Annotated in this window: 99 protein-coding genes, 3 rRNA genes and 2 riboswitches (2 of these 104 cut by a window edge); of the genes, 43 read left to right on the forward strand and 59 right to left on the reverse strand. The window is 70.9% G+C overall.

Annotated elements, in window-relative coordinates; translation table 11 throughout:
- Nucleotides 1-307, forward strand: the 3' portion of a protein-coding gene (locus ACQCO7_RS06985; protein WP_464071005.1) for a Rieske (2Fe-2S) protein. 197 nt of this gene lie to the left of the window's left edge; 307 of the gene's 504 nt are visible here — the last part of the coding sequence; its start codon lies beyond the left edge, outside the window; it ends in the stop codon at nt 305-307.
- Here the strand turns inward: ACQCO7_RS06985 and ACQCO7_RS06990 are convergent.
- On the reverse strand, nt 294-914 hold the full coding sequence (locus ACQCO7_RS06990; protein ID WP_464071006.1) for a cysteine hydrolase family protein: 621 nt from the start codon (nt 912-914) through the stop codon (nt 294-296). The two genes, ACQCO7_RS06985 and ACQCO7_RS06990, sit on opposite strands and share 14 nt — an antisense overlap.
- Before the next feature lie 176 nt (nt 915-1090).
- Between ACQCO7_RS06990 and ACQCO7_RS06995 the strand changes: the two genes are divergently transcribed.
- Nucleotides 1091-1555, forward strand: coding sequence for a pyridoxamine 5'-phosphate oxidase family protein (locus ACQCO7_RS06995; protein ID WP_010358220.1), 465 nt, complete (start codon nt 1091-1093; stop codon nt 1553-1555).
- A gap of 57 nt (nt 1556-1612) precedes the next feature.
- On the opposite strand, the gene ACQCO7_RS07000 is transcribed toward ACQCO7_RS06995, so the two are convergent.
- Nucleotides 1613-2515, reverse strand: coding sequence for a LysR family transcriptional regulator (locus tag ACQCO7_RS07000; RefSeq protein WP_464071007.1), 903 nt, complete (start codon nt 2513-2515; stop codon nt 1613-1615).
- A 74-nt stretch (nt 2516-2589) separates the two neighbouring features.
- On the opposite strand from ACQCO7_RS07000, the gene ACQCO7_RS07005 reads away from it, so the two are divergent.
- On the forward strand, nt 2590-3543 hold the full coding sequence (locus ACQCO7_RS07005) for a DMT family transporter (protein WP_464071008.1): 954 nt from the start codon (nt 2590-2592) through the stop codon (nt 3541-3543).
- Here the strand turns inward: ACQCO7_RS07005 and ACQCO7_RS07010 are convergent.
- The gene (locus ACQCO7_RS07010; protein WP_464071009.1) at nt 3540-4865 is read right to left on the reverse strand and encodes an aminotransferase class I/II-fold pyridoxal phosphate-dependent enzyme; all 1326 of its coding nucleotides are present in this window, start codon (nt 4863-4865) and stop codon (nt 3540-3542) included. The genes ACQCO7_RS07005 and ACQCO7_RS07010 overlap by 4 nt on opposite strands.
- Nucleotides 4866-4900: 35 nt before the next feature.
- Here ACQCO7_RS07010 and ACQCO7_RS07015 point away from each other — a divergent pair, with 35 nt between their 5' ends.
- Nucleotides 4901-5599, forward strand: coding sequence for a pyridoxamine 5'-phosphate oxidase family protein (locus ACQCO7_RS07015; protein ID WP_464071010.1), 699 nt, complete (start codon nt 4901-4903; stop codon nt 5597-5599).
- Between the two features lie 253 nt (nt 5600-5852).
- Here ACQCO7_RS07015 and ACQCO7_RS07020 read toward each other — a convergent pair whose 3' ends face one another.
- The 3 genes from ACQCO7_RS07020 to ACQCO7_RS07030 form a co-directional block, all read right to left on the reverse strand.
- Nucleotides 5853-6758, reverse strand: a complete 906-nt coding sequence (locus tag ACQCO7_RS07020) for a DMT family transporter (protein ID WP_464077165.1) — start codon at nt 6756-6758, stop codon at nt 5853-5855.
- Between the two features lie 274 nt (nt 6759-7032).
- The gene (locus ACQCO7_RS07025; RefSeq protein ID WP_464071011.1) at nt 7033-8028 is read right to left on the reverse strand and encodes an EamA family transporter; all 996 of its coding nucleotides are present in this window, start codon (nt 8026-8028) and stop codon (nt 7033-7035) included.
- Between the two features lie 134 nt (nt 8029-8162).
- Entirely contained in the window at nt 8163-8702 is a 540-nt protein-coding gene (locus ACQCO7_RS07030) for a peptidase (RefSeq protein ID WP_464071012.1), read from the reverse strand.
- Nucleotides 8703-8926: 224 nt separating this feature from the next.
- Here ACQCO7_RS07030 and ACQCO7_RS07035 point away from each other — a divergent pair, with 224 nt between their 5' ends.
- Together ACQCO7_RS07035 and ACQCO7_RS07040 are read left to right on the forward strand one after the other, a co-directional pair.
- A complete protein-coding gene (locus ACQCO7_RS07035) occupies nt 8927-9106 on the forward strand; it encodes a hypothetical protein (protein ID WP_029183430.1) in 180 nt (59 codons plus the stop codon).
- A 95-nt stretch (nt 9107-9201) separates the two neighbouring features.
- Nucleotides 9202-9633, forward strand: a complete 432-nt coding sequence (locus ACQCO7_RS07040) for a type II toxin-antitoxin system Rv0910 family toxin (protein WP_464071013.1) — start codon at nt 9202-9204, stop codon at nt 9631-9633.
- Nucleotides 9634-9715: 82 nt separating this feature from the next.
- Here the strand turns inward: ACQCO7_RS07040 and ACQCO7_RS07045 are convergent, their stop codons facing one another.
- Both ACQCO7_RS07045 and ACQCO7_RS07050 read right to left on the reverse strand, forming a co-directional pair.
- Nucleotides 9716-10333, reverse strand: coding sequence for a PadR family transcriptional regulator (locus ACQCO7_RS07045; protein ID WP_464071014.1), 618 nt, complete (start codon nt 10331-10333; stop codon nt 9716-9718).
- Between the two features lie 348 nt (nt 10334-10681).
- Nucleotides 10682-11101, reverse strand: coding sequence for an ester cyclase (locus tag ACQCO7_RS07050; protein ID WP_464071015.1), 420 nt, complete (start codon nt 11099-11101; stop codon nt 10682-10684).
- 99 nt (nt 11102-11200) lie between these two features.
- Here ACQCO7_RS07050 and ACQCO7_RS07055 point away from each other — a divergent pair, with 99 nt between their 5' ends.
- The 4 genes from ACQCO7_RS07055 (at nt 11201) to ACQCO7_RS07070 (ending at nt 15696) form a co-directional block, all read left to right on the forward strand.
- The gene (locus ACQCO7_RS07055; RefSeq protein ID WP_464071016.1) at nt 11201-11770 is read left to right on the forward strand and encodes a PadR family transcriptional regulator; all 570 of its coding nucleotides are present in this window, start codon (nt 11201-11203) and stop codon (nt 11768-11770) included.
- Nucleotides 11771-11791: 21 nt separating this feature from the next.
- Nucleotides 11792-12772 (forward strand): NADPH:quinone reductase, encoded by a 981-nt coding sequence (locus ACQCO7_RS07060; RefSeq protein WP_464071017.1) that lies wholly within the window; start codon nt 11792-11794, stop codon nt 12770-12772.
- 264 nt (nt 12773-13036) lie between these two features.
- Entirely contained in the window at nt 13037-13186 is a 150-nt protein-coding gene (locus ACQCO7_RS07065; protein WP_464071018.1) for a hypothetical protein, read from the forward strand.
- Between the two features lie 149 nt (nt 13187-13335).
- Nucleotides 13336-15696 carry an ATP-binding cassette domain-containing protein gene (locus ACQCO7_RS07070; protein WP_464071019.1) on the forward strand — a complete coding sequence of 787 codons (2361 nt, stop codon included), beginning with the start codon at nt 13336-13338 and terminating at the stop codon, nt 15694-15696.
- A gap of 51 nt (nt 15697-15747) precedes the next feature.
- On the opposite strand, the gene ACQCO7_RS07075 is transcribed toward ACQCO7_RS07070, so the two are convergent.
- Nucleotides 15748-16635 (reverse strand): NAD-dependent epimerase/dehydratase family protein, encoded by an 888-nt coding sequence (locus tag ACQCO7_RS07075; RefSeq protein ID WP_464071020.1) that lies wholly within the window; start codon nt 16633-16635, stop codon nt 15748-15750.
- Nucleotides 16636-16715: 80 nt separating this feature from the next.
- On the opposite strand from ACQCO7_RS07075, the gene ACQCO7_RS07080 reads away from it, so the two are divergent.
- Nucleotides 16716-17525 (forward strand): PhzF family phenazine biosynthesis protein, encoded by an 810-nt coding sequence (locus tag ACQCO7_RS07080; protein ID WP_464071021.1) that lies wholly within the window; start codon nt 16716-16718, stop codon nt 17523-17525.
- Nucleotide 17526: 1 nt separating this feature from the next.
- On the opposite strand, the gene ACQCO7_RS07085 is transcribed toward ACQCO7_RS07080, so the two are convergent.
- Together ACQCO7_RS07085 and ACQCO7_RS07090 are read right to left on the reverse strand one after the other, a co-directional pair.
- Nucleotides 17527-18318 (reverse strand): CPBP family intramembrane glutamic endopeptidase, encoded by a 792-nt coding sequence (locus tag ACQCO7_RS07085; protein WP_464071022.1) that lies wholly within the window; start codon nt 18316-18318, stop codon nt 17527-17529.
- A gap of 251 nt (nt 18319-18569) precedes the next feature.
- The gene (locus ACQCO7_RS07090) at nt 18570-20087 is read right to left on the reverse strand and encodes a glutamate-cysteine ligase family protein (protein WP_464071023.1); all 1518 of its coding nucleotides are present in this window, start codon (nt 20085-20087) and stop codon (nt 18570-18572) included.
- Nucleotides 20088-20676: 589 nt separating this feature from the next.
- On the opposite strand from ACQCO7_RS07090, the gene ACQCO7_RS07095 reads away from it, so the two are divergent.
- From ACQCO7_RS07095 to ACQCO7_RS07105, 3 genes are all read left to right on the forward strand, one after another.
- A complete protein-coding gene (locus ACQCO7_RS07095) occupies nt 20677-21261 on the forward strand; it encodes a hypothetical protein (RefSeq protein ID WP_464071024.1) in 585 nt (194 codons plus the stop codon).
- Nucleotides 21262-21544: 283 nt separating this feature from the next.
- The gene (locus ACQCO7_RS07100) at nt 21545-21751 is read left to right on the forward strand and encodes a DUF5999 family protein (RefSeq protein ID WP_409116979.1); all 207 of its coding nucleotides are present in this window, start codon (nt 21545-21547) and stop codon (nt 21749-21751) included.
- 696 nt (nt 21752-22447) lie between these two features.
- Nucleotides 22448-23617 (forward strand): LacI family DNA-binding transcriptional regulator, encoded by a 1170-nt coding sequence (locus tag ACQCO7_RS07105; protein ID WP_464071025.1) that lies wholly within the window; start codon nt 22448-22450, stop codon nt 23615-23617.
- A gap of 7 nt (nt 23618-23624) precedes the next feature.
- On the opposite strand, the gene ACQCO7_RS07110 is transcribed toward ACQCO7_RS07105, so the two are convergent.
- From ACQCO7_RS07110 to ACQCO7_RS07125, 4 genes are read right to left on the reverse strand one after another with little or no spacing between them, the layout of a single operon-like run.
- Nucleotides 23625-24677: an endo-1,4-beta-xylanase gene (locus ACQCO7_RS07110; protein ID WP_464071026.1), complete on the reverse strand. Its 1053-nt coding sequence runs from the start codon at nt 24675-24677 to the stop codon at nt 23625-23627.
- 44 nt (nt 24678-24721) lie between these two features.
- A complete protein-coding gene (locus ACQCO7_RS07115; RefSeq protein ID WP_464077166.1) occupies nt 24722-25486 on the reverse strand; it encodes a carbohydrate ABC transporter permease in 765 nt (254 codons plus the stop codon).
- A gap of 56 nt (nt 25487-25542) precedes the next feature.
- Entirely contained in the window at nt 25543-26529 is a 987-nt protein-coding gene (locus ACQCO7_RS07120) for a carbohydrate ABC transporter permease (protein ID WP_464071027.1), read from the reverse strand.
- The gene (locus ACQCO7_RS07125) at nt 26526-27821 is read right to left on the reverse strand and encodes an extracellular solute-binding protein (RefSeq protein ID WP_464071028.1); all 1296 of its coding nucleotides are present in this window, start codon (nt 27819-27821) and stop codon (nt 26526-26528) included. The genes ACQCO7_RS07120 and ACQCO7_RS07125 overlap by 4 nt, the downstream gene beginning before the upstream one ends.
- A gap of 426 nt (nt 27822-28247) precedes the next feature.
- Between ACQCO7_RS07125 and ACQCO7_RS07130 the strand changes: the two genes are divergently transcribed.
- From ACQCO7_RS07130 to ACQCO7_RS07150, 5 genes are all read left to right on the forward strand, one after another.
- Entirely contained in the window at nt 28248-30203 is a 1956-nt protein-coding gene (locus ACQCO7_RS07130; RefSeq protein WP_464071029.1) for an APC family permease, read from the forward strand.
- A 46-nt stretch (nt 30204-30249) separates the two neighbouring features.
- Nucleotides 30250-30642 (forward strand): TOBE domain-containing protein, encoded by a 393-nt coding sequence (locus ACQCO7_RS07135; protein WP_010350780.1) that lies wholly within the window; start codon nt 30250-30252, stop codon nt 30640-30642.
- Nucleotides 30643-30781: 139 nt separating this feature from the next.
- Nucleotides 30782-31594: a molybdate ABC transporter substrate-binding protein gene (gene modA / locus ACQCO7_RS07140; protein WP_464071030.1), complete on the forward strand. Its 813-nt coding sequence runs from the start codon at nt 30782-30784 to the stop codon at nt 31592-31594.
- 31 nt (nt 31595-31625) lie between these two features.
- Nucleotides 31626-32438 carry a molybdate ABC transporter permease subunit gene (gene modB / locus ACQCO7_RS07145; protein ID WP_464071031.1) on the forward strand — a complete coding sequence of 271 codons (813 nt, stop codon included), beginning with the start codon at nt 31626-31628 and terminating at the stop codon, nt 32436-32438.
- A 377-nt stretch (nt 32439-32815) separates the two neighbouring features.
- Nucleotides 32816-33868, forward strand: coding sequence for an ABC transporter ATP-binding protein (locus ACQCO7_RS07150; protein WP_464071032.1), 1053 nt, complete (start codon nt 32816-32818; stop codon nt 33866-33868).
- A gap of 8 nt (nt 33869-33876) precedes the next feature.
- Here the strand turns inward: ACQCO7_RS07150 and gcvP are convergent, their stop codons facing one another.
- Nucleotides 33877-36759, reverse strand: coding sequence for an aminomethyl-transferring glycine dehydrogenase (gene gcvP, locus ACQCO7_RS07155; protein WP_464071033.1), 2883 nt, complete (start codon nt 36757-36759; stop codon nt 33877-33879).
- Nucleotides 36760-36819: 60 nt separating this feature from the next.
- A riboswitch (glycine riboswitch) is annotated at nt 36820-36933 on the reverse strand.
- Nucleotides 36934-37028: riboswitch (glycine riboswitch) on the reverse strand.
- Nucleotides 37029-37176: 148 nt separating this feature from the next.
- On the opposite strand from gcvP, the gene ACQCO7_RS07160 reads away from it, so the two are divergent.
- Nucleotides 37177-37551: a PRC-barrel domain-containing protein gene (locus ACQCO7_RS07160; protein WP_109365044.1), complete on the forward strand. Its 375-nt coding sequence runs from the start codon at nt 37177-37179 to the stop codon at nt 37549-37551.
- Between the two features lie 10 nt (nt 37552-37561).
- Here ACQCO7_RS07160 and ACQCO7_RS07165 read toward each other — a convergent pair whose 3' ends face one another.
- The 13 genes from ACQCO7_RS07165 to ACQCO7_RS07225 all read right to left on the reverse strand — a co-directional run bounded on the left by ACQCO7_RS07165 (nt 37562) and on the right by ACQCO7_RS07225 (nt 52812).
- On the reverse strand, nt 37562-38917 hold the full coding sequence (locus ACQCO7_RS07165) for a DNA polymerase IV (RefSeq protein ID WP_464071034.1): 1356 nt from the start codon (nt 38915-38917) through the stop codon (nt 37562-37564).
- Nucleotides 38918-38976: 59 nt separating this feature from the next.
- Nucleotides 38977-39624 (reverse strand): MerR family transcriptional regulator, encoded by a 648-nt coding sequence (locus tag ACQCO7_RS07170; RefSeq protein WP_409116832.1) that lies wholly within the window; start codon nt 39622-39624, stop codon nt 38977-38979.
- A gap of 234 nt (nt 39625-39858) precedes the next feature.
- On the reverse strand, nt 39859-40332 hold the full coding sequence (locus tag ACQCO7_RS07175) for a bifunctional nuclease family protein (protein WP_004934251.1): 474 nt from the start codon (nt 40330-40332) through the stop codon (nt 39859-39861).
- 83 nt (nt 40333-40415) lie between these two features.
- Nucleotides 40416-41153: a transcriptional regulator FtsR gene (ftsR, locus tag ACQCO7_RS07180; protein WP_010350772.1), complete on the reverse strand. Its 738-nt coding sequence runs from the start codon at nt 41151-41153 to the stop codon at nt 40416-40418.
- A gap of 41 nt (nt 41154-41194) precedes the next feature.
- Nucleotides 41195-42076: an FHA domain-containing protein gene (locus ACQCO7_RS07185; protein ID WP_079056988.1), complete on the reverse strand. Its 882-nt coding sequence runs from the start codon at nt 42074-42076 to the stop codon at nt 41195-41197.
- Between the two features lie 82 nt (nt 42077-42158).
- On the reverse strand, nt 42159-42989 hold the full coding sequence (locus tag ACQCO7_RS07190) for a DUF881 domain-containing protein (protein ID WP_464071035.1): 831 nt from the start codon (nt 42987-42989) through the stop codon (nt 42159-42161).
- Between the two features lie 5 nt (nt 42990-42994).
- Complete coding sequence (locus tag ACQCO7_RS07195; protein ID WP_003977440.1) at nt 42995-43327, reverse strand: small basic family protein; 333 nt, start codon at nt 43325-43327, stop codon at nt 42995-42997.
- Complete coding sequence (locus ACQCO7_RS07200) at nt 43324-44160, reverse strand: DUF881 domain-containing protein (protein WP_464077167.1); 837 nt, start codon at nt 44158-44160, stop codon at nt 43324-43326. The genes ACQCO7_RS07195 and ACQCO7_RS07200 overlap by 4 nt, the downstream gene beginning before the upstream one ends.
- A 165-nt stretch (nt 44161-44325) precedes the next feature.
- Nucleotides 44326-46821 (reverse strand): mannose-1-phosphate guanyltransferase, encoded by a 2496-nt coding sequence (locus ACQCO7_RS07205; protein WP_010350768.1) that lies wholly within the window; start codon nt 46819-46821, stop codon nt 44326-44328.
- A gap of 113 nt (nt 46822-46934) precedes the next feature.
- Complete coding sequence (locus ACQCO7_RS07210) at nt 46935-47543, reverse strand: CDP-alcohol phosphatidyltransferase family protein (protein WP_010350767.1); 609 nt, start codon at nt 47541-47543, stop codon at nt 46935-46937.
- 110 nt (nt 47544-47653) lie between these two features.
- Nucleotides 47654-47770 (reverse strand): 5S ribosomal RNA (gene rrf / locus ACQCO7_RS07215).
- Nucleotides 47771-47861: 91 nt separating this feature from the next.
- Nucleotides 47862-50985: ribosomal RNA gene (locus ACQCO7_RS07220) — 23S ribosomal RNA — on the reverse strand.
- Nucleotides 50986-51285: 300 nt separating this feature from the next.
- Nucleotides 51286-52812, reverse strand: a 16S ribosomal RNA gene (locus ACQCO7_RS07225).
- Together the 16S, 23S and 5S rRNA genes form the textbook arrangement of a ribosomal RNA operon.
- Before the next feature lie 673 nt (nt 52813-53485).
- Between ACQCO7_RS07225 and ACQCO7_RS07230 the strand changes: the two genes are divergently transcribed.
- Complete coding sequence (locus tag ACQCO7_RS07230) at nt 53486-53935, forward strand: PTS sugar transporter subunit IIA (protein WP_010360568.1); 450 nt, start codon at nt 53486-53488, stop codon at nt 53933-53935.
- Nucleotides 53936-54034: 99 nt separating this feature from the next.
- A complete protein-coding gene (ptsP, locus tag ACQCO7_RS07235) occupies nt 54035-55705 on the forward strand; it encodes a phosphoenolpyruvate--protein phosphotransferase (RefSeq protein ID WP_464071036.1) in 1671 nt (556 codons plus the stop codon).
- A gap of 87 nt (nt 55706-55792) precedes the next feature.
- Here the strand turns inward: ptsP and ACQCO7_RS07240 are convergent, their stop codons facing one another.
- Nucleotides 55793-56689, reverse strand: coding sequence for a hypothetical protein (locus ACQCO7_RS07240; protein ID WP_464071037.1), 897 nt, complete (start codon nt 56687-56689; stop codon nt 55793-55795).
- A gap of 28 nt (nt 56690-56717) precedes the next feature.
- Nucleotides 56718-57992, reverse strand: coding sequence for an MFS transporter (locus ACQCO7_RS07245; RefSeq protein WP_464071038.1), 1275 nt, complete (start codon nt 57990-57992; stop codon nt 56718-56720).
- A gap of 45 nt (nt 57993-58037) precedes the next feature.
- On the opposite strand from ACQCO7_RS07245, the gene ACQCO7_RS07250 reads away from it, so the two are divergent.
- Entirely contained in the window at nt 58038-59357 is a 1320-nt protein-coding gene (locus ACQCO7_RS07250; RefSeq protein ID WP_464071039.1) for an aminotransferase class I/II-fold pyridoxal phosphate-dependent enzyme, read from the forward strand.
- 21 nt (nt 59358-59378) lie between these two features.
- Here the strand turns inward: ACQCO7_RS07250 and ACQCO7_RS07255 are convergent, their stop codons facing one another.
- Nucleotides 59379-61346, reverse strand: a complete 1968-nt coding sequence (locus ACQCO7_RS07255) for an acetoacetate--CoA ligase (RefSeq protein ID WP_464071040.1) — start codon at nt 61344-61346, stop codon at nt 59379-59381.
- A gap of 179 nt (nt 61347-61525) precedes the next feature.
- On the opposite strand from ACQCO7_RS07255, the gene ACQCO7_RS07260 reads away from it, so the two are divergent.
- On the forward strand, nt 61526-63910 hold the full coding sequence (locus ACQCO7_RS07260; RefSeq protein WP_464071041.1) for a glycoside hydrolase family 31 protein: 2385 nt from the start codon (nt 61526-61528) through the stop codon (nt 63908-63910).
- Here ACQCO7_RS07260 and ACQCO7_RS07265 read toward each other — a convergent pair.
- Both ACQCO7_RS07265 and ACQCO7_RS07270 read right to left on the reverse strand, forming a co-directional pair.
- Nucleotides 63901-64437 carry an NUDIX domain-containing protein gene (locus ACQCO7_RS07265; protein ID WP_464071042.1) on the reverse strand — a complete coding sequence of 179 codons (537 nt, stop codon included), beginning with the start codon at nt 64435-64437 and terminating at the stop codon, nt 63901-63903. The two genes, ACQCO7_RS07260 and ACQCO7_RS07265, sit on opposite strands and share 10 nt — an antisense overlap.
- A gap of 47 nt (nt 64438-64484) precedes the next feature.
- The gene (locus ACQCO7_RS07270) at nt 64485-65285 is read right to left on the reverse strand and encodes a M15 family metallopeptidase (RefSeq protein ID WP_464071043.1); all 801 of its coding nucleotides are present in this window, start codon (nt 65283-65285) and stop codon (nt 64485-64487) included.
- A gap of 93 nt (nt 65286-65378) precedes the next feature.
- Here ACQCO7_RS07270 and ACQCO7_RS07275 point away from each other — a divergent pair, with 93 nt between their 5' ends.
- The 3 genes from ACQCO7_RS07275 to glpK all read left to right on the forward strand — a co-directional run bounded on the left by ACQCO7_RS07275 (nt 65379) and on the right by glpK (nt 68946).
- The gene (locus ACQCO7_RS07275) at nt 65379-65825 is read left to right on the forward strand and encodes a Zn-ribbon domain-containing OB-fold protein (RefSeq protein ID WP_464071044.1); all 447 of its coding nucleotides are present in this window, start codon (nt 65379-65381) and stop codon (nt 65823-65825) included.
- The gene (locus tag ACQCO7_RS07280; RefSeq protein WP_464071045.1) at nt 65822-67012 is read left to right on the forward strand and encodes a lipid-transfer protein; all 1191 of its coding nucleotides are present in this window, start codon (nt 65822-65824) and stop codon (nt 67010-67012) included. The genes ACQCO7_RS07275 and ACQCO7_RS07280 overlap by 4 nt, the downstream gene beginning before the upstream one ends.
- Nucleotides 67013-67443: 431 nt before the next feature.
- Nucleotides 67444-68946, forward strand: coding sequence for a glycerol kinase GlpK (gene glpK / locus ACQCO7_RS07285; protein WP_464071046.1), 1503 nt, complete (start codon nt 67444-67446; stop codon nt 68944-68946).
- A gap of 67 nt (nt 68947-69013) precedes the next feature.
- On the opposite strand, the gene ACQCO7_RS07290 is transcribed toward glpK, so the two are convergent.
- The 4 genes from ACQCO7_RS07290 to ACQCO7_RS07305 form a co-directional block, all read right to left on the reverse strand.
- Nucleotides 69014-69619 carry a GTP-binding protein gene (locus tag ACQCO7_RS07290; RefSeq protein ID WP_464071047.1) on the reverse strand — a complete coding sequence of 202 codons (606 nt, stop codon included), beginning with the start codon at nt 69617-69619 and terminating at the stop codon, nt 69014-69016.
- A 385-nt stretch (nt 69620-70004) separates the two neighbouring features.
- The gene (locus ACQCO7_RS07295; RefSeq protein ID WP_010360554.1) at nt 70005-70400 is read right to left on the reverse strand and encodes a DUF742 domain-containing protein; all 396 of its coding nucleotides are present in this window, start codon (nt 70398-70400) and stop codon (nt 70005-70007) included.
- A 1-nt stretch (nt 70401) separates the two neighbouring features.
- Nucleotides 70402-70842 (reverse strand): roadblock/LC7 domain-containing protein, encoded by a 441-nt coding sequence (locus tag ACQCO7_RS07300; RefSeq protein ID WP_010360553.1) that lies wholly within the window; start codon nt 70840-70842, stop codon nt 70402-70404.
- Nucleotides 70839-73529 (reverse strand): nitrate- and nitrite sensing domain-containing protein, encoded by a 2691-nt coding sequence (locus ACQCO7_RS07305; protein WP_464071048.1) that lies wholly within the window; start codon nt 73527-73529, stop codon nt 70839-70841. Before ACQCO7_RS07305 ends, ACQCO7_RS07300 begins: the two co-directional genes overlap by 4 nt.
- A 418-nt stretch (nt 73530-73947) precedes the next feature.
- Here ACQCO7_RS07305 and ACQCO7_RS07310 point away from each other — a divergent pair, with 418 nt between their 5' ends.
- Entirely contained in the window at nt 73948-74385 is a 438-nt protein-coding gene (locus tag ACQCO7_RS07310) for a hypothetical protein (RefSeq protein ID WP_464071049.1), read from the forward strand.
- Between the two features lie 1057 nt (nt 74386-75442).
- Here ACQCO7_RS07310 and ACQCO7_RS07315 read toward each other — a convergent pair.
- The 4 genes from ACQCO7_RS07315 to ACQCO7_RS07330 form a co-directional block, all read right to left on the reverse strand.
- Complete coding sequence (locus ACQCO7_RS07315; protein WP_464071050.1) at nt 75443-79993, reverse strand: hypothetical protein; 4551 nt, start codon at nt 79991-79993, stop codon at nt 75443-75445.
- A 79-nt stretch (nt 79994-80072) separates the two neighbouring features.
- Nucleotides 80073-80951, reverse strand: coding sequence for a hypothetical protein (locus ACQCO7_RS07320; protein ID WP_050374403.1), 879 nt, complete (start codon nt 80949-80951; stop codon nt 80073-80075).
- Between the two features lie 18 nt (nt 80952-80969).
- The gene (locus tag ACQCO7_RS07325) at nt 80970-82496 is read right to left on the reverse strand and encodes a hypothetical protein (protein WP_464071051.1); all 1527 of its coding nucleotides are present in this window, start codon (nt 82494-82496) and stop codon (nt 80970-80972) included.
- A 71-nt stretch (nt 82497-82567) separates the two neighbouring features.
- Entirely contained in the window at nt 82568-83272 is a 705-nt protein-coding gene (locus tag ACQCO7_RS07330; protein ID WP_464071052.1) for a GntR family transcriptional regulator, read from the reverse strand.
- A 135-nt stretch (nt 83273-83407) separates the two neighbouring features.
- On the opposite strand from ACQCO7_RS07330, the gene ACQCO7_RS07335 reads away from it, so the two are divergent.
- From ACQCO7_RS07335 to ACQCO7_RS07355, 5 genes are read left to right on the forward strand one after another with little or no spacing between them, the layout of a single operon-like run.
- Complete coding sequence (locus ACQCO7_RS07335) at nt 83408-84667, forward strand: MFS transporter (RefSeq protein ID WP_464071053.1); 1260 nt, start codon at nt 83408-83410, stop codon at nt 84665-84667.
- Nucleotides 84664-85533, forward strand: a complete 870-nt coding sequence (locus ACQCO7_RS07340) for a putative hydro-lyase (protein WP_464071054.1) — start codon at nt 84664-84666, stop codon at nt 85531-85533. The genes ACQCO7_RS07335 and ACQCO7_RS07340 overlap by 4 nt, the downstream gene beginning before the upstream one ends.
- Nucleotides 85530-86279: a LamB/YcsF family protein gene (locus tag ACQCO7_RS07345; protein ID WP_464071055.1), complete on the forward strand. Its 750-nt coding sequence runs from the start codon at nt 85530-85532 to the stop codon at nt 86277-86279. The genes ACQCO7_RS07340 and ACQCO7_RS07345 overlap by 4 nt, the downstream gene beginning before the upstream one ends.
- 56 nt (nt 86280-86335) lie before the next feature.
- Nucleotides 86336-86974: a 5-oxoprolinase subunit B family protein gene (locus tag ACQCO7_RS07350; RefSeq protein WP_464071056.1), complete on the forward strand. Its 639-nt coding sequence runs from the start codon at nt 86336-86338 to the stop codon at nt 86972-86974.
- Nucleotides 86971-87840, forward strand: coding sequence for a 5-oxoprolinase subunit C family protein (locus ACQCO7_RS07355; protein WP_464071057.1), 870 nt, complete (start codon nt 86971-86973; stop codon nt 87838-87840). The genes ACQCO7_RS07350 and ACQCO7_RS07355 overlap by 4 nt, the downstream gene beginning before the upstream one ends.
- A 142-nt stretch (nt 87841-87982) precedes the next feature.
- Here the strand turns inward: ACQCO7_RS07355 and ACQCO7_RS07360 are convergent, their stop codons facing one another.
- From ACQCO7_RS07360 to ACQCO7_RS07380, 5 genes are all read right to left on the reverse strand, one after another.
- Nucleotides 87983-88834, reverse strand: a complete 852-nt coding sequence (locus ACQCO7_RS07360; RefSeq protein WP_464071058.1) for an SGNH/GDSL hydrolase family protein — start codon at nt 88832-88834, stop codon at nt 87983-87985.
- Nucleotides 88831-90069 (reverse strand): glycosyltransferase, encoded by a 1239-nt coding sequence (locus ACQCO7_RS07365; protein WP_464077168.1) that lies wholly within the window; start codon nt 90067-90069, stop codon nt 88831-88833. Before ACQCO7_RS07365 ends, ACQCO7_RS07360 begins: the two co-directional genes overlap by 4 nt.
- A 119-nt stretch (nt 90070-90188) precedes the next feature.
- The gene (locus ACQCO7_RS07370; protein ID WP_464071059.1) at nt 90189-91319 is read right to left on the reverse strand and encodes a glycosyltransferase family 4 protein; all 1131 of its coding nucleotides are present in this window, start codon (nt 91317-91319) and stop codon (nt 90189-90191) included.
- 224 nt (nt 91320-91543) lie between these two features.
- Nucleotides 91544-92962: a HEAT repeat domain-containing protein gene (locus tag ACQCO7_RS07375; protein WP_464071060.1), complete on the reverse strand. Its 1419-nt coding sequence runs from the start codon at nt 92960-92962 to the stop codon at nt 91544-91546.
- A 336-nt stretch (nt 92963-93298) separates the two neighbouring features.
- Nucleotides 93299-93691: an ankyrin repeat domain-containing protein gene (locus ACQCO7_RS07380; protein WP_010357991.1), complete on the reverse strand. Its 393-nt coding sequence runs from the start codon at nt 93689-93691 to the stop codon at nt 93299-93301.
- Nucleotides 93692-93963: 272 nt separating this feature from the next.
- Between ACQCO7_RS07380 and ACQCO7_RS07385 the strand changes: the two genes are divergently transcribed.
- Together ACQCO7_RS07385 and ACQCO7_RS07390 are read left to right on the forward strand one after the other, a co-directional pair.
- Nucleotides 93964-94158 carry a hypothetical protein gene (locus tag ACQCO7_RS07385; protein WP_010357990.1) on the forward strand — a complete coding sequence of 65 codons (195 nt, stop codon included), beginning with the start codon at nt 93964-93966 and terminating at the stop codon, nt 94156-94158.
- Between the two features lie 34 nt (nt 94159-94192).
- Nucleotides 94193-95755, forward strand: a complete 1563-nt coding sequence (locus ACQCO7_RS07390; RefSeq protein WP_464071061.1) for a P-loop NTPase family protein — start codon at nt 94193-94195, stop codon at nt 95753-95755.
- A gap of 65 nt (nt 95756-95820) precedes the next feature.
- Here ACQCO7_RS07390 and ACQCO7_RS07395 read toward each other — a convergent pair whose 3' ends face one another.
- A complete protein-coding gene (locus ACQCO7_RS07395) occupies nt 95821-97320 on the reverse strand; it encodes an SCO1417 family PLP biosynthesis transcription factor (protein ID WP_464071062.1) in 1500 nt (499 codons plus the stop codon).
- A 99-nt stretch (nt 97321-97419) separates the two neighbouring features.
- Here ACQCO7_RS07395 and yczE point away from each other — a divergent pair, with 99 nt between their 5' ends.
- The 4 genes from yczE to ACQCO7_RS07415 all read left to right on the forward strand — a co-directional run bounded on the left by yczE (nt 97420) and on the right by ACQCO7_RS07415 (nt 100866).
- Complete coding sequence (gene yczE / locus ACQCO7_RS07400) at nt 97420-98082, forward strand: membrane protein YczE (RefSeq protein WP_464071063.1); 663 nt, start codon at nt 97420-97422, stop codon at nt 98080-98082.
- The gene (locus tag ACQCO7_RS07405; RefSeq protein WP_464071064.1) at nt 98079-98846 is read left to right on the forward strand and encodes a glycerophosphodiester phosphodiesterase; all 768 of its coding nucleotides are present in this window, start codon (nt 98079-98081) and stop codon (nt 98844-98846) included. Before yczE ends, ACQCO7_RS07405 begins: the two co-directional genes overlap by 4 nt.
- 38 nt (nt 98847-98884) lie before the next feature.
- Nucleotides 98885-100225, forward strand: a complete 1341-nt coding sequence (locus ACQCO7_RS07410) for an MFS transporter (protein ID WP_464071065.1) — start codon at nt 98885-98887, stop codon at nt 100223-100225.
- 266 nt (nt 100226-100491) lie between these two features.
- Nucleotides 100492-100866 carry an RNA polymerase-binding protein RbpA gene (locus tag ACQCO7_RS07415; RefSeq protein WP_010357981.1) on the forward strand — a complete coding sequence of 125 codons (375 nt, stop codon included), beginning with the start codon at nt 100492-100494 and terminating at the stop codon, nt 100864-100866.
- Nucleotides 100867-101110: 244 nt separating this feature from the next.
- Here the strand turns inward: ACQCO7_RS07415 and fxsA are convergent, their stop codons facing one another.
- The 4 genes from fxsA to ACQCO7_RS07435 all read right to left on the reverse strand — a co-directional run bounded on the left by fxsA (nt 101111) and on the right by ACQCO7_RS07435 (nt 105315).
- A complete protein-coding gene (gene fxsA / locus ACQCO7_RS07420; RefSeq protein WP_464071066.1) occupies nt 101111-101671 on the reverse strand; it encodes an FxsA family membrane protein in 561 nt (186 codons plus the stop codon).
- Nucleotides 101672-101750: 79 nt separating this feature from the next.
- The gene (locus tag ACQCO7_RS07425) at nt 101751-102575 is read right to left on the reverse strand and encodes a polyprenol monophosphomannose synthase (protein WP_464071067.1); all 825 of its coding nucleotides are present in this window, start codon (nt 102573-102575) and stop codon (nt 101751-101753) included.
- 606 nt (nt 102576-103181) lie between these two features.
- A complete protein-coding gene (locus ACQCO7_RS07430) occupies nt 103182-104771 on the reverse strand; it encodes an amidohydrolase (RefSeq protein WP_464071068.1) in 1590 nt (529 codons plus the stop codon).
- Between the two features lie 103 nt (nt 104772-104874).
- A complete protein-coding gene (locus tag ACQCO7_RS07435; RefSeq protein ID WP_010357977.1) occupies nt 104875-105315 on the reverse strand; it encodes an Lrp/AsnC family transcriptional regulator in 441 nt (146 codons plus the stop codon).
- Nucleotides 105316-105580: 265 nt separating this feature from the next.
- On the opposite strand from ACQCO7_RS07435, the gene ACQCO7_RS07440 reads away from it, so the two are divergent.
- Both ACQCO7_RS07440 and ACQCO7_RS07445 read left to right on the forward strand, forming a co-directional pair.
- Nucleotides 105581-106042: a hypothetical protein gene (locus tag ACQCO7_RS07440; protein ID WP_464071069.1), complete on the forward strand. Its 462-nt coding sequence runs from the start codon at nt 105581-105583 to the stop codon at nt 106040-106042.
- 165 nt (nt 106043-106207) lie between these two features.
- Nucleotides 106208-106459, forward strand: coding sequence for a hypothetical protein (locus ACQCO7_RS07445; protein ID WP_464071070.1), 252 nt, complete (start codon nt 106208-106210; stop codon nt 106457-106459).
- 160 nt (nt 106460-106619) lie between these two features.
- Here the strand turns inward: ACQCO7_RS07445 and ACQCO7_RS07450 are convergent, their stop codons facing one another.
- The 3 genes from ACQCO7_RS07450 to ACQCO7_RS07460 form a co-directional block, all read right to left on the reverse strand.
- Nucleotides 106620-107282, reverse strand: a complete 663-nt coding sequence (locus ACQCO7_RS07450) for a TetR/AcrR family transcriptional regulator (protein ID WP_464071071.1) — start codon at nt 107280-107282, stop codon at nt 106620-106622.
- Nucleotides 107283-107388: 106 nt separating this feature from the next.
- Entirely contained in the window at nt 107389-107529 is a 141-nt protein-coding gene (locus ACQCO7_RS07455; RefSeq protein ID WP_464071072.1) for an SCO1431 family membrane protein, read from the reverse strand.
- Between the two features lie 46 nt (nt 107530-107575).
- Entirely contained in the window at nt 107576-108904 is a 1329-nt protein-coding gene (locus ACQCO7_RS07460) for a peptidase C39 family protein (protein ID WP_464071073.1), read from the reverse strand.
- A gap of 41 nt (nt 108905-108945) precedes the next feature.
- Here ACQCO7_RS07460 and ACQCO7_RS07465 point away from each other — a divergent pair, with 41 nt between their 5' ends.
- Nucleotides 108946-109647 carry a uridine kinase family protein gene (locus tag ACQCO7_RS07465; RefSeq protein WP_464071074.1) on the forward strand — a complete coding sequence of 234 codons (702 nt, stop codon included), beginning with the start codon at nt 108946-108948 and terminating at the stop codon, nt 109645-109647.
- 466 nt (nt 109648-110113) lie between these two features.
- Entirely contained in the window at nt 110114-111976 is a 1863-nt protein-coding gene (locus ACQCO7_RS07470; RefSeq protein WP_464071075.1) for an AAA family ATPase, read from the forward strand.
- Nucleotides 111977-112087: 111 nt separating this feature from the next.
- On the opposite strand, the gene ACQCO7_RS07475 is transcribed toward ACQCO7_RS07470, so the two are convergent.
- From ACQCO7_RS07475 to hisG, 4 genes are all read right to left on the reverse strand, one after another.
- Nucleotides 112088-113137, reverse strand: coding sequence for a hemolysin family protein (locus ACQCO7_RS07475; RefSeq protein WP_464071076.1), 1050 nt, complete (start codon nt 113135-113137; stop codon nt 112088-112090).
- A gap of 151 nt (nt 113138-113288) precedes the next feature.
- Nucleotides 113289-114614: a hemolysin family protein gene (locus ACQCO7_RS07480; protein WP_464071077.1), complete on the reverse strand. Its 1326-nt coding sequence runs from the start codon at nt 114612-114614 to the stop codon at nt 113289-113291.
- Between the two features lie 214 nt (nt 114615-114828).
- A complete protein-coding gene (locus tag ACQCO7_RS07485; RefSeq protein WP_464071078.1) occupies nt 114829-115269 on the reverse strand; it encodes a PH domain-containing protein in 441 nt (146 codons plus the stop codon).
- A gap of 11 nt (nt 115270-115280) precedes the next feature.
- On the reverse strand, nt 115281-115343 hold the 3' end of the coding sequence (gene hisG, locus ACQCO7_RS07490) for an ATP phosphoribosyltransferase (RefSeq protein ID WP_464071079.1). Its footprint extends 795 nt past the window's final position; only the last 63 of its 858 coding nucleotides appear in the window; the start codon falls outside the window, past its right edge — the gene reads right to left on this strand; the stop codon is at nt 115281-115283.

Raw genomic sequence — 115343 nt, forward strand, 5'->3', positions numbered from 1 at the left:
GACCGGCGGTTCGGCGGGCGGCAAGGCCCTCGCCGCCACCGCGGACATCCCCGAGGGCGGCGGCAAGGTCTTCGCCTCGGAGAAGGTCGTCGTCACCCAGCCGACGGCCGGCACCTACAAGGCGTTCTCCGCCGTCTGCACCCACCAGGGCTGTGCGGTCAAGAGCGTGGCGGACGGCGTCATCAACTGCCCCTGCCACAACAGCAACTTCTCCATCGAGGACGGCAGCGTGAAGAGCGGCCCGGCCCAGAAGCCGCTCCCGTCGGTGGACATCGCGGTCAGCGGCACCAGCATCACCCTGGCGTAGCACCGGAGTTGAACCCCGCCACCACCTCGTCCGTGGTCGCGACCGTGGCGACCAACGCGAGCGTGTGGCGGACCATCGCGGGGGTGTACTCCGACGGCACCCCCGCGATCGCGTCCGACGCGACGACGACCGTGTAGCCCGAGTTCACCGCGTCGAACACCGAGTTGGGGATCGCGACATTCGCGGACACCCCCACCACGACCAGCGTCCGGCAGCCCAGGTTCCGCAGCAGCGCGTCCACTTCGGTCCCGTGCAGCGGAGACAGCCCGTGCAGTCTCCGTACGACGATGTCGCGCCCGTCGACCTCGATCGGCGCCGCGATCCGCACCGCGTGCGAACCGGCGAGCTGCTGGACGGGCAGCCGCTCGGCGGCCCGGAACAGCCGCGCGTTGCGGCTCGCGCCCTTCCCGTCCGGCCGGCGTTCCGCGACCGCGTGGACGACCTGTACGCCGGCCGCGTGCGCGGCGGCGACCAGCCGGGCGACGTTGTCCAGTACGCCCGACTTCCTTGCCTCGGCGGCGAGTTGAGGTAGGGCCGCGTCCTCTCCGACGACCCCCTCCTGGCACTCCACCGTGAGCAGAACCGTATTCCCGGTATCGAGAATCACATCTCCTCCTGGCTTCCGGGTCGCCCGAGAGGGTAGCCACCATTGCGCCGGCCCGGAAGGCGGCCCATCCTGGTTTCTGACGATCCGTCAGAGGATCTTTCGGTGTCCTGTGAGGAAACCCAGCGGGGCCGGACGTAAGGAAAGACGGAACGAGCCAACAGAAAAAAGGGGGCCGCATGACCGCCACTCAGCGTCGGGGCCGCAAGATCATGATGACGCCGGGGGAGCTGGACGAGTTCCTCGACACCCAGCGCACCTGCCGGGTGGCCACGGTGTCGACGGACGGCGCTCCGCACGTCAGCGCGCTGTGGTTCCTCTGGGACGGGACCTCGCTCTGGCTGTACTCGGTCGTGCGTAGCAAGCGGTGGACCCATCTGCGCCGGGATCCGCGCGTCGCGATCGTCGTCGACACGGGCGAGGAGTACGACCAGCTCCAGGGCGTCGAGCTGTCCGGGACCGTCGAGTTCGTCGGCGAGATCCCGCGCACGGGGGAGCTGTGCGCCGAACTCGACGCCGTGGAGACGCGGTTCGCGCGCAAGAACTTCCGGGTGGACTCGATGCCGCACGACGGGAGGCACGCGTGGATACGGCTGACGCCGGAGAAGGTGGTGTCGTGGGACTTCCGGAAGCTGGGCTCCTGAACGGGAGTTGCGGGCGGCCGGGCGGCCCGGGGTCCGTTCAGGGGATCTGACGTTCGCTCAAGCCACCTTCTCCGACGCCGACTTGAGCGCCCCCACCGCCGCCCTGATCGACGGGCGGCGGTCGGCGTCGGCGCGCCAGACGACGTACACGTGCCGACGCACGCCCTGCCGCAGCGGCACGGTCACCACGCCCTCGGGCACCGGGTTGCGGCCCAGCAGAGGCGCGATGCAGACACCCAGCCCGGCCTGGACGAGCCCGAGTTGGGTGTGCGTCTCGCCCGCCTGATGCGCGATCAGCGGCTCGATGCCCCGCGCCCGCAGCGTGAACTTGAGCCACTCGTGGCAGAACTCCCCCTCGGCCCACATCACCCACCCGTCCTCGGCGAACTCCCCGAGGTCGGCCTCGGCGCGCCCGGCGAGCGGATGGTCCGCCGGCAGCGCGACGGCGACCGGGTCGTCGAGGAGGTGCGCTTTGGCGAGCCCGTCCGGCAGCGGCATCGGCTTGTTGTACCAGTCGAGGACGACGGCCAGGTCCAGGTCACCGCCGACCACCCCGGCGACCCCGCGCTCGGGCTCCAGCTCCCGCGAGCGCACCCGCAGCGCCGGATGGTCCCGCCGCAGGGCGCCCAGCGCGGCCGGGAACAGCCCGCGCGCGGCGGTCGGGAACGCCGAGATCCGCAGCTCCCCGGCAACCTCCCCGCGCTGCGCCTCCAGATCGGCCTCGGCGACCTCGACCTGCGACAGGATGCGCCGCGCGTGCTCGGCCAGCAGCACCCCGGCGTCCGTCAGCCGCACCCCGCGCCCGTGCTTGGCGAGCAGCTGCCGCCCCGTCTCGCGCTCCAGCTTGGCCAGCTGCTGGGAGACCGCCGAGGTCGTGATGTGCAGGACCAGCGCGGCGGCACTCACCGAGCCGTGCCGGGCGAGGGCGTCGAGGGTGCGCAGGCGCTCCAGGTTCAACATGTAAGCAATACTACGAGGTACCTCGCTCGAATTCTCGATTGTGCTACGAGGTCGGCTCCCCCACAGTTGGCCTCATGAGTCACCTGGACTGGCGCCTTCGCTTCGCCGCCCTCTCCCTGATCTGGGGTTTCAGCTTCCTGTTCATCAAGGTCGGCACGGACGGCTTCACCCCGCTCCAGGTCACCCTGGGCCGCCTGGTCTTCGGTACGGCGGTGCTGGCGATCGCCCTCGCCGTGAAGCGGGAGCGCCTCCCCCGGGACGCCCGCACCTGGGCCCACCTGGCGGTCGCCGCGTTCCTCCTCAACGCCCTGCCGTTCTCGCTGTTCGCGTACGCCGAGCTGACCATCCCCTCCAGCCTCGCCGGGATCTGCAACGCGACGACGCCCCTGTGGGGCATGGCCCTCTCGCTGGTCGCCCTCTCCGAGGACCGCCCCACCCGCGTCCGCTTCGCGGGCCTCGCCCTCGGCTTCCTGGGCGTCCTCACGGTCCTCGGCGCGTGGCAGGGCTTCACGGGCCTGGAGCCCCGGGGCACGTCCCTCGCCCTCGCGGCCTCCTTCAGCTACGCCGTCGGCTGGATCTACGTACGCCGCACGCTGTCCGCCCGCACGGAGTCGGCGCTCTCGATGACCGGCGCGCAACTCCTGCTGGCGACGGTCCAGTTGGCGCTGATCACACCGTTCCCGCACAGCTTCCCGACGCCGTCGCTCCTGTCGGTGGCGGCGCTGGGGGCGCTGGGCACGGGCTTGGCGTTCCTGATGCAGTACGGGTTGGTGGCGGAGGTGGGGCCGACGACGGCGCAGATGGTCACGTACTTCACCCCGGTGATCGCGACGGTGGCGGGAACGGCGTTCCTGGGAGAGACGCTGACGTGGTCGACGCCGGTGGGAGCGGCTATCGTCCTGGCGGGAGCAGCTCTGACACAGGCCAAGCGCGTTTCTTTCAGGGGTGCGGGCCGTATCAATTTGCGGCTCCGCCGCGTGGGCGCGACAAGCCGCAACACTCCCGCACCCGAAAAACAGACGACCTAGACCACCCCCCACTCGGAAGAACCCTTCACGGCCTCGGCAACAGCCTGAGCGAATTCCCCCACCTCCCCCTCCCGCAAGGTGGAAACCGTCACCCGAATCCCGGGTCCGGAATTCACCCGGAACCTCCCACCGGCAGACACAGCCCACCCCTCCCTCAACAACCGAGCCACCACTCCCGTCTCGTCCTCGACGGGAATCCACACCCCCAGCCCACTCCGCCCCCGAGCCTCAACCCCCCTTTCCCGCAAAGCCTCGATCAACATCTCCCGCCGCCCCCGATAAACCCCACCCACCACAACCGGATCCACACCCCCGCGCTCCCACAGCCACACCACAGCCCGCTGCACCACCAGACTCACCCACCCCGCCCCCAGCCGCTGCCGCCCCCGAACCCGATCCACGGTCACCGCGTCCCCGGTCATCACGGCGACCCGCAGATCAGGCCCATAAGCCTTGGCGACAGACCGCACAAAAGCCCAATGCCGAGTAACCCCGGCCAACGGATAAAGCGGCAGATCCACAATCCCGTCCCCGTGATCGTCCTCGATCACGACAACCTCGGGATACTCCCCCAGAACCCGGCGCAATTCCCGAGCCCGCCCGGCACTCAAAGCCGCCCCCGTGGGATTCTGCGCCCGATCGGTGACGACAACAGCGCGCACCCCGGATTCCAGAGCAGCCCGCACCCTTTCGACAACGGGCCCTTCATCATCAACGGCGACAGGAACCACCCGAAGCCCGAGAGCCGCCACAAGATCAAGCATCCGATTCCACCCAGGGTCCTCGACGGCGACGGAATCCCCGGGCTTCAGATGAACCCCCAGCACCCGCTCGACCGCGTCCAGCGCCCCTGAGGCGACGACCAACTCCCCCGCGGGCACCCCGTCCGCATCGAGCGCGGCCCGGGCCAGTCGCCCCAGCTCGGCGTCGACGGGCGCCTCCCCGTACAACACCGGCGCCCGACCAGCCGTAGCCGCGGCGAACGCGGGCCCGAGCGCGGGCAACAACGCCGGATCAGGGTTCCCGTCGGCAAGATTCCGCACCCCCACCGGCGTGGAGACGACCGCCCGCTCTCTCCCGGTCGTAGCGGGCCGCGCCCGCACCCGGCTCCCCCGGCGCCCCTGCGTCTCGATGACCCCCCGCTCCCGCAGGATGCGGTACGCGGCGGCGACGGTATTGGGATTGACCCCGAGCGTGACGGCCAACTCCCGCATGGGCGGCAGCAGTTGACCGGGCTCCAGCGCCCCCTCCCCCACCGCACGCTCGATGCTCGCGGAAATGTCCACCGCACGCCGACCTTGGATCGGATACTCTCCTAGCACAAACATGAGTATGCACTAGTGCAATGGAGAACGCCATGCAGGGAACCACCGCGCAGGAACCGACCACTCCCGGCACGACGCCCCCGCCCTACCCCAGGACCGACCGCACGACTCCCACCCGCTCCCCCCAACGAGCCTCGTACGACAGGGACTTGGTCCACGCGATACTCGACGAGGCGTACGTCTGCCACCTCGGCTTCGTCCGCGACGGCGCCCCCGTGGTCCTCCCCACCCTCTTCGGCCGCGTCGGCGACCGCCTCTACGTCCACGGCTCCACCGGCTCCCGCCCCCTGCGCATGACGGGCCAGGCCCCCGAGGGCCTCCCGGTCTGCGTGACCGTGACCCATGTCGACGGCCTGGTCCTCGCCCGCTCCGCCTTCCACCACTCGATCAACTACCGCTCGGTGATGATCCACGGCCTCGCCCACGACGTCACGGACCCGACCGAGAAGCGCGAGGCCCTGGACGCCCTGGTGAACCACGCGATCCCCGGCCGCGCCGCCGACTCCCGCCCGGCGAACAGGAAGGAGCTGGCGGCAACGGCGGTGATCCGCCTGGACCTCAGGGAGGTCTCGGCGAAGGCCCGCACGGGCGGCGTGAACGAGGAACCCGAGGACCTGACGCTCCCCCACTGGGCGGGCGTCATCCCCGTCCACCGCACCTACGGCACACCGATCCCGGACCCAGCCCTGACGCCCGACACCGAACTCCCCACCTATCTCAGGGAGTTGTGATCCCGATCCACCTCGGGGGAGTCGTGCCGCCGCCGCATGGCCCACACGACCAAGGCCCCGACCGACGTACAGCCCCCGCGATCAAGGCCCCGGCCGACGCCCAACCCGCACACCCAAGACCCGACCGACGCACGGCCCGCACGACCGAGGCACGGCCCCCGCGATCAAGGCCCCGGCCAACACACAGCCCGCACGACCGAGAACCCGGCCGCCGAGTCCCCCGCCCCGGCCGCCCAACCCACCCCACCCCGCCCTACTCACCCCCTCCCCGAGCCTCCGCCACGGCCAACCCCGCCACCGACCCCAGCATCAGCACCGTCCCCACCACCGTCGCCCCGGTGACCCGCTCCCCCAGCACCGCGACCGCCAGCACAGCCGCGCTCACCGGTTCGAGAAGCATCACCACGGACACGGTCGCCGCACGGACGACAGCCGCACCGGCGAAGTACAGCGCATAGGCAAGGGCCGTAGGAACAGCGGCGATGTACACGACGAGCCACACCACCTGCCCCAGATCGGCCGTGTGCGGCACCAGCCCCTCCCCCACCGCGAACGGCAGCAGGCACAGCGCGGTCACCGCGAACGCCCCGACGGTCGTGTCGGAGGCGTCCTCCGCGCTCCCCCACCGCCGGGTGATCAGCGTCATCACGCAGTACCCGGCGGCGGACAGCAGCCCGAGCAGCACACCCGAGGGCCGTACGACCCCGCCCCCGCCCCCGGCGAACAGCACCCCGAGCCCGGCGAGCGCCCCGGCCACGGCGAGCACGCCGCCCCGCCCGAGCCGCTCACCCAGCGTCAGCCGCGCGCCGAGCGCGATGAGAACGGGCCCGGCGCCGAGGGTGACGACCGTCCCGACGGCGAGTCCGGTCGCGGACACGGCCGCGAAGTACGCCGTCTGGAACACGGCGAGCGCGACCCCGCTGGCCAGTGTCAGCACCCACCACCGCGCACCCCGCGACCGACGGCCGGGCCGGCGCCGTACCGTACGCACCGCCCGCGCGACCAGCAGCAGCACCAGCCCGACGACGCAGCGCCAGAAGGACAGCGACACCGCGCCCAGGTCGCTGACCCGGAAGACCAGCGAGGCGGCGGCCCCGGCGGTCCCCCAGGCGACCCCGGCGACGATCAGACAGAAGAGCCCACGGCCGACCGGCGACATGGGCAGAGAAAAAGTAGACACGCGTTCTCCGCAGCAACACACGAGATCCGAAGTCTGGACTTCGTCTGCGGGCAACACCGTTCAGCCCGGCGGCATCACAGCCACACCGGACCGATCACTCCGGAGGCCCGCCTCAGGCGGCCGGAGGCGGAAGAACGAGCGTCGAAGGCATGGTCAGGACCCTATACGGCAGTGTCGCGCGCGACCAGACCGGACCCAGGACGCGAGCCCGCCACCTGCTGCCCGGACGCCTTCGCGCACAGCCAGGCCCGGTTCAGGACGCAAGCCCACCACCGGCTCCGCGAACGTCTTCGCGCGCGACCAGGCCCGGCTCCGGACGCCCGCCCGCCACCGGCTCCCCCGACGCCTTCGCCGGCGTAGCCGACTGCGCGACGAACGCCCCCAGCAACACGACCGCGCCACCCGCCAACTGCGCCGCACCGAGGTGCTCCCCGAGCAGCACCCACGCAAGGACCGTCGCGACGACCGCCTCCGAGCACGACACGACGGTCGCGACCTGCGGCGACAGCCGCCGCACCGAGACGACGCCGGTCGTGTACGCCAGGACGGTCGCCACCAGCACGATCCACCCGAGCAGCAGCCACGCGGGCACCCCGACCCCGTTCATGTCGGCGCCGCGCCCGAGCACGGCCCAGTCGAGGTCCCAGGGCCGCGCGACGACCGTGAGGACAGCGGCGCCGACCAGCAGCCCGTACGCGATCACCCCGAACGGGTCCGGCGCGTCCTTGCCGGCGCCCCCTCGGTCGGACAGCACGAAGTAGCCGACCTGGCAGCAGGCGGCGCCCAGCGCGAGCAGCACGCCGACCGCGTCGAACCGCATCCCGGCCCACACCTCGACGACGCAGGCGAGCCCGCCGACCGCCAGCACGACGCCGACCACGGCCCGCCGGCTCACCGCACGCCGCTGCACGAACCGCACCCAGCCCAGCACCAGCGCGGGCGCCAGGTACTCCAGCAGCAGCGCGACCCCGACGGGCAGCCGCGAGATGGCCCCGAAGTAGAACGCCTGCACCCCGGCGACGCCGAGCAGCCCGAACCCGGCGAGGAGTCCGGGCCTGCGCCGTACGAGATCCCGGTGCCGCCAGGCGACCGGCACCATCACCAGCGCGGCGAACCCCACCCGCAGCCACACGACGTGCAGCGGTTCGAGCCCGCCCTCGATCAACGGCTTCGCCGCGACCCCGGACCCCCCGAACGCCACGGCCGACGCCACCGCCAGTCCCAGCCCCACACCATTCGCCTTAGCCACGCGGACATGATGACAGCAGCAGACAGCACCGTCACCCCACCAAGCTCCTGTCTCGCTCTGTGAGCAGCACACTTCGGACGACGTGAGGCACTCGGCGGCGTGACGGTCTCACGTGTACGAGGGTCTCGGCGCCGTCAGTCCCACCCCAGCTCCCCGCCCTCCCCCTTCTCCACTCGGTCCAGCAGCTCCCCCGCGTCCACCCCCGCACGCCCCAGCACCTCCACCGCCCGGGACCGTGGATCCGCCAGCACCGCCGCCAGCAGATCGACCCCTTCGGCCAGCGCGGCCCCCCGCCGCGCGGCCCGCACCCGAGCCCCCTCCATCGCGACGGCCGCGACCGGCGAGAACCCCTCGGCGACGGCGACGACCGGCAGCTCCCCCGAGTCCTCGACCCCGCCCTGCCACCGCAGCCCGTACCCGATGCTGCGCTGGACGAGATACCCGAGCACCCGCGAGATCCGGGGCCCCTCCCCGAACGCCCCCCGCACCTCGGGGTCCGACTCCAGCAGCGAGTGCAGCAGATGCGCGCTGTCGATCTGCCGGTCGGCACCCCGCACCGCCCTGCGGCGCGCACCGGCGACCGCCGCCACGAGCTCCGCGCTGAACCCGGCGACGTCGTCCACGGTGGGCGGTACGGGTTCATGGACCGTTTGCCGGGGAATACGGGGTTGCACCCCCTCACCCCATCAGTCCCGGACGCCCTCGGTCATCCCCGGTGCGAACCATTTCCGCCTCCCACGCAAAGGGGACGAGGCACCCCACAATCTCCTCCTTACGGATGACATCAGGCGACCCCCCATCCAAGGGGGCGCGCGGCGCACCCCCGCACGCCCTGTACGCAACCACGAGGTGAGCGGTCACGTCACAGTAGTGGGAGAGGGGATTCCGCTTGATGACCGTGAGCTGGCTGGTGGCGCTCCCGTCGATCGACGGCCTGCAATACGTGTACCGCGTCTACGCCCCCGAGGACGCCCTCCCCGCCGACCTGTTCTGGGCGGCCTGGCACTGCCACGACGAGGGCCCGCACCCGCGCGCGTGGGACGTCTTCGACGCGGCGGTGATACGGCGCCTGCGGTGAACGGCGGCCGGTGTCTTGCGAGTTCGCATGTCTTGCAAGTTGGGGGCCCCGGGGCTACGTTCCGCGCACCCTGGCCGATTCGAAGAGGTGGTCGCATGGCCGAAGTGAGCGCCGAGGCACGCATCGAGGCACCGGCGGAGCAGATCTGGACCCGGCTGACGGACTGGCCGGGGTACGGCGAGTGGAACGCGACGCACACCAACTTCCCCCAGGGCGGGCCGGCTTCACTGGAGAAGGGCGCGACGTTCCAGGAGAACATGAAGCTCATGGGGTTCCCGGCGGAAGTCGAGTGGACGATCGGCGAGCTGACGCCCGCGCGCACCTTCACGATCACCGGCAAGGGCCCGATGGCGGTCGCCCTCCTCACGCGCTACACCCTGACGCCGGACGGCCCTTCGGCGACGACGGTCCGCATCGACGGCGAGTTCACGGGCGCGGCGGTGTCCCTGATGGCGGGCAAGCTCAAGGACTCGGCGACGGCGGCGCTGAACGAGTCGCTGCGGAAGCTGTCGACGCTGGTCGCCTGAGACGACAGGCGCCCCACGGAATCCGTAGGGCGCCTGCACAGCCGTACGACGATCGCTCCCCGTCGGCTCAGTCCTCGTCGGCTCAGTCCTCGTCGGCGAGGATCAGATACAGCTTCTTGCGAGCATCGTTGACAACAGCCAGAGCCTTCTCACGCTGCTCCTTGTTCCCGGTCCGCCAGACCTGCCCGAACGCCTCGAAGAGCCCGGACCCGGCCTGCCTGATCTCGTGCAGAGACTCCCAGTCGACCCCGCGCGTGGCCTCCTCCCAGGGCGTCTCGGCGACGTCCTCGGCAGCCGCGCGCCCGGCCTCGGTGAGGGAGAACAGCTTCTTGCCGCCCTCGCTCTCACTGCTGATGAGCCCTTCGTCCTCCAGCAGCTGAAGGGTCGGATAGACGGACCCCGGGCTCGGCTTCCAGGCCCCGCCACTGCGCTCGGCGATCTCCTGGATCATCTCGTACCCGTGCATCCCCCGTTCCTTGAGCAGGGCAAGAATCGACGCCCGCACGTCCCCGCGCCGAGCCCTCCCTCGTGGCCCGCCCCGCCCCCGCCCACCCCAGGGCCCGCCCCCGAACCCAGGCCCGAACCCAGGCCCCCCCGGCCCGAACGGCCCAAAGGCGGCCCGCCGCCCCTCAAACCCACCACGCCCACCACGCTCGCGCGGGTCCTGACCATGTCCACGCTCGAATCCATGCATACGCATAAGACCCACTCCACTCCATCCCCAGACCAGCCGACCTTCTTCAACCGATCGCGATACACCAACGATATATCGGAACCACTCACCCGACAACCCCGCAGGATGTCGATCCGATACGTACGTTCCGCTGATCGCGCGGTGAGCGTCACTTCCCGGGCTGGTACTGGGCGGCAACGCCCCAGCGGCATGTGGGCTTCGAGTCGCAGTCCGCCGACCCGTTCGATCCGCTCGGCACCGCACGCCGCGCCGTCGCCACCGGCCACGTCTCCCGCACCCCCGCCCAATCCGAACGGAGCCTGGCGCGCAACGGGCTTTCCCCCCCGATGATCGGCCGTGAACCCCTTACGAGGTTCACGGCGCCGGTACGGCACCGATCTGCTGCATCACCCCGAGGAGATCGGGCTGGCCCCGTTCGCCGACGATCCGGCCGTCGGCCAGGTAGTAGAAGTTCATGGCCTGCACCGAGATCTTGTTGCCGCTCGCCGGGATCCCGAAGAACTCACCGTCGTGGGTTCCCCGCATGGTGAACCGCGCGGCCACGGTGTCGCCTTCGGTGACCGTCTCCTCCAGCGTCCACCGGACGTCGGAGAAGGCGCCGCGCATCATCCCGATGACTTCCATGTACCCATCGGGCCCTCGCAGTGGTTCCGGGTGGCTCGGCGCGTGGAACACCGCGTCCGGAGAAATGACCTCGCGGGCGAGATCCTCGTTGCCCGTGTTGATGAACTCGACGAAACGGTTCATCACTGACTCGGTGGACTGCGATGACATCTTGCTGCACCTCTCCGGAGACGTTTGGGCGGATATCAACGAGCGTAACATCGAATCGATGTTCACATCGATTCGATGTTCGCGTGCGAGGATGGACTCATGCTGGAACTCGCGATACTCGGCTTCCTCGCCGAGGGACCCCTGCCCGGACACGTGCTGCGCCGCCGCGTCTCACAGCTGGCCGGCTACACGCGGCCGGTCAGTGACGGCAGCCTGTATCCGGCGATCAACCGCCTGACCAGGGCGGGCTTGATCGAGCGGCGTGCCGACCCGGCCGCGGGGGCGGCCCGGTACGTGCTCAGCCCGACCGCGGCCGGACGGGCCGACATGCTTCAGCGCCTGCGCGAGCCCGCCGACCACGAGATCACCGACTTCACCCGGTTCTACGTCGTCCTGGCCTTCCTCTCCCACCTGCCCGACGTGGCCGAACAGCACGCGGTGCTGCGCAGACGGCTGGAGTTCCTGGAAGAACCGGCGAGCTTCTTCTACGACAACGAACGGCCCCTGCGTGCCGAGGAGATCACCGACCCCTACCGGCGGGGCATGCTGCTCACCGCCCGCGCCACCAGCCGCGCCGAACGGACCTGGCTGCGCGAGACCCTCGGGGAGGAACCGCCCGTGTTCGACGCCGGACACACCGACAGCGATCCGCACACGCCCACGAGCTGACTACCCACGGAGGTACCCCCCATGCTTGCTTCCTGGTACGACGACCAGGGCCCCGCCGCCGATGTCCTGCACGTCGGTGAACTCCCTGATCCCGTCCCCGGCCCCGGCGAGGTCCGCGTCCGCGTCACCGTCTCGGGCGTCAACCCCGGCGACACCAAGAAACGGCGCGGCTGGCTCGGCTCGTCCATGCCCTTCCCGCGGGTGATCCCGCACAGCGACGCCGCCGGAGTCATCGACACCGTGGGCGCCGGAGTCGACGGCCGCCGCGTCGGACAACGGGTCTGGGTACACGGCGCCCAGTCCTACCGCCCCTTCGGCACCGCCGCCCAGTACACCGTCGTACCCGACCACCAAGCCGTACCTCTGCCAGATCATCTGAGTGACGAGCTGGGCGCGAGTCTCGGCATCCCCGGCATCACCGCCCACCGCTCCGTCTTCGCCGACGGCCCGGTCGACGGCCGACTGGTCCTGGTCCACGGAGTCCTCGGCGGCGTCGGCTCCCTGGCCGCCCAGCTCGCCCACTGGGCCGGCGCCACCGTGATCGCCACCGTCCGCCGCACCGCCGACCTCGACCGCGTCGACCCGGCCGTCGCCCACGCCGTCGCCCTGGACACCGGCGACCCCGCCGCCGCCATCCGCTCGTACGCCCCGCGAGGCGTCGACCGGATCATCGAGGTCGCGCTGTCCGACAACGCCGATCTCGACAACGCCGTCGCCGCCGACAACGCCGTCATCGCCGCCTACGGCACCCGCGCGGACCGCACCGAGATCCCCTTCTGGCCTCTGCTGTTCAACAACGTCACCCTGCGGCTGCTCGGCAGCGACGACTTCCCCGCCGAGGCCAAGCGCCAGGCCGCCCGCGACCTCACCTCCGCCGCGGCCGTCGGCGCCCTCACCGTCGACGTCCGCGACCGCTACCCGCTGGACGACATCGCCAAGGCCCACGACCTCGTCGACGCCGGCGGTGGCCACGGCCGCATCCTGCTCACCCTCCCCCAATAGCGCAGACTCGTCGGACCAAGTCCAAGAACACGCCTGGCGGCGGGGAGAACTCGGATGTGAGCGAGACACAAGCGGCCGAAGTTCCTCTTGCGCCAGGTGGAATGCCGACGGTCGGGCATCTGCTCAGGATGTCGCCGGGTCGGCCGTACGGCAGACCCGCAGCAGCCCGGAGAGCCACGGCGTCCTCGCCCTCGTGCTCGCGCACGGGGACGGCACGTCGGACGAGGAGGCGAGATCCTCACCTTCCTGTCGTGGGCCCTGCACGTGCTCGCCCGCAACCCCGAGATGGCCGACCGGATGAACGAGGAGGCGCGGGCGGCCGGGCCGGGCGTGGTCACCCCCGACCCGCTGCGCTTCGACCCCGACCGATGGCTGACCCGGGCCTGCCGCGCGCCACCCTGCCCACCGTCGTGAACGCCGTCCTCACCGGCCGCTGACCACCACAGGCCCACCCGGCACGACCACCGTCTTCGCCTCCCCACCCCACCGGTCAGGAATCGAGAAGCGCGCACCCCCCTCCCCCACCTAGCCTGACCTCACCCCCGCCCACACAAGGAGCCGCGATGACGAAGCCGTACGCCGCTGACAGCCACGATCTGATCCGGGTGCACGGCGCGCGGGTGAACAATCTGCGGGACGTCAGTGTGGAGATCCCCAAGCGCAGGCTGACGGTGTTCACCGGCGTCTCGGGTTCGGGGAAGAGTTCGCTGGTGTTCGGGACGGTCGCCGCCGAGTCGCAGCGGCTGATCAACGAGACGTACAGCGCGTTCGTCCAGGGCTTCATGCCGAACAACGCCCGCCCCGACGTGGACGTCCTGGAGGGCCTCACCACGGCGATCATCGTCGACCAGCAGCGCCTCGGCGCGGACCCGAGGTCGACGGTCGGCACGGTCACGGACGTCAACGCGATGCTGAGGATCCTCTTCAGCCGCCTCGGCACACCGCACATCGGCCCGGCGAAGGCGTTCTCGTTCAACGTCGCCTCGATCAGCGGCGCCGGCGCGGTGACGATCGAGCGCGGCGGCCAGACCGTGAAGGAGCGCCGCTCGTTCAGCATCCAGGGCGGCATGTGCCCCCGCTGCGAGGGCCGGGGCGCGGTCACGGACTTCGACCTGACGCAGCTCTTCGACGAGGAACTCTCCCTGAACGACGGCGCGCTCCTGGTCCCCGGCTACAAGACGGGCGGCTGGAACCACCGCCTGTACGCGGAGTCGGGCCTGTACGACGCGGACAAGCCGGTCAAGCGCTTCACGAAGAAGGAACTGCACGCGTTCCTGTACCTGGAGCCGACCCGCATGAAGATCGCGGGCATCAACATGACGTACGAGGGCCTGGTCCCCCGTATCCAGAAGTCGATGCTCGCGAAGGACCGCGAGGCGATGCAGCCGCACATCAGGGAGTTCGTGGACCGCGCGATCACGTTCACGACCTGCCCGGACTGCGACGGCACCCGCCTGACGGAGGCGGCCCGCTCCTCGAAGATCGGCGGCATCAGCATCGCGGACGCCTGCGCGACGCAGATCAGCGACCTGGCCGCGTGGGTCCGCGAACTGGACGACCCCTCGGTGGCCCCTCTCCTGACCGCGCTCGGCGAGACCCTGGACTCGTTCAACGAGATCGGCCTCGGCTACCTCTCCCTGGACCGCCCCTCGGGCACGCTGTCGGGCGGCGAGGCCCAGCGCGTGAAGATGATCCGCCACCTGGGCTCGTCGCTCACGGACGTGACGTACGTCTTCGACGAGCCGACGACGGGCCTGCACCCGCACGACATCCGCCGTATGAACGACCTCCTGCTGCGCCTGCGCGACAAGGGCAACACGGTGCTGGTGGTGGAGCACAAGCCGGAGGTCATCGCGATCGCCGACCACGTCGTGGACCTGGGCCCGGGCGCCGGCACGGCGGGCGGCACGGTCTGCTACGAGGGCACGGTGCAGGGCCTGCGCGCGACGGACACCCTCACGGGCCGCCACCTGGACGACCGCGCGAAGCTGAAGGACGAGGTCCGCGAGCCCACCGGCAAGCTGGAGATCCGGGGCGCGACGCGGCACAACCTGCGTGACGTGGACGTGGACGTCCCCCTCGGCGTCCTGACGGTCGTCACCGGCGTCGCGGGCTCCGGCAAGAGCTCCCTGATCCACGGCTCGGTCCCGCGCACGGCCGGCGTCGTCTCGGTCGACCAGACCCCGATCAAGGGCTCCCGCCGCAGCAACCCGGCGACGTACACGGGCCTCCTGGAGCCCGTCCGCAAGGCGTTCGCCAAGGCCAACGGCGTCAAACCGGCCCTGTTCAGCGCCAATTCGGAGGGCGCCTGCCCGACCTGCAACGGCGCGGGCGTCGTCTACACCGACCTCGCGATGATGGCGGGCGTCTCCACCACCTGCGACGACTGCGAGGGCAAACGCTTCCAGGCGGCCGTCCTCGACTACCGCCTCGGCGGCAAGGACATCAGCGAGGTCCTGGCGATGCCGGTCGCCGAGGCGGCGGAGTTCTTCGCGACGGGCGAGGCGAAAACCCCCGCCGCGAGCCGCATCCTCGGCCACCTCGCGGACGTCGGCCTCGGCTACCTCACCCTCGGCCAGCCCCTCACCACCCTCTCGGGCGGCGAACGCCAACGCCTCAAGCTGGCCACCCACATGTCCGACAAGGGCGGCGTCTACGTCCTCGACGAGCCGACGGCCGGCCTCCACCTCGCCGACGTCGAACAACTCCTCGCCCTCCTCGACCGCCTCGTCGACTCCGGCAAGTCGGTCATCGTCATCGAGCACCACCAGGCCGTCATGGCCCACGCCGACTGGATCATCGACCTCGGCCCCGGCGCCGGCCACGACGGCGGCACGATCGTCTTCGAGGGCACCCCGTCCGCCCTGATCACCTCCCGCACGACCCTGACGGGCGAACACCTCGCGGAGTACGTGAACGCCTGAGCGCCTCTCGTACGGCAACCACCAAGCCGTACGAGGATCAGGGCCTCCAAGTCACCACCCCCGCCCCCTCGGCTCGCACCCGGCGACCCGCCAGACCTCCTCGCTCACGTACCAGTGATCCCGCCCCACCAGCGCGAACTGCCGCTCACTCGCCCGCCCTTCACTCGCCCGGAACCGCTCCAGACACTCCTCCCAGCTCCACTCCGCCTCAGGCACCGGCGGCAGCTCCCCGCGCGCCACGAGCCCGGCGATCAGCTCCCCGATCCGCACCGGCACGGGATGGCTCGCGTGGTACACCCCACCGGGCACCGCCCCCTCCGTCAGAGCCAGCGAAGCGATCAGCCGCCCCAGATCGGCGACGTCGACGACGGACAGCAGGGCCCGGCCTCCGTCCCACACACCCGGCACCCGGGCCACCAGCTCCCGCAGCCCCGGCACCACCCACCGGTCCCCCTCCCCCAGCACCAGTCCCGGCCGCAACACCACACCTCCCGCCTCCAGCACGAACCCTTCCCCGGCCAGCCGGCTCCGGCTCACCGCCGACACCGGCTCGGCGACGACCTCGCCGACCTCGATCCCGCTGTGCGGCCCGGCCCCGTACACGGCGGCGGTCGACAGATGCACCACCCGCCGCACCCCGCCCCGCCGGGCCTCGGCCATCACGGCCCGGGTCCCGTCGACGTTCACGGCCCGGCACATCGCCTCGTCGCCCCCGATGTACGAGGCGAGATGGACGACGGCCCGCGCGCCCTCGCACACTCCCGACACCGCACCGGGCTCGGTCAGATCACCGGTCACCCACTCGACGCCCTCCACCACCTCCTCCGGAACCCGTCTCACCACCGCCCGGACCCGCGCTCCCCGAGCCAGCAACTCCCGCACAGCCGCCGTCCCGACGAACCCGCCGGCCCCTGTGACCACAACAACGTCCGACCTCATACGCCAGTTCCCTCGCACCCGTCCAGTTTTCCCGGATTGGCCTTGGTCCCCCGTCTCCGCCACCCCCTACTGTCACGTCCATGCAGATCAGAATCGTGGACGCGTTCACCGACCGCCCCTTCTCCGGCAACCCGGCGGGCGTCCTGCTCCTGGACTCCTACCCCGACGACGACCGCCTCCAGAACATCGCCCTGGAGGTCAACCACGCGGAGACGGCGTTCGCCCACCCGACGCCGGACGACCCCGAGGCGGACTGGGCCCTGCGCTGGTTCACCCCCGCCACGGAGGTCGCGATGTGCGGCCACGCCACCCTGGCGACCGGGCACGTCCTGCACACGACAGGCGCCCACGAGGGCGTCGTACGCTTCCGCACCCGCAGCGGCATCCTCACCGCCACCCCCGCCGAGGACGGCTCGATCACCCTGGACTTCCCGACGGCCCCGCTGACGGAGGTGGCGATCCCGGACGGCGTGGCGGAGGCGCTCGGCGCGCAACCGCTGTCGGCGTACGACACGGGCGTGAACGTGGGCGACCTGGTCGTGGAGCTCCCCGACGAGAAAACCGTCCACGCCCTGCGCCCCGACCACAAGGCCCTCGCCGCGTACTCCACGCGCGGCATCATCGCCACCGCCCGCGCCGAGAACCCCGCCCTCGGCTACGACTTCGTCTCCCGCTGCTTCTTCCCGAACGTCGGCATCGACGAGGACCCGGTCACCGGCAGCGCCCACACGGCACTGGCCCCCTTCTGGTCCCAGCGCCTCGGCAGCCCCGACCTCACCGGCCTCCAGGCATCCCCCCGCGCGGGCCGGGTCCGCACCTCCCTGCGGGGCAGCCGCACCCTCCTGACCGGCCGCGCGGTCACGGTCATCGAGGGCGAACTCCTCGCCTGACTCAGGGAGTCGGCAACCAGTCGACTTTCCCGGCGAGAAGGGCGTACCCCACAAAAGCCCCGATATCGAGCAGCGAGTGCGCGACGACCAGCGGCCCCACACGCCCCCACCGCCGATACAGATAGACGAACACCACCCCCATCACCATGTTCCCGATGAACCCCCCGATCCCCTGGTAGAGGTGATACGACCCCCGCAACACAGAACTCGCAACCAGAGCCGCCCCCGCCCCCCACCCCAACTGCCCCAGCCGGCGCAGCAGATACCCCACGACGATGACCTCTTCGAGGACCGCGTTCTGCAAGGCGGACAGCACCAACACGGGATATTTCCACCACACGTCGGGCAGAGCCTCGGGCACGACGGTCAGATTGAACCCGAGCCCCCTCGCCGCCAGATAGAACGCGATCCCACTGCTCCCGATCACAGCGGCGACACCAGCCCCCCGCCCCAGATCGGGCCAGGGCCGAGTCCGATCGAACCCGAGCACCCGCAACGAAGCCCGCTCCCGCATCAAAAAATGAGCGACGAGCACCACAGGCACCAACGAACTACTGATCCCGAACAACTGCCAGGCAAGATCCAGCCAGGGCCGCCCAGGCGCAGCGGACCCATTGAGGGTGGCGGTCTGATCCTTGAGCCCCCCCGGCTTGGTAACAGACCCAACAAAGCTGATCAAGGCGGAAACCCCACTGGCCCCCAGGGAAACCCCAAGCACCAGCAAGGTCTCGTCCCGCAAAGCCCGCCGAGAAACCCGCTCCAAGGGCTGCTCCTCAGCCACAGAAGACACCACGCACCCACCCACTTCCTGTCCGGCCCCCCATCCTCCCCCAGCCGGAACACGACGCTGCTGCTCCCCGTCTTTTAGGGGCGCGGGGCTGTATCGATTTGCGGCTCCGCCGCGCGGGCGCGACCAGCCACGAAGCACCCGCACCAAACTACGCACCTCGGGGGCCCAGGGGGCGAAGCCCCCGGCTGGGGTCGAAGGGGCTGAGCCCCTTCGGGATGGGACGGGTAGGGGCGGCGGGGGCGAAAACCCTCACGTCACCCCAACGCCGCAACCTCCCCCACCCCCACAGGCCACAGATGCACCGGCTCCCCAGCCCGCATCAACTCCCCATACCGCCGGGTGGTGGCCGCCAACGCCTCCCCCCGCGACATCCCGGCCTCCAGAGCCCCATGAAACGTCCCCACCTGCCAAGTAGCCCCATTCACCCGCAACCGACACCGCTCCTCGATCACCCCGAGATAGAAGTCCCGATCCACGGCCTCCACCCCCCACGCATCAAGCCCAGCAGCAGCCAACGGCAACAACTCATCCCGCACGAGACTCACCACGTCCACCTCCCCCACCCCACCGAGCCGCCCCCGCCGAGGCCACAACACCCGAGCCTCGATCCCGTACCGACAAGCCGCGTCGAAGTTGGAGTCGGCGGCCTCGAAGGGCAACCGGGCCCACACGGGCCGAGACTCCTCGGCAAGGGCCCGCACGACGCCGTAGTAGAACGCGGCGTTGGCAAGAACATCGGTGATGGTGGGCCCGGCGGGAAGCACCCGATTCTCGACCCGCAGATGAGGAACCCCGTCGGCAACCCCGTAGACGGGCCGGTTCCACCGGTACACGGTCCCGTTGTGAAGGACGAGTTCGGCAAGCTTGGGAGTCCCCCCGGCCTCGATGACCCCGAGCGGATCCTCTTGGTCGCAGATGGGAAGGAGCGGGGGGAAGAACCGGAGATTCTCCTCGAACAGCTCGTACGCGGAGGAGACCCACCGCTCCCCGAACCAGGTCCGGGGCCGCACCCCTTGGGCCTGAAGCTCGGGCGGCCGGGTATCGGTGGACTGGAGGAAGAGCGGAGGCCGGGACTCCCGCCACAGCTCCCGCCCGAAGAGGAACGGCGAGTTGGCCCCGACGGCCACCTGTACGGCGGCAACGGCCTGAGCGGCGTTCCAGACGTCGGCGAACCGCCCGGGCGTGACCTGGAGATGGAGCTGTACGGAGGTGCAGGCGGCCTCGGGGGTGATGGACTTGGCGGTGCAGGAGAGCCGCTCGACCCCGTCGATGTCGAGGGTGAAGTCCTCACCGCGGGCGGCGACGATCTGATCGTTGAGGAGGGCGTACCGGTCGACCTCGGAGAGGTTCGCGGAGACGAGATCCTCGGCCGCGAGGGTGGGCAGAATCCCGATCATCACGATTCCGGCGTCGACTTCCCGCGCCTTGCGGTGCGCATATGCCAGAGAGGTACGGAGTTCCTCGGCGAGCTGGTCGAATACCCGCCCACCGAGCCGGTGCGGAGCTATGTTGACTTCCAGATTGAACCTGGCGAGTTCTGTTTGGAAATCACGGCTCGCGATACGTTCGAGTACCTGCCCGTTCAACATTCTCGGTGCACCGTCGGCACCCGCGAGATTCAGTTCGATCTCCAGCCCCATGAGGTTCTTGGGGCGATCGAAGCGCTGCTCGGCCAGCAGCCGCTCCAGCCCCGCGAGGCACTGCCGGAGCTTGTCGCGGTAGTGCTGCCGATCGGACAGGTCGAACGCGCCTGCCACGACCTTCTCGCCCATACGAAGCGTCCCTCCTCGGCCGGCGGCCCGGTCTCCCGGCCACCGGAGGTCGTCCCGGGTCAGGAAAGATGATGCCCAGCGGAACGATCGATAACGCCCCCGGCACCGACCGGGGCCCGCTAGGCTGGACCCGACCCCTCGTAAGCACCCCATAAGTGACCGGCGACACATTCGACGAAGCGCGGCGCGGAACTCTTTTTCCGGAACTCGGCCGCTCGTGAAAAACACCGACGAAAATACGCCGACCACACGGCGGAGACTTTCCCAGGTGGACGCCGGTGAGGCCGTTCTGAATCGGGAGAATTCAGTCGTATCGCCGACCGAATAGATGCTTGCGACAGGGAAAGGGATCGGGTAGCCGAAACCCACTCCGAACACCCGTCGTATAAACTCCGCGACAGGCGGAGAAGGCGGGAGCCCGGCCGAAGGAACTGCCGTTCAGGCCGCGGACGACAGGTCGCACGCACCCCGGTACGCCGACCCCGGCACCGCCTCTCCGATCGCACCGCCCCGAATCCGAGAGCTGACAGCGCCGTCCGCCCCCGCCCTCGCGCCACACCCTTGCCTGTCGAATGAGAGGCGACCCACCATGCCGCTGCATGTCCCCCCGGCACCCGCGCCCGCCCTGCGCTCCGTCCTCACCGCCCTCGGCTCCCCGACGGCCGTCCGTGAGGCCCGCACCCCGTCCCTGAGGACCGCCGAGAGTCCGGCGGTCCCCGAACTCCCGCTCCCGCTGCACGTGTTGGAGCGGATCAGTGCCGAGGGCGTGCCCGAGACCCGGCTGGCCGGCTGGCGGTTCCTGATCCGCTGCCAGGAGCGGGCCGTGGCCGCGGCGGAGACCCGCCTCACGGCGGACGGCTGGACGTTCTCGCACTTCTTCGAGGGCCCGTACATCGACTCGACGGAACGGGCGCTGCGCCAGGCGGAGTCCACCGAACTCGACGTCCAGGCACGCCTGTTGTCCGTCCCCGGCCTGTACATGCTGACGCTCTGGCTGCACGGCGACTGGGCGTCGGACGGCACGACCGGGCACCCCGCACCGGCGGACGTCCTGATCCCGCTGGCGCCCGCTCCGCCCGGCATCGCGGCCCACCGCCCGCACCGCGTCGCGGAGTTGCTCCCGGCGCTCACCCACCGGGTCACGCCGGCGCCCCTGTTGAGCTCACCGGCGTGACGTCATCCTGCCGGACTAGCCCGTTGTGACCAGCTCGAACCATCCGAAGTGACCGGGCGGCGGGACTGAACCGCCCGTGCGAGTGACGCGTCATGAACCTGTGAGTAGCGGTACCGCGAAATCCCTGCGGATCCAGGCCCGTAGAGCAACACTGGGTTCCGACCGACTTATCACAACGGGGGCGGCCATGAACGACGCTTCGCGCCGCGAGAACGACACGACACACGATCCACACATCGCACCGGTCACTTCATCCGTCACGACAGAGCGAAAGATCCCTTCCATGTGCCAGCACCAGCCACCGTGTCCGCCAGCCGACTCCACCGCCCGGGACTGCGCCCGGCTGATGGCACACCACCCGGAACAAGGCTGGAGCCTGCTGTGCAACGGCGTCCTCCTGTTCGAGGACACCGGTGAGCTGCTGCCGGACGGCAGCGTGATCGCCCCCCACCGCCCGCTCGGCCCCGGCCGAATCGTGGCGGTGGCCTGAACCCAGAACCGGGACCAGCGCCGAGACCAGGCACCCCCAGGGCCGGAGACACACCACTGTCCCGGCCCTGACGCACGCACGCCCCCCCTCACCCAGCCGCACCCCCTCCGTACGCCTGCCCCGCACTCTCGCCGCGCACCCGACGCCACCCCGCCGCACGCACTACCTCCGCACGTCCGCCCCGGCAGCCCTCTCACCACGCGCCCAACGGCCACCCCACCACTCTCGACCGCACGCCGGACGCCTTCCCACCCCCTCCGCACGTCTGCCCCGGCCGGCCTCCTCACCTCGCACCCGACGCCCCCACCTCTCTCGGCCACACGCCGGACACCCCCGGCCCGCGCCTCCTTTGCGCACGCACGCGCCTTCCACCAACCCTCTCCGCCCCCGAAGCCCGGCCAGCCCACCCCCACCGCGCGGCCCGACGCCCACCCAGCCGCTCCCGGCCACACACCGGACACCCCCGGCCCGCCGCCGCGGCAGGCACCGGCGCTGTCGCTGCCCCCTGGTACGCACCCGCCGCCCACCCTCACACGCCCCGCACCTTCCCCGGCCCACACCCCATCCGCGCACCCGCCCCCACCCCCGCCGCCCGGCCCCTCCCCACCTCCCCGCCCAAAACCCCTCCCCTCCCCACCGTTTTTCCGGAAGACTCCTGGAAGTTTCGGCTCGGGTACCGGAAGCAGAGGCGGGCACATGGCACCACAGAACACCAAGGCACAGGGCGTCGAAGCGAGCAGCGTCGAGGCCCACGCCCCCGAGGCCCCCCTCGCCAAGCCCCCCGGCACCACCACACCCGATACCGGAACCCCCAGCACCACACCCCCCGCCGCCACCTCACCCAACCCCCCACCCCCCACCAAAATCACCATCACCGAAATCGCCCGCCGCGCAGGCGTCTCCGTCCCCACGGTCTCCCGCGTAGTCAACGGCCGCTCCGACGTCTCCCCCGCCACCCGCGCCCGCGTGGAGGAACTCCTCCGCCTGCACGGCTACCGCAAGCGCCCCCCAGCCGCCCCCACCCGCAGCCCCGCCCTCCTGGACCTCGTCTTCAACGACCTCGGCAGCCCCTGGGCGGTGGAGATCATCCGCGGCGTCGAGGAGGTGGCGCACGCGGCCGGCGTAGGCACGGTCGTCTCGGCGATCCACGGCCGCACCGGCGACGCCCGCGAGTGGATGCGCAACCTCAGGGCCCGCGCCTCGGGCGGCGTCATCCTGGTCACGTCCGACCTGGAACCCACGCTGCACGAGGAGTTGAGGATCCTCGGCGTCCCCTTGGTGGTCGTCGACCCGACGGGCACGTACGCGGACGGCGTCCCGGTGATCGGCGCCGCCAACTGGTCCGGCGGCCTCGCCGCGACAAAGCACCTGCTGGCCCTGGGCCACCGCAGGATCGGCCTGATCGCGGGCCCGCCGAGACTCCTGTGCTCCCGCGCCCGCTACGACGGCTACCGCGCGGCGCTGGAGGCGGCGGGCGTCCCGGTGGACGACGCCCTCGTCGTACCCGGCGACTTCCAGTCCGCGTCGGGCTTCCGGGGCGCGGGCGCCCTCCTGGACCTCCCGGACCCGCCGACGGCCCTGTTCGCGGCGAGCGACCGGATGGCGCTCGGCGCGGTGGAGGCGCTGCGCCAACGGGGCCTGCGCGTCCCGCAGGACATGAGCGTCGTCGGCTTCGACGACCTCCCCGAAGTCCGCTGGTCCGCCCCGCCGTTGACGACGGTCCGCCAACCCCTCGCCGACATGGGCAAGTTGGCCGTCCGCACGGCCTTGCGCCTGGCGCACGACGAGCATCCCGACGCGCCGCGCGTCGAGTTGGGCACGGAACTGGTGGTGCGGTCCAGCACCGCACCACCAGCCCGCTCCTGAAACCCTCCTACTTCAGCGCGTTCCGGAGCGCGAAGTAGGCGGGTTTCGGCTTGAGTTGCTCGTCCCAGGGGAGAGCGGCCCCTTCACCGGGGAAGACCGCCGGGATCCACGAGTATTTGTCCGTGTAATCCCAGATCGTGATGCCCACGCACCGGCGCACCGACAGGCACGCGTCGGTCATGTCGGCGTACCACTGGGCCTGTTGGGCGAGCTTCTCCTCGGTCGCGGGCACGAACATCCGCACGTCGACCTCGGTGAGCGCGGTGTCGAGCCCCAGCCGGGAGAAGCGGCGGAGGTTGTCCTCCAGGGTCGTCGGATAGCCGTACTGGAGGGCCAGGTGCGCCTGGAGGCCGATCCCGTCGAGCGGCACGCCCTGCGCCTTCAGCTCCTTGGCGAGCTTGTAGTAGGCGTCGCTCTTGGGGCCGACGGCCTCGATGTTGTAGTCGTTGAGGTACAGCTTCACGCGCGGGTCGGCCTGCCGCGCCCAGCGCAGCGCGTCGGCGATGTAGCCGGGGCCGAGGGTCTTGTAGAAGACCGTCTCGCGGTAGGTGCCGTCCTCGTTGAACGCCTCGTTGACGACGTCCCAGGCGTACAACTTCCCCCGGTAGTGCCGGACTTCGGTCTGGATGTGGTTCTTGAGGACGGCCCGCAGCTCGTCCGCCGTCCACTCCTTGCCGGTCAGCCAGTCGGGGAGCTGGCTGTGCCAGACGAGGGTGTGGCCGCGCACCTTCTGGTGGTTCGCGCGGGCGAGGTTCAGGATCTCGTCGCCCGCGGTGAAGTCGAAGACGCCCTGCCGGGGTTCGGTGGCGTACCACTTCATGCCGTTGCCCGGGGTGATCATGTCGAACTCGTGGCCGAGGATCTTCGTGTAGGGGGCGTCGGTGAGTTCGGGGTTGTCGGTGGCGCTGCCGAAGTAACGCCCGTGCCGCTGGGCGAGGTCGGCGAGTGTCGCCTTGTGGTGCTGTTCCCCGGCCTGGGCGGCGGGGCCGCTCACGACGCCGGCGGCGACGAGGGCGGCGGCGAGCGCCCCGGCGAGTCTGAGACGGGTGCGGACGAGCATGCTGCGACTCCTCAAGGGGGGTGAGCCGTACATGAGTTGGCCGGTCAGCCTTTGGAGGCTCCGGCGGTGAGCCCGCCGACGAGCTGCCGCTCGGCGACGGAGTAGAACGCCAGGGCGGGCACCATGGCGAGGACGAGGTAGGCGAAGACCCGGGCGTACTCCGACGAGTACTGCCCCTGGAACTGCTGGACCCCGATCGGGATCGTCCACCAGCTGGGGTCCGTGAAGACGAGCAGCGGCAGCAGGAAGTTGTTCCAGCTCCCCACCACGGCGAGGACGGAGACGGTCCCGAGGGCGGGCCGGGCCATCGGCAGCAGCACCCGCCAGAAGAACCCGAGCGGCCCGCAGCCGTCGAGGGTCGCCGCCTCCTCCAGCTCCGCCGGGATCTCCCGGAAGAACCCGCGCAGGATGACGATGGTCACCGGTATCCCGAACGCGGCCTGCGGCAGGATCACCCCGAGCGGGTTGTCCAGCAGGCCGATCGAGCGCAGCAGCAGGAACAGCGGCAGCGCGACGACCGCGAAGGGGAACATCAGCCCCATCGTGAACAGCGTGAACAGCGCCTCCCGCCCCTTGAACGCGAACCGCGCGAAGGAGAACGCGGCGAGCGCCGACACCGCGACCACCGCGAGCGCCGTGGCGATGGCGATGAAGGTGCTGGACCCGACCATCTGCCAGAAGGAGCTGGACCCCAGGATGTCGGTGTAGTTGGAGGTCACCCACTTCTCGGGCAGCCCCACGGGGTTGCGGGAGAGTTCGTCGGTGGTCTTGAACCCGGACAGCACCGCGTACAGCAGCGGTACGGCCATCAGCGCGCCGACCGCGACGAGTACGACGTGCACCGGCAGATTGCGCAGGTTCTTCTTCACGAGCCGCCTCCTCGCATGGTCGTGGTGGCTCCCTCCAGGTCACGGCGCATGACGTAGCGCTGGTAGACGACGGCGAACACGAGGCTGATGACGAACATGGCGACGCTGATCGCGCTGGCGTAGCCGACCTGGTAGCGCTTGAAGCCGTACTGGAACAGCGTCACGGCCATGGTCTCGGAGTGGTGGTCGGGTCCGCCGCTGGTGGTGACCCAGACCAGGTCGAAGAGCTGGATCGCGCCGATCACCGACAGGAACACGCTGATCCGCAGGGTCGGCGCGAGCAGCGGCAGGGTGATGTGGCGGAACCGCTCCCAGGGCCCGGCCCCGTCGATGAGCGCGGCCTCCGTCAACTCGGCCGGGATGGACTGGAGTCCGGCGAGGTAGAGCATCATGTGGAAGCCGAAGTACTTCCACATCATGACGAGGAACAGCGTCGCGAGGACGGTCGAGGGGTCGGAGAACCACTTCCCGCCGAGCCCTTCAAGACCGATGCGACTGAGGACCTGGTCCGCGAACCCGGCCTCGGGCGCGAACAGCATGCCGAACAGGATGCCGGTGATCGCCTCGGAGAGGATGTACGGCGCGAAGAACAGCATCCGGTAGACGGCGCGCCCGCGCAGTTTCTGGTTGAGCGCGACGGCGAGGGCGAGCGCGAACGGGAGTTGCAGCACGACCGACAGTCCGACGAGCAGGCCCCCGCGCCACAGGTCGCCGAGGAACACGTCGTCCTTCAGCAGCCGCGTGTAGTTGTCGAACCCGATGGCCTCGGAGGGCCAGCCGAATCCGCCCCAGCGGAAGAAGGACGCGTAGACGGCGAACAGCATCGGCAGCAGCACGAGTACGCCGAACAGCACGAGCGCGGGCACCTGGAAGGCGAAGGCGGTGAACCAGTGCGTGATCCGCCGCCGGGACCGCGCCTTCCCGGAGTCCGGCGGCTCCTTCACCGCCGTCCCCCGCTCGTCCTCGACGAACGTCGAGGTCACTGCTCGTCCTTGGCGGTCTTCGTGATCGCCTCGGTGACCTGCTTCGGCGACTTGGACCCGGCGATGAGCCCGGCCACGCTGTCGTTGACCTGCTGCCCGACGGCGGGCGCGTACGCCTGGTCGAGGTAGAGCTGGAACCCGGTGGCCGCCTTCAACTGGGCCTGTACGGCGAGGAGGTTGGGGTCCTTGAGCCCTGCCTCGGCGCCGGGCACGACCGGGATCGCGCCCGTCTTGGTGACGAGTTCGAGGTCGGTGGCCTGCGAGGCGAAGAACTTGAGGAAGTCCACGGCGGCCTGGGGAGCGCCCTTGCGCAGCGCGTGTCCGCCGCCTCCGCCGAACACCTCGGTGATCGCGCCCTTGCCGCCCTCGACCGCGGGGAAGGGGAAGAACCCGAGGTCGGCGCCGATGCCCTTGCCCGCGTCGGCCTCGACGGTGGGCGCCCACTGGCCCATCAGCTCCATCGCCGCCTTGGCGTTGCCGACGGCCGCGGCCTGCCCGGTCGGGCTGGAGTAGGCGGCCCCGAGGAACCCCTTCTGGAACGGCTGGAGGTCGATCAGCTCCTGGAGGTGCTGCCCGGCCTGCACGAACCCGTCGCCGGTGAAGTCCTTGCCGGCGTCGGCCTTCTGGAGCGCGTCGAGCCCGGCCGTACGCATCGCGAGGTACGCCCAGTAGTACATCCCGGTCCAGCTCTCCTTGCCGGCGAGCGCGAGCGGGGTGACGCCGGCGGCCTTCAGCTTCCGTACGGCGTCCAGGAATCCGGACCAGGTGGTGGGCGGGGCGGCGATCCCGGCCTTCTTGAACAGCGCCTTGTTGTACCAGAACCCGATCATGCCGATGTCGAACGGGATGCCGTACACCTTGTCGTCGATCAGGTACGCCGCCTTGGCGACCGGCAGCAGGCTGTCGGACCAGGGCTTGGTGCGTTCGCTGAGGTCTTCGACGAGTCCGGCGTCGACCTGCTGCTTGAGGACGCCGCCGCCCCAGGTGTGGAAGATGTCGGGGAGCTTGCCGGAGGCGGTCTGCGCCGTCATCTTGGATTTGTAGGCGTCGTTCTCCAGCTGGACGATCTTGATCTTGACACCAGGGTTCTGGCTCTCGAACTTCTTGGCCAGAGCCGCCCAGACGTCCTTGGCGGGCTGAGTGGTGGAGATGTTCCACCACTCGATGGTGGTCGTGCCCCCGGTCGAGTCCCCGTCCGAGTCACCGCCGCAGCCGCTCAACGCCGTCATGCCCAGACCGGCCGCGGCGGAGGCCCCCAAGAAGCCTCGGCGGGAGAGTGCCGGGTCGCCCATCATGCTCTCCTCGATAGATCGAAAGTTTCGGAGCCAATCCAGAAAGCTTCGCTGCTGCCGCACCCTAGAGACAGCCTCCGAGAGGAGGCAACCCCTTGAACGCGGTCAATTCGAAGGCCAGTTGAAGAAGGCCCCCTGGCTCGTCACACGGAGACCCCTCAAGGCGGTTCGAAACATTCGACTCGAAGGGCGAACATTACGAAATCGCAGCCCTCGCCGACCATGACACTGGGTGTCCACTCCCCCGTACGGCCCAGTCCACCTCCACGCCCTCACACCCGCCCCGACCAGGCCAGTCTTAACGCAAGCTTGACGCCCTCCACCCCCCGAACCCCAGGCCCGCGTGTCACTCTCTGCTTACGCTGTACCCGCCGTCCGCCTGATGGCCGGAACCGCACCCGAGCCGCACACCTGGAGACCCCGCCGATGGCCACGACCGAACAACCGGCGCCCAGCCGCCTGCGGGCCTGGATGCTGGAGGGCCTGTCCGACATGGGCAAGGGCCGGCCGGCCGAGGACGAGAGCGAGCGGAAGCCGCAGACCCACCCCGGCCAGCGCTGGTACCGCGTCATGTGCCTCACCGGCGTCGACTACTTCTCCACCCTCGGCTACCAGCCCGGCATCGCCGCCCTCGCCGCCGGGCTCCTCTCCCCGATCGCGACGATCGTCCTCGTGATCGTCACCCTCGCGGGCGCGCTCCCCGTCTACCGCAGGGTCGCCGAGGAGAGCCCGCACGGCGAGGGCTCGATCGCGATGCTGGAGCGCCTGCTCTCCTTCTGGAAGGGCAAGCTCTTCGTCCTCACCCTGCTGGGCTTCGCCGCGACCGACTTCCTCATCACCATCACGCTCTCCGCCGCCGACGCCTCCACCCACCTGGTGGAGAACCCGCACCTCACCAACGCCCTGCACGGCCGGCAGATGCTGATCACCCTGGTCCTGGTCGCACTGCTCGGCGCGGTCTTCCTCAAGGGGTTCCTGGAGGCGATCGGGGTCGCGGTCGTCCTGGTCGGCGTCTATCTCACGCTGAACGTCGTGGTCGTCGCCGTCGGCCTGTGGCACGTCATCACCGCGGGCCATGTGATCACCGACTGGTCCAGCGCGCTGACCACCGAGCACGGAAACGTTTTCGCGATGGTCGGCGTCGCCCTGCTCGTCTTCCCCAAGCTCGCCCTCGGCCTCTCCGGCTTCGAGACCGGCGTCGCCGTCATGCCGAACGTCAAGGGCGACCCGGACGACACCGAGGAACGCCCCACCGGCCGCATCCGCGACACCAAGAAGCTCCTCACCACCGCCGCCCTCATCATGAGCGGCTTCCTCATCGCCACCAGCTTCATCACCACCCTCCTCATCCCCGAGAAGGAGTTCAAGACCGGCGGCCAGGCCAACGGCCGCGCGCTCGCCTACCTCGCGCACGACTACCTCGGCAGCGCCTTCGGCACGGTGTACGACGTGTCGACGATCGCGATCCTCTGGTTCGCCGGCGCCTCCGCGATGGCGGGCCTGCTCAACCTGATGCCGCGCTACCTGCCCCGGTACGGCATGGCCCCGCACTGGGCCCGCGCGGTACGCCCCATGGTCATCGTCTTCACGCTGATCGCCTTCCTGGTGACCTGGATCTTCGACGCCGACGTCGACGCCCAGGGCGGCGCGTACGCCACCGGCGTGCTCGTCCTCATCAGCTCCGCGGCGATCGCCGTGACCATCGCCGCGCGCAAGGCCGGCCAGCGGAACTGGACGATCGGCTTCGGCGTGATCTCCGCGGTCTTCCTCTACACGACGGTCCTGAACGTCATCGAACGCCCCGACGGCGTCAAGATCGGCGCCTGCTTCATCGCCGGCATCATCCTGGTCTCCCTCCTCTCCCGCCTGGCCCGCGCCTTCGAGCTGCGCGTCACGAGCGTCTCCCTCGACCCGATGGCGGAACGTTTCGTACGGGACATGGCGAGCCGCAAGATCCGCCTGATCGCCAACGAGCCGGACCGCCGCGACGTCGCCGAGTACCGCGACAAGATCGAGCAGATCCGCGAGGACAACGACATCCCCGGCCCGGAGGACTACGTCTTCGTCGAGGTCACCGTCACCGACCCCTCCGAGTTCGAGGCGAGCCTCACGGTCCGGGGCGAGGTCCTGCACGGCCGCTACCGGGTCCTGACCCTGGAGCACTCCTCGATCCCCAACGCCCTCGCCGCCCTCCTCCTCCACATCCGCGACTCCACCAACTGCACCCCGCACATCTACTTCGAGTGGACCGAGGGCGGCCCCTTCACCAACTTCCTCCGCTTCTTCCTCTTCGGCCAGGGCGAGGTGGCCCCGGTGACCCGCGAGGTCCTCCGCGAGGCGGAACCCGACCGCGCCCGCCGCCCGAGGGTCCACACCGGCTGAGGAGACGTACGAGCTGAGGAGACGGCCGGCCACCTATCGTGACCGCATGCACTCCTACACCATCGGCCAGGCCGCCCGTCTCCTGGGCGTCAGCCCCGACACCGCACGCCGCTGGGCGGACGCGGGCCGCTTCACCACCCACCGCGACGACGCGGGCCGGCGTCTCGTCGACGGCACCGACCTGGCCGCGTTCTCCGTCGAGCTGGCCCGCGCCGACGGCGACGAGACGCCCTCGCACACGTCCGTCCGCAACGCCTTCCCCGGCATCGTCACGGCCGTGAAGCTCGGCGACGTAGCGGCCCAGGTCGAGATCCAGGCGGGCCCGCACCGGCTGGTCTCGCTGCTCACCCGGGAGGCGGTGGAGGAGCTGGGCCTGGAGGTGGGCATGGAGGCGACGGCCCGGGTGAAGTCGACGAACGTCCACATCGACCGGGCCTGACCGTCCCGGACGAACGCAGATGCCAGCCAGATCTCGCATCACCCCAGCTCATGCAATGAGACACGATATCTACGGCTCGCATATGCGGCAGTATCATCATCACGGCCGTCAGCCGAACCGTCTCCGAGGAGTACCCGTGATGACCCGTCCCGCGCCCCACCCCCGCCGGCTGCTCCAGGTGACCGGCGCGGGGGTCGCCGCGCTGCTGACGCTGAGCGCGTGCTCCTCGGACTCCACGCCGGACGCTGGCGCGACGCCGTCCACCTCCGCAGGAGTGTCCGGCCCGGTCACCGTCTTCGCCGCCGCCTCCCTCAAGGAGACGTTCACCGCGCTCGGCGAACAGTTCGAGAAGGCCCACCCCGGTACGAAGGTCACCTTCAACTTCGCCGGCAGCGACAGCCTCGCCGCGAGCATCACCGGCGGCGCCCCCGCCGACGTGTTCGCCGCGGCCAGCGCCAAGACCATGGCCATCGTGACCGGCAAGAAGGACAACGCCACGGCGCCGGTCACCTTCGTCCGCAACCAGCTGGAGATCGCCACCCTGCCGGGCAACCCCGACAAGGTCACCGGCCTCAAGGACCTCACCAAGTCCGGCCTCAAGGTCGTCCTGTGCGACAAGACGGTGCCCTGCGGCGCGGCGGCCGACAAGATCCTCACCGCGACGGGGGTCAAGGTCACGCCCGTGTCGTACGAGCAGGACGTCAAGTCGGCGCTCACGAAGGTCGAGCTCAAGGAGGCGGACGCGGCGCTCGTCTACAGGACCGACGTGCGCGCGGCGGGCACCAAGGTCCAGGGCATCGACTTCCCCGAGTCCTCCCAGGCGGTGAACGACTACCCGATCACCCTCCTCAAGGACGCCCCCAACGCGGCGGCGGCCAAGGAGTTCATCGCCCTCGTGCAGTCGGCGGAGGGCCGGAAGATACTGACGGAGGCGGGCTTCCTCCAGCCGTGACCCGCCCGAACGTCCCGAGGGAGAACGCACCGTGACGGCGCCGAAGACCCGACCCGCAAAACTCCAGAGGCCCGTCCCCCTCCCTCTCCTGGTCCCGGCCCTCCTCGGAGTCACCTTCCTCCTGCTCCCCCTGCTGGCCCTCCTGATCCGCACCCCCTGGAGCAGCCTCCCTTCCCTCCTCAGCACCCCCGAGGTCTGGGAGGCCCTCCGCCTCTCCCTCTTCTGCGCGACGGCGGCAACAGCGGTGAGCCTGGTCCTGGGCGTCCCCTTGGCCTGGCTCCTGGCAAGAACGGACTTCAGAGGCAGAGCGCTCCTGAGAGCCCTGGTGACCCTCCCCCTGGTCCTCCCCCCGGTGGTAGGAGGCGTGGCCCTCTTGATGGCCCTGGGCCGAAACGGCATAGCGGGCCAATGGCTGGACCGCTGGTTCGGCATCACCCTCCCGTTCACCACGACAGGCGTAGTAATAGCCGAGGCGTTCGTAGCAATGCCTTTCCTGGTGATCAGCGTGGAGGGCACCCTGAGAGCAGCGGACCCCCGCTACGAAGAAGCGGCGGCAACCTTGGGAGCAACGCGCTTCACAGCATTCCGCAGAATAACGCTCCCGCTGATATCCCCCGGCATAGCAGCAGGAGCAGTCCTGGCCTGGGCAAGAGCCTTGGGAGAATTCGGCGCAACAATAACTTTCGCAGGAAACTTCCCAGGCAAAACCCAGACAATGCCACTGTCGGTCTACTTGGCCCTACAAAGCACCCCAGAATCAGCAATGGCACTGAGTCTGGTCCTCCTAACGGTCTCCATAGCAGTCTTGGCAGCCCTAAGAGAAAACTGGCTGACAACAACCTGACCGCAAAACGCCACAAACACACGCCCACCACCACAGAGCCACACTGCCCCCACCCAGCACCCACCAGCACCCCCACCCACCTCAGGGGCGCGGGGCTGTATCCGATATGCGGCTACCGCCGCGTGGCCGCACCCAGCCACAAACACCCCGCACCCGGCATCAAACCGCAACCCACCCCCACCTAAGGGGCGCGGGGAACTGCGCGCCCAGCCACAGACAACCCGCACCCGGCACCCATCAGCACCCCACCCCCACACCCCCCGAACCACCCACGCACCCCCAGCCGCCAACGGCGCAACACCCCCACAAGAACCACCCGCACCCAAAAATCAAACCCGCACGGGTGGGCGGGCGGGAAACCAAACCCAGGACCCCCATTGACCACTCACCAAGGCCTACACACCCACCTAGTAGTAACCCACCCCCCAACCTTCCACCTGAACATCACCCTAAAAGCCACCCCCGGCGAAGTCCTCGCCCTCCTGGGCCCCAACGGCGCCGGAAAAACCACCGCCCTCAGAGCCATGGCCGGCCTGCTCCCCCTGACCTCCGGCCACCTCCACCTGGACGGCCACCCCCTGGAGAACACACCCCCCGAATCCCGCCCGGTAGGCGTCGTCTTCCAGGACTACCTCCTCTTCCCCCACCTGACGGCCCTGGACAACATCGCATTCGGCCCCAGATGCCAGGGCGCCACAAAATCCGAATCCCGAACCCAAGCAAAAGAGTGGCTGACCCGCATGGGCCTGACAAACCACGCCACCACAAAACCCCGAAACCTCTCCGGCGGCCAGGCCCAACGAGTAGCACTCGCAAGGGCATTGGCGACAAACCCCCGCCTACTGCTCCTGGACGAACCCCTAGCGGCGCTGGACGCGAGAACCCGCCTGGAGGTGAGAGCCCAACTCCGCCACCACCTCGCGGACTTCGAAGCGGTAGCGGTCATCGTCACCCACGACCCCCTGGACGCGATGGTCCTGGCAGACCGCCTGGTGGTCATAGAACAGGGAACGATAGTCCAGGAGGGCACCCCCGCGGACATAGCCCGCCACCCCCGCACGGACTACATAGCGCAACTGGTAGGCCTGAACCTGTACAAGGGCACGGCGAAAGGAACAACCGTAACCCTCCCGACAGGCCAACAGATCACCACGTCGGAACACCTGACGGGCCCGGCGTGCGTTGCGTTCCCGCCCTCAGCGGTAACCCTCCACCGAACCCGCCCGGAAAACACCAGCGCCCGCAACCTCTGGCACTGCCAGGTCGCGGGCCTGGAATCCCACGGCGACCAGATCCGAGCCGACCTGAAAGGCGATCTCCCCTTGACGGCGGACCTCACCACAGCGGCGGCAGCAGACCTGAACCTCCACCCGGGCACGGACATCTGGGCCTCCTTGAAGGCGGCCCAGACACACGCGTACCCGGCGTAGAAAGACCCCTACTGGTAAGCCTCGAGCGGAGGGCAGGAACACACCAGATTCCGGTCCCCGTACGCCTGATCGATCCGCCGAACAGGAGGCCAGTACTTCTCGGAGACAGCCCCCTCACCGGGGAACACGGCCTCTTCCCGCGTATAGGAGTGATCCCACTCCCCGCTCAACGCGGCAGCGGTATGCGGAGCGTTCCGAAGCGGATTGTCATCCGCCCCCCACTCCCCGGCCCCCACCTTCTCGATCTCCCCCCGAATGGCGATCATCGCCGCACAGAACCGATCCAGCTCGGCCAGATCCTCGGACTCGGTGGGCTCGATCATCAGCGTCCCGGCAACGGGGAACGACATGGTCGGCGCATGGAACCCGTAGTCGATGAGCCGCTTGGCGACATCATCGACGCTCACCCCGGTCGCCTTGGCCAGGGGCCGCAGATCGATGATGCACTCGTGGGCGACCAGCCCCCCGGGCCCGGTGTAGAGCACGGGATAGTGAGGCTCAAGCCGCTTGGCGATGTAGTTCGCGGACAGCACGGCGACCTGAGTGGCCCGCTTCAGCCCTTCCCCGCCCATGAGCCGCACATAGGCCCAGGAGATGGGAAGAATCCCGGCAGACCCCCAGGGCGCGGCGGAAACAGGCCCCACCCCGGTAGCGGGCCCGGCCTCGCTCTGCAAGGGATGGTTGGGCAGATAGGGCGCGAGATGAGCCCGCACAGCCACAGGCCCGACGCCAGGCCCACCCCCACCGTGAGGAATGCAGAACGTCTTGTGCAGATTCAGATGGGAAACGTCCCCACCGAAATGCCCGGGCTTGGCCACCCCGACGAGCGCGTTCAGATTGGCCCCGTCGACATAGACCTGCCCACCGGCCTCATGGACGAGCCCGCAGATCTCCCCGACATGTTCCTCGAACACCCCGTGGGTGGACGGATAGGTGATCATCAGCACCGCGAGCTCGTCCCGGTACTGCCCGATCTTCCCCCGCAGATCCTCGACGTCGACCTCCCCGTCCTCGGAGGTCTTGACGACGACGACCTTCATCCCGGCCATCACCGCACTGGCCGCGTTGGTCCCATGGGCGGACGACGGAATGAGACACACGGTCCGCTGAAGATCCCCGTTGGCCCGGTGATAGGCCCGTACGGCGAGCAGCCCCGCCAACTCCCCCTGCGACCCGGCGTTGGGCTGGAGGGACACCTTGTCGTACCCGGTGACCTCGGCGAGCTGATCCTCCAGCTCGCGGATGAGCGTGAGGTATCCCCCGGCCTGCTCGACCGGCGCGAAGGGATGCAGCTGCCCGAACTCGGGCCAGGTGACCGGCTCCATCTCGGTCGTCGCGTTGAGCTTCATCGTGCAGGACCCGAGCGGAATCATCCCCCGGTCGAGCGCGTAGTCCCGATCGGCGAGCCGCCGCAGGTACCGCAGCATGGCGGTCTCGGACCGGTGCTGGTGGAACACGGGATGGGCCAGGACCTCGTCCCGCCGCAACACCTCGTCGCCCAGCCCCTCCTGAGCCGAAGCGTCGAACGAGTCCACATCCCCGGAAACCCCGAACGCCTGCCACACGATGCCGAGCTGGTCCCGCGTGGTGGTCTCGTCACAGGCGATGGACACATGGTCCTCGTCGACGAACCGCAGGTTCACCCCACCGTCCCGAGCGGCCTCGACGACCTGAGCCGCACCGCCGGGCACCCGCGCCAGCACCGTGTCGAAATAGGCCCGGTGGACGACGTCGACGCCCCCGATCCGCAGCCCCTCGGCGAGGACGGTGGCGTACCGATGCGTCTTCCAGGCGATCTGGCGCAGCCCGTCGGGCCCGTGGTACACGGCGTACATCCCGGCCATGACCGCGAGCAGCACCTGCGCCGTACAGATGTTGCTGGTCGCCTTCTCCCGCCGGATGTGCTGCTCGCGCGTCTGGAGCGCCAGCCGGTACGCCCGGTTGCCGTCCGCGTCGACGGACACCCCGACGAGCCGCCCGGGCAGGCTCCGCGCGAACTTCTCGTGCACGGCCATGTATCCGGCGTGCGGCCCCCCGAACCCCATCGGCACCCCGAACCGCTGCGTGGTCCCGACGGCGATGTCCGCCCCCAGCTCCCCGGGCGAGGTCAGCAGGGTCAACGCCAGCAGATCGGCGGCGACGGTGACGAGCGCACCCACCGCGTGCGCCTGCTCGACGAGCGGCTTGATGTCCCGTACGACGCCGGAGGCGCCGGGGTACTGGATCAACACCCCGTTGATCTCCCGCCCGGCGACCTCGGCCGGGATCCCGTCGCTGAGGTCGGCGACGACGACCTCGACGCCGGTCGGCTCGGCCCGCGTCCGGATCACGGCGACGGTCTGCGGGAACGCGTCCGCGTCGACGAGGAAGAGGCCCTTCTTGTTCTTCCCCATCCGCAGCGACAGCGCCATCGCCTCGGCGGCGGCCGTCCCCTCGTCCAGCAGCGAGGCCCCGGACGTCGGCAGCCCGGTCAGATCGGCCACCATCGTCTGGAAGTTGAGGAGCGCTTCGAGGCGTCCTTGGGAGATCTCCGGCTGGTACGGCGTGTACGCGGTGTACCAGGCGGGGTTCTCCATCACGTTCCGCAGGATGACGGGCGGCGTGAACGTCCCGTAGTACCCGAGCCCGATCATCGACCCGAGCACCTGGTTGCGGCCGGCCAGCTCCCGCAGCTCGGCGAGCACCTGCGCCTCGCTCCGCGCGCCCGGCAGGTCCAGCGCGGCGACGTTCTTGATGGCGTCCGGTACGGCGGCGGCGGTCAGCTCGTCCAGCGAGCCGTACCCGACCTGCGCGAGCATCTTGGCCTGGGCCTCGCGGTCGGGCCCGATATGGCGCTGTTCGAAGGGAACGCCCTGCTCCAGGGCGCTGAGCGGGGTACGGGGAGGGGTCATGAGGGGGCCTCCTGGCCGAGACGACCTTCGGTGGCACCACGGCTGTGGGGTGCCCGAACGGCCTCCCCCTCTGTCATCTCGACCTGAGAGCTTCACCGGCCGCCCGAGAGCGCCCGGCTTTCACCGTCGGTGAGAGCGGACGCCGTCGACATCCGCCCTGCTTTCCAGAGTGACCTCGCCCGTGCGGTACGTGAGCCTGAGAGATTCCGGGGAGGAGTTGCTCCTTCGGCGCCTCCGCACGATCCGGAGGACTCTCCCGCACAGGGTCGACAGCCACTTTCACCTTACCAGCGAGGTCAACGCCCCAGCCTTCGAGTGGCCACCGGGCCCGAAGTGCTCTTTCGTAGTCCTTACGACGACTTTCCGGTGACGACGACCGACGACGGCTTCGGCCGCCCCGCGACCAGTGGAGGGCCCGTGCAGACCGACATCGATCCGCGCAACCTGATCGGCCGCAAGGCGTACGACCGGCACGGCGCGAAGATCGGCACGATCGACGAGGTCTACCTCGACGACGCGACCGGCGTCCCGGAGTGGGCCGCCATAAGGACGGGCCTGTTCACCCGCGACGCCTTCGTCCCCCTGGAGACCAGCGAACTCGTCGAGGGCACCCTGCACGTCCCCTACGACCGCGCCCTCATCAAGGACGCCCCCGACTTCGGCGTGGGCCGCCACCTCTCCCCCGCCCAGGAACTCCAGCTCTACCACCACTACGGCATGGACACCGTCGCCCCCACCCCACCGGAGGACCGCGACTTCGGCACCATCGCCGGCGACGACCCGCCCGCCTAGCCGCAGCACCCTAGACCCCCTGCGCACAGGCGCCCCCCGCCGCCAACGGCAACGCCTCCGCCTGCTCCAACTCCGGATCGTCGACCCGGAACGTCCGCACCCGCCCCGGCACCGCATCCCCCGGCGTCTCGAACCGCACGGTCACCCGCCCCACCCCGCTCCCCTGCACCCACCCCTGCCCGAACCCGGCGTGCCGCACATCCTGCCCCGGCCACCACCGATGCTCGACGGGCACCGCCTCCACGACCACCTCCCCCGGCATCTGAGGCGCCTCCTCCTCGTCCCGCACCTCCTCCGCGGCCTGCGCGAACAGGTCCTCCTGCGTGAAGTCGGCGAGCCCCGACACCCCGACCCCGAGCAGCCGCACCCCGCCGGTCGTGTCCACGGACTCCAGCAGCCGCGCCGCGGCCTCCCGCACGACCGCCGGATCGTCGGTGGGCCCGCGCAGCGTCTCGGACCGGGTCAGCGTCGAGAAGTCGTACCGCCGCACCTTCAGCACGATCGTCCGCCCCGACAGCCGGGCCTCCCGCAGCCGGTGCACGCACCGGTCCGCGAGCCGCCGCACCTCGAACCCGACCCGCAGCCGGTCATGGATGTCCACGTCGTACGTGTCCTCCACGGACACCGACTTGGTCTCCCGCTCGGCGACCACGGGCCGGTCGTCGCGCGCGAGCGCCATCGCGTACAGCCCCTGACCGTGCGCCTTGCCGAGCAGCCGGACGAGTTCGTCCTCGCCCGCCCCGGCGATCTCGTCGACCGTGGTGATCCCGGCCCGGCGCAGATGGTCGCCGGTGGCCGGGCCGACCCCGGGCAGTGTCCGCACCGGCATCGGCCCGAGCAGCGCGCGTTCCGTACCCGGCTCGATCAGCAGCAGGCCGTCCGGCTTGGCCCGCTCGGAGGCGATCTTCGCGAGCATCTTGGACGCCGCGAGCCCCACCGACCCCGTCAGGCCCGTGACGGCCCGTATGTCCGCCCGCAGCCTGCTCCCCGTCTCCCGCGCCGACGCGCTGTCCCGGGCCGCCCCCTCGGCCTCCAGGTCCACGAACGCCTCGTCCAGGCTGAGCGGCTCCACCAGCGGCGACAGCTCCCGCAGCAGCCCCATCACCTGCTCGCTGATCGCCCGGTAGACCCCGAACCGCGGAAAGAGATACGCCGCGTTGGGCGCGAGCCTGCGCGCCTGCGCCATCGGCATCGCCGAGTGCACCCCGAACACCCGGGCCTCGTACGACGCGGTCGCCACCACCCCGCGCGGCCCGAGCCCGCCGACGACGACCGCCTTCCCGCGCAGGCTCGGCTTGGCCGCCTGCTCCACCGAGGCGTAGAAGGCGTCCATGTCGAGGTGCAGGACCGTCGGCGCGTTTCTCACATCTCCGATGCTGCACCACGCCACTGACAACGGGCCCGAACACGCGCCCGAGAACGCCGTCAGACCGCCTTGTGCCGCCGCCGCGCCAGCTCGTCCGCCGGGTTGTGCCCGACCAGGGTCTCGCCGGTGTCGACCCGCTCGCCGTGCAGCTGCGACAGCGCGCCCTCCACGTCCCGCCAGACCACGCCGACGGCGATCCCGAAGACGCCCTGGCCGCCCTGGAGCAGCGCGTGGACCTCGTCCGGCGAGGTGCACTCGTACACAGTCGCGCCGTCGCTCATGAGGGTCATGCGCTCCAGGTCGCGGAAGCCCTGTTCCCTCAGATGCAGCACCGCGCCGCGGATGTTCTGGAGGGACACGCCGGTGTCGAGGAAACGCTTCACGATCTTCAGGACGACGACGTCCCGAAAACTGTAGAGGCGCTGGGTCCCCGACCCGTAGGCGGGCCGCACGCTCGGCTCGACGAGCCCGGTGCGTGCCCAGTAGTCCAGTTGCCGGTAGGTGATGCCCGCGGCTGCACACGCCGTCGGACCTCGGTAGCCGATCTCCTCGGACGCCATCGCCGCCGCCCCCTTGCTGCTGCTCGGCACGGCCGCCGGGCGCTGGGGAGCGTGATCGGCCGCGCTGCCGTGAAGCCGGTACGGGCCATTTCCCCCGAACCCTCGTCCGGGGGCACCCCCAGCCGTACCGTCGCCGCTGCTTCTCACGCCGACCTCCGTCCTTGACCTGCCTTCTCGACGGTAGGCAGTCACCAGGGGTGCGTCAACGATCGCCACACTCGGCACGCCGAGTGATAATCACCCTGGGAGTGGTTTCCCGCGCCCCACCGCGGGGAAAGGCTAGCCGAATGCGCTGAGACGATGCCGTAGGACGCTCTCACTGGCCGCTGGCAATTGCCGAACCGAGACGCCATCGTCACCGACGAGTGTCCGGCGGACGGGTCACTGGTTGCTGGTGCCGAAGTCCTCGGGCGAGATCTGGTCGAGGAACTCGCGGAACTTCTCCACCTCGTCCTCCTGCTCGTCCGGGATGGCGATGCCCGCGTCGTCGAGCACCGTGTCGCTGCCGTAGATCGGCGTGCCGGTGCGCAGGGCGAGCGCTATGGCGTCGGACGGGCGGGCGCTGACCTCGACACCGCTGGCGAAGACCAGCTCGGCGTAGAAGACGCCTTCCCTGAGGTCCGTGATGCGCACTTCGGTCAGCTCCTGGCCGACGGCCTCCAGCACGTCCTTGAACAGGTCGTGGGTGAGGGGCCGGGCGGGGGCCATGCCCTGCTGGGCGAAGGCGATCGCGGTCGCCTCCCCCGGTCCGATCCAGATGGGGAGGTAACGGTCGCCTCCCACTTCGCGCAGGAGCACGATCGGTTGGTTGGAGGGCATTTCGACCCGGACACCTACGACATCGAGCTCGTTCACACAGCAACCCTAGGCCGTGCCCGGGACGTTTGGGTAGTCGGGCCCCTACCGGACGGCCGATCCGCCCAGGGCGAACGCCCGTGTCAGGGCAGCCGCACCCCGAGGGCGGTCTGCACCAGCGCGGAGTGCAGCCGGACCGTCAGCAAGGCGAGTTCCTTCGTACGGGCCTGGGCGAGGGCCCGCGTCTGGGGGTTGCGGTGCAGCCGCAGCGGGGCGACGACCTGGTCGACGAGCCCGGCCTCGCGATCCGCCGCCGCCTTCATCACCCGAAGGTGTCGCGGCTCGATCCCGAAGCGCCCGAGTTCCACGACGAGCGCGGCGACGGTGGCCGTCTCGGCGTCGTACACGCCGTCCTCCAGGGGGACGACGAGGCCGTAGGACTCCCACTCGGCGAGTTCCCGCTCGTCGATGCCGGCGGCGGCCAGCAGCTCGGCGCGGCCGATGCGGGCGACGGTGGGGGTGTCACCGGGGTCGGGGACGGGTTCGCCGTCCCGCTGCCTGCCCACGGTCGGCAGGGGGACGGCCTCGCCGCGCTCCAGGGCCTCCAGGTGCTCCCGGATGACCTTGAGCGGCAGGTAGTGGTCCCGCTGGAGCCGCAGGATGCGAGCGAGCCGCTCGACGTCCCGCGGACTGAACTTCCGGTACCCCGAGGGGGTCCGCTCGGGCTCGACGAGCCCTTCCGACTCCAGGAAGCGGATCTTGGAGACGGTGACTTCGGGGAATTCGTCCCGCAGCACGTTCAGCACGGCGCCGATGCTCATCGGCCCGGCCTCCGTGGCGGCGGTGCCGTCTCCGGCACCGCCCCTCGGTGTTCTCAGCATGGACCTTCCCTGGGAGAACCCCCGGACGAGTCCGGGGCGGGTCAGTAACCGCGCTGGCTCGCGTAGAAGACCAGGCGGTACTTGCCGATCTGCACCTCGTCGCCGTTGTTCAGCGCGACCTCGTCGATCCGCTCGCGGTTGACGTAGGTGCCGTTGAGACTGCCGACGTCCGCGACCTTGAACGAGCCGTCCGGGCCACGCCGGAACTCCACGTGGCGGCGCGAGACCGTCACGTCGTCCAGGAAGATGTCGCTCTGCGGGTGACGGCCGGCCGTCGTCAGGTCGCCGTCCAGCAGGAAGCGGCTGCCCGAGTTGGGACCCCGGCGGACCACCAGCAGGGCCGAGCCCAGCGGCAGCGCCTCGACGGCGGCCTGCGCCTCGGGCGACAGCGCCGGGAGCGCGGTCTGGCCGGTGACCTCGGAGTCGTACGCCTCAAGGCCGGAGATGGAGATGGTGGAGGTCGTCTCCGAGGCGCGCTCGGGCGTCACACCCGGACGCAGCGGGGCGCCGCAGTTGGAACAGAAGCGACTGTTCTCCGCGTTGCGGTTACCGCACCTCGAACACACCAGGGCCGACATAGGGGAAAACCCTCCACCCGCACTTGAGGCTGACGGTTGTCCGAAACCTATGTCGCCGGACTGCGCAGGGTCAACAGACGCCGCGCCCTGACCTCCGGGAATGTCACCCCCAGCCACCTGATCGCGGAACAGCGGACGCTGACCCTCGTCGCCTGGCTGTGCGCGATGGCGGGCGGTGGCGTTCTCGCCGCCCTCTCCTCGCGCGCTCTTGCCGAACAACTTCGCAAACAACTTCACGGGCGATTCCCCTTGACCGAAACAGACCCGCCCGTGGGGCAGGACGAACCCTGACTCAATACACCGGCCGACCCGGACACCTTCACAACGTCCGTATCCACCAGACAGTTTCCACCACCGACCACCCGATCGGTGCGCCGACCCCCCGCAACCTCGTGCCCCTGCCGGACGGCCCGCATGCACCCCCGGTTCACCGGGACGACGACCGAGCGTAGTCAGGCTGCTTCGCCGCCCGCAAGGCGTCCACAACGATCTTGTCGGATCGCTCCACGGTGACCGTGGCCTGCTCCTTCTCCAGGGTCTGCACCACACCTCCCGGGATGTTGAGCGCCGGTTCCAGATCCTCGGGCTTGCCGATGACCTGGAAACGATACGGAGTGCGGATCTGGTTCCCGTCCACGCTCACTCCGTTGTCGCCGTCCGTGAAATACGTCCCGGCGACGACGCGTACGCCGTTCACCTGGATCGCCTCCGCCCCGGCCGCGCGCAGCTCCTGGATCGCGTCGAGCAGCATGTCCGCCTCGACCGTCCCCTTCGTGTCGTCGATGGTCATCGTGATACCCGGCCCCTGGGCCGCCACCGTGCCCGCGAGGATGCCGAGTTGCCTCTCCTTCTCGATCGTCTGCTTCCGGGCCTCCTCGGCCTGGTCGGAGCTGTTCTCCAGCTCCTGACGCTGCTTGTCGAGCCCGGTCTTCTCGTCCTCAAGACGCCTGCTGCGGTCGTCCAGTTCATCGAGGATCCGTACGAGGTCCTCCTGGCGTGCGCCGCGCAGCGCGTTGTCGCTGTCACTGTTGGAGGCGACCTGGACGGCGAGTCCGAAGCCGAGGCCGAACAGCAGCAGGGCGACGATCAGCTGAGCGCGCGTCACCCGGGGCGGCCACAGCCCCTGCGCGAGGCGCTGACGGCCGGTCGCCTCGGGCCCGGCGGGCGGCTCGTCGGCCTCGCGCGCGGGCGCCGCCTCGATCTCCTGCGGCAGTTCCCTGCGCAGCCGGTTGCCGGGTTCCCGCTCTCCTTGGCTCATCGGGGTCACGCCCGGAAGACGTGCCGGCGGATCGCCGCGGCGTTCGAGAAGATCCGGATGCCGAGGACCACCACGACACCCGTCGACAACTGGGCGCCCACGCCCAGCTTGTCGCCCAGGAACACGATCAGCGCGGCGACGACCACGTTCGACAGGAACGACACCACGAAGACCTTGTCGTCGAAGATGCCGTCGAGCATGGCCCGCAACCCGCCGAAGACGGCGTCCAGCGCCGCCACCACGGCGATCGGCAGATACGGCTCGACGGCGGCCGGAACCTCGGGCCGGACCAACAGGCCGGCCACGACTCCCACGACGAGGCCCAGTACGGCGATCACGATGTGCCTTTCTCACTTCTCGGCTGTGCGGTTCGGACGATCACACTCGGCGCCGCGGGAAGCCGCAGGTCCTTCTCCGTGGAGATGGCCGTCCGAATGCCGTAGTTCTCCTGGAGAGCGTTCAGATACAGGCCGTCCGCGCTGTTCTGGAACCGGGTGCTCAGCTTGTCCCCGTCCCCCACGGCGAGCACCGTGTAGGGCGGCACCAGCGGCTTGTTGTCGACCAGTATCGCCTCCCCCGCGGCCCTGATCGCCGACAGCGCCGTCAGCCGCTGCCCGTTGACGGAGACGGCCTCCGCGCCGGACTCCCACATGCCGTTGACGACCCGCTGGAGATCCCGGTCGCGCACCCGCCCGGTGTCCGAGAAACCGGACGTCTCGCGCGGGTCGGCGCCCCCGCCCGTGGTCGCCTCCTTGGCGTCGTCCACGACGAGCTTGACGCCAGGACCGTGCACGGCGACGGCCCCCGACAGGATGCCCACCAGGTCCGCCCGGCCGCTGCCGCCGCTGTTCTCCAGGGCCTGGCGCTGACGGGCGCTCACCTCGTCCCGGAGGGTGTCCACGGTCTTCTCCAGCTTGTCCGCGGTCTCCGTCTCCCGGTCGATCCGGTCGATCAGCTCCTGGCGCTCCTTGGCCACCACAGGGGCCGACACCCGCGCCTGGGCCGCGCCCACGGTCACGACGAGCGCCGCGAGCACCAGCCCGCCGGCCAGCCCGAGTTTCGCCTTCAGCGTCTTGGGCAGGCCGCCAGTCCCCTCGGCCTTCCGGCGCGCGGCGGCCTCGGCGTAGCCCTCGTCGAGGCTGTGGTCCATGACGTTGGTGAGCAGCGACATGGAGGCGTCCGGACGCGACGCGCGCGCGGGTGTGCTCCGAACGGGGGGCTGCTGCGGCATGCCGCACATCGTCGCACGTCGCGGCCACTGCTTCCGAACGGCCCCACCGGCGTGCCGGACAGGCCCCCTTGGGGACACTTGTCCGGCACGCGCGGGTGCCCGGCTTCAGCTGCCGGCGCCGTCCACCACCGACGACCACTCGTCCAGCAGGGCCTGCGCGGAGGCGTCGTCCGGCCCCTCGGCCCACAGATGGGTGACCGCCTCGGCCGGATCGGGCAGCACCATCACCCAGCGCCCGTCCGTCTCGACCACCCGCACGCCGTCCGTGGTGTCCACGAAGCGCTCTCCGGCCTCTTCGACGACCCGCCGCATCACGAGCCCCTTGACGGCCCACGGGGTCGCCACATCACGCTTCAGGACGTGCGCCCGCGGAATCCGCGCATCGATCTGACTCAACGTCAACTGCGTCCGCGCGACCAGCCCGATCAGCCGTACGAAGGCGGCGGTCCCGTCGAACACCCCGCTGAACTCCGGGATGATGAACCCGCCCTTGCCGTCCCCGCCGAAGATCGTCGCCTCCTCGCGCCCGACCCGCGTCAGGTCGTCCGGCGACGTCGTCGTCCACTCGACCTGCGTGCCGTGGTACGCCGCGACCTGCTCGGCGATCCGCGTCGTCGTCACCGGCATCGCCACCCGCCCGCTGCGCCGCTCGGCGGCCACCAGGTCGAGCATCACCAGCAGCGCCCGGTCGTCCTCGATGATCCGCCCCTTCTCGTCGACGAGCGACAGCCGCTCGCCTACGGGGTCGAACCGCACCCCGAACGCGGCCCGCGACGACGCCACGATCTCCCCGAGCCGTACCAGCCCGCCCCGCCGCATGTCCCCCGTCTCTGTCGGCCGTGCCTCGTCGAGCCCCGGATTGACGGTCAGCGAGTCCACCCCGAGCTTCCCCAGCAGACTCGGCAGAACGAGCCCGGCGCTCCCGTTCGACGCGTCCACGACGACTTTCAGCCCGGACTCCGCGACCCCGGACGTGTCGACGTTCCGCAGCAACGACCCCGTGTACGAGTCGAACACGCTCGCCGGAAAATGCAGATCCCCGATCTCCCCGGGGAACGCCCGCCGGTACTCCTGCCGCGCGAACACCCGGTCCAGCTTCCGCTGACTGGCCTGCGAAAGATCGGCCCCCTGCCCGTCGAAGAACATGATGTCCACCGAGTCCGGCACCCCGGGCGAGGTCCGGATCATGATCCCGCCCGCACTCCCTCTCGCGGTCTGCTGCCGCGCCACGGGCAGCGGTACGTTCTCCAGGTCCCGTACGTCGATGGCGCTCGCCTGCAACGCGGAGATCACCGCCCGCTTCAGCGCCCGCGCGCCACGCGAGTGATCGCGGGCCGTGGTGACGGTCGCCCCCTTCTTCAGGGTCGTCGCATAGGCCCCCGCCAGCCGTACGGCCAGCTCCGGGGTGATCTCGACGTTCAGGATCCCCGACACCCCCCGGGCACCGAAGAGATGCGCCTGACCGCGCGACTCCCAGATCACCGAGGTGTTGACGAACGCGCCGGCCTCGATCGTCTTGAACGGATAGACCCGCACGTTCCCCTGGACGATCGACTCCTCGCCGATCAGACACTCGTCCCCGATGACCGCGCCGTCCTCGATCCGCGCGGCCCGCATGATGTCGGTGTTCTTGCCGACGACACAGCCCCGCAGATTGCTCTGCTGCCCGACGTACACGTTGTCGTGCACGACCGCCTTGTGCAGAAACGCCCCGCTCTTGACGACGACGTTCGACCCGACGACCGTATGCTCCCGGATCTCCGCCCCGGCTTCGACCTTCGCGTAGTCCCCGATGTACAGCGGACCGCGCAGTACGGCGTCGGGATGTACGTCGGCGCCTTCGGCGACCCAGACGCCCGGCGAGATCTCGAACCCGTCGATCTCGACGTCGACCTTGCCTTCGAGGACGTCGGCCTGGGCCTTCACGTAGCTCTCGTGCGTCCCGACGTCCTCCCAGTAGCCCTCGGCGATATAGCCGTAGACCGGCTTGCCTTCCTTCATCAGCTGTGGGAAGACGTCACCGGACCAGTCCACCGGCACATCGGCCTCGACATAGTCGAAGACCTCGGGCTCCATGACGTAGATCCCGGTGTTCACCGTGTCGGAGAAGACCTGGCCCCAGGTCGGCTTTTCGAGGAACCGCTCGACCTTGCCCTCCTCGTCGACGATCGTGATCCCGAATTCCAGCGGGTTGGGGACCCTGGTCAGACAGACCGTGACCAGCGCCCCCTTCTCCTTGTGGAAAGCGATGAGGTCGGTGAGGTCGAAGTCGGTCAGCGCATCGCCGGAGATGACGAGGAAAGCATCGTCCTTCAACGCCGCTTCGGCGTTCTTGACGCTCCCGGCGGTACCGAGTGGCTTCTCCTCGTTGGCATAACTGAGCTCCATTCCGAGCTCTTCGCCATCACCGAAGTAGTTCTTGACCAGCGATGCCAGGAACTGGACAGTAACGACGGTCTCGTTGAGACCATGCCTTTTGAGCAGCCGCAGAACGTGCTCCATGATCGGCCTGTTGGCCACCGGCAGGAGCGGTTTGGGCATGCTTGAGGTCATGGGACGAAGGCGTGTGCCCTCGCCTCCGGCCATCACGACGGCCTTCATGTCGGAAGCGTCCTCCTTGAAGAAACGACGGTCTAGCCGACTTCACCCGTCCAGATTGTCCCGCAGTTCTCCGCCGCGGGCCATCGAGGCACTGCTGACGCCCATCGGCGAGCTCAGTCGGCCATGGCGTCCGCACGAATCAGGCGGCGGACCTGTACCACGTAGAGGACTCCTGCCCACCAATACAGCGTTGTACCCCACCCTGCGAACGCCCAGCCGAAAATCGCACCGAGTGACGCGAGCCAGCCACTTCCGTCACTGAGCAGCAACAGCGGGAAGGCGTACATCAGGTTGAAGGTCGCGGCCTTCCCGAGGAAGTTCACCTGTGGCGGCGGATAGCCGTGCCGCCTGAGGATGCCCACCATCACCAGGAGGACCAGTTCTCGCGCGAGAAGTACAGCCGTCAACCAGAGCGGGAGAATCTCGCGCCAGGTGAGGCCGACGAGCGTCGAGAGAATGTACAGCCGGTCCGCCGCCGGATCGAGCAGCCGGCCGAGACTGCTGATCTGGTTCCACTTCCGGGCGAGCTTGCCGTCCAGGTAGTCGCTGATACCGCTCAGTGCGAGCACCAGAAACGCCCAGCCGTCGCTCTTCGGCCCCCCGAACTCGGGCCTGAGAATCAGCCACAGAAAGATCGGCACGCCGACAAGACGCGCCATGCTGAGGATGTTCGGGATGGTGAGGACCCGGTCAGTCTGGACACGGGTCTCCTGGACCTCCACCCGGGGGCCTCCAGTAGAAAATGAGCCAACGATGCACCTTGACCCTACCTCAACGCAAAAAAGCTCTGGCTCCTGGGCTTGTGTGCCCAAGAGCCAGAGCTCTAAAAGGAGTTCGGCGGCGTCCTACTCTCCCACAGGGTCCCCCCTGCAGTACCATCGGCGCTGTAAGGCTTAGCTTCCGGGTTCGGAATGTAACCGGGCGTTTCCCTCACGCTATAACCACCGAAACACTATGAAACACATCAACCGCACCACACCATGAACCATGACATGGGGTTGTTCGTGGTTTCAGAACCAACACAGTGGACGCGAGCAACTGAGGACAAGCCCTCGGCCTATTAGTACCAGTCACCTCCACCCCTTACAGGGCTTCCAGATCTGGCCTATCAACCCAGTCGTCTACTGGGAGCCTTACCCTCTCAAGGAGGTGGGAACACTCATCTCGAAGCAGGCTTCCCGCTTAGATGCTTTCAGCGGTTATCCCTCCCGAACGTAGCCAACCAGCCATGCCCTTGGCAGAACAACTGGCACACCAGAGGTTCGTCCGTCCCGGTCCTCTCGTACTAGGGACAGCCCTTCTCAATGTTCCTGCGCGCGCAGCGGATAGGGACCGAACTGTCTCACGACGTTCTAAACCCAGCTCGCGTACCGCTTTAATGGGCGAACAGCCCAACCCTTGGGACCGACTCCAGCCCCAGGATGCGACGAGCCGACATCGAGGTGCCAAACCATCCCGTCGATATGGACTCTTGGGGAAGATCAGCCTGTTATCCCCGGGGTACCTTTTATCCGTTGAGCGACGGCGCTTCCACAAGCCACCGCCGGATCACTAGTCCCGACTTTCGTCCCTGCTCGACCCGTCGGTCTCACAGTCAAGCTCCCTTGTGCACTTACACTCAACACCTGATTACCAACCAGGCTGAGGGAACCTTTGGGCGCCTCCGTTACTCTTTAGGAGGCAACCGCCCCAGTTAAACTACCCATCAGACACTGTCCCTGATCCGGATCACGGACCCAGGTTAGACATCCAGCACGACCAGACTGGTATTTCAACGACGACTCCACAACCACTGGCGTGATCGCTTCAAAGTCTCCCAGCTATCCTACACAAGCCGAACCGAACACCAATATCAAACTGTAGTAAAGGTCCCGGGGTCTTTCCGTCCTGCTGCGCGAAACGAGCATCTTTACTCGTAGTGCAATTTCACCGGGCCTATGGTTGAGACAGTCGAGAAGTCGTTACGCCATTCGTGCAGGTCGGAACTTACCCGACAAGGAATTTCGCTACCTTAGGATGGTTATAGTTACCACCGCCGTTTACTGGCGCTTAAGTTCTCAGCTTCGCCACACCGAAACGTGACTAACCGGTCCCCTTAACGTTCCAGCACCGGGCAGGCGTCAGTCCGTATACATCGCCTTACGGCTTCGCACGGACCTGTGTTTTTAGTAAACAGTCGCTTCTCGCTGGTCTCTGCGGCCACCCCCAGCTCAAGGAGCAAGTCCTCTCACCAGTGATGGCCCCCCTTCTCCCGAAGTTACGGGGGCATTTTGCCGAGTTCCTTAACCATAGTTCACCCGAACGCCTCGGTATTCTCTACCAGACCACCTGAGTCGGTTTAGGGTACGGGCCGCCATGAAACTCGCTAGAGGCTTTTCTCGACAGCATAGGATCATCCACTTCACCACAATCGGCTCGGCATCAGGTCTCAGCCTCAATGTGCGACGGATTTGCCTATCGCACGGCCTACACCCTTACCCCGGGACAACCACCGCCCGGGATGGACTACCTTCCTGCGTCACCCCATCACTCACCTACTGCAAGTCTGGTCCGTCGGCTCCACCACTTCCCTTTGCCCGAAGGCTCCGGGACGGCTTCACGGACTTAGCATCGCCTGGTTCAATGTTTGACGCTTCACAGCGGGTACCGGAATATCAACCGGTTATCCATCGACTACGCCTGTCGGCCTCGCCTTAGGTCCCGACTTACCCTGGGCAGATCAGCTTGACCCAGGAACCCTTAGTCAATCGGCGCACACGTTTCCCACGTGTGAATCGCTACTCATGCCTGCATTCTCACTCGTGAACCGTCCACCACTGCCTTCCGGCGCAGCTTCACCCGGCACACGACGCTCCCCTACCCATCACAGCACCCGTTGGGGCTATACGCTGCAATGACACGACTTCGGCGGTACGCTTGAGCCCCGCTACATTGTCGGCGCGGAATCACTAGACCAGTGAGCTATTACGCACTCTTTCAAGGGTGGCTGCTTCTAAGCCAACCTCCTGGTTGTCTCTGCGACTCCACATCCTTTCCCACTTAGCGTACGCTTAGGGGCCTTAGTCGATGCTCTGGGCTGTTTCCCTCTCGACCATGGAGCTTATCCCCCACAGTCTCACTGCCGCGCTCTCACTTACCGGCATTCGGAGTTTGGCTAAGGTCAGTAACCCGGTAGGGCCCATCGCCTATCCAGTGCTCTACCTCCGGCAAGAAACACACGACGCTGCACCTAAATGCATTTCGGGGAGAACCAGCTATCACGGAGTTTGATTGGCCTTTCACCCCTAACCACAGGTCATCCCCCAGGTTTTCAACCCTGGTGGGTTCGGTCCTCCACGAAGTCTTACCTCCGCTTCAACCTGCCCATGGCTAGATCACTCCGCTTCGGGTCTTGAGCGTGCTACTGAAACGCCCTGTTCGGACTCGCTTTCGCTACGGCTACCCCACCCGGGTTAACCTCGCAACACACCGCAAACTCGCAGGCTCATTCTTCAAAAGGCACGCAGTCACGACGTTGCATGCAAGCATGCAACGCGACGCTCCCACGGCTTGTAGGCACACGGTTTCAGGTACTATTTCACTCCGCTCCCGCGGTACTTTTCACCATTCCCTCACGGTACTATCCGCTATCGGTCACCAGGGAATATTTAGGCTTAGCGGGTGGTCCCGCCAGATTCACACGGGATTTCTCGGGCCCCGTGCTACTTGGGTGTCTCTCAAACGAGCCGTTGACGTTTCGACTACGGGGGTCTTACCCTCTACGCCGGACCTTTCGCATATCCTTCGCCTACATCAACGGTTTCTGACTCGTCTCACAGCCGGCAGACTGTGAAAGAGAGATCCCACAACCCCCACGACGCAACCCCTGCCGGGTCTCACACGTCGTAGGTTTGGCCTCATCCGGTTTCGCTCGCCACTACTCCCGGAATCACGGTTGTTTTCTCTTCCTGAGGGTACTGAGATGTTTCACTTCCCCTCGTTCCCTCCACATACCCTATGTGTTCAGGTATGGGTGACAGCCCATGACGACTGCCGGGTTTCCCCATTCGGAAACCCCCGGATCAAAGCCTGGTTGACGGCTCCCCGGGGACTATCGTGGCCTCCCACGTCCTTCATCGGTTCCTGGTGCCAAGGCATCCACCGTGCGCCCTTAAAAACTTGGCCACAGATGCTCGCGTCCACTGTGCAGTTCTCAAACAACGACCAACCACCCGTCACAACCCACTCACGCAGGTTTTCACCGGGGTCGGCATCACGAGGGGGTTCATTCCCTCAGACACCCAACAGCGTGCCCGACCCGAACCCGTCCGGAGATCATGCTTTCCACGCCCCTAAGGACAGTACTTGCAGCCTCCGACCCGATGTTCCGGCCGAATAATCAACGTTCCACCCATGAGCAACCACCGCAGAACGTTCGCCTGCGTTATGGCCCTGGCTGCCTTACGGCAGCTAGATGCTCCTTAGAAAGGAGGTGATCCAGCCGCACCTTCCGGTACGGCTACCTTGTTACGACTTCGTCCCAATCGCCAGTCCCACCTTCGACAGCTCCCTCCCCGTGAGGGGTTGGGCCACCGGCTTCGGGTGTTACCGACTTTCGTGACGTGACGGGCGGTGTGTACAAGGCCCGGGAACGTATTCACCGCAGCAATGCTGATCTGCGATTACTAGCAACTCCGACTTCATGGGGTCGAGTTGCAGACCCCAATCCGAACTGAGACAGGCTTTTTGAGATTCGCTCCACCTCACGGTTTCGCAGCTCTTTGTACCTGCCATTGTAGCACGTGTGCAGCCCAAGACATAAGGGGCATGATGACTTGACGTCGTCCCCACCTTCCTCCGAGTTGACCCCGGCGGTCTCCTGTGAGTCCCCGTCACCCCGAAGGGCACGCTGGCAACACAGGACAAGGGTTGCGCTCGTTGCGGGACTTAACCCAACATCTCACGACACGAGCTGACGACAGCCATGCACCACCTGTACACCGACCACAAGGGGGCGACCATCTCTGGCCGTTTCCGGTGTATGTCAAGCCTTGGTAAGGTTCTTCGCGTTGCGTCGAATTAAGCCACATGCTCCGCTGCTTGTGCGGGCCCCCGTCAATTCCTTTGAGTTTTAGCCTTGCGGCCGTACTCCCCAGGCGGGGAACTTAATGCGTTAGCTGCGGCACCGACGACGTGGAATGTCGCCAACACCTAGTTCCCACCGTTTACGGCGTGGACTACCAGGGTATCTAATCCTGTTCGCTCCCCACGCTTTCGCTCCTCAGCGTCAGTATCGGCCCAGAGATCCGCCTTCGCCACCGGTGTTCCTCCTGATATCTGCGCATTTCACCGCTACACCAGGAATTCCGATCTCCCCTACCGAACTCTAGCCTGCCCGTATCGAATGCAGACCCGGGGTTAAGCCCCGGGCTTTCACATCCGACGCGACAAGCCGCCTACGAGCTCTTTACGCCCAATAATTCCGGACAACGCTTGCGCCCTACGTATTACCGCGGCTGCTGGCACGTAGTTAGCCGGCGCTTCTTCTGCAGGTACCGTCACTTTCGCTTCTTCCCTGCTGAAAGAGGTTTACAACCCGAAGGCCGTCATCCCTCACGCGGCGTCGCTGCATCAGGCTTCCGCCCATTGTGCAATATTCCCCACTGCTGCCTCCCGTAGGAGTCTGGGCCGTGTCTCAGTCCCAGTGTGGCCGGTCGCCCTCTCAGGCCGGCTACCCGTCGTCGCCTTGGTGAGCCATTACCTCACCAACAAGCTGATAGGCCGCGGGCTCATCCTTCACCGCCGGAGCTTTCGACCCCCGCCCATGCAGGCAGGAGTGATATCCGGTATTGGACCCCGTTTCCAGGGCTTGTCCCAGAGTGAAGGGCAGATTGCCCACGTGTTACTCACCCGTTCGCCACTAATCCACCCCGAAGGGCTTCATCGTTCGACTTGCATGTGTTAAGCACGCCGCCAGCGTTCGTCCTGAGCCAGGATCAAACTCTCCGTGAATGTTTACCCGTTATCGGGTGCACAACACAGAAGAGCGGAACGATCGGAGGAATAATCCGACCGTTCGCAGCGTCCTCGCTGTGTTTGTTTCAAAGGAACCTCATCCTCGGCCATCGGCCGGGGACGGGGTATCAACTAATCTGGCGTTGATTTTTGGCACGCTGTTGAGTTCTCAAGGAACGGACGCTTCCTTCGTACTCACCCTCTCGGGCTTTTCTCCGGGCTTTTCCCTTCGGTCTTGCGTTTCCGACTCTATCAGATCCTTTTCCGATCCGATTTCCTCGGTGCTTTCCAGGTTCCCGCTTTTGTTTCGCGGTTTCCTTTCCGGCGGTTCCGACTTTATCAGGTTCTCCGGGCCCCTCTGACCACCGTTCTGCGAGCATGCAGAAGGGATCCTCAGGAAAAGGAGTCTGAACCAGTTGGAAGCTACTCGGAGTGGTACGCGAGACCGCGTCACTCACCCTCAAGCAGGGGTACGACTGTACACGCGGCGCCAGACGGCACGCAAATCGATTAGGGTCAGGTCTGGACCAGTGGTCTAGACCACGAATCGGGAACTCTCGTGCGGAACTGGTACTTCATATGACATACGCTGCTGCACAGTGCGCTGCCGGAGACAGGCAGTGACGGTCCATGTACAGCTCCATCCCCTCCACCCTCTGGGAGGCACTCCGTGACCACCGTGACGTCCCCGCTCGCAGGACGCGCCATCGGACTGGCCGCCGTGCCGGATCCGGTCTTCTCCGGTGCCATGGTCGGCCCGGGTACAGCGATCGACCCGGTGCGTGAGCCCTCCGAGGCCGTCGCTCCCGTGGACGGTGTCGTGGTCTCTCTCCACCCGCACGCGTTCGTGGTGGTGGACGCCGAAGGACACGGTGTCCTCGTCCACCTCGGCATCGACACCGTGCAGCTCAATGGGCAGGGCTTCGATCTGCTGGTGAACAAGGGCGACACCGTCACGCGCGGACAGGCGGTCGTGCGCTGGAACCCGGCGGCCGTGGAAGAGGCCGGCAAGTCCCCCGTGTGCCCGGTGGTGGCGCTGGAGGCCACGGCCGACTCCCTCGGTGACGTACGCGAGGATGGCGATGTGAAGTCCGGGGACGTTCTGTTCTCCTGGCAGTGACACAACAGCAGTGACACACCGGCTGTAGGCCGACGGCCGGTGGACAGGCACGACCATCGCGGCGGCGCGCGTGCCGTCGCAACTATCGGAGACGGTGAGATGGAGACAACGCTGCGAGGCGTCGGTGTGAGCCACGGTGTGGCGATCGGCCAGGTACGGCACATGGGGACGGCGGTCCTGGAACCGCCCGCCAAGCAGATCCCGGCCGACGAGGCGGAGCGCGAGCAGGGCCGCGCCCGCCAGGCCGTGGACGCGGTGGCGGCCGATCTGACCGCGCGCGGCAACCTGGCCGGCGGCGAGGCCCAAGCAGTCCTCGAAGCGCAGGCGATGATGGCGCAGGACCCCGAGCTGATGGCCGACGTGGACCGACGGATCGCCGTCGGCAGCACGGCCGAGCGTGCCGTGTACGACGCCTTCGCCTCGTACCGCGAGCTGCTCGCGGGTGCTGGGGAGTACCTCGCCGGGCGGGTGGCCGACCTCGACGACGTACGGAACCGGATCGTCGCGCGGCTGCTGGGGGTGCCGATGCCCGGTGTGCCGGACAGTGATGAGCCGTACGTGCTGGTGGCGCGGGATCTGGCGCCGGCCGACACGGCGTTGCTGGATCCGGCGCTGGTGCTCGGGTTCGTGACCGAGGAGGGCGGGCCCACCAGTCACAGCGCGATTCTGGCGCGGGCGCTCGGGGTGCCGGCCGTGGTGGCGTTGCCGGGAGCCGGGGAGCTGGCCGAGGGCACGGTGATCGCCGTGGACGGGAGTTCCGGTGAGGTCTTCGTGGAGCCGGGTGAGGAGCGGAAGGCGGAGCTGACGGCCGCTGCCGCCGCACGGAAGGCCGCGCTGGCCGCGTCGACGGGTCCGGGGCTGACCGCCGACGGGCACAAGGTGCCGTTGCTGGCGAACGTCGGTGGTCCGGCGGACGTGCCGGCCGCTGTGGAGGCGGGCGCGGAGGGCGTCGGGCTGTTCCGTACGGAGTTCCTGTTCCTGGACGACAGCAAGAAGGCTCCGTCGCGGGAGAAGCAGGTCGAGGCGTACCGGCAGGTGCTGGAGGCGTTTCCCGAGGGCCGGGTCGTCGTGCGGGTGCTGGACGCGGGTGCGGACAAACCGCTGGACTTCCTGACGCCGGCCGACGAGCCGAACCCGGCGTTGGGTGTGCGGGGGCTGCGGTCGCTGTTGGAGCACCCCGATGTGCTGCGGACGCAGCTGGCGGCGTTGGCGGAGGCCGCCGAGGGGTTGCCGGTGCATCTTGAGGTGATGGCGCCGATGGTGGCGGACCGGGCGGACGCGAAGGCGTTCGCGGACGCGTGCCGTGCGGCGGGGCTGCGGGCGAAGTTCGGGGCGATGGTGGAGATCCCTTCGGCGGCGTTGCGGGCGCGGTCGATCCTGCGGGAGGTCGAGTTCCTGTCGCTGGGCACGAACGACCTGGCGCAGTACACGTTCGCCGCCGACCGGCAGGTGGGTGCGGTCTCCCGGCTCCAGGATCCGTGGCAGCCGGCGCTGCTGGACCTGGTCGCGCTGTCCGCGGAGGCGGCGCGGGCCGAGGGCAAGAGCTGTGGCGTCTGTGGTGAGGCCGCGGCGGATCCGCTGCTCGCGTGTGTGCTGACCGGTCTGGGGGTCACCTCGCTCTCGATGGGGTCGGCTTCGATTCCTTATGTGCGGGCGGCGTTGGCGAAGCACACACTGGCGCAGTGCGAGCGGGCCGCGGCGGCGGCGCGGGCGACGGACAGTGCCGAGGAGGCGCGGGCCGCGGCTCAGGCGGTGCTGTCGGGCGAGTAGTCGAGGGGCCTGCTCCTCTGGTCCGGGTTCAGGGGCGTCCCGCCTTCGGGTGGGGCGCCCCTGGCGTCGTCCGGTGTCCTGTTCTGGTCAGTGGTGGTGGTCGGTCGGGGGCAGGGGGTCGTCTCCGAGGTCGGGCGGAGCGCAGTAGTCGACGTCGGACTCGGGGGAGATCAGGTCGCCGGACTCGGCGTCGGTGCAGTAGGCGTCGAAGACCTCGGCGGCGGTGAGGGGTTCGAGGTCCTCGCCGCGCAGGCGCCAGCCGTGGACGCGGTCGCGGGTGCCGGGGGCGGTGACGCGCAGGACGAGTCCGCCGGGGCTGTGGGTGGCGATGCCGAGGGCCAGGATCGTGGTGAACTCCAGGGCTTCGGTCTCGTCGAGCCGGGTGGTGCCGTCGGGGACGGATTCGGCGTGCAGGACGGCGATGAGGGTTTCGGGTGCGGTGGAGACGCTGCACACGAGGTGGCGGTGGCCGGGTGGTGCGCTGTCGAGGATGCGGGTGAGGAGGGCGGAGGCGCGGGTGAAGGCGGCGCGGCCGATGTCCTCGCCGCAGGAGGCGCAGGCGCCGAGGCGGGCGAGGAGTGTCGCGGCGTACTCCCAGGTGGCGCGGCGGACGGCTTCGTCGACGAGGGTGGGGACGAGGTCGGCGAGGGGTCCGCCGTCGTAGGCGACGATGGGGCCGGTGGCGGCGAGTTCGGCCGTGTAGCGGCCTCGGGTCTGGGGGGTATCGGGGTCGAGGCCGTGGTCGGCGCAGTATTCGGCGTAGTCCTGGGGGTCGAAGAGGGCGAGGCTGGTGTGGGTGCCTTCGGCTGCGCGGGTCTTGAGGACGGCTTCGACCTGGCGGAGGTAGGTGGTGTGGTCGTCGAAGGTGAAGGTGCGGTAGCGGCGCATGGCGCGGAAGTCGTGTTCGTCGGTGAGGAGGCCGATGGTGCCGGCGATCTCGCGGCGCAGGTCCCGGCGCAGGGTCCGCTGGTCGGTGTGGGTCATGGTTTCCCCCTGTGTACAGAGCGTTCGATCAATGCTCACTCACAGTAACCGGCGGCACTGACAACGGGGTCCGCGCGAGCCTGGCTCGTACGAGTCGGTGCTGAATTCCGCAGGTCAGGGCGATGACGGTGCCGAATGCGGCCCAGCCGAGGGGGCCGGTGGCGATGGCGGCGGTGACGGCGAGTGGTCCGACGGCGCGCTGGGCGGACTGGGCGAGGCCGTGGACGCCGAGGTAGGCGCCCTGGGCGGTGTCGGGGGCGAGGGCGACGGAGAGTTCCCAGGAGACGGTGGCGTGGAGGATCTCGGCGAGGGTGAAGGCGGTGGCCGCGGCGGTGAGGAGCAGGGTCGCGGTAACGGCGCCGCCGCTCGCGGCCAGGGCCATGGCGGCGCCGCCTGCGGCGAAGGCGGCCGAGAGCGGGAGGAGGAGGGCGCGGGCGGCGGCGGTGGTCGCGCCGAAGCGGGCCATGGGCACCTGGAGGGCCACGACGAGGACGTTGTTGAGGACCATGAGCAGAGGTGCGAGGCCGTGCGGTGCGGTGTCGAGGTGGACGATCCACAGCGGGAGGCCGACCTTGAAGACGGCGTCGTCGAGGAAGAGGACGGCTTCGGTGGCGACGTACGCGAGATAGGTGCGGTCGCGCCAGGGGCCTCGGGGCCGGGGCGGCTGCGCCGGGGTGCCGGAGCCGGCGACGGTGCGGGCGGGTGAGGCGGGCTCGCCGCAGCGCAGGGTGAGCAGGGCGACGGCGGTGAAGGAGAGGGCGTCGCCGAGGAGGAGCCAGCGGTAGGCGGCGGTGCCGCCGAGGGCGAGGCCGGCTGCTGCCACGAGGCCGCCGATGGCCCAGCCGGCGTTGGCGACGGTGCGCTGGACGGCCTGGTAGCGGATGCGGTCGGGGCCGGCGACGCGGGTGGCGTAGAGCTTGGTGAGGACGCTGCTCGCGCGGTCGCCGAAGCCGCCGAGCGCGGTGAGGGCGAGGAGGAGGGCGAAGTGGTCGGTGGTGAGGAGGCCGAAGGAGGCTACGGCGCGCAGGAGTTGGACGGCGACGAGGACGCAGGTGAGCGGGAAGCGGTCGGCGAGCAGGCCGCCGCTGGGGGCGCCGGCGATACCGAGGGCTCCGGCGACGGCGGCGAGGGTGCCGACCTCGGTGAGGGAGAGGTGGGCGACGTAGGTGAAGTACAGGACGGAGACGGTGGCCCACAGCCCGCTGCCGATGCGGTCGACGAGGGCGATGACGACCATGCGGCGGCCGTCGGGTCCGCCGGGTATGCGGGGTTCTCCGGTGGTTTTTCGACGCGTCAGCGCCACGATTCCCCCTTGCGTCATTTTTTGTATTGATACATAATGCCGAATGTGGCAACACAATATGCGATCACAGGGACGACGGCCAAGGAGATTGCCGCGTCCGTGGAACGGGGCGTGTCCGACGGCTCCTTGGGGCCGGGCGCCGCGCTGCCCCCGGTGCGGCGGCTCGCGGACGGCCTCGGGGTGAGCCCCGGGACGGTCGCCACCGCCTACAAGGAGCTCCGCGCGCGAGGCATCGTCGTGACCCGGGGGCGGGGCGGGACGGTGGTGGCGGAGGTGCCGTCGGTGGCGCCGCGCCGTCCGCCGAAGGTCCCGGAGGGCCTGCGAGACCTCGCCGGCGGCCATCCCGACCCCGCGCTGCTCCCCGGTCTGGTGCCGCCCTCGCGCCTCTCCCCCGGCGCCCGCTCCCACCGCTCGATGCCGAGGCTGGCCCGCCTCGAAGAAGCCGTACGGGACTGGCTCGCGCCGGACGGTGTGCCGGTGGAGCACGTGACGTTCGCGCACGGGGCGCTCGACCTGATCGCCCGGCTGCTCTCCGTGGAGCTGCGTCCCGGCGACGCCGTCGCCATGGAGGACCCCGGGTACCACCACCTCCTGGACCTGGTCGCCGCCCTGGGCCTGCGGGTCGTGCCCGTCGCCGTGGACGACGAGGGGGTGCGGCCCGAGGCGCTGGAGGCGGCGTTGCGCGCGGGGGTGCGGGCGGTGGTGTGCAGCCCTCGCGCGCAGAACCCGTACGGCGGGTCCTTCACGCGTGCGCGCAGGGACGCGCTGGCCGGGATGCTGCGTACGGCGCCGGACGTGCTGGTCGTGGAGAACGACCACGCCTCCGAGGTGGCCGGTGCTCCGTTGTGGACGCTCACCGACGGCGGGCCCGCGCGCTGGGTGCACGTGCGGACGGTGAGCAAGTTCCTCGGCACCGACCTCAGATGGGCGGCGGCGGCCTGTGACGCGACGACGCTGGCCCGGCACGACGGGCGGCTGCTGCTGACCTCGGGCTGGGTGAGTCACCTGCTCCAGGAGACCGTGCACGGTCTGATGACCGACGACGCGACGCGCGCCCTCGTCACGCGTGCGCGCGAGGCGTACGCGCTGCGCCGGACGGTGTTGCTGCGGGAGCTGTCCGCGCGCGGGATCGCCGCGCACGGCGTGAGCGGGATGAACGTGTGGGTGCCCGTGCGTGACGAGTCGGCGGTCGTCAACGGGCTGCGCTCGCGCGGCTGGTGGGTCGCGGCCGGGGCCCGGTTCCGGCTGGCGGCCGGGCCGGGCGTCCGGATCTCGGTGGCCGGCCTCGAACCCGCTGACGGGGCGCTGCTGGCCGCGGACTTCGCCGGGGTCCTGGGCGAGTCCGAGGCCACCTACGGGGGCTGAGAGGGGCCGTCAGGGGCTTTCTCAGGCCCGTTTGCGGGCGAGGTCCTCGTAGAAGCCCAGCAGGTCGAGGTTGTCGATGGAGCCCGGGTTGACGGCCTTCTCCAGCGGGGTGCCCTGGAGGAGGCGTTTGACGGGGACCTCGATGCGCTTGCCGGTGAGGGTGTGCGGGATGCCGGGGACCTCGATGACCTCGTCCGGGACGTGGCGCGGGGAGAGCTGTTCGCGGATGGTGCCGCGGATGCGGCCGAGGAGGGCCTCGTCGAGGACGGAGCCGGGTGTCAGGTGCACGAAGAGCGGCATCCAGTAGCCGCCGTCGGCCTGTTCGACGCCGATGACCAGGGATTCCCTGATCTCGGGGAGGCGTTCGACGACCTCGTAGATGTCGGCGGAGCCCATCCGTACGCCCTGCCGGTTGAGCGTGGAGTCGGAGCGGCCGTGGATGACGACCGACCCGCGCGCGGTGACGGTGATCCAGTCGCCGTGCCGCCAGACGCCGGGGTAGGTGTCGAAGTAGCTGCCGTGGTAGCGGCTGCCGTCGGGGTCGTTCCAGAAGCGGATCGGCATGGACGGCATGGGGTTGGTGACGACGAGTTCGCCGACCTCGTCGATCACGGGCCGTCCCTGGGGATCCCACGCCTGGAGGTCGGTGCCGAGGCCGGGCGCCTGGAGTTCGCCCGTGTACACCGGGAGCGTGGGGACGGCGCCGGCGAAGCAGGAGCACACGTCGGTGCCGCCGCTGACGGAGGCGATCCAGGTGTCGGCGCCGACCTCGTCGTGCAGCCAGCGGAAGCCGTCCGGGGGCAGCGGGGAGCCGGTGGTGGCGACGCACTGCACGCGCGTGAGGTCGTAGTCGCGCGCGGGGTGCACGCCGGCCTTGCGGCAGGCCATCACGTACGCAGCCGACGTGCCGTAGAGGGTGGCGCCGGTACGTTCGGCGACGCGCCACTGCGCGCCCGTGTCGGGGTACCCGGGGCTGCCGTCGTACAGGACGACCGTCGTGCCCGTGAGGAGGCCGGAGAGCAGGAAGTTCCACATCATCCAGCCGGTGGACGTGAACCAGAACAGGACGTCCTCGGGGCCGAGGTCGCAGTGCAGGCCGAGCTGTTTGAGGTGCTCGACGAGGATGCCGCCCTGGGACTGGACGATGGCCTTGGGCAGGCCGGTCGTGCCGGAGGAGTACAGGACCCACAGGGGGTGGTCGAAGGGGACCTGTTCGAAGACGGGATCCTCGTCGCCGTCCGTGAGGGAGGCCCAGTCGAGGGCTCCCTCGGGCGTGTCGGTGCCCAGGAGCGGGATGTGGACGACCGCGCGCACGGTGGGCAGTTCGCGGCGCAGTTCGGCGACGGTCTCGCGGCGGTCGTGCTCCTTGCCGCCGTAGCGGTAGCCGTCGACGGTGAACAGGACGACCGGTTCGACCTGCTGGAACCGGTCGAGGACGCTGCGGGCGCCGAAGTCGGGGGCGCAGGAGGTCCATACGGCGCCCACGGCGGCCGTGGCGAGCAGAGCGACCGCCGCCTGCGGAACGTTCGGGAGATAGCCGCTCACGCGGTCTCCCGGGCGTACTCCGAGGCGGCGCAGGGCGGCGGCCAGGGAGCCGACCTGGCGGCGCAGCTCGGACCAGGTGACCGGGCGGGGCTCGTGGGTCTCGTCGACGTGCAGGAGGGCCGGTTCGTCCGGGCGGGCGGCGGCGTGACGCAGGGCGTGTTCGGCGTAGTTGAGGGTGGCGCCGGGGAACCACCGGGCTCCGGGCATCGAACGGTCGCCGAGCACGCGCGCGTAGGGCGTCGAGAAGCGGACGTCGAACCATTCGGTGACGGCCGTCCAGAACGCCTCGGGTTCGGCGACCGACCACGCGTGCAGGGCGGGGTAGCCGCCGTCGGCGGGTGCGCCGTGCTGCCGCGCCGCCCAGGTCTGGAACTTCGTGACCTTCGCGCGGGCGATACGCTCGGCGTCCGGCCGCCAGAGCGGCCGAGGGTTCGAGGTCGACATGGGGCGGCTCCCGGGCGGTGCGCGTGAGGGCGGCGGCTGACACGGACGATGCCATGTGATCGACTTCAGCACCAGGGTGCGCTCCGCCGCGGCGGTGTCGTGACGTCGTGACCCCGTCGCGGGTGAACGGAAGTTGAACGGCACGCGCGCGGGAAGCGGCAAATGGCAGGGTGAGCAGCATGAACGGTCGTGACCTGGTGCGTTCGATGAAAGTGGTCGGTTCGGTGGGGGCGGCCCAGAGGTTGCGCACCGTACGCGCGGCGTGGCGCAGGAGGCGCGCGGACGCCTCGGGGCTGCCGCCGAGGAGCGCGGAGCGGGCGCGGGTGCCCGGGCCCGTGCGGGAGGCGCGGCCGGGGCCCGGCGGGGGCGTCGTGCGGTTCGAGCGGTCCGAGCTGCGGATCATGGTCGCGGTCAACGGGGCGGTGTTCTGGGGCTGGGACGGCGCGGAGCCGGAGCCGTCGTACGCGCTCGCGGGGACGCCCGAGCCCGACCCGCGCGCGGTGCTGGAGCCCGACAAGGACGGCGGGTGGCGGGTGGTCGCCGAGCGGGCGACGGTCTCGGTGTCGCGGCACGGCGCGATCGAGGTGTGCACGCCCGGGGGCGTGGTGCTGCGGCGCGACCTGCCGCCGCGCTGGTGGGAGCCGGTGGACGGGGGGACCGCGCGCTGGATGCAGCGTTCGGAGGTGGCGGCGGACGCGCGGTTCTTCGGGCTGGGCGGGCGCGCGGGCGGGCCGCGCCTGCGCGCGGGGACGTACCGGCTGTGGAACACCGACCCGGGCGGCTCGTTCGGGCCCGGGGACGATCCGCTGTACCTGACGATGCCGGTGCAGGTGGTCGTCGCGGACGCGGGCACACACCTGGTGTTCCACGACACGTCCTGGGACGGCACGGTGACGCTCCGGGAGGGCGAGGAGGGGGCCGGTTCGGGGCACGACCGGGCGGGGTCGTGCGAGGTGCGGGCGGAGGGCGGTCCGCTGCGCTGCTGGGTCGTCGTCGGCACTCCCGCGCGCGTGCTGCTCGGCTGGGCGTCGCTGACGGGCGCGCCCGCGCTGCCGCCGTCCTGGGCGCTCGGGTACCACCACGCGCGCTGGGGCTTCGGCAGCGAGCGGGAGGTACGGCGGGTCGTCGCCGGCTACCGGGAGCACGGGCTGCCGCTGGACGCGGTCCACCTGGACATCGACCACTTCGACGGCCATCAGGTGTTCACGGTCGACCAGGAGCGCTTCCCGAAGCTCCCGCAGCTCGCGCAGGAGCTGCGGCGGGACGGGGTGCGGCTGGTGTCGATCGTCGACCCGGCCGTGCGCGCGGAGCCCGGCAACGAGGTGTACGACGCGGGGACGGCCCTGGACGCGTTCGTGCGGGACGCCTCCGGGCGGGTCGTGCGGGGCGTCGTGTGGCCCGGGGAGTCGGTGTTCCCGGACTTCACGCACGCGCGGGTGCGCGCCTGGTGGGGCGAGCTGTACGCGGAGCGGCTGGCGCAGGGGTTCTCGGGGTTCTGGCACGACATGAACGAGCCGACGTCGTTCGCGGCCTTCGGGGACACGACGCTGCCCCGTTCGGCGCGGCACGACCTGGAGGGGCGCGGGGGCGACCATCGCGAGGCGCACAACGTGTACGCGCTGTGCATGGCCAGGGCGGGCTACGAGGGCCTGCGGGCGCTGGTCCCGGAGGAGCGGCCGTTCGTGTTCTCCCGGTCCGGCTGGGCGGGCCTGCAGCGGTACGGCGGGACCTGGTCGGGGGACGTCACCACGAGCTGGCCGGGGCTGCGGGCGTCGCTGGCGCTGGTGCTCGGTCTCGGCCTGTGCGGGATCCCGTACTCGGGCCCCGACGTCGGCGGCTTCGACGGGAGTCCCTCGCCGGAGCTGTACCTGCGCTGGTTCCAGCTCGGCGCGTATCTGCCGCTGTTCCGTACGCACGCGGCGATCAGGGCGGGGCGCCGGGAGCCGTGGGAGTTCGGTCCCGAGGTGCTGGCGCACGCGCGCGAGGCGCTGCTGGAGCGGCGCCGGCTGTCGCCGTACTTCGTGACGCTGGCGCATCTGGCGCGGCGTACCGGGGCTCCGTACGCGCGCCCCCTGTGGTGGGGCGCGCCGGAGGACCGGGCTCTGCGGGACTGCGAGGACGCGTTCCTGCTGGGCGACTGTCTGCTGGTCGCCCCCGTGCTGGGGCCGGGCGTGGACCGGCGCGCGGTGCAGCTGCCGAGGGGGCTCTGGTACGACACGGCGACGGAGCGCGCGTACGAGGGGCCGGGGCAGGTCCTGGTGGACGCGCCCGCGGGGCGGATCCCGGTGCTCGCGCGCGCGGGTGCGGTGATCCCGGTGCGGGGCGCGGACGGCGGCCTGGAGCTGGAGGTGTGGGCGCCCGCCCGGGGGCGGACGGGCGGCGGCCTGGTGGTGCGGGACGCGGGCGACGGCTGGGACGAGCCGGAGATCGAGCGGTACGTCACCCGTTGGGAGGGAGCGCGGGTCGTCGTCGAGCGGGAGAGCCGCGAGGACGAGGACGGTGCGCTCGAACCGTCCTGTCCGGTGCGGCTGCGGGGTCCGGGAGGGCCTTCGGCTCAGATGTAGCGGCCCTCGAAGAAGGCCTGTACGGCGATCGTGTGCAGCGGGAAGGCCAGTTCCTCGGGGCGCCGCAGGAGCTGCCAGCCGTCCGTCTCGTCGGTGGCGGCGGATGCCGGCAGGCGGTCGGCGGGGCGCTCGGGGAGCAGGCCGAACAGCAGGAGGTGGCCGTCGGGGGAGCTCATGGCGTCGGCTAGGCGGACGTCGCGGCTCGCCGCATCGATGCCCGTCTCCTCCTTGAGCTCGCGGATGACGGCGTGCTTCCAGTCCTCGCGGTCGTCGACGTAGCCGCCGGGCAGGGCGATGCCCCCGCGCGCGGGTTCGACGGTCCGCCTGATGACCACCAGGGCGGTGCCCTGGGTGTCGTACACGGGCTGGAGGGCGATGCCGACCGGCAGGGGGTTGCGGTAGTGCACGGTGGAGCAGGCCGGGCAGATGCGGGGCCAGCCGGTGACGCCCTCCCCGTAGGGGGCTCCGCAGCTCGAACAGTGGCTGTCCCGTGCGGAGTTCGAAGTGGTGTGCTGAGTTTGTGACACGCGGCGGACTGTATCTGATCGCGGGGAGGGCGTCTCGTCGACCGGTTTCAATCCCCCCTGGTGAGCGATGCGGTGGCCACCGGGAAGTCGAAGTACGTGTCCGGATAGGGCTCCGGCTTGAAGGTGTAGTGCCACCATTCCTCGGCGAGGTTCACGAAACCGAGGCTCTCCAGGGTGCTCTTCAGGAGCAGCCGGTTGGCGCGCTGGGCGCCCTGCACGCGCGGGTCGAGCGTGTGGGAGAGGGTGTCGAAACAGTCGAATCCGGTCCCCATGTCGACGGAGTTGTCGGGAAATCGCTCCCTTCGGGGCGCGTGACAGGACACCAGGGGTTCGCCGGGGACGTAGGGGCGGGTCGGGAACGCCGGGAGCTTCACGAGGGTGAGGTCCAGGGTGGAGCCCCGGCTGTGGCCGGACTTCTCGGCGATGTAACCGTCCGTGAAGAGGCGGGTCTTGTCGACCTCGGGGTAGAACTCGGCCTTCATCGCCTGGTCGTCGAGGTCCTCGGCCCAGCGCACGAAGTGGTCGACCGCGCGCTGCGGGCGGTAGCAGTCGTAGACCTTGAGGGTGTACCCCTTGCGCAGCAGGCGCGCCTGCGCGCGGTGGAGGGTCTCGGCGGCGGGGCGGGTGAGGATGCACAGGGGTTCGCGGTAGCCGTCGACGCGCTCGCCGACGAAGTTGTGGACGGTGGTGTAGCGCATCTCCTGGCGGATCGTCGGGTCGACCGCGCGCAGGGCGACGAAGTCGGCGGGAGCCTTCGGTTCGGTGGCGGCCGAGGCCGGGGTGGGGGCGAGGGCCGCGGCGAACAGGGCGGCCAGCGCGGTGAGGGCGGCGCGGAAGGGACGTCTCATGCCGTGCACACTTCCCCTGCCGGGCCCTGCCCATTTGCGGGCGGCCGTGACAGACTCCTGACGTTCCGTCAGATCGTGGTGCGGGGAGGCCGCATGGCACGCGTGCGCAGGCCCGCGGTGGACGGCTGGTTCACCGGGGACGGGGACGACTTCAGACTGCTCGGAACGCGCTGCGGCGCGTGCGCGTCGGTGTTCTTCCCCCGGGAGGACGTCCACTGCCGCAACCCCGGCTGCGAGGGCGGCGAGCTGGCCGAGGTGCCCCTCTCGCGGCGCGGCCGGGTCTGGTCGTACACCGACTGCCGCTACCGGCCGCCGTCACCCTACGTGAGCGACCGGGAACTTCCGTGGGAGCCGTACACGTTGGTCGCGGTAGAGCTGGAGGCGGAGCGGATGGTGGTGCTGGGGCAGGCGGCGCCCGGGGTGGGAGTGGGTGAGCTGGCGGTGGGGACGGAGGTCGAGGCGGTGGCGGGGGTGCTGAGCGAGGAACCCGGGACGGTGTGGACGACGTGGAACTGGCGGCCGGTGGAGGTGGGGTCATGACGGCGGAGGTGGCCGTGCTCGGCGCGGGCATGCACCCCTGGGGCAAGTGGGGGCGCGGCTTCACGGAGTACGGCGTGACGGCCGCGCGGGCGGCGCTCGCCGACGCGGGGCTCGACTGGCGGGACGTGGACGCGGTCGTCGGCGCGGACACGGTGCGCGGCGGCTATCCGGGGTTCGTCGCGGGGGCGACGTTCGCGCGGGCGCTGGGCTGGCAGGGCGCGCGCGTGACGAGCGTGTACGCGGCGTGCGCGTCCGGGGCCCAGGCCATCGACGTGGCGCGGGCGCGGATCCTCGCCGGGCTCTCCCGGGTGGTGCTGGTGGTGGGCGCCGACGCCGCGCCCAAGGGGTTCTTCCGCCCGGCCGGGGGCGACCGTCCGGACGACCCGGACTGGCTGCGCTTCCGGCTCCTCGGGGCGACGAACCCGGCCTACTTCGGCCTGTACGCGCGCAGGCGCATGGCCGTGTACGGCGACAGGCTGGAGGATTTCACCCGGGTCAAGGTGAAGAACGCGGCCCTCGGGGCGCTGAACCCGAACGCCCGCTACCGCGCGCGGGTGACGCCCGAGGAGGTCGAGGCGTCCCCCGTGGTCGCCGATCCGCTGCGGCTGCTGGACATCTGCGCGACCTCGGACGGCGGCGCGGCCCTGGTGCTGGCCGGGACGGAGTTCGCGCGCCGGCACAGCAGCCGCAGGCCGGTGCGCATCCGCGCGGTGTCGACGGTGACGCCCCGCTACCCCACGCGGGTGCTGGACCTGCCGGACATCGCCACCGACTCCGCGGCGGGCGCCGAACCGTCCGGCGAGACACTGCGGGCGTCCATCGCGCGGGCCGCGTACGAGGAGGCCGGCATCGGGCCCGGGGACCTGTCGCTGGCGGAGGTGTACGACCTGTCGACGGCCCTGGAACTCCAGTGGTACGAGGACCTCGGGCTGTGCGGCGAGGGCGAGGGCGCCAAGCTGCTGCGGGCCGGGGAGACGGCGCTCGGCGGCCGGACGCCGGTGAACGTCAGCGGCGGGCTGGCCTCCTTCGGGGAGGCGGTGCCGGCGCAGGCGATCGCCCAGGTCTGCGAGCTGACCTGGCAGTTGCGCGGCGAGGCCGGTGAACGGCAGGTGGCGGGCGCGCGCGTGGGGATCACCGCGAACCAAGGGCTGTTCGGACACGGGTCGGCGGTGGTGGCGGTGCGGTGAAGGGGTGCGATGTGGCCGGCCGGTCGTCCTGTCGCTCTCCACGGCCCTGTGCGGGCCCGGCAGCGTCGCCGGCCTCGTACACATCCCGTGCCCGCCTTCTTGACGGTCCCTCAGGGGCGGTGAAAACTTCCCGGTGTCGGGCGACATCGCCGTACATTCTCGGCGTGTCCCGGCATGCCGCCGTGTGGGCGCTGTCCGCACTCCCCCGATGCGACGGCACGCTCGTCACGGACACCGGGCGGGGAGCGGGAACCTGCCCAGGCCGGAGCACCGGGCCCGGGAGACGCCATGCGCAACGGAGAGGTCGGTACCGCCGGGGACCGGCGCGCGGGACGCCGTCCGAAGCGACGAGGAGCCGTCCTCCCCGCATGCCTCCGGCGGGAGTCACGCCGCCGGGATCGTCCGCAACGCGGCCCCCTGAGGAGGCAGCCATGACGGAGCGGTACGTCGCCGCGATCGACCAGGGCACCACGTCCAGCCGCTGCATCGTCTTCGACCACGACGGCGCGATCGTCGCCGTGGACCAGCGCGAGCACCGGCAGATCTTCCCGAAGCCCGGCTGGGTGGAGCACGACGCGACCGAGATCTGGGCGCGGACCCAGGCGGTGGTCGCCGGGGCGCTCGCCAAGGCGGGACTGCGGGCCGATCAGATCGCGGCCCTCGGGATCACGAACCAGCGCGAGACGACGGTCCTGTGGGATCGAGGAACGGGCAAACCCGTTCACAACGCGATCGTCTGGCAGGACACCCGCACCGCCGACCTCTGTACGCAACTCGGCGGAACGGACGGGCAGGATCGTTTCCGTGACCGCACCGGGCTGCCGCTCGCGAGCTACTTCTCGGGCCCCAAGGTCGCCTGGCTCCTGGAGCACGTCCCCGGACTGCGCGACCGCGCCGAACGCGGCGAGATCGCCTTCGGGACGATCGACTCCTGGCTGATCTGGAACCTCACCGGCGGCCCCGACGGCGGCCGGCACGTCACCGACGTCACCAACGCCGGCCGCACGATGCTGATGAACCTGGAGACCCTCCAGTGGGACCCCGTCCTGCTGGCCGCGATGGGCGTCCCCGAGGCCGTGCTCCCGGAGATCCGCTCCTCGGCCGAGGTGTACGGCACCGCCGTGGGCCAGTTGGCGGGCGTACCGGTCGCCTCCGCGCTGGGCGATCAGCACGCGGCCGTCTTCGGGCAGGCGTGCTACGCGGCGGGCGACGCGAAGAACACGTACGGCACCGGGAGCTTCCTGCTGCTCAACACCGGCAACCGGCCGGTGCCGTCGAAGCACGGGCTGCTGACGACGCTGGGCTACAAGATCGGCGGCGAGGCCCCGGTGTACTGCCTGGAGGGCTCGATAGCCATAACGGGCGCGCTCGTCCAATGGTTCCGCGACCAGCTCGGCATCATCCGCAGCGCCGACGAGATCGAGCCCCTCGCCGCGAGCGTCGAGGACAACGGCGGCGCCTACGTCGTACCCGCCTTCTCGGGGCTGTTCGCGCCGTACTGGCGGTCCGACGCACGCGGGGTCGTCACCGGTCTGACCCGGTACGTCACGAAGGCGCACCTCGCGCGCGCGGTGCTGGAGGCGACGAGCTGGCAGACGCGGGAGGTCGTGGACGCCATGCGGCAGGACTCCGGGGTCGCCATCACGTCCCTGAAGGTGGACGGCGGGATGACCCGCAACGGCCTGCTGATGCAGCATCAGGCGGACGTCCTGGACGTCCCGGTGATCCGCCCGCGCGTGTCGGAGACGACGTGCCTGGGAGCGGCGTACGCGGCCGGTCTCGCCACCGGCGTCTGGGACGGGCTCGACGAACTGCGCGCGCACTGGCGCGAGGACGCGCGCTGGACACCGGCCATGGACGCGTCCGTACGTGCGCGCGAGTACCGCAACTGGCGCCGCGCGGTGGACCGGAGCCTGGGCTGGCTGGAGGAGTGACACCCCCTCATGAACCGCGGCCCGTACCCCGGTCGGCGGGGGTACGGGCCGCTCAGGGCCGCACGGCTCAGGTCCCGACGGTGTGCCGGCGGCGCGTGCCGAAGTCCATCGCGTGCTGGACGACGCCGACGAGGATGTCCTTGACGGAGCGCCGGTCGCGCGCGTCGCACAGGAGGACCGGGATGCTGTCGTCCAGGTCGAGCGCCTGGCGGACCGCCTCGACCGGGTAACGGGCCGCGCCCTCGAAGCAGTTGACGCCGATGATGAACGGTATGGAGCGCCGTTCGAAGTAGTCGACGGCGGCGAAGCAGTCCTCCAGGCGGCGGGTGTCCGCGAGGACCACCGCGCCCAGCGCGCCCTCGGTCAGCTCGTCCCACATGAACCAGAACCGCTCCTGGCCGGGCGTCCCGAACAGGTACAGGGTGAGGTCCTCGCGCAGGGTGATGCGCCCGAAGTCCATGGCGACGGTGGTGGTGTTCTTGCTCTCCACCCCGGTGGTGTCGTCGACCGGGCGGCCGGCCTCGGTGAGGATCTCCTCGGTGCGCAGCGGCCTGATCTCGCTGACCGCGCCGACGAGGGTGGTCTTGCCGACGCCGAAGCCGCCGGCGACCAGGATCTTGAGCGTGACGGGCTCGACCGGCGGCTTCCCGCGCTCAGAACGCCCGAAGATCATCGTTCACTTCTCCTGCTTGCTGGGATGGGGGGAGGCGGTCGGCCGTGGCCCGCGCCGCCGGGTCTCTCGCTGCCGCCGGGTCCGACGACCGTGCCGAAGGGGTTCGTGGACCGGCCGAGGGCCGTCGCGGGGATCCGGGGACGGCTGCGCCGGGCGGCCTGCGCCGCGCCTGTACGACGCACGCGCGCGGGAGGGCGGTTCCGGAACCGTACAGGAGTCGTGGAGAAGGAGGGACCCGTAACGGGCGGGGAATCCCGGAGGCGGCCGGGAGGGCGTCGTACGGCCGTGTCGGGCACGCGCGCGCGGGGGCCGTGCCGGAGGCCCTCCAGGGGTGCTCCGACAGCGGCTGCCTGCTCACGTCCTCACCCCGTTGTTCCCGCACTGTTCACAGCGCCCGCAGGCCGGTGATCACGTCGCGGAGAATGCTCTCGTCGGGAAGCTCGGCAGGCGGCACCGGACGGTTCACGTGGACGAACTTCTTGTCCACGAGGTCCCCGATGAGCACCCGGACGACGCCGATCGGCAGGTCGAGTTCCGCGGCGATCTCCGCGACCGACTGCGGGGCGACGCGGCACAGGCCGACGATGTCCACGTGCTCCGGGGAGAGCGCGTGGTCGTCCTCCGGATCGCCCGCGTCGGGTTCGGCGACGACCACGGCGATGAGGTCGAGGCGGTGCTGACCCGGGCTGCTCGTGCGCCCGCGCGTCATGGCGTACGGGCGTACGACGGGGCCCGCCTCGTCGTCGAACCAGTGCTTCGTTCCCTGACCGTCTGTGCTCATGTCATCCCACAGGCCCGCCGGACGGCAGGTCGGTGCGCGGCGCGGTCCCCAGGTGCACGCCGACTCGCTTGACCAGCAGGGTCATCTCGTACGCGACCTGGCCGACGTCGGAGTCCGCGTCCGCGAGGACGGCGAGGCAGCTGCCGTCGCCGGCGGCGGTGACGAACAGGAACGCGTCGTCGAGCTCGACGAGGGTCTGGCGGACGCTGCCCGCGTCGAAGTGCCGGCCGACGCCCTTGGCGAGGCTGTGGAAGCCGGAGGCGACGGCGGCCAGGTGCTCGCTGTCCTCCCGGGTGAGGTCCTGGGAGACCCCGGTGGGCAGGCCGTCCCCGGAGAGCACGACGGCCTTGCGGATGCTGGCGACGCGGCCGACGAGCTCGTCGAGGAGCCAGTTCAGCTCGCGCTGCTCGGGCGTGTGGCCGCTCGTCTTCGGTGCGGTCATCGACCGTCCCCCTTTGTCGTTCCTCGTGGTGCTGTGCCGTGGGCGTCGTCGCCCTCGGCGTTCTCCTCGCGCCCGCGCTGCCAGCCGCGCTGGAGCGAGGCCATGCGGTTGCGTACCTGGTCGGCGTCGCGGTCGGCGAGGTCGGTCCGGTCCTCGGTGCGCGAAGCGGGACTCTGGCGGAGCTGCGGGGCCAGGTTGGCCTGCCGGACGCGGCGCGGCAGCGGGCCCGTTCCGGGGGCGGCTTCGGGGCGCGTGCGCGGGGTCTGCGGACGCAGTGGCGTGACGGCCTCCGGGCGCGGGCGCGGGAGGGCCGTCTCGGGGTGGTACCGGTCGCTCTCCCCGAAGCCTCCGCCGGGTACGGCCGGTGCGCCCGGCATCGGCTCGTCCGCGCGCGGCTGGTGGCTGGAGGCGCCCCTGCGGCGCGAGGGCAGCGGAGTGAGGGAGTCACCGGCTCCCTGGTCCCAGGGCGATTCGTGGGACGCCGGGTAGCCGTTGTCGTCCGTACGCGTGCGCGGGTCCTCACCGACCGGACGGCCGTGCGAGCTGACCAGTTTGGGCGTACGGCGCGAGGGCAGCTCCGCGACGGGAGCGGGCTCGCGGTCGGCGCGCCGGCGGCCGAAGAGGGCGTCGTCCTCGGCCAGCGGGAAGTCCAGGCCGACCGGCGCCTCCAGCTCGACGGGGCCGTCCAGGACCGGCGCGGGCATGCCCGGGAGCTGGACCGGGAGTTCCTTCTTGTCCTTCGGCGTGCGCGGGCGGTCGAGGCGGAAGCCGATGCCGTTGGTGTCCGGGACGTCGTCCGTGAGGAGCGTCTCCGGGATGAACACGACGGCCGTCGTCCCGCCGTACGGCGACATCTGGAGGGAGACGCGGACGTTCTGCCGCTGGGCGAGCCGGCTGACCACGAACAGGCCGAGCCGGTCGGTGTCGGACAGCTCGAACTCGGGCGTCTCGGCGAGCCGGAGATTGGCGTCCAGGAGCGCCTCCGGGGTCATGCCGAGGCCCCGGTCGTGGATCTCCAGGGTGAAGCCGTTGGCGACGCGCTCACCGAGCACCTGGACGGCCGTGTGCGGCGGGGAGAACACCGTGGCGTTCTCCAGGAGCTCGGCGACGAGGTGGGTGAGGTCGGCGACGGCGGGGCCGGTGACGGCGATCCGCGGCAGGCGCCGTACCTCGATGCGCTCGTAGTCCTCGACCTCGGCGACGGCCGCGCGCACGATGTCCATGAGCTGGATGGGCTTGCGCCACTGCCGGGAGGGGGCGGCGCCGGAGAGGATCACGAGGCCCTCGGCGTGCCGGCGCATGCGCGTGGTGAGGTGGTCCAGGCGGAACAGGTCCGCGAGTTCCTCGGTGTCCTCCGTACGGCGTTCCATCGTGTCGAGCAGGGTGAGCTGCTTGTGCAGCAGGACCTGGCTGCGGCGGGCGAGGTTCACGAAGACCTCGGAGACGCCGGAGCGCAGTTCGGCCTGCTTGACGGCGGCCTCGACGGCCGCGCGCTGGAGGGTGTTGAGTGCCTGGCCGACCTCGCCGATCTCGTTCCTGTCGTACTCCAGGTGGGGGACCTCGGTCTCCACGTCAACCTGCTCGCCCACGGACAGCCGGCGCATCACGCTGGGCAGCCGTACGGCGGACGCCTCGTGGGCCTCCAGGCGCAGCTGGCGCAGGTCGCGGATGAGGGCGCGGCCGATGCGGACCGACAGGAAGAGCGACAGGAGCAGCGCGATCAGGCCGAAGACGCCGGCGACGACGGCCTTGACGATGACCTCGACGGCGACCGGGCGAACGCGGTCCTGGTAGCGGTCGTTGGCCTGTTCGTCGAGCGTGCCGAGCTGTTCCAGGACGCCGCCGGCGGCGGTGTCCCAGCTGCGGGCGGTGACGCCCTTGGGGACGCCGCCGTCCTCCATCGCGTCGATGGCGGCGCTCTCGGCGCTGCGCAGGGGCGCGGTGCCGGCGCCGGACCAGAAGCTCTCGTAGCGGTCCCGCTCGGCGTCCGGCAGCTGCGGGAGGCTGATCTGGTAGATGACCTGCCGCTGGGCCTGGAGGTCGGAGACGACCCGGCTCTCCTCGTGGCCGATCTTGCCGCTCACGAGGGCCGAGCCGAGGAGGGCGTCCTCGCGGGAGAGCAGCTCCCGCGCGCGGGCGACGGCGACGAGGGCGCGGTACTGCTTGTCCATCTCGACGCTGTCGACGACGTCCAGCTTGGCCAGAAGCGTGTAGCAGGGGTCGATCAGGCGGTTGTACTGGTCGAGGGCCTGGCCGCGGTCGAGGGTGCCGTCCTCCACGCCGCGGCGCAGGGAGGCGACGCCGTCGAAGGCGTCCAGGACGGTGGTGAGGCTCTCGACGTCGTCCTGGTCGAGGTTGTCGCGCAGGTCCGGGTCCTTGGTGTTGCTCCGGATCTCGGTGAACGCCTCGTCCGTCGCCGAGCGCGTACGGCGCAGGGCCGCGAGGGCGTTCTCCGCGTCGGGGTCGGCGAGGTAGACGAGGGTCTGGCGGCGTTCCTGCTGGATGACCCTGACGGTGTCCTCCAGGGGGTACCCGACCTTCTCCATCAGGGACGAGACCGTGAAGAGACGGCTCGCCTCACGGCCGGTGAGGACCGTGGCGAACCCCCAGACCGCCGTCAGGGAAACGAGCGGCACGAGGAGAAGCGCCACGATCTTCCTGCGGATCGACTTCCCGCGAAAGCGCATGGCCTCCCCCAGCTCGGACCCCGTCTGACCGGGGTACGGATGTGCGTCAACAAACGCCGCGAGCCTACTACCGACGCACAGGCAACTCGAAGACCAGTCCGGAGGCCGAACCTCCGCTCCGGGGTCGGGGCGTGGGGAGTTGTCCGGGCATTGCGGGAGATTGCCGTCAGGAATCGGACGCCGGTGGCGCGGCCGTGGCCAAACTGTTCCCTTCCGGGGTTGGCGAGAATTTGTCGGCGCTTGGGAATCTTTCGGGCGTCTCGTTCGTCCTAGTCATCGGGAATGGGGAGCGGAACCGGCCACATGGGCCGCATGCCGCACCTCGGCGGCGTAAATGAGCGCAAGCCGGGCAACCACTGGGGAACCCGGTCTTCGGACCGGGCGAGGGGTCGGCCGGCGGTGGGGAGTGTGACACGTGATGGGCACGGCGCAGAGCAGTCAGACCCGACAACAGCGGACCCGGGCGCGGCCGTTGTGGGTGGAGGAGCCCGCCAAGCGGCGGCGGATGCCGGATCCGGTGCGGACGGCGGCGGTCCGGGCGTTCCTGATCATCGCCGTGACGCTGCTCCAGGCGATGGTCGCGTTCTTCTGCACCATGGCCGAGTCCTGGCTGGCGTTCCCCATGGTGATCAGCAGCGTCGCCAGTACGGTCGTCGCGACCTGGGCCGCCCTCGACGTCTGGGTGACCCGCCAGGTCTGGAACCAGCGCTACGGCGTCGTCTCCGCCCCCAGCAGCACGGCGCGGTCCCTGCGCCGCGAACGCCGGCTGGCCCGCCGCGAGGCGCGGGCCGCGGAGCGGGCGCAGGAGCGGATACGGCGGCAGCAGGGCGGGACGGGGCAACTGTCGCATCCCTGAGGGGAGTTCCGGCGAGGCGGGGGTTGGGGGTACGACGGGCCTGCGCTCCCTTTACGCGGGGCGCAGGGTCGGCTCCCGCAGCGCCGGGGCTGTGGCGGGCTGGCGGGCTGGCGGGCTGGCGGGCTGGCGGGCTGGCGGGCTGGCGGGGCGAGGGTGGTCGCGTCGGTGGTTCGTGTCGGCCTCTGTGGAGGTGGGGGCGTCGTTCGGCAGAGCCGGGAGGGGTCTCATCTCGGCCGATCCTGAGGGGTTGTCTCAACTGGCCGACCCTGGAGGGGGTTTCCTCAGGGGCGGTTCTTGGACGAGGTTTCCCGTGCGCGGGCGGTCCGGCGGGGGCGTGCTGTTCGGGCCGGGACCCGGAGAAACGGCTGGTTTCAGGCTTGGGGTTCCGGCGCGGGCGGGCTAGCGCAGAGCACGCCGATTGAGCCGCTTCGGCTGTCGGAGGGCGTCGTGCTTGGCGGGTTCGGTCTCATGAGAGTGCGTTCAGCCGGTCCGGTGGCCGGAAAGGCGCCGTGCCCGGCCGACCTGGTCCCGGGGAGGGCGTCCTTCAAGGGCTATCCCCAGGAGGGTGTCGCGCTCGGCGGGTTCGGCTCACGCGGGTGTGCTCGGCCGGTCCGATCCCCAGGAGGGCGTCCCGCTGGGCTGGTTCGGCCCCCGCCGGGAGAATGTCCCGCTCGGTCGGCCCGCCCAGGAAACACCCCGCGTCCAGAACACGGTTCCTGGCGCCACCCGGGAGCCCAGAGACAGCACGCCGAGCCTGGCTCCCCAGGACACCCACCGGGCCGATCCCCGGACAAGCCCGACTCCGGCCCGGGGCAAGACTCTTGCTTCCGCACACCCTCCAACAGCCGCGCCTTCTTCCGCCCAACGCCGCCCCAGGCCACTCCCTTGGCCGGGCGCCCCCGAAGCCGCCCTCTCCCACCCCAACAGCCACGCCCGAACCACATCTTGGCCACGGCGCCCTCCAACAGCCGCGCCCGAACCACCCCTTGACCACGGCGCCCCCCTCTTGCCCCCCCCCTCCAACAGCCCTCCCCAGGCCCACCGAAGAGCGCCGCCCCTACCCCCCGCTCGCCACCGGCCTCTTATACATCCGCGTAGCCGTGATCTCCGTATGCGCCGCCTCCCCCGCAGGAGTCTCCCGAGGCAGGCCGGGCCGGAGATGTTCCTCGACGGTGATGTACTTCAGCCCGGCCCTCAGGTCGGCGTCGTTGCGCAGCCGGATGACGAGCGGGAACTCGGCGAGGGCGGTCGTGTCGAACAGCCCCGTCGTGTAGAGGAGCTGGACGCCGAGGGCGTCCGAGACGGCGCGCTGGAGCTCCAGCAGGTACGTCGCGTTGGCGCGGCCGATCGGGTTGTCGAGGAAGAGCGTGCCGGCGTACCGGTGCTTGTCGCGCCCCCGGTCGTTGGACCGCAGCGCGGCCATCGTGCAGTACAGGGCGATGGCGGCGGTGAGGAGCTGCCCGCCGGAGAAGACGTCGCCCATCTGCCCGACGGGCACCCGCTCGGCGCGCAGGACGGCGTCAGGCTTGAGGATCTCGACGGCGACCCCCTTGGGCTGGAGGGCGGCGCCGACTCCGCGCAGGAGCAGGGACATGCCGTCGCGCCGCAGGTCGGAGTTCTTCTTGACGGCGGCCCGCGTGGCGTCGTCCACGACCTCGCCGAGGCGTTCCGTGAGCGTCGCCTGGTCGGGCTCCTCGAACCGGATCCGCAGGAACTCCTGCCCGGACCACTCGCCGAGCCCCTCGGGGAGCCGGGAGAGCCGCTGAGCCGACCGCAGGGTCGCCAGTGCCGACTCCACGAGCCCGCGCAGCCGGTCCACGATGGAGTCGCGGTTGCGCTCCAGCTGGGCCAGTTCGTCAGTCAGCACGCGCAGGCGCGGGGCGAACGCATCGGCCCACTTCTGCGCGTGCTCGGGCAGCGCGGACGCGGGCAACTCGCGGATCTGCTGGCGCGCGGGCGTGCGTACCTGCTCGTAGCGCGTGGAGTTGGCGTGCCGGACGAGGACGTCGCTCGCTTCGCGTACGGCGACGTCGGCGGCGGACAGGTCGCCCGCGCAGCCGCGCAGGGCGCGCCGGGTCTCGGCGGCCGACGCACGGGCGTCCTCCAGGGACCCGGGGTAGGGCTCGGGCGTCTCCTGGTCGTCGTCGGAGGCGTGTTCGCGCAGGAGGTCGCGGAGCATCGCGGCGACCTCGTCGAAGCCGCCGGCGCCGTCCTCGGCGGTGCGGTGCGCGGCGAGAAGCTCGGCGTGCGCGTCCCGCGACCGGGCGAGCGCCTCGGTGCGGGCGGCGAGTTCGGCGGTGGCCGTGCGCAGCAGCGCCTGCGCGTGCTCGGCGTCGCGCGGGACGAGTTCCTCGGACAGCCCGGTGTGTTCCTCGCCCTCCTCGGGGGCGAGGCGTTCGTGCTCACCGCGCAGCCGGCCGAGTTGTTCGCTGGCGGTGGACACGCGGGTCTCCAGCAGCTGGACGAGCTCCTCCGCGCGCGCGGAGGCGGCCTGCCGGGAGGGCCCGTCGGAGCCGTCGGGCGACTGGAGGAGCTGTTCCGCGCGCGTGCGGACCTTGTTGCTGAGCCGGTCGAGTTCCGCGCGGGCGGCGCTCTCGTCGCTCTCCGCGCGCGCCTGTTCGGCCCTGAGGTCGGCGCCGACGCCGACCTTCTCGTACAGCTGCGAGGCGGCCCGGTATGCCTCCCTGAGCGCCGGCAGGGACGCTTCGGAAGCCTGGGAGCCGTCCTCGGGGACGTCGTCGGGAGCGCCCGCGATCTCGGAGCGTTCGGCGCGCAGGGCGCGGGCGGTGCGGCGGGCGTCGTCGGCGGCGCGCTGGGCGCCGCGCCGGTCCTCGTCGGCGGCGCGGGCGCGTTCCAGGCACGCCTGGGCGCGGGCCTCGGACTCGGTGGCCTCGTCGGCGAGTTCACGCAGCCGTACCTGCCAGCCGGCGCGTTCGCGCAGGCGGAAGGCGAGTCCGGCGAGGGCGTCGGCGGCGCGGCGGGCCTTCTGAGCGGCCTCCTGCTTCTCGTCGCGGACCTGGGCGGCCTCGGCGGAGGTCTCCTCGGCCTCCGCGCGCGCGACGCGTGCCTCGGCGAGTTCGGCCTCGGACTCCTCGGCGAAGGCGCGCGCCTCCTCGGCGGCCCGTTCCATCTCGACGAGCCGTCCGGCGGGGCAGCCGGTGCGCCAGGACGCGAGCCGTGCGGACAGTTCGCGGTCCTTGCCGAGGCGGGCGGCGAGGGTGCGGATCTCCTCGTCGCGGGCGGTGGCCCGGGCGCGCAGGGTCTGCCGTTCCTCGTCGGCGGCGTGCTCGTCGTGCATGGCGGGGTTCGGGGGGACGAGGAAGACGCTGTCGTCCTGGCCGGAGGGCGTGGGGGCGAGCAGGGCGGCGGCGGTGCCGACGGCGACCGTGGAGCGGGGCAGCAGGGCGGCTTCGGAGAGCGCCTCGCGTGCGCGGAGGTGCGATCCGGGGTCGGTGATGATGACGCCGTCGACGAGTTCGGGGCGGGCGCCCAGCACGCGCGCGTGGTCGGTGGGGTCGACGGACTGCGCGAGGTAGCGCCAGCCGGGCAGGGCGGGGATGCCGTGCTCGCCGAGGAACTCGACGGTGGCCAGCACGTCGGGGCCGGGCGGCAGGAGGCCGCCGTCGCCGAGGGCGCCGAGGATGCGGGCGTCGTCGGCGGCGGCCGTGCGCAGGTCGAAGAGGTGGCGTTCGGCGGAGGTGACGGCGTCGTCGAGAAGCCCGCGCAGTTCGTCGGCGTACCGGTCGAGATCGGCGGCGGACAGCGGTTCGCTGCTGAGGAGTTCGGCGAGCCGTTCCTCGGCGGCGAGCGCCTCGGCGATGCGCTGTTCGGCCTCGTACGAGCGTCCGGCGGCCGTGGAGGCGTCGGCGGCGCGGGCGGCGGTCAGTTCGGCGCGGGACTCGGCGGAAGCGGCTTCTCGGGCCGTCTCGGCGGCCCGGCGGGCGGCTTCGCGGGCGGTGTCCCAGGCGGCGACGGCGCTCTTCTCGGCGTCGCTGGCGGCGAGGGCGGCGCGCGCTGGGTCGGCGTCGGGGGAGCTGTCGTCGAGCCAGCCCGCGCGGACGGCCTCGGCGATCTCCTGCTCGACCTCGGTGAGGCGCTGGCGCAGGTGCTGGGCCTCGCTGCGGGCGCGCTGGGCCTCGGTGGCGGCGGTGGTGTTGTCCCGGTAGGCGGTCTCGCTGACGTCCTGGAGGGCCGCCGAGCGTTCCTCGCCCTCGTTGGCGAGGGCTTCGGCGCTCTCGGCGGCGGCGTGCAGGGCGCGGACGAGGTCGACGGCGGCCTTCGCGCGCGCGGCGAGTGCCGGGGCGGCGTCCCGTTCGGCCTCCTGGATCGCGGCGGACACGCGCGTGACGCGGTCGGTGGCGGCGCGGTGGCGCAGGGCGGCTTCGGCGGCCTGCCAGGCGGAGTGCAGGGTGCGGGCGTCGGCCAGTTCGCGCTTCTGGGCGGCGGCGGACTTCTCGGCGGCGGCGAGCGCCAGGGAGGCGTGCCGGAAGGCGAGTTCGGCGGCGGTCAGCGCGCTGCGCTCGCGGGCGCCCTCGGAGTGGGTGACGGCGTAGGCGGCGGCCGTCACCCGCTGGGCGAGGTCGGCGGCGCGCGCCCGTTCCTGGACGCCGCGCGCGGACAGCCGGCGCGCCAGCGCGCGTGTGCGGCGCTCGGCGGCGGAGTGGACCTCCCGCGTACGCGCGCGGGTGTCGGCGGCCTCGACGATCCGTCCGAGGAGGTCGACCGACCCGGCGGTGAAGTCGCGTTCGGCGATGAGTTCGGCGCGCCGGCCGAGCTTGTTGCCGAAGCCGCCGACGAGGTCGGCGAGGCCGTCGGTGTCCCGGGTGTCGGTGACGGCGCGCAGCAGCAGGTCGGTGAAGTCGGAGTCCTTCTTGACGGCGAAGAGACCGGCCGCCTCGCCCTCGTCGGCGTTCATCTCGCGCTGGTAGCGGAAGAGTTCGGGGTCGAGGCCCAGCTCGGTGAGGTGCTCGACCCACCGGTCGTGGATCTCCTCCCAGTGGACCTCCAGGTGCGGGTACGCCTTGTCGGCGTCGGTGACGGCGTCCCGGAACCCCTTCATGGTCCGGCGGCGTCCCTGCGCCCCGGAGGCGCCCTCCACGGGCGCGCGTACGGCGGTGGACTCGGCGACCGGCAGGCTGTCCAGGGAGAGGCCGGGTCCCGGCCGGAAGGAGTACCAGGCCTCGGCGAACTTGCGGGGGTCGTTGGAGACCTGCCGGCCGCGCCATTCGCTGACCTTGCCGACGACGACGCACTCGCCGGTCAGGACGTGCTGCCATTCCAGGGCGACGTGTCCGCAGTCGTCGGCGAGCAGGAACTTGCGCAGGACGCCGGAGGAGGCGCCGCCGAGGGTGTTGCGGTGGCCGGGCAGCATCACCGAGAAGATCAGCTTGAGCAGGACGGACTTGCCGCCGCCGTTCTCCAGGAACAGCACGCCCGCGGGTGCGGGGCGGCGCGGCGGGCCGATGGGCTCGTCCTGGAAGAACTCCGCCTGGGTGGGCGCGGGGTCGGGCACCACGTCGCCCACCCCGCGCAGGTCGAGCACGGTGTCGGCATAGCGCGCACCGGCTGGGCCGATGGAGTAGAGGCGGACCCGGGACAGCTCGTACATGGCGGCTCTCGTCGTTGAATCTCGGTGGTGGATCGTCGGCAGGGTTTGTCAGTGGATCGTTTTCGGAGGCGGAAACGGTTCACGCGTGGAACGGCAGTCCGGCGTCGGCCACCAGGTCCAGGTCCTCGGTCTCCTCGGCGGGCATCAGCGTCGGTGTGCCGTCGGTCACCGGCACGACGCCGAGTTCCAGCAGTTCGGCGAGGGCGGCGCTGCCGGCCATGTCCCGTACCTGGAGCTGGTAGCGGGCGGTGGTGCGGTAGGTGCCGCCGTTGTCGTCGCCGGTGCGCTGGAGGAACCCGGAGTCGGTGAGGAAGGCGACGGCCTTGCCGACGATGCCGGTGGTGGACCCGGCGAGGCGGCGGGCGTCCTTCGTCGCGCCGGTGGCGCTGCGGCGCGTCCACACGCGCCAGGCGGACTCCAGGCCGGGCGCGTCGGTCGCCGGGTCGGTGTTCTCGCCGTCCTCGGCGGCGCGCTCCTCCAGGCGCCGGCATGCCTGCCGTACGAAGGCGTCGACGCCGTGGACGCTGACGCGGCCGATGTACCCGTCGTCGGCGAGGTCCTCCGGGCGGGGGAAGGCCAGGGCGGCGACGGCGAGGTGGGCGAGGCCGTGCAGGAAGCGGTCGCTGCCGTCGGCGGACGTGCGACGCGCGTAGTCGCCCATCCGGACGGCGAACACGGAGTCCTCGCCGGCGGTGACAGCCATCCCCGCGCGCGGGGACACCTCCAGGACCACGAGGCCGAGTCCGGTGGCGACGGCGTCGGCGAGCCGCGCGAAGGCGGGGTCCTCGCGGTAGCGGCGCAGCAGTTCGGCGTACTCCTGGTCGCGCGCGGGCTGCAGTTTCGGCTGGAGTCCGAAGGCGACGAGCCGGGCGGCGTCGGCCGCGTCGGCGGGGGTGACGGGGGCGGGTGCCTGAGGTGCGGGAGTTTCCGGTTCACTCCACTCGACGGGCTCATTCACGACAAGAACTCCAGAACATCAAGCCGCCTCGGTCCGATCCGCGGCCATTCCAACAGCGTCCAACAATGCGGTTCCGACGATCAGGTCCGCGCCACCGAATTCGGGGTCGTCCAGTTCCGTGCCGTCGTCCACGGCGAACAGCAGTTTCTCCTCGCCCTGCCGGTAGGCCGTCCCCACCGCCGGGCTGGCGGCGTGCACGGCCAGCAGGGCGACCAGGTACGGCAGTTCGGTATCGGCTCGCCGGGCCTCGGCGAGCAGGCCGGAGAGCCTGCGGGGGGCGTCGGCGGGGAGGTCGAGGAGCGCCTTGGCGGCGGCCAGCTGCTCCTCGCTGAACCGGCTGTCGTCCGGGGTGGCGATGAGGTCCGGCTCGGGCATCTCCGCGCCGAGGTTCTCGCGCTCGACCGGGGGCGTGAGCAGGATCTCGACGAGGTCGGCGACCCGTACGGAGACCGGCGTGCGCATGCCGGCGCCCTTGGCGAAGAACGCCCCGGTGACCCGGCTCGCCTGTTCCAGCGGCAGCGGCAGCACGGGCGCGACGAGATGGCCGTAGAGGTCTATCCCGGAGGACGTCATGGGCGTCGAGAAGGCCTGCCGGTCCTGTTCCGCGCGGAACAGCGGGCCGGCCTCCAGGAGCCTCGACTGCAACTGCGTGTGGCGGCGGATGCAGTCCTTGACGATGTCGACGAGTTCGGCGGCGCGGCGCTTGTTCTCGGCGTCCTCGATCTCGTCGCGTGCCTTGCGGATGTTCGTGAGGATCGCGTTCTCGTGGCGGTACCGGTCGGCGACGTGGTCGAGGGCCTCCGCGATCATGTCCGGTACGGCGTTCAGCCAGTCGACCGCCCGCACGTTGCGCCGGGTCGCCTCCAGGGCGCGGCGGAGGGTCTCGGAGTACTGCACGGTGCGGTAGCGGGCCTGCTCGGCGGCGAGCTGCGCGTCGGCGAGCCGGCCGCGCCGGACGAGGACTTCGAGCTTGACCTCGGCGGCGATCTGCGCGCTGGTGACGTCCGTGTCGAGGGCGCCGACGAGGACGTTGACCGCCTCGTCCGTCGTCCGCAGGTAGACGGCGCCGTCGAAGCCGGGGACCTCCTCGACGAGCTTGAAGTCGTAGTCGCGGCGCACATAGCTGCCGTCGGCGGCGAACGTGCCGTACACCGCGCGGAAGCCGCGGTCGACGCTGCCGACGTTGATCAGGTTCTCCAGGACCCAGCGGGCCACGCGCTCGTGCTCGGCGGCGGGGCGCTCGGGGGCCTGGGCGGCGATGCGGGGCAGCAGGCGGGCGACGACGTGGTCGTGGTCGGCGCCGGTGTCGAAGTCCATGTTCAGGGTGACCAGGTCGATCGCCGAGAGAGCGATCTCCGCCATGCCGTACACCGAGTACTCGCCCGCGAGATTGGCCTTGCGGACGTCCAGGTCGTGCAGCGGGGCCGTGCAGGCGAGCGCACGCAGCCGACGCGCCAGGCCCTCGTCGGCGGCCGGGCCCGGTGCGGGACGCGGCGCCGCGCTGAGCTGGGGCGGAACGCGGTCCGTCGATGCAGGCGAAGTCACGGTGCACAGACTAGGTCCTCGGTCTGACAACGACCCAAACGCCGGGGTGCACCGGTGGATCCCAGGGCGCACTAGGGCATGTCAGACACACGGCGTTCGTACGCCTCCGTCACTCGTTCGCGTGAATCCCGGAGGTAGACCGCCAGCAGCCGCTGCGCCCCGTCCCGGTCGCCCGCCCGGAGCGTTTCGAGGATCTGGTGGTTGCGCGTCAGGTACGGCTCGTGCAGCGCGCGCGGGTCGTCGACCAGGTGGAAGGCGAGGCGGAGTTCGGCGAACACGCCGCGCATGAACTCGTCGGTGCGCTCGCTGCCCGCGAGGGCGACGAGGGCGCGGTGGAAGTGGATGTTGGCGGTGCCCAGCGATTTCCAGTCACTTTCGCGCAGCGCCGACTCCCCCGCGGCGACCCCCGCGGCGAGCGCGTCGAGCGCGTACGGCGGCTCGCCGAGGCCCCGGACGACGGCGCACTCGATCAGCGCGCGCGTGCGGTAGATGTCCTCGACGTCCTCGACCGTCAGGACGCGCACGAAGACACCCCGGTTGAGTTCGTGGACGAGCAGCCGCTCGTGGGTGAGCAGCCGGAACGCCTCGCGCAGGGTGTTGCGGGACACCCCGAGGGCGCCGCCGATGCTGTCCTCGGAGAGCCGGGTGCCGGGCAGGAAGTAGCCCTCGGCGATGCGGCTGCGCAGGATGTCCGCGACCCGCTCGGCCGTGCTGGTGCGCCCCAGGAGCGCGCGATCGTCCGCCAGTCCCGTCAGTGGTTCCGCCCGCTCCGTCATGCCCGGAATTCAATCGCAGACATCTCAACGAAACAACGTGGGTATTGAAGGATCGTTCAACGATCCTCTACCTTGCTATGCATCCTGGCCAGGTCCCGCACGGCTCATCCCCACGCACTTCCCGCGAGGTGACCCATGAGCACGACCGACACCCACTCCCCCACGACCGACGCCGACAACTGGCTGCACGCACTCGGGCCGAAGGGCCGGCGCGCCTTCGCGGGCGCGTTCGGCGGCTATGCCCTCGATTCGTACGACTACTTCACGCTGCCGCTGAGCATGGTCGCGCTGGCCGCGTACTTCGGCCTGGACAGCGGCCAGACCGGCCTGTTCACCACCGTCACCCTGGTCGTCTCGGCGGTCGGCGGCGCCGTCGCGGGCGTGCTGGCCGACCGCATCGGACGCGTGCGCGCGCTGATCATCACCGTCGTCACGTACGCCGTGTTCACCGTCGCCTGCGGCTTCGCGCCCACGTACGAGACGCTGCTGGTCTTCCGCGCCCTCCAGGGCCTCGGCTTCGGCGGCGAGTGGGCGGTCGGCGCGATCCTGGTCGCCGAGTACGCGAGCGACAAGCACCGGGGGCGCACGCTCGGCGCGGTCCAGTCCTCCTGGGCCGTCGGCTGGGGGCTCGCCGCGATCGTCTACACGCTGGTCTTCTCGGTCGCCGACGACGACCTCGCGTGGCGCGTGATGTTCTGGACGGGCGCGCTGCCGGCCGTCCTCGTGCTGTGGATGCGCCGCCGCGTCCAGGACGCCCCCAGGGCGGTCGCCGTACGCGAACAGAGCGCCCACAGGGGCTCGTTCACGACCATCTTCAAGAGGCCGCTGCTGCGGACGACCCTGTTCGCCGGGCTGCTCTCCACGGGCGTGCAGGGCGGCTACTACACGCTGGCGACCTGGGTGCCGACGTACCTGAAGAACGACCGGAACCTGTCGGTCGTCGGGACGGGCGGCTATCTGACGTTCCTGATCTCGGGCGCCTTCCTCGGCTACCTGACCGGTGGTTACCTCACCGACCGGCTGGGCAGGCGGCGCAACATCTGGGTGTTCGCGCTCCTGTCGGCGCTCTGCGTCCTGGCGTACGCGAACATCCCGCACGGCGCGAACACGCTCCTGCTGGTGCTCGGCTTCCCCCTCGGGTTCTGCATGTCGGCCATCTTCAGCGGCTTCGGCTCCTACCTCGCCGAGCTGTACCCGACGGCCGTGCGCGGCACCGGGCAGGGCTTCACGTACAACACCGGCCGCGCGGTCGGCGCCGTCTTCCCGACCACCGTCGGCTTCCTCGCCGACAGCTGGGGCGTCGGCGGCGCCCTCGTCTTCGGCGCGATCGGCTACGGCATCGCGGCACTCGCCCTCCTGGGCCTGCCGGAGACCAAGGGAAGGACACTGACGTGAAAGCGACTTCGTACGACCGTCCGGTGGCCGCCGTCGACCCGCGCGCACGCGCGTGGAGCCCGAAGACCGCCCGCGCCCGCTTCCGGGAGGGCCTCGCGGGGCCCACGGCCGGCGTATCGGCGGGCCACACCCAGGCCAACCTGATCGCCGTCCCCGCCGACTGGGCCTACGACATGCTGCTGTTCTGCCAGCGCAACCCGAAGCCGTGTCCCGTGCTCGACGTGACGGACGCGGGCTCCTGGACGACCCCGCTCGCCCAGGGCGCCGACCTGCGGACCGACCTGCCGCGCTACCGGGTGTGGCGGGACGGCGAGCTGGTGGACGAGCCGACGGACGCGCGCGCGTACTGGCGCGAGGACCTGGTGGCGTTCCTCATCGGGTGCAGCTTCACGTTCGAGTCGGCGCTGTCCCGGGCGGGCGTCCCGATGCGCCACACCGAGCAGGGCCGCAACGTCCCGATGTACATCACCGAGCGCCCCTGCCGCCCCGCAGGGCGCCTGTCGGGCCCCCTGGTGGTGTCCATGCGCCCGGTGCCCGCCCGGCACCTGGAGACGGCCGTACGGGAGACCGGGCTGCTGCCCGCCGTGCACGGCGACCCCGTCCATCTGGGCGACCCGGCGGGGCTCGGCATCGCCGACCTCGGGCGGCCCGACTTCGGCGACCCGGTGGACGCCGGGCCGGACGACATCCCGGTGTTCTGGGCCTGCGGCGTCACCCCGCAGGCGGCGGTCATGGCCTCGCGCCCGCCGTTCGCCCTCACGCACGCGCCGGGACAGATGTTCCTCACGGACGCGCGCGACGATCATTACCGCGTGGGCTCCCCCTACCTCGACCCCGGCCTCGGCCTCCGGCAGGAGACAGCATGATCGATCTGAACGCCGACCTCGGCGAAGGCTTCGGCCGCTGGCGGCTCACCGACGACGAACAGCTCCTCACCGTCGTCACCAGCGCCAACGTGGCCTGCGGCTTCCACGCCGGGGACCCGGTCACCATGCGGCGCGTGTGCGCGCTGGCGGCCGAGAAGGGCGTGACGATCGGCGCGCAGGTCTCCTACCGGGACCTCGCCGGGTTCGGGCGGCGCGCGATGGACGTGCCGGCCGACGAGCTCGCCGCCGAGGTCGCTTACCAGATCGGCGCCCTCGACGTCTTCGCGCGGGCCGCGGGCGCGCGTGTGGCGTACGTCAAGCCGCACGGCGCGCTCTACAACCGGATCGTCCACGACGAGGAACAGGCGCGCGCGGTCGTCGACGGCGTCCTCCTCGCGGGGCCCCTGCCGGTGCTCGGCCTGCCGGGCTCCCGCTTCCTGGAGCTGGCCGAGCGGGCGGGCCTGACCGGGGTGCCGGAGGCGTTCGCGGACCGCGCCTACACGGACGCGGGGACGCTCGTCTCGCGCGCGCAGGAGGGGGCGGTCATCCACGACCCCGAGACGGTCGTCGAGCGTTCCCTGGCGCTGGCCACGTCGGGGCACGTGGTCTCCCGGACGGGGGGTTCCGTCGCGGTCCGGGCGCGGTCGTTGTGCCTGCACGGGGATACGCCGGGGGCGGTGGATCTCGCGCGCAGGGTGCGCAGGCGGCTGGAGGAGGCGGGCGTGCGGGTGGGGGCGTTCGCGTGAGGAGCGTTACGGTCGAGGGGAGAGGCGCGAGTACGGGCCGACCGGGAGACACACCCATGAGCACCAACCTCCGCATCCTCCCCGTCGGCGACGACGCGCTCCTCGTCGAGGTGCCCTCCGGCGCCGAGGCCGAGGCGCTGCACGCCGAGTTGAGCCGTCGCCGGTCCGCCGGACTGCTCACGGTCCGTGAGCTCGTCCCCGCGGCCCGTACGGTCCTCCTGGACGGCCTCACGGACCCTTCCAGGCTCGCCGCCGAGCTGGTGGGCGCCGAGATCCCGCCGGTCGCCGCGCGGACCGAGACGGCCGTGGAGATCCCGGTGCGCTACGACGGTCCGGACCTGGCCGACGTCGCCGCGCACTGGGGTGTCGCCGAGGAAGAGGTCGCCCGCATCCACGCGGCCACCGAGTTCCGCGTCGCCTTCTGCGGCTTCGCCCCCGGTTTCGGGTACCTCACGGGCCTGCCCGCGCGTTACGACGTCCCCCGCCGCGGCACGCCCCGCACCGCCGTCCCCGCCGGCTCGCTCGCCCTCGCGGGGCCGTACACCGGCGTGTACCCGCGCTCCTCGCCGGGCGGCTGGCAGCTGATCGGTACGACGGACGCGGTGCTGTGGGACCACACGCGCGTGCCGGCCGCACTGCTGTCGCCGGGGACGCGCGTGCGGTTCGTTGCGGTGGACCGGGGAGCCCGTACGTGACCGATCGTGCTCTCGCCGTCGTCCGCGCCGGTGCCCTCACCACCCTCCAGGACCAGGGCCGTCCCGGTCACGCCCACCTGGGCGTGCCGCGCTCCGGTGCGCTGGACCCCGGTACGGCCGCCCTCGTCAACCGGCTCGTCGGGAACCCCTCCTCCACGGCCGTCCTGGAGACCACCCTCGACGGCTGCGCGCTGCGCCCCCGCTGCACGGTCACCGTGGCCGTCGCGGGCGCGCCCTGCGCGGTGACCGTGGACGGGCGTCCGGCGCCCTGGAGTGCCCCGGTCCACGTCCCGGCCGGAGCCCTGCTGGAGGTCGGCGCGGTGACGTCCGGTGTCCGCTCGTACGTCGCCGTCTCGGGCGGCTTCCTCGTCGAACCGGTCCTCGGCAGCCGCTCCACGGACCTCCTGTCGGGCCTGGGGCCCCCTCCCCTCACGAACGGCACGGTCCTCCCCCTGGGCAGCCCGTCGCCCCCCTCCGCGCGCGTGGACACGGCCCCTCGGCCGGCGCCGCCCACCGAACTGGTCCTCCGCGTCACCCCGGGCCCCCGCGCCGACTGGTTCACTCCCCGGGCCCTCGAAACGTTCACCACGCGCGCGTACCGCGTCTCCCCGGCCAGCAACCGCATCGGTCTGCGCACCGAAGGTCCCGTCCTGGAGCGGTCCCGGCCCGGTGAACTCGCCAGCGAGGGCATGGTCCTGGGCGCCGTGCAGGTCCCGCCCGACGGGCATCCGGTCGTGTTCCTCGCCGATCACCCGACCACCGGGGGGTATCCGGTGATCGCGGTCGTCCGCGCGGGAGACCTCGCGGCGGCGGCTCAGGCGGTGCCGGGGACGCCGGTGCGGTTCGTGGGGGTGCGGCGGCGGTGAGGGGGTGACGGCGGGGCGTTCGCGGGGCGCCGAGCTTCATGCCGTGAACGTTCACGAGGCCCAGCGGACCGCCGCCGTGAACGCTCACGCGCCTCCCTCTCCACCCGCTCACCCCTCCGTGAACGTTCACGGCCCCGCTCACTCAAGCCGCGTCCACCCGCCCCTCCCCCACCGAAACCGCCCCCAACGCCGCCGAAACCGCGGCAGCGGCCCGCAGATCCAACCGCGCACTGGTCCCCCGCGCGCGGTGGCGCAGTTCGTCGGCGGCCAGAGTCAGCAGCTGGGGCAGCAGATCGGTGCACCGCCGGGCCACCCACGCACTGCCCTGGGTGGCGAGCCACCACAGGCCGGCCGACCGGGTCGGCACCGGGAACTCGGGGTCCGGGGACGGCGCGGACCCCGTCGCCCGCCCCGACTCGGAGAGCAGCGCGTAAAACCGTGCCGCGAGCTGCCGGTGCCCCCGTTCGCCGGGGTGCAGCCGGTCGGCGCTCCACATCGTCCGGTCGCTGATCCAGGCGCCCTCGGCGGCGTGGAGATGGACGGCGCCGTGCCGCTCGGACAGGGCGTGCACGACCGCGTTGACGGCCCGCTGGCGCCGGGCCAGGGGGCGGGCGAGGGCGCCCGGCAGGCCCAGCATCTCGCCCGGGTCGGGCAGGCACGCGGTCAGCAAGGTCACGCCCCGGCGCGCGAAGGCGCCGTACACCGTGTCGAGCCGGGCGGCGACGGCGTGGATGTCGAAGGTGCAGCGGAGGGTGTCGTTGACGCCCACGACGACGGAGGCGACGTCGGGCCGCAGCGCCAGGGCCGTCGGGAGCTGGCGCTCCGCCACGTCCCGGGTCTGCGCCCCGCTGACGGCGAGGTTGGTGAACGTGACCGGCTCCCCGCTGAGCCCGCCCGCGAGGAGCGCCGCCCAGCCGCGCCAGCCGTCGCCCACGGGGTCGCCGACCCCTTCGGTCAGCGAGTCCCCGAGGGCGACGAAACGGACGGGGTTCACGCGAGGCTCCGGGAGACGCCGGAACGGGACGGGACCGTCGCACCGGACACGTCAGGACGAGACGGCCCCGTCCCGTCGTCACGATCAGGACGAGACGTCACCCTCCCCGCCCCACCGGAACGGCACGGCACCGCCGCATCGTGAGCGGCGAGGAACGCGTCCACCGCCCCCTCCCATCCGAAGCACTCCGCCCGCGCCCGCGCCTCCCCGCGCCGCTCCCCCTCGCCCCGCGCGAGAAGCGACTCGACGGCGTCCGCGAACGCCTCCCCCCGGTCGGCGGCGACAGCCCCCGCGCCCCCGATCACCTCGGGCAGCGCGGACGAGGCGCTGACCACGACCGGCGTCCCGCAGGCCATGGCCTCCAGCGCGGCGAGCCCGAAGGTCTCGGCGGGCCCGGGGGCGAGGCACACGTCGGCGGACGCCTGGAGCGCCCCGAGGACGCCCCGGTCGCCGACGTGCCCGAGGAACGTCACCGGCAGCCCCTGGGCCCGCTGTTCGAGGCGGGCCCGCAGCGGCCCGTCCCCGGCGACGACGAGCCGGGCCGGGACGCCCCGCGCGCAGAGCGCCTCCAGGGCGTCCAGCGCCGTACCGGGCCGCTTCTCCACGGACAGCCGGGTGCAGGTGACGAGGAGCACCTCGTCGGCGCGCGCGTACCGTTCCCGCAGGGCGGGGTCGCGCAGCGAGGGGTGGCGCTGGACGAGGTCGACGCCGAGCGGGGCGCGGACGACGTTGCGGGCCCCGATACGGACGAACTCCCGCTCGGCGAACTCGGTGGTGCACACCACGCGCGCGTAGGTGTGCGCCGTACGGACGTTGAGGGCGTCGGCGGTACGCCGGGCAGCGCCCTCGGGCAGGCCCCAGGTGCGCAGGACGCCGTCGGCGGTCTCGTGGGAGACCATCACGGCGGGCACGCGCGCGCGGCGTGCCCAGCGGCCGGTCCACCTGAGGGTCGTCCGGTCGGAGACCTCCAGCCGGTCGGGGCCGAGGTCCTCCAGGAGGCGCGCGACGCGGCTCTTGTCGGTGAGCACGCGGTACCCGCCGGTCCCGGGGACGACCGGCCCGGGCAGGCTGATGACCCGCCCCTGCTCGGTGTCCTGGTCGGTGTGACGGGGTCCGGGAACGATCAGCACAGGCTCGTGCCCGGCCTCCTGGAACCCCTTGCCGAGCTCGCGCAGGGCGGTCCGCAGCCCCCCGGAGGCAGGCGCGACGAAGTTGGCGAGCCGGACGATCCGCAGCCCCTCACCGTTACGGACGGTCCGCGCGCCCGAAGCCTCACGCGCGCGCCGGAGCGCGCCGGAAACTCCGCGCGCCTCCTCGGACACAGGCGCGCCCAGGCCCTCGTTCCGCTCCCCGTTCACGCCGCCACCGCCTGCCGGCGACGCGCGGCCAGCACGTCCGCGTAGTGCCCGATGAGCTGGTCCCCGACGGCGGCCCAGGTCCGCCCCTCGACCATCGCGCGCGCGGCGGCGCCGTACGACGCCCTGCGCGCGGGATCGGCGGCGAGGGCGGCGACGGCGTCCCGTACGGCGTCGCGGTCGCCTGCCGGGAAGAGCAGCCCCGTACGCCCGTCGGCGACGAGGTCGAGCGGTCCGCCGGCGGCGGGTGCGACGACCGGGACGCCGCTGGCCATGGCTTCCTGGACGGTCTGGCAGAACGTCTCGAAGGGTCCGGTGTGGGCGAAGACGTCGAGGGAGGCGAAGATCCGGGCGAGTTCGTCGCCGGTGCGGCGGCCGAGGAAGACGGCGCCGGGGAGCTGCTCGGCGAGCGTGGGCCGGCTGGGCCCGTCGCCCACGACGACGACCTTGACGCCGGGGAGTCCGCAGACGCCGGAGAGGAGTTCGATGTGCTTCTCGGGGGCGAGCCGGCCGACGTAGCCGACGATCGTCTCGCCGTCGGGCGCGAGTTCGCGGCGGATCGCGTCGTCGCGGAGGTCGGGACGGAACCGCACCGTGTCGACGCCACGGGGCCAGAGCTTCACGCGGGGCACGCCGTGGGCGGCGAGGTCGTGCAGGGAGGCGCTGGAGGGCGCGAGGGTGAGGTCGGCGGCGGAGTGGACGGAGCGGATGCGGCGCCAGGCGGCGGCCTCTCCGGCGCCCATGTAGGTGCGGGCGTATCCGGCGAGGTCGGTCTGGTAGACGGCGACGGCGGGGACGCCGAACTTGGCGGCGGCTGCCATGCCGCGCACGCCGAGGACGAAGGGGCTGGCCAGGTGGACGACGTCGGGCCGGTGCTCGACGATCGTCGCGGCGAGGCGCCGGCTGGGGAGGGCGACGCGGACCTGGGGGTAGCCGGGGAGCGGGAGGGAGGGAACGTGGACGACGGGGCAGGGCGCCGAGGCGTCCGGCCGGTGTCCCGGCGCGGGGGCCGGGGCGACGACGACGGGGGCGTGACCGCGATCTACGAGGTGCCGGGCGGTCTGGAGCGCGCAGTGGGCCACGCCGTTCACGTCGGGGGGAAAGGATTCGGTCACGATGACGACACGCATACGGGTGTTGTCTCCGCGCCGGACGTGAACGCGTCAAAGTGGATCTTTCCGAACGACGAACGCCGCGTGAGCGTTGAGCTGCACACCCGAGCAGGTCAGACGGTGTCCATGTCCGTCTGACCCGAGGGTCGTCGCCCGTTCACCCGGCGGGCGGAAGGGGGCCCGTTCCGATCACACCGGGGAGCCTGTTCCGGTCAAGAACGATCACACGAAAACAGGGGCGGTCACATGGCGGCCGGGTCCGGCCCGATCCGGCTCCGTACGGCCGTCTGGACCTCCGCCTCCTCGGCGGGGTCGGCGGCGAGCCGGCGCAATCGCTCCACCACGCGCGCGTCGCCGGTCTCGGCGTGCCGGGCGGCGACCTCCCGGGTGGTCTCCTCGCAGTCCCAGAGGCATTCGACGGCGAAGCCGGTGGCGAAGGAGGGGTCGGTGGCGGCGAGCGCCTGTGCGCAGTGGCCGCGCAGATGGGAGGAGGCGGTCTCGCGGTAGATGTGCCGCAGGACGGGGGCCGCGCAGACGATGCCGAGCCGTCGGGCGCCGTCGATCAGGGGCCACAGGGTGCTCGCGTCGCACCCCTCCCCCCGTACGGCCTCGCGCAGGGCGCCGAGGACGAGGTCGCTGTCGCGGGTGGCGCCCCGGCAGGCGAGGACGCGTCCGGCGGCGGCGCCGAGCGGGTCGGGCCGATGGACCCACCCGCGCGCGCGGTCGACGGCGGCGACGCTGCGCATCCGCTCGAAGGCGTCGACGGCGGCCTCGACGACGGGGGTCGTGCCGGTGGCGACGGCCTGTTCGACGAGGTCGAGGACGTCGGGGTCGTGGCTGTCGGCGAGATAGCGCAGGGCGGTACAGCGGGCGCCCTCGGTGCCGTCCTGGGCGGCCCTGAGGATCTCGGGGCGGTCCTCGGGGCCCGCGACGGCCGCGAGGCAGCGAGCGGCGGGCACATGGAGCGCGGCGCCCCGCTCGACGCCCTGCTGGGCCCACTCGAAGACGGCGGCGACGCTCCAGCCGGGGCGTGGCCCGCCGGGACTCATCTGGCGCTGCCAGCGGTCGAAACAGCCGGTCTCCTGGGCGGCGCGCACCCGCGCGGAGACGTACTCGCGCGGATCCTCGGCCCACAGCCGCCAGGGCCGGGGCTCGAAGGCGTCACGGACGGTCGCGGCGAGTTCGGCCTCGCCCTCGGCGTCGGTGGCGAACCGGGCGAGCACGGGCATGGCGAGGGCACGCAGGCCCGTGTCGTCGTCGCGCAGGGCGAGTTCGTCGAGGGCCCAGGCCCAGTTGGCGCCCGAGGTGGCGTACCGGCGCAGCAGCCACAGGGCGTCGCGCCTGCCGTAGGAGGCGAGGTGGCCGAGGACGGCGAGGGCGAGGCCCGTGCGGGACTCCTCGGTGTCGAAGGCGTCCTCGGCGTCGAAGAGATGCGCCTCGATGTCGTCCAGCTCGCCGTTCAGGTCGAGGTAGAGACGGGCGTAGTACAGGGAGCGGTTCTCCACCTGCCAGTCGTGGCGGGGATCGCGCAGCACACAGTGGTTCAGGGCCGCGAGCGCTTCGGCTCGCGGTGCGGTGAGCGCGTGCAGCGTGCCGTCGCCGCGACCCCTCTGGAGGAGGCCGAGCAGGGTTCCGCTGGGCGCTATGACCGGATCGAACATGGGAAACAGCCTCACATCAAGCGTCGACGCAACCGGGGATCGTGCATTACCTGGCCGCGTGACAACACGTCGGGGCGCCCGCCGTCTCTTGCTTGCTGTAGACCATCTTCCTCTGCCTCTCGTCGGTGGCCCATGCGGGCCGCATCACGGCCCACGCGGTGCGGCAACACCTGCCCAGCCATCATGTCCGTGAATCACGACGTCATGATGACCCGGCCGTTCTGCCTGCCGCGACCGAAATATCCGGCGGCCTTGTACCGCCTCCCCCGTTGCGGTCGATCCATCTGCCGAAAATCTGTTTATCACCTGGTGAACAGCCGCCCTCAGGGCCGTTGTTCACCCAACGCCGAACAGCTCCAGAAGCTCCGCGCGGCCGAACATGCGGGCGGTGTCGACGGCCGAGGGGGTGCCCTCGGCGGGGTCGGCACCGGCCGCCAGGAGGACCCGTACGACCTCCGTCTCACCCTTGAACGCGGCCCCCGCGAGCGGGGTCTGGCCACGGTCGTTGACGTCCCCCGCGGGCGCGCCGCGGTCCAGGAGGGCCCGGACGGCGTCGGCGTGGCCGTGGTAGGCGGCGAGCATCACGAGGGAGTCGCCGCGGTCGTTGGTGAGGTTGGCCGGAACGCCCGCGTCCACGTACGCCACGAGCGCCTCGGTCCGACCCTGCCGGGCCAGATCGAAGATCTTGGTCGCCAGCTCCACGACCTCGGGGTCGGGGGCTTCAGCCATCGGTTCGGACCGCCTCTCGGATGTCGGCGCTGTGCCGTACGGGTGAATCGACAGGGTACTGGCTCGTCGCGCACATGGGCGGCACCCGCTGAGGCAAAGATCACGAACAGGACCGTTCGAGGCAATCATCCACTTCAGGTGACGCAAGTCGGGTTACCCCGAACGGGGGAAATTCTCACCAATTCACCCTTTTGCACCTTTTATCGTATAGATACATCCTGTGAGCCTGGAAGTACTCATGGTGACTGTCCCCCCTAGCCAGGAGAACTCAAATGATCCTGTCCATCTCAGGCGTGGTCCTGCTCGGCATCATCGTCTTCCTGTTCTTCAAGAAGGACGGGCTCAAGGCGTCCCACGCGCTGGTGGCCGCGCTCTTCGGCTTCTACATGGCCTCCACCGCCATCGCCCCCAGCATCAAGGCCGGCGGCGAGAGCCTCGCGAGCCTGCTCGGCGGCATCAAGTTCTGACCACCCGTCCCGTACCCACCTCCAGGAGACAGCAGTGGCCCGGCGCCCCCTCCCCCGCATTCTGAGCACAGGCAGCGCACAGATCGCCCGGAGCCGGGAGCTGGCCCGGACGGCGGCCGACAGCGCCACCGACGTCCTCCACCCGCTGATCACGATCTCGCGCGGGCTGCGCCGGCTGGCCTCGGCCGGGCGGCGCAGATGGACCGAGACCCCCAAGGACAAGCGCGGGCCGCTGCTGTTCCTGGTGGCCTCGGTGGTCCTGGTCGTGGCGTTCGTGCCGTACGGGCCGCTGCTCGCCGTCGTCACGCTGATGGCGGCGGCGGCCTGGCAGGGCCGGGACCGCACCCCACCGGCCCCGGAAGGCCCCGACGAGGCCCAGACGGCCCGCCTCGGCTCCCTGTACGAGGCCCTCGTCCCGTACTTCTCCACTGCCGAGGACCCCGCCCCCCTGTACGCCCACGGCGGCGACTGGGAGAAGGCGTTCCCGGCGTACGACTTCGACGACTCCGGGCGCGTCGCGCGCCTGCGCATCCGCTACCCGGCGTACTTCCCGGACGGCGAGCCGCAGGCACGCGCACGCGTGGAGCAGCTCCTGTCCGCCAAGGCCGGCCGGGGCCGCGAGTACCTCTTCGCCTGGGACGAGGAGGGCAACGAACTCGGCGTCGACGTCCTCGACCCGCTCCCCACCGACCTAGCCGCCCAGCGCTTCGTCACCGCCCCCGGCGAGACGGTCCTCGGCTTCACCGACCCCTCCCACACCCAGCGCACGCTCCCCCTCACCCACGGCGAGGAGCGGCGCGACGTCCCGCCGGTCGTCTGGCGCACCGGCATCCGCTCCACCGAGCCCCACCTGCTGGCCGTCGGCCAGCCCGGCACCGGCACCTCCACCCTGCTGCGCTCCATCGCCCTCCAGGCCCTGCGGTACGGCGACGTCCTCATCGTCGACGGCGGCGGCACCGGCGAGTACGCGTGCCTGACCGGCCGCGACGGAGTCCTCGGCATCGAGGTCGGGCTCGCCGGGGCGCTCACCGCCCTGGAGTGGGCGGCGCGGGAGACGGAACGGCGGCTGATCGCCGCGAACCGTGCCCGGCAGGAGGGCCACCCCCCGCCCGAGGACACCAAGCGCCCCCTGTGGCTCCTCCTGGACCGCCCGACCGCCTTCACCCACCTGGCGGCAGCCGATGGCCAGAAGGACCCCCAGACCCACCTCCAGACACCCCTCAGGCACGGCCGCGCCGCCCAGGTGACCGTGGTCGTGACGGAACAGTTCGACGCGCTCGACGCCCTGGGCGACGCCGTACGGCAGCACACGCGCGCACGGGTGGTGCTCGGCCCGGCCTCCCCCCACCAGCTGGCGGCCGTCCTCGGCGCACCCCCGCACACCACCCCCGTCGACCACATGCCCCCGGGCCGCGGCTACGCCCGTCTCGGCACCGGCCCGGTCCACCGCCTCCAGGTCCCGGCGACCCCGGACCCGTACGACGACGCCACCAGCGACGCCGACCGGCAGGCGGTCCTGGACCTTCTGCCCCCGCGCAGCGCACCGCTGGACGAGGACACGGTGTCGGTGGAGACGGTGCCACTGGAGAAGGCGTGACACTCCAGGGCTGAGAGGTAAGGGGCGTTCTCCAAGGAGAGCGCCCCTTACGTCATCCCCTCATGTCACGCCACGAACGTCCGAGGCGCCTCCCCGCCCCCCGACCGCCCGCTCTCCACCAGCCGAGCCGCCGCGGCGAGCCGCGCCACCGCCTCGTCCGCCACCGCACCCCCCACGGTGAACGGCAGCCGCACATACCCCTCGAACGCCCCGTCCACCCCGAACCGCGGCCCGGACGGCACACGCACCCCGACCCGCTCCCCCGCCTCGGCGACCCGCGACCCGGACAGCCCCCCGGTGCGCACCCACAGGGTCAGCCCGCCCCGGGGCACCGAGAACTCCCAGCCGGGCAGCTCGGCGCGCAGGGCACCGACGAGGGCGTCGCGGTTCTCACGGGCCTGGATGCGCCGCAGTTCGACGGCCTGCGCCCAGCCGCCGGTGGAGAAGAGCCAGTTGACGGCGAGCTGCTCCAGGACCGGCGTACCGAGGTCCGCGTACGCGCGCGCGGCGACGAGGCTGCGGATGACGTCGGGGGCGGCGCGCACCCAGCCGATGCGCATCCCGGCCCAGAACGCCTTGCTGGCCGAGCCGACGGTGATCACGGTGGACCCGGCGGGGTCGAACCCGCAGACGGGGCGCGGCATCGAGACGTCCTCGTCGAGCCACAGCTCGGTCATCGTCTCGTCGGCCACCAGCACCGTCCCTGCGGACCGGGCCGCCTCCACGAGCCGGCGCCGCTGGTCGTCGTCGGCGAGCGCGCCGGTCGGGTTGTGGAAGTCGGCGACCACGTAGGCGATGCGCGGCGCGGCCTCCCTGAGCACCTGCCGCCAGCGGTCCATGTCCCACCCGGCGAGCCCCTCGGCCATCGCGACGGGCACCAGCCGCGCGCCCGCCTCCCGCATGAGCTGGAGGATGTTGGCGTACGACGGCGACTCGACGGCGATCCGCTCGCCGCGCCCGCCGAAGAGGTGGCAGATCGCGTCGATGGCGCCCATCGCGCCGGTCGTCACCATGATCTGCTCGGGCATGGTGGGGATCCCGCGCGCGGTGTACCGCTCGGCGATCATCGCGCGCAGGGCAGGCAGTCCGGCCGGGTAGTCGCCGTGCGTGTGCGCGTACGGCGGCAGCTCCTCCAGGGCGCCCTGGACGGCCCGGGTGAGCCACGGTTCGGGCGCGGGCAGGGCCGCGCAGCCCAGGTCGATCATCGACCCGAGGTCCTCGGGGGCGAGCGGTTCGAGCCCGCGCGCGGGCAGGGGGTTGCCGGCGGGCACGACGGTCCAGCTGCCCGCCCCGCGCCGCGACTCCAGGAACCCCTCCGCGCGCAGCGCCTCGTAGGCCGCCGCGACGGTCGTACGGCTCACGGACAGCGCGAGGGCCAGTTCGCGTTCGGCGGGCAGGCGCGCGGCGACCGGGACGCGGCCCTCCAGGACGAGGAGGCGTACGCCGTCGGCGAGCGCCCGGTAGGCGGGCGGGCGGCGGGTGCCGGGCCCGGCCGGGCGCTCCTGCTGGGACGTCAGCAGCCGTGCGAGCTGCGCGGGCCCCACCGCCGAGGTCCACTGCGCCATAAAGATCAGTCCACCTTCCCCGAATTGGCCATGGAAGCACTGTCCTTCCCGCCCACAGAGTGACACGCACCGGTCCACTTCCACTACCAGGGGGTCCCCTTGTCCGCCTCACCCGGGCGCCACCGTCTAGGACGCCGCCTCGTCCAGCTCTACGTCGGTCTCGCGCTGTACGGCGTCAGCTCGGCGCTCCTGGTGCGCGCGGGGCTCGGTCTGGAGCCCTGGGGCGTGCTCCACCAGGGCCTCGCGGAGCTGATCGGCCTGACGATCGGCGAGGTGGCCATCGTCGTGGGCGCGCTGGTGCTGCTGCTGTGGATCCCGCTGCGCCAGCGCCCGGGACTCGGCACGGTCTCCAACGTCTTCGCGATCGGCCTCGCGATGGACGCCACCCTCGCGCTCGTCCCGGACGCGCACGGCCTCGCCGTACGCATCCCGCTGATGGTCGGGGCGATCGCCCTGAACGGTGTGGCGACCGGGCTGTACATCGCGGCGGCGTTCGGTCCCGGACCCCGGGACGGGCTGATGACGGGGCTGCACCGGCGTACGGGCCGGTCGATCCGGCTGATGCGGACGGCGGTCGAGGTGACCGTGGTGGCGACCGGGTTCGCGCTGGGCGGGACGCTCGGGGCCGGGACGGTGCTGTACGCGCTGGCGATCGGGCCGCTGGCGCAGGTGTTCCTGAAGGTGTTCGCCGTCGGGCAGGCACCGCGCGGCAGCGCGGCCGTTGCCACCGGGACACCGGAGGGGGCCATACTGCCGCGGTGACCACGCCGATACGCCACCCGTACCTCGACCACCCGGGGCCCATCCCGTTCGCGCACCGCGGCGGGGCTGCGGACGGCCTGGAGAACACCGTGGCGCAGTTCCGGCGCGCGGTGGAGCTGGGCTACCGGTACATCGAGACGGACGTGCACGCCACGCGCGACGGCAAGCTGGTCGCCTTCCACGACTCCACGCTCGACCGGGTCACCGACGGCGCCGGACGGATCGCCGACCTACCGTGGAAGGACGTCGCACGCGCGCGCGTGGGCGACCGGGAACCCGTACCGCTCTTCGAGGAACTGCTGGAGACGTTCCCGGAGGTCCGCTGGAACGTCGACATCAAGGCCGAGCCCGCGATGCACCCGCTGCTCAACCTGATCGCCCGCGCGAACGCCTGGGACCGCGTCTGCGTCGGCTCCTTCTCGGAGGCCCGCGTGATCCGCGCCCAGCGCCTGGCGGGCCCGCGCCTGGCGACGTCGTACGGCACCCGTGGCGTGCTGAACCTGCGGCTGCGGTCCTGGGGCGTGCCCGCGGCCCTGCGGCGCTCGGCGGTCGCCGCGCAGGTGCCGGAGGCGCAGTCGGGCATCCAGGTGGTGGACCGGCGCTTCGTCCGCCTCGCGCACGCGCGCGGCCTCCAGGTCCACGTGTGGACGGTGAACGAACCCGCGCGCATGCACCGGCTTCTGGACCTCGGCGTGGATGGCATCATGACCGATCACATCGACACGCTGCGCGCGGTCATGGAGGAGCGGGGCGTCTGGGTCTGAGCCCCCGCGCGGCGGTCCGACGGGGAAGCGAGGCACGGGTGGGGAGCACCGGCACCCTGGTGGCCGACACCACGGACCGGCGGCGCGAGCAGCGCGGCTGGTACTTCTACGACTGGGCGTGCTCGGTCTACTCGACGAGCGTCCTCACGGTGTTCCTGGGCCCCTATCTGACGTCGGTCGCGGAGCGGGCCGCCGACGCCGACGGGTACGTCCGTCCGCTGGGCGTGCCCGTGCGCGCGGGGTCGTTCTTCGCGTACTCGGTGTCCCTGTCGGTGATCGTGGCCGTGGTCCTGATGCCGCTGGTGGGCGCGGCGGCCGACCGCTCGGGCCGCAAGAAGCCGCTCCTCGGGATCACGGCGTACATCGGGGCGGCGGCCACGCTGGGGATGTTCTTCCTGGACGGCGACCGCTATCTGCTGGGCGGACTGCTGCTGATCGTCGCGAACGCCTCCCAGGCCGTGTCGATGATGCTCTACAACGCCTACCTGCCCCAGATCGCCGGCCCCGAGGAACGCGACGCGGTCTCCTCGCGCGGGTGGGCGTTCGGGTACGCGGCCGGGTCGATCGTCCTGGTCGTCGACCTGGTGCTGTACCTGGCGCACGACTCGTTCGGGGTGTCCGAGTCGACGGCCGTACGGATCTGTCTCGCCTCGGCGGGCCTGTGGTGGGGCGGGTTCACGCTGATCCCCCTGCTGCGGCTGCGCGACCGGCCGTCGGCCTCGCGCGCGGGCGCGTCCGCGCCGGGCCTGAGGCAGTTCGCGGCGACGATCCGCGACATGCGCCGCCACCGGCTGACCCTCGCCTTCCTGCTGGCCTACCTGGTCTACAACGACGGCATCCAGACGGTGATCTCCCAGGCGTCCGTGTACGGCTCCGAGGAGCTGGGCCTGAGCCAGTCCACGCTCATCGGGGCCGTCCTGCTGGTGCAGGTGCTCGCGGTCGCGGGCGCCCTCGGGATGGGCCGGCTCGCCTGGACGTACGGCGCCAAGCGGACGATTCTCGGCTCGCTGGTCGCCTGGACGCTCACCCTGGGCGCGGGCTACTTCCTGCCCGCCGGGAAACCCGTCGGATTCTTCCTGCTGGCCGCCGCCATCGGGATGGTTCTCGGCGGCAGCCAGGCCCTGTCCCGCTCGCTCTTCTCCCACCTGGTGCCGCCCGGGAAGGAGGCCGAGTACTTCTCCGCGTACGAGATGAGCGACCGCGGGATGAGCTGGCTGGGCCCGCTGCTCTTCGGCGTCACCTACCAACTGACCGGTAGCTACCGGGACGCGATCATCTCCCTCGTGGCCTTCTTCGCCATCGGGTTCGTGCTGCTCGCGAGGGTCCCCGTGGGGCGGGCGATCCGCGACGCGGGGAATCCCGTACCCGAGAAGATTTAGCGCTCAGGGCGAAAGGGCGGTAGTGTACGCGTTTGGCCTGCCAGGCGTACCGTTACTGCGCGTCAAAGATGCCGAAACGCTGGGTTCTATCTCTGAACAGATGTGACAAAGCGGGCGCTGGTGGGTATTGCACTGATTGAGAAGGCTGCGGCTACGACGGCGACGCATGACCCGGAACGGGAATCTTTACCGCCGACCGGACGTTGACCGGATGACGACGACAGCGACACCTGTCCTGTGGGCGACAAGCCCGGGAGGCACGATTCATGAGTGAGCGAGCTCTTCGCGGCACGCGCCTCGTGGTGACCAGCTACGAGACGGACCGCGGCATCGACCTGGCCCCGCGCCAGGCCGTGGAGTACGCATGCGAGAAGGGGCACCGCTTCGAGATGCCCTTCTCGGTCGAGGCGGAGATCCCGCCGGAGTGGGAGTGCAAGGTCTGCGGAGCCCAGGCACTCCTCGTGGACGGTGATGGCCCTGAGGAGAAGAAGGCCAAGCCTGCGCGTACGCATTGGGACATGCTGATGGAGCGGCGCACCCGCGAGGAACTCGAAGAGGTTCTTGAGGAGCGTCTGGCTGTACTGCGGTCCGGGGCGATGAACCTTGCGGTGCATCCCCGCGACAGCCGTAAGTCGGCGTAGCTCTGCGAGGCTCGGGCCGACTTTTCAGCGTGCGTTAGTTTCGATGACCGCGGGCGCCGTACGTGAGGTTGCGTACGGCGCCCGCGGTCTTTCGGCTGCCTGTTTCGTTGTGGCGCCGGTTTCCCGGGGGCTGCGCCCCCAGACCCCGCTCCGGCCCTGAAAGGGCCTTGTCCTCAAACGCCGGACGGGCTGAAGAGTGCCGGCATCGGCAGCCTTCAGCCCGGGAGATGTACGCCGCGAGGGTTCAGTACGTCAGCGGCGGGCGCTCGTCCCTCGGGGTGTCCGGCCTCGTGCCGTCCTCCCTGATCACCTCGCCCTGGACCACCTTGCCGTCGGGGCGGTGGATGCGGGCCTGCTGGAAGGCGTCGCCCAGGGTGCCGGGAGTGGTCGCGCTCAGTCTGCGGGTCACTGTGCGTTCCGCGTAGGCCGAGAGGGCCTTCTGGACCGGGGGGATCAGCAGGAGGAGGCCCAGGGCGTCGGAGATCAGGCCGGGGAGCATCAGGAAAAGGCCGCCCAGCATCATGAAGCCGTTGCCGCCGCCGGTCTCCGAGGGGGAGCCGCCTCGCTGGAGGGCCTCGTTCAGGGCCCGGAAGGCCCTGCGGCCCGCGCGTTTGATGACCGCGGCGCCCAGGACGATCCCGGCCACCAGCAGCAGGAAGACGACGAAACCGCTCGCCGCCTTCGCCACCACGCTCAGCAGCCAGATCTCCAGCACCAGCCAGGCCGCGATCCCGAGCGGCAGGAACGTCCGCAGACGGGAGCGCGAGGGCCGGACGGGGGACGTGGGGGTCGATGCGCCAGTCATGCCTCCAGTGTGCCTGGAAGCGGCTCAGAGCGGCATAAGGGCAAGGATCAGCGCAAGCCGCCCACCCCCACGGCAGCGGTTACCGCTGCTGCCCCTCCACCCGGCGCGCGGGCGCCGACTTGCCGCCCTTGCCGGTGATCTTGCCGACCCGCTCCGACGCGCCCCACGCCGTGACCCGCCACAGCGCCTCGACCATGATGTCCCGGCTCATCTTCGAGTCACCGAGTTCGCGCTCGACGAACGTGATCGGGACCTCGACGACGTGGAACCCGGCCTTCACCGCGCGGCGGGCCAGGTCGACCTGGAAGCAGTAGCCCTGGGAGGCGACCTCGTCGAGGCCGAGCCCTTCGAGGGTCTCGCGGCGGAAGGCGCGGTAGCCGCCGGTGATGTCGCGCAGCGAGAGGTCGAGCGCGAGGCGGGAGTAGAAGCTGCCGCCGCGGGAGATGAACTCGCGGGACTTCGGCCAGTTCACCACCCGGCCGCCGGGGACCCAGCGGGAGCCGAGGACCAGGTCGGCGCTCTTCAGGGCGGTCAGCAGGCGGGGCAGCTCCTCGGGCTGGTGGGAGCCGTCCGCGTCCATCTCGACCAGGACGCCGTAGCCGTGCTCCATGCCCCAGCGGAAGCCCGCGAGGTAGGCGGCGCCGAGGCCCTCCTTGCCCTTGCGGTGCATCACGTGCACGTGGTCGTCCTCGGCCACCAGCTCGTCCGCGAGCTTTCCGGTGCCGTCGGGGCTGTTGTCGTCCGCCACGAGGATGTGGGCCTCGGGGACCGACTCGCGGACCCGGCCGACGATGCGCTTGATGTTCTCCGCCTCGTTGTAGGTCGGAATGATCACCAAGGTCTCGCCCAGCGGGCCGAACCGCTTGCCGCGGTCCTGTGCCGAGGTCCCGTCGCCGTCGTTCACCGCTACCCCTTCAAGTCGTACGCAGGGGACCACCATAGTGGCCGCTGTCTGCGGCGACATGCCGGATCATGCATACAGTGGTGTCGAATCCCCAAGAGTGGGGTAAGAGTGCACGCTCGCTCGCCCCGCTCCCCGACTTCGCGGTGTACGAGGGGGATGCGCGAGGTTAACTCTGCGGGTGGAGGCCCGGCGCCCTTCGGGCCGACCAGGGGCCCGCTGGCTGCGGGTCGACCGAAAGCCGTTGTCTACTGAACGCCGGGCCCCACCCGGGTCGCACCTCCCCGTTCGGCGGAACGTTCCGTCGCCGCTGTGCGAGCGCTGGGCCTGGCTCCCAGTGGCGGTGCCCTCGGCGGTGCACCGTCCCTGACCCAGTGGCGCCGCGGCGAGTCCCGGAGGTTCTCCGAAGGGGCGTCCGGCAGTGGACTCGGCCGAACCTACCGGTCCCCCGCCTCCCACTGTCAACACCCGCTCGACCTGCGCTTCTCTCCCCAACGCGCTGGTCAGAGGGGAGATGGCCACCGTGCGGGCAGCCCGCGCAGACGGGTGATCTTGGGGCAGGGAGGGGGCGGGGTCACCCGGGCGGGCGCACAGCCGTACGGAGCCCCCTCACCTCTCGAACACCGTCCGGCCCCCGACCACCGTCCGCAGGCAGACCGGCAGGTCCCGGCCCGGGGTCAGGTCCGGGAGGCCCGGGGTTCCTGAGCGGGGGTCCGTCGACCAGCGGGCCACGCGGTCGTCGGGGGCCTGGACGATCAGTTCGCCGGTGTGCCAGACGGCGTAGTCGGCGGGGGCGCCCGGGACGAGGGTGCCCGCGTCGTCGCGGCCCGTGGCGCGCCAGCCGCCCCGCGTGTGGGCGGTGAAGGCGGCGCGGACGGAGACGCGGTGGGCGGGGGTGTGGTGGAAGGCGGCGGCGCGGACGGTGCCCCAGGGGTCGAGGGGGGTGACCGGGGAGTCGGAGCCGAAGGCCAGGGGGACGCCGGCGCGCAGGAGCGCGGCGAAGGGGTTGAGGGTACGGGCCCGCTCGGCGCCCAGGCGTTGCGCGTACATGCCGTCCTCGCCTCCCCACAGGGCGTCGAAGGCGGGCTGGACAGACGCCGTCAGGCCCAGCTCCGCGAACGCGGTGATCGTGTCCGGCGTGAGCATCTCCACGTGCTCGACCCGGTGCCGGGCGGCGCGGACGCGGGCGAGGCCGATCTTCTCGGCGGCCGTGCGGAACCCCTCGACGACGGCGGTGACGGCGGCGTCGCCGATCGCGTGGAAGCCCGCCTGGAGCCCCGCCTCGGTGCAGGCGACGACGTGCGCGGCGACGGCGCCCGTGTCCAGGTAGGCGAGGCCGGTGCCGGCGTCGTCGGCGTACGGCTGGTGCAGGCAGGCCGTGTGGGAGCCGAGGGCGCCGTCGACGAAGAGGTCACCGGCCGCGCCGGCCGCGCCGAGTTCGCGGGCCTTGGCGACGTCCCGCTCGGCCCAGTAGCCGACGACGCGGGGCCCGGCGGACTCCCCGGCGAGCTTCAGCAGGCCCGTGAAGTCGTCCTCGGAGGAGATCTCGGGGCCGGCGCACTCGTGGACGGAGCCGATGCCGAGGGACGCCGCGTGCGCGAGGGCGGTGCGCTGGGCCTCGGTGCGCCGGTCCGGCGTCACGGCCGCGAACGCCGCCGCGCGGACCGCGTGGTGCGCGTCGGCGGTGAGGGGGCCCTCGGGGCGGCCCAGGGTCGTGAGGTCGAGGAGCGCGGTCGTGGCGACGGCCGAGTGGACGTCGATGCGGGACAGGTACAGGGGCCGTCCGCCGGTCGCCTCGTCCAGCTCCGTACGCGTGGGCGGGCGTCCGCCGGGCCAGCGGGAGGCGTCCCAGCCGTGTCCGAGGAGGACCTTGTCGGCGGGGCGGGCCTCGGCGAACGCGCGTACGCGTGCGAGGGCGTCGGCCAGGGAGGGCGCGTCGGAGAGGTCCAGGCCGGTCAGGGCGAGGCCGGTGGAGGTGGTGTGCACGTGGGCGTCGGTGAACGCGGGGGTGACGAGCCCGCCGTCCAGGTCGACCACCTCGTCGACCCCGTCCGCGAACGCGTCCGCCGCGCCCTCCGAGCCGACCCAGGCGACCTGCCCGCGTTCGACGACCATCGCGGTCGCGAACGGGTCGGCGGGGCTGTGGACCTCTCCTCGGCGGAGCAGGACGGTCTTGGGGTCGGGGGTGCGCTCACTCATGGGGACAGTGTCCCGCCCGGCACTGACAACGCGGCACGCAGGGGGCGGACCGAAGACCCGCGGCCTGTACGACGATCAGCTCATGTACCGAGCTGGTGCGCCCTCAGATCCGCGGCGGCCGGGCCTCGTACGGCGTCGACAGCACCACCGTCGTCCGCGTCGACACCCCCGCCAGCGCCCGCAGCCTCCCGAGCAGCTCCTCCAGCTCGTGCGGCGTGGCCACCCGGACCTTCAGGATGTAGTTCTCGTCCCCCGCGACGCTGTGGCACGCCTCGATCTCGGGCACGCCGGAGAGCCGGTCGGCGATGTCGTCGGGGGCGCTGGGGTCGAAGGGTTTGACCGAGATGAAGGCGGTCATGGGCAGCCCGACGGCCTCGGGGTCGACGACGGCCGCGTACCCGCGGATCACGCCCCGCTGCTCCAGCCGCCGCACCCGCTGGTGCACGGCAGACGTGGACAGGCCCGTGGCCTTGCCCAGGTCGGTGTAGCTCATCCGCCCGTCCTTGACGAGCAGCTGCACGATCTGTCGGTCCAGCTCCTCCATGGCGCTGAACCTACAGGGCCCTTGAACTCTTCGTATACCTATACGGCGCAGGTCATAGCCGGTTCGTGATGTACGGGCGGGGCGGCGGGGGCCCCTGGGGCGGTGTCCGGCCGACCTGACATCTCCCGATGGCATGTGACGAAGGCCACACCGCTCGAACGCGCTCCGTGATGCTGCCGTGATTACCGCCGAGACGGACTGGGAAGTGCTTGCTGTGGTCGAGGCCGCAGCGCCTGAACGGCCCCAGCCCGAGGGGGAGAATCCCATGCAGAGTGCCAACCGCCCTGGTCGTACCGCGCCCAAGCGGCTCCAGCCCGTCGTCGAGCTCGTTCCGGAGGGTGTCGATCCGGACGAAGACGGTTACGGGGACGACGAGTTCGACGCGTACGACGACGCCGACCTGCTCCGAGTGGTCTGCCCGGACTGCACGCAGCCGATCGCCCTGCTCGCGGACCAGGAGGTGTTGCCGGAGCACGCGCTGTGCGCCTCGCCGTGGAACCCGTTCGGGCTCACGGTCTGCGCGGGGACCGGCCGCGCGGCGGCGGACGCCCGGTCCGCGGACGAGGTGTTGCAGGAGCGGACGCAGGACATCGCGCCGGTGCTGACGCTCCCACAGGGGCTCGACTGGCGTACCCAGCCGTTCTCGCACGTCGGTGGGCCCGGCTCGCGTCCGGTGTACCTGGTACGGCCCGCGCAGGTGTCGGCGACGGTCCGGCGCGCCGCCTGATCCCACCCCGCCGCAGCCTCTGGTTTCACCCCAACGCGCGGCGTTCTCAGGGGAGTTGACGGTTCGTCGCCGCCCCGGTCGCCGTACCCGGACCGGGGCACCTCACGAACTGACGCCCGACCGGCGCGGCCGTGACCTCCACGCGGCTCGCGGCGTTGCCAAAGTATGACTCCCACATATTCGACACCGGGCCGGCATCGGCAGCGGGTCGTCCTCGCGCCCTTCGAGTTCTTAGCGGCCGGTGTGGAGTCACCGCCGGACCCGCCCATCTACCTGGCGCTGATGCGGACTTGGGCCGACCGGGGCCGGACTCTGCCGGGGCACCACGATCCGGAGTGGAGCAGGCTGGCGGCGCCGCAGGTGCGGCCGGGGCAGTTCGGCGGGCTGCCGGGGGACGAGTTCCCGACGGGGCGGTAGGCGAGGGGTGTTCAGCGCACGGAGTATTCAACCGGCCTTCGGTACCCGGCCGTTGAACCCCCGACCCCCAACTCCCCGAACTACTGACCCCGTTGCCCCAACTCCCCGAACCACGGGTCCCGTTGCCCCAACTTCCCGCCCCGCGAGCACCGTTGCCCCCTCAGTCCTCCCGCTGGGCCTCTTTCGGCGCCGGGCAGGACGGGTCGAGTTCCTCGATCGCGCGGAACACCCCGCCCAGCGTCTTCACGAGCAACCCCCGCATGTCGTCGCGGGAAAGGGGACCGTCGTGGTCGATCCAGTCGAGTGCGGCGCCCTCGACGCTGCACACCCAGGACAGCAGCCCCATCCGGGCGACCGGCGCGATGTCGATGCGGCCGTACGCGCCCTCGGCGATGGTCGCGACGATCGCCTCGCGCACCCCGTCCCGGATGCCGTGCACCTCGGCGTCGAAGCCGACGCCGCCGCTGACGATCGTCCGGTAGGCGGCCTGGTTGTGCTCGGCGTAGCGCAGGTAGCTGTCGATCGTGCGGTGGACGCGGTCCACCTGGGGCAGTTCGATGCCGCTGGCGGCGAAGGTGACCAGGTCGGCGACGGAGTCCTGGATGATCGCCAGGTAGTAGCCGCGCTTGGACTGGAAGTAGTAGTAGATCAGCCCCTTGGCGACGTGCGCCTGACGCGCGATGTCGTCCATCGAGAGCGCGTCGTAGGACGTGTCGGCGAACAACTTCCGCCCGATGGAGATGAGTTCGGCGCGGCGCGCCAACGAGCGTTCGGTGCCGCGGGCCTTGGGACGGGCGGCGTCGCGCTGTGCACTGATGTTCAAGACTCGACCCTGGTCTCGGGCTGTGGCGGGACCACCGCAGTATGTCAGGTCAAGCGTGGGTCAGGTCACACCGGCCGACGCATCCGGCATACTCCAACGGCACGTGTCACAGGAGGCCCAGCTGGGTGACCAGCATCGCGACGACCGCGACGAGGACCCAGCCGAGGACGTGCTCGACGACCTTCGGGCCGTCCTCCCGGGGACCTCCGGTGCGGACCTGAGCGGCGGTGGCAGAGTTCGCTGTCATTCGTCCACCTTGCCATTGTTCAGGGCTTTTGCGGCCGAGAGCTTGCTCACACGGTGACGCCGACCGCGGCGAGGGCGCCGCGCTGCCGGCCGTCGGGCCGCGCGGGGAAGTACAGGTAGCAGACGCCCCCGCTGCCGGAGGAGACCTTGCCGTCGGCGGTGTACCGCTTCGTCCGCAGCCAGATGTTCTCCCACTCGCGGCGCCGGTAGACCCGCCGCACGGCCTGATCCGTGGGCGAGGCAGGGTCGTTGGCGATCACATCGCCGTCCGGCGTGAACCCGATCACCGTCATCAGATGCCCCGCCGTCCCGTACCCCGCGCCGGTCAACTCCTCTTTCCTGAACGACTGCGAGGTGATCGCCGGGATGCCGGCCGCGATCAGGGTCTCCAGGTCGGTGAGGGAGGTCAGCCGGGTGACGACGGACTGGAGGCCGGCGTACGTGGCCGCGTAGGCGGCGTTGAAGGGCCAGTTGCCGCAGCCCTCGTACTGGAAGTCGTAGGTGTGGCGGGCGGCGTGGCAGACCTGGGGGTCGGTGAACGACGGGTCCACCCAGGCGAGTTGCTCGGCGGTGGGGCGTCCGCCCCAGTACTCGACGATCATCTGCGAGGAGGTGGGGCTGCACCATGCCTCGCCGCCGCCGTCGTACTGCGGGTACTGGCCCCGGTGGATGTCCTGGGAGTAACGCGGGACGATCAACTCCCTTGCCAGGCCCGGAGTTGACGCCGGCACCGTGAAGCGGTCGGGTACGTCGGAGCCCATCGCGCCGGCGCGCCAGACCGTCGGGGTGAGGCGGGTGTCCGGCCTGCGGTGGAGGGTCAGGCGCAGGCGGTACGCGGTGAGGCGCGGGCCGCTCGCGGGGTCGTCGATCGCGAGGGTGTCCGTCCAGACGGTGCTGCGGCCGTCCTTCTGGCCGTCGACGGAGGTCCGTCTGATGTCCTGGTCGCCGGAGGCCCAACGACCCATGACGTACCAGGGAGTTGGCGTGCCGTCGGAGTACGTGCAGGTCAGCTCGGTCTGGAGCCAGGTGCCCGGCGGGGTGTCGGCGTTCCAGGAGGCGATCACCTCGGTCGCGGGCACGGCGAACCGGTACGCCGGTGAGGTCCAGGTCGCGTACTCCCAGTCGGCGGTGGTCCCGGTGTGCGGGTCGGTGTACGGCGCCGTACCGGCCGCGTCCCCGATCACGACGCCGGGCCGCGCTCCCCCGGCCACGGCCACCCCGTCCGCGTCCCCCGCGCACCAGTCCCCGTACGACGTCCACCCCCGGAAGTCGACCGTGCGCGGCGAGGGCGGGGAGGCGGCGGCCGTCACGGTCGCGGCGGCGGTGACGACGGCCGCGAGGACGGTCCGGCGGGACGGCTGCTCGGCGTTGCTCATGGGACGGCACCCCCGGGGATTCGGCGGACAGTCCGCCCACTATGACCCCGCACGTCCGCGGTGTCCGGCACCGACATGGACGCGACCTAGACTGGCCTCCCCCTTTCTCCGTCCACTCCGTACGACACCCGGGACCCGCCATCCACCAGCTCGCCGCCCTCCTGCGCCGCCTCCCGCCCTCCTGCGGGCCGGTCCGGCTGGTCGGCGTGGACGGGCACGCGGGGTCGGGGAAGTCGACGTTCGCGGGGTGGCTGGCCGGGGAGCTGGGCGGGGCGCCGGTGCTGCGGATCGACGACGTCGCGAGCCACGAGGAGCTGTTCGGCTGGACGGAGCGGGTGCTGACACGGGTCGTCGGACCGCTGCGCCGGGGGGAGGACGCCTCGTACGCGCCGTACGACTGGCGGGCGCGCGCCCTCGGGCCGTCCCGGGTTCTGCCCGCCGCGCCCGTGGTGCTGATCGAGGGCGTCGGGGCCGGACGGCGGGCGCTGCGGCCGTATCTCGCGGCGGTGCTGTGGATGGAGATGGACCAGGAGCGCGCCTGGGCGCGGGGGCGGGCGCGGGACGGGATGGAGCAGCGGGAGTTCTGGGACGGCTGGGTCGGCGCGGAGCGGGCGCATTTCGCCGAAGACCCCACACGACCTTCCGCGAATCTCCTGGTACGGCAGACATCTCAGGGGTACGAGGTGCTGCCGGGGCCCTCGGGAGCGCTTGGTCCGTACCGGGATGTCACACAGCGTAGCTAAACGCCCGTGTTGTGGTGAAACGGTGAAGGGCCTTGCGGACGAATGCGTCTCACTGCTTCAACTCGGCTTGACCGAGGGGCCGTACAGGACTTACGTTCTCAATGTGCGGCATTCGAAGCCGCCCGAAGACGCGAAGCCCCCGGTTGTTCCCCCGTGATCGGGGGCTTCGTTCTGTCCTCCTCCGGTCCGTGAGCCTCTTCTCCGGCCGTGGAACGGCCCCTTCCGCTCACCCAGGGTCACCGTCCCGGATGCGCCCCATCTGCTCCCACCTCGTCAAACGTCCGGTGCGGCACCCTACGGCCGACCCCTCCCACGCGGGTACGATGCAGGCGGTGCGACCTGCCGGGCACTGCTCTCAACTCCGGCCCGGAGCACAGCGGTTCGGGTATGCAGTGGTTCGGCTCTGAGATCCGGCGGGCGACGGCTCACCGGCCATCCGACGGGGGCACGGTTTGTGGGGGACGTGATGGATTTCGGCACCCGGGGCCCCGACGCCCCGGCCGACCTCGCCTGGCTGCGAGGCGTGGACGCCTACACGATGGGCGCCTATCCGCAGGCCGAGGAGGAGTTCCGCACCGCGGTGCGGATCGACCCCGGCATGGCCGACGGCTGGCTCGGGCTGCACGCGCTGCGCGTGGACACCACCACCGCGCTGCTGCGGATGTTCCGGCACCGCGACCGCTTCGGCGAACAGCGCACCCGGCACCGCCGTACGCTCAACTCCTGGTACTGGCTGGGCTGGTGGGTGCAGCCCGTGCTGGAGAGCCCGCGCGATCTGCTGCTCGCGCACGCCTCGCACTGGCTCGACGGACGCCATGTCCCCGAACTGGACCGGGCGTTGGCAGGGCTGCCGCCCGTCGACACCGACCACCAGGTGCGGTTCCTGCACGCCTGCCGGGCCTATCTGGTCAAGGACTGGGAGCAGTTGACGCGCCACACCGACCCGCTGCTCGACGATCCGCTGCTCGGCATCGAGGCGGGGCTGTTCGGCGGGATGGCCCGCGTCCGGCTCGAAATGTACGGCCAGGCCGAGCCGTTGCTCTCCACCGCGCTCATGCGCTGCCGCAGCGAACAGCCGCAGCGCAAGGAGCTGCGCTACTGGCTCGCCCGCGCGCACGAGGGCACCGGGCGCTCCGCCGCCGCGCTCCCCCTCTACCGCGCCGTCCACCGCGTCGACGCCGCGTTCATGGACACGTCCGCGCGGCTCGCCGCGATCGCCGAGGGCGACGGGTACGACGACTCCGCCGACCTCGCCGCGATCACCCTCACCGGGTTCGGACAGGACAGCGTCGACGCGGCCGACGGGTTCGATCCGCTGTTCGGCACGGAGGGGCGGGACCTGAAGCTCACCGACCCCGGCGAGCTGCCGCCCGTCGTACCGCTGCCGCCCGTCTCCGAACCCGGTGCGCGGGAGAAGTCCGTCGCCGCCACGCTGCCGCCCGGGCCCGCGGATCCCGTCCTGCTGGAGGAAGCGCTCGCCGAACTGGAGCGCATGGTCGGGCTCGAACCCGTGAAACGGCAGGTCAAGGCGCTCTCCGCGCAGCTCAACATGGCCCGTCTGCGCGCCGGTCAGGGGCTGCCCGTCCAGCCGCCGAAACGCCACTTCGTCTTCTCCGGGCCCTCCGGCACCGGCAAGACCACCGTCGCGCGCATCCTCGGGCGGGTCTTCTACGCGCTCGGGCTCCTCGGCGGGGATCACCTCGTCGAGGCCCAGCGGGCCGACCTCGTCGGGGAGTACCTCGGGCAGACCGCCGTCAAGGCCAACGAACTCATCGACTCCGCGCTGGGGGGTGTCCTCTTCGTCGACGAGGCGTACTCGCTCTCCAACTCCGGTTACGGCAAAGGGGACGCGTACGGGGACGAGGCGCTCCAGGTGCTGCTGAAGCGGGCCGAGGACAACCGGGATCACCTCGTCGTCATCCTCGCGGGGTACCCGGAGGGGATGGACCGGCTCCTCACGGCGAATCCCGGGCTGTCCTCCCGGTTCACCTCGCGCGTCGACTTCCCCTCCTACCGGCCGCTCGAACTCACCTCCATCGGCGAGGTGCTGGCGGCGGAGAACGGGGACGTGTGGGACGAGGAGGCCCTCGACGAGCTGCGGTCCATCGCCGGGCATGTGGTGGAGCAGGGGTGGATCGACGAGCTGGGCAACGGGCGGTTCCTGCGGACGCTGTACGAGAAGAGTTGTGCGTACCGGGATCTGCGGTTGTCGATGTATACGGGAGCGTTGTCCCGGGACGACTTGTCGACGTTGCGGTTGGCGGATCTGATGCAGGCGTATGGGGAAGTGCTGTCGGGACGTGGACCGCAGGACCCGTCTGCCATGTGACGGTTGTGTTCTGGGTGCGGATCCGATGTGGCTTGTCGCGCCCACGCGGCGGAGCCGCAAATTGACACAGCCCCGCGCCCCTGAAAAACAGGGCGCGGGTGCCTGTCCGCGTCAGCCGGCCAGCGCCTTTTCCGGCACCTCCCGGTGCGCCGGGTCCGTCACCTCCCCCACCAGCGTCTCCAGCACGTCCTCCAGCGCCACCAGGCCCAGGACCTTCCCCGACGCGTCCGCCACCTGGGCCAGGTGCGTCGCCGCTCGGCGCATCACCGTCAAGGCGTCGTCCAGGGGGAGTTCCGAGCGCAGGGTCGTCATCGGGCGCCAGAGGTGCTGCGGGACCGCCGCCCGCCGCGAGTCCTCCAGGTCCAGGACGTCCTTCACGTGCAGGTAGCCCATGAAGGCGCCGTTCTCCGCGGCGATCGGGAAGCGGGAGTACCCCGTACGGGCGGTCAGGGCGACGATCTCGCCCGGGGTGACCGCCGGGGTCACCGTCACCAGTGCCTCGCGTTTCAGCAGGACGTCCGTGATCGGGCGGGAGCCCAGCTCCAGGGCGTCTTCGAGGCGTTCACGCTCCTCGGGGCCGAGGAGTCCCGCCTGGCCGGAGTCCTCCAGGAGGCGGTTGAGCTGTTCGCTGGTGACGACCGCCTCGACCTCGTCCTTGGGTTCGACGTGGAAGAGGCGCAGGATGCCCTGGGCGACCGCGCCGAGGGCGATGGTGATCGGCTTGCAGAAGCGCGCGAACCACACCAGGCCGGGGCTCAGCCAGAGCGCCGCCTTCTCGGGGGCTGCCATCGCGAGGTTCTTCGGGACCATCTCGCCGATGACGAGGTGGAAGAAGACGACCGCCGCGAGGGCGATGACGTACCCGAGGGGGTGGATCATGCCGTGCGGGAGGCGGATCCACTCGAAGACCGGCTCCAGGAGGTGCGCGACGGTCGGTTCGGCGACCGCGCCCAGGGTCAGCGAGCACATCGTGATCCCGAACTGGGCCGCCGCCATCATCTGGGGCAGCCGCTCCAGCCCGTACAGCACCTGACGGGCCCGCGCCGTGCCCAGCGGTTCGATCTGGGAGCGGCGTACGGAGACGAGCGCGAACTCGGCGCCGACGAAGAAGCCGTTGGCCAGCACGAGGAGCGCGGCGAAGAGGAGTTGCAGGAGGCTCATCGGGCGGCCTCCGGGACGGTGCAAGTACCGACGGGGTGGACGTGCCCGGCCCGGTAGCGGCGCACCGGCGATCGCCGGCCCGCGGACTCGGCGCCGTCCCCGGCAGCCGGGGCCCGACCGGGAGGCGCGGCGATCGAAGATCCCGGAAGGCTCATCGCGCCACCTCCACGACAACCCCCGTACGCACCACGCGCACCCGCTCGGCCCGGTAGTGGCCCACGCGGCGTACCGACAGGCGCCAGCCGGGGAGTTCGGTGCGGTCGCCGACGGCGGGGATGCGGCCGAGGAGGTCGGCGACGAGGCCGGCGACCGTCTCGTACGGCCCCTCGGGGACCGTGAGGCCTATGCGCTGGAGCGTGTCGACGCGGCAGCTGCCGTCGACGTCCCACGCGGGCCGTCCGTCCTCCGGCAGGGCGGCGGCGAGTTCGGGCGTGTCCTGCCCGTCGTGCTCGTCGCGGACCTCGCCGACGATCTCCTCGACGATGTCCTCCAGGGTGACCACCCCGGCGGTGCCGCCGTACTCGTCGACGACGACGGCGATGGGCTGCTCGCGGCGCAGCCGGCCCAGCAGGGGCTGGACGGGGAGGGTCTCGGGGACCAGCAGGGCCGGGCGGGCGATACGGCTCGCCGGGGTGCGCAGCCGGTCGTGGACCGGGACTGCGAGGGCGTCCTTCAGATGGACCATGCCGACGATCTCGTCGATCTTCTCGCGGTAGACGGGGAAACGGGACAGGCCGGTCGCGCGGGTCAGGTTGACGACGTCCTCGGCGGTGGCCGACGCCTGGAGGGCGCTGACCTTCACGCGGGGTGTCATCACGTGCTGCGCGGTCAGCTCGGCCAGGGACAGGGTGCGGACGAACAGGTCGGCCGTGTCCTGCTCCAGGGCGCCCGCCTGCGCGGAGTGCCGGGCCAGGGAGACGAGTTCACCGGGGGTGCGGGCCGAGGCCAGCTCGTCGGTGGGCTCGACGCCCAGCGCCCGTACGAGGCGGTTGGCGACGGTGTTGAGGGCCGCGATCACCGGGCGGAAGAGCCGGGAGAACGCGTGCTGCGGTCCGGCGACGAACCGGGCGACCTGGAGCGGCTTGGAGACCGCCCAGTTCTTCGGCACGAGTTCGCCGATGACCATCTGGATCGCGGAGGCCAGGAGCATGCCCACGACGACAGCGACACCGGAGACGGCGCCGTCCGGGACACCGATCGCCGTGAACGGGCCGTCGAGAAGCTCCGCGAGGGCCGGTTCGGCGAGCATGCCGACGACGAGGGACGTGATGGTGATGCCGAGCTGGGTGCCGGAGAGCTGGAAGGAGAGTTCCTTCAGCGACTCCACGACCGTACGGGCGCGTTTGTCGCCCTCGGCGGCGGCCTTCTCGGCGTCCGGGCGCTCCACGGTGACGAGTCCGAACTCCGCGGCCACGAAGAAGCCGTTGGCCAGGATCAGGACGAACGCGGCCGTCAGGAGCAGCAGGGGGGTGGTCATGATGCCGCCGCCTCCGGGGGGAGGGGGAAGGGGGCGGCGCAGGTACTACAGGACGATCCGTCCATTGCCGGAGGGAGTCACTCCTCGGATAGCAGGTGTCCCCCTGTCCGCCGGGGCGCGGTACGACAGGGGCGGAGACGCAGGGAAGAGTCTCCGCCACCAGATTAATCAAGACAGGGGCCTCAGCGGCAGGCCCGACGACCCGGATGTCTCCCTAGGAGTTCTCGGGGTCCCGGATCGAGCGGGCCTCGGACAGTGCGCGCAGGGCGCTCGCGTCGGTGATGGCCTGCTTCTTGTCGAAGCCCGGCTGGATGCCGAGCGCGGGCAGGCTGGTGCCGTCGCTGAGGTTGAGGAACACCCACGGGTCGCCCGGACGGAGGTTGACCTGGAGGATCTCGGCCCAGTCCAGGCGCCGCCTCGACACGATGTTGACGACGGTGACCCCGGCCTCGTCGGCGACGACGCGGACCCGGGAGAGCAGCGCGAGGACCCAGAAGACGAGGCCGCCGGTGACGACGAAGCTGAGCCGCTCCCCCGGGCCGAGCTGTTCGAGCAGCAGGGCCACGGCGGAGATGGTGAGGAAGATCGTCACACCGGACCCGAGCAGCACCGCGCGGGTACGGCCGGGCCGGAAGGTGACGGGCAGATCAGGCATCGTGCGGTCCCTCAGAGCCGGCAGGCGTGGATGGCCGTCGTGAGGATCGCGCGCGCGCCGATGTCGTACAGGTC

The sequence above is a fragment of the Streptomyces saintjeani genome (assembly GCF_055409605.1).

Excerpts from the sequence above, each read along its gene's own strand:
- ACQCO7_RS06995 (WP_010358220.1), top strand. The coding sequence starts at position 1,091 with ATGACCGCCACTCAGCGTCGGGGCCGCAAGATCATGATGACGCCGGGG.
- ACQCO7_RS07000 (WP_464071007.1), bottom strand. The coding sequence starts at position 2,515 with ATGTTGAACCTGGAGCGCCTGCGCACCCTCGACGCCCTCGCCCGGCAC.
- ACQCO7_RS07005 (WP_464071008.1), top strand. The coding sequence starts at position 2,590 with ATGAGTCACCTGGACTGGCGCCTTCGCTTCGCCGCCCTCTCCCTGATC.
- ACQCO7_RS07015 (WP_464071010.1), top strand. The coding sequence starts at position 4,901 with ATGCAGGGAACCACCGCGCAGGAACCGACCACTCCCGGCACGACGCCC.
- ACQCO7_RS07020 (WP_464077165.1), bottom strand. The coding sequence starts at position 6,758 with ATGTCGCCGGTCGGCCGTGGGCTCTTCTGTCTGATCGTCGCCGGGGTC.
- ACQCO7_RS07040 (WP_464071013.1), top strand. The coding sequence starts at position 9,202 with ATGGCCGAAGTGAGCGCCGAGGCACGCATCGAGGCACCGGCGGAGCAG.
- ACQCO7_RS07045 (WP_464071014.1), bottom strand. The coding sequence starts at position 10,333 with ATGCGTATGCATGGATTCGAGCGTGGACATGGTCAGGACCCGCGCGAG.
- ACQCO7_RS07050 (WP_464071015.1), bottom strand. The coding sequence starts at position 11,101 with ATGTCATCGCAGTCCACCGAGTCAGTGATGAACCGTTTCGTCGAGTTC.
- ACQCO7_RS07055 (WP_464071016.1), top strand. The coding sequence starts at position 11,201 with ATGCTGGAACTCGCGATACTCGGCTTCCTCGCCGAGGGACCCCTGCCC.
- ACQCO7_RS07060 (WP_464071017.1), top strand. The coding sequence starts at position 11,792 with ATGCTTGCTTCCTGGTACGACGACCAGGGCCCCGCCGCCGATGTCCTG.
- ACQCO7_RS07070 (WP_464071019.1), top strand. The coding sequence starts at position 13,336 with ATGACGAAGCCGTACGCCGCTGACAGCCACGATCTGATCCGGGTGCAC.
- ACQCO7_RS07075 (WP_464071020.1), bottom strand. The coding sequence starts at position 16,635 with ATGAGGTCGGACGTTGTTGTGGTCACAGGGGCCGGCGGGTTCGTCGGG.
- ACQCO7_RS07080 (WP_464071021.1), top strand. The coding sequence starts at position 16,716 with ATGCAGATCAGAATCGTGGACGCGTTCACCGACCGCCCCTTCTCCGGC.
- ACQCO7_RS07090 (WP_464071023.1), bottom strand. The coding sequence starts at position 20,087 with ATGGGCGAGAAGGTCGTGGCAGGCGCGTTCGACCTGTCCGATCGGCAG.
- ACQCO7_RS07095 (WP_464071024.1), top strand. The coding sequence starts at position 20,677 with ATGCCGCTGCATGTCCCCCCGGCACCCGCGCCCGCCCTGCGCTCCGTC.
- ACQCO7_RS07100 (WP_409116979.1), top strand. The coding sequence starts at position 21,545 with ATGTGCCAGCACCAGCCACCGTGTCCGCCAGCCGACTCCACCGCCCGG.
- ACQCO7_RS07105 (WP_464071025.1), top strand. The coding sequence starts at position 22,448 with ATGGCACCACAGAACACCAAGGCACAGGGCGTCGAAGCGAGCAGCGTC.
- ACQCO7_RS07110 (WP_464071026.1), bottom strand. The coding sequence starts at position 24,677 with ATGCTCGTCCGCACCCGTCTCAGACTCGCCGGGGCGCTCGCCGCCGCC.
- ACQCO7_RS07115 (WP_464077166.1), bottom strand. The coding sequence starts at position 25,486 with ATGGCCGTACCGCTGCTGTACGCGGTGCTGTCCGGGTTCAAGACCACC.
- ACQCO7_RS07125 (WP_464071028.1), bottom strand. The coding sequence starts at position 27,821 with ATGGGCGACCCGGCACTCTCCCGCCGAGGCTTCTTGGGGGCCTCCGCC.
- ACQCO7_RS07130 (WP_464071029.1), top strand. The coding sequence starts at position 28,248 with ATGGCCACGACCGAACAACCGGCGCCCAGCCGCCTGCGGGCCTGGATG.
- ACQCO7_RS07135 (WP_010350780.1), top strand. The coding sequence starts at position 30,250 with ATGCACTCCTACACCATCGGCCAGGCCGCCCGTCTCCTGGGCGTCAGC.
- modA (WP_464071030.1), top strand. The coding sequence starts at position 30,782 with ATGACCCGTCCCGCGCCCCACCCCCGCCGGCTGCTCCAGGTGACCGGC.
- gcvP (WP_464071033.1), bottom strand. The coding sequence starts at position 36,759 with ATGACCCCTCCCCGTACCCCGCTCAGCGCCCTGGAGCAGGGCGTTCCC.
- ftsR (WP_010350772.1), bottom strand. The coding sequence starts at position 41,153 with ATGCTGAGAACACCGAGGGGCGGTGCCGGAGACGGCACCGCCGCCACG.
- ACQCO7_RS07190 (WP_464071035.1), bottom strand. The coding sequence starts at position 42,989 with ATGAGCCAAGGAGAGCGGGAACCCGGCAACCGGCTGCGCAGGGAACTG.
- ACQCO7_RS07200 (WP_464077167.1), bottom strand. The coding sequence starts at position 44,160 with ATGTCGCTGCTCACCAACGTCATGGACCACAGCCTCGACGAGGGCTAC.
- ACQCO7_RS07205 (WP_010350768.1), bottom strand. The coding sequence starts at position 46,821 with ATGAAGGCCGTCGTGATGGCCGGAGGCGAGGGCACACGCCTTCGTCCC.
- ptsP (WP_464071036.1), top strand. The coding sequence starts at position 54,035 with ATGGAGACAACGCTGCGAGGCGTCGGTGTGAGCCACGGTGTGGCGATC.
- ACQCO7_RS07240 (WP_464071037.1), bottom strand. The coding sequence starts at position 56,689 with ATGACCCACACCGACCAGCGGACCCTGCGCCGGGACCTGCGCCGCGAG.
- ACQCO7_RS07255 (WP_464071040.1), bottom strand. The coding sequence starts at position 61,346 with ATGTCGACCTCGAACCCTCGGCCGCTCTGGCGGCCGGACGCCGAGCGT.
- ACQCO7_RS07260 (WP_464071041.1), top strand. The coding sequence starts at position 61,526 with ATGAACGGTCGTGACCTGGTGCGTTCGATGAAAGTGGTCGGTTCGGTG.
- ACQCO7_RS07270 (WP_464071043.1), bottom strand. The coding sequence starts at position 65,285 with ATGAGACGTCCCTTCCGCGCCGCCCTCACCGCGCTGGCCGCCCTGTTC.
- ACQCO7_RS07275 (WP_464071044.1), top strand. The coding sequence starts at position 65,379 with ATGGCACGCGTGCGCAGGCCCGCGGTGGACGGCTGGTTCACCGGGGAC.
- ACQCO7_RS07280 (WP_464071045.1), top strand. The coding sequence starts at position 65,822 with ATGACGGCGGAGGTGGCCGTGCTCGGCGCGGGCATGCACCCCTGGGGC.
- glpK (WP_464071046.1), top strand. The coding sequence starts at position 67,444 with ATGACGGAGCGGTACGTCGCCGCGATCGACCAGGGCACCACGTCCAGC.
- ACQCO7_RS07290 (WP_464071047.1), bottom strand. The coding sequence starts at position 69,619 with ATGATCTTCGGGCGTTCTGAGCGCGGGAAGCCGCCGGTCGAGCCCGTC.
- ACQCO7_RS07295 (WP_010360554.1), bottom strand. The coding sequence starts at position 70,400 with ATGAGCACAGACGGTCAGGGAACGAAGCACTGGTTCGACGACGAGGCG.
- ACQCO7_RS07300 (WP_010360553.1), bottom strand. The coding sequence starts at position 70,842 with ATGACCGCACCGAAGACGAGCGGCCACACGCCCGAGCAGCGCGAGCTG.
- ACQCO7_RS07305 (WP_464071048.1), bottom strand. The coding sequence starts at position 73,529 with ATGCGCTTTCGCGGGAAGTCGATCCGCAGGAAGATCGTGGCGCTTCTC.
- ACQCO7_RS07310 (WP_464071049.1), top strand. The coding sequence starts at position 73,948 with ATGGGCACGGCGCAGAGCAGTCAGACCCGACAACAGCGGACCCGGGCG.
- ACQCO7_RS07315 (WP_464071050.1), bottom strand. The coding sequence starts at position 79,993 with ATGTACGAGCTGTCCCGGGTCCGCCTCTACTCCATCGGCCCAGCCGGT.
- ACQCO7_RS07330 (WP_464071052.1), bottom strand. The coding sequence starts at position 83,272 with ATGACGGAGCGGGCGGAACCACTGACGGGACTGGCGGACGATCGCGCG.
- ACQCO7_RS07335 (WP_464071053.1), top strand. The coding sequence starts at position 83,408 with ATGAGCACGACCGACACCCACTCCCCCACGACCGACGCCGACAACTGG.
- ACQCO7_RS07345 (WP_464071055.1), top strand. The coding sequence starts at position 85,530 with ATGATCGATCTGAACGCCGACCTCGGCGAAGGCTTCGGCCGCTGGCGG.
- ACQCO7_RS07350 (WP_464071056.1), top strand. The coding sequence starts at position 86,336 with ATGAGCACCAACCTCCGCATCCTCCCCGTCGGCGACGACGCGCTCCTC.
- ACQCO7_RS07370 (WP_464071059.1), bottom strand. The coding sequence starts at position 91,319 with ATGCGTGTCGTCATCGTGACCGAATCCTTTCCCCCCGACGTGAACGGC.
- ACQCO7_RS07375 (WP_464071060.1), bottom strand. The coding sequence starts at position 92,962 with ATGTTCGATCCGGTCATAGCGCCCAGCGGAACCCTGCTCGGCCTCCTC.
- ACQCO7_RS07380 (WP_010357991.1), bottom strand. The coding sequence starts at position 93,691 with ATGGCTGAAGCCCCCGACCCCGAGGTCGTGGAGCTGGCGACCAAGATC.
- ACQCO7_RS07385 (WP_010357990.1), top strand. The coding sequence starts at position 93,964 with ATGATCCTGTCCATCTCAGGCGTGGTCCTGCTCGGCATCATCGTCTTC.
- ACQCO7_RS07395 (WP_464071062.1), bottom strand. The coding sequence starts at position 97,320 with ATGGCGCAGTGGACCTCGGCGGTGGGGCCCGCGCAGCTCGCACGGCTG.
- ACQCO7_RS07415 (WP_010357981.1), top strand. The coding sequence starts at position 100,492 with ATGAGTGAGCGAGCTCTTCGCGGCACGCGCCTCGTGGTGACCAGCTAC.
- fxsA (WP_464071066.1), bottom strand. The coding sequence starts at position 101,671 with ATGACTGGCGCATCGACCCCCACGTCCCCCGTCCGGCCCTCGCGCTCC.
- ACQCO7_RS07430 (WP_464071068.1), bottom strand. The coding sequence starts at position 104,771 with ATGAGTGAGCGCACCCCCGACCCCAAGACCGTCCTGCTCCGCCGAGGA.
- ACQCO7_RS07435 (WP_010357977.1), bottom strand. The coding sequence starts at position 105,315 with ATGGAGGAGCTGGACCGACAGATCGTGCAGCTGCTCGTCAAGGACGGG.
- ACQCO7_RS07440 (WP_464071069.1), top strand. The coding sequence starts at position 105,581 with ATGCAGAGTGCCAACCGCCCTGGTCGTACCGCGCCCAAGCGGCTCCAG.
- ACQCO7_RS07445 (WP_464071070.1), top strand. The coding sequence starts at position 106,208 with ATGACTCCCACATATTCGACACCGGGCCGGCATCGGCAGCGGGTCGTC.
- ACQCO7_RS07455 (WP_464071072.1), bottom strand. The coding sequence starts at position 107,529 with ATGACAGCGAACTCTGCCACCGCCGCTCAGGTCCGCACCGGAGGTCCC.
- ACQCO7_RS07460 (WP_464071073.1), bottom strand. The coding sequence starts at position 108,904 with ATGAGCAACGCCGAGCAGCCGTCCCGCCGGACCGTCCTCGCGGCCGTC.
- ACQCO7_RS07465 (WP_464071074.1), top strand. The coding sequence starts at position 108,946 with ATGACCCCGCACGTCCGCGGTGTCCGGCACCGACATGGACGCGACCTA.
- ACQCO7_RS07470 (WP_464071075.1), top strand. The coding sequence starts at position 110,114 with ATGGATTTCGGCACCCGGGGCCCCGACGCCCCGGCCGACCTCGCCTGG.
- ACQCO7_RS07475 (WP_464071076.1), bottom strand. The coding sequence starts at position 113,137 with ATGAGCCTCCTGCAACTCCTCTTCGCCGCGCTCCTCGTGCTGGCCAAC.
- ACQCO7_RS07480 (WP_464071077.1), bottom strand. The coding sequence starts at position 114,614 with ATGACCACCCCCCTGCTGCTCCTGACGGCCGCGTTCGTCCTGATCCTG.
- ACQCO7_RS07485 (WP_464071078.1), bottom strand. The coding sequence starts at position 115,269 with ATGCCTGATCTGCCCGTCACCTTCCGGCCCGGCCGTACCCGCGCGGTG.